The sequence below is a fragment of the Ruegeria sp. BHSA162 genome (assembly GCF_059613385.1).
Map to the genome: position 1 here is coordinate 1 of NZ_JBXWSK010000002.1, position 112256 is coordinate 112256.

The window sequence follows — 112256 nt, forward strand, 5'->3', positions numbered from 1 at the left end:
CAAGCTGTACGAACTGCCCTGCCCGCTCTGCCTGTTGCAGCGAGTTGGCTTCGTCGCGGTTGGTGTTGGTCTGGGCCTGAACCTGCTTTATGGCCCGCGGCCCCAACACTATGCGATCATGCTGATTGCGGCGCTCTACGGCGGCAGCGTGTCGGTGCGGCAGATCCTTCTGCACATCGTGCCGGGAACCGGGCACTATGGCTCTCCGGTGTTGGGCCTGCACTACTATACCTGGGCTGCCATCTGCTTTTTTCTGATCCTGTTGGGCACCGCCATCATGCTGATGTTCGAGAAACAGTATGTCTCGGACACGCGCGCGGAACCACGCTTTGGCGGCAGCACATTGGCAAAGGTTGCGTTCTTCATCATGCTGGGTCTTGCGGTGCTGAACGCCGGTTCGACGCTGTTGGAATGCGGTCCGGGCATCTGCGCCGACCCGCCGACCAGCTACAAATTGATTGACGAACTGGACACCAACAACTGAGGATGGGGCAACCGTCCAGACAGGAGGCGCGACGATGGGACTACTGGGGCAGCCGCTGGGCTATTATGACTACCTGACATTCGTAGCGCTGATCCTACTGCTTGCGGCGGTCATGGCCTTGTTTCTGTTCATCATGGGCCTGCCCGGCCGCATCGCAATCAAACGGAACCACCCCCATGCCGAAGCCGTCAAACTGATGGGATGGATGGGATTTCTGGCGATCATCCCCTGGGTGCACGCCTTTATCTGGGCCTACCATGATGGCATGACCGTGGACATCCGCCGCTTGCCCGAGGGCGAGCGCGAAGCGATCCGCAAGGAGATCGAGCGCCTTGGCGGGCAGGTCAAGGACGAGTACCGGGCCCCTGCTGCAGACGACCCACAGAAAACCTGACGCCGAAGGAAATCCACCACTATGTTCGTCGCCCTCGGCATCACGCTTTTCTACATCATTTTTGTCTGGTTCATTTTCTTCAAAGCACAATGGCTCAAGTTCAACATTGTCTGGGGGATCGTGTCGTTCTGGGTCGGCGCCCATCTGCTGCTGATCTTCCTGGTCGCGCTGCGGTTCTTCCAACCCTTCTCGATCGACAGCCACGTGGTGCGGTCCACCATCCAGATCGTCCCGAAACTGACCCAACCGACCATCCTGACCGAGGTCTTGGTCGAACCCAACACGCCCATCACCAAGGGTGATCCGCTGTACCGGTTTGATGACACGGTGTTCAAGCTGGCCGTCGAGAACGCGCAGGCCCAACTGGTGGCTGCGGAGCAGAACGCCAAAATCCTTGAACAGGACGTGATCGCCTCGACCGAGGCGGTGGAGCGCGCCAATGCCCAGCTGGCTTATGCGATGACGCAGAAGGCGCGCTATGAAAACCTGGTGCCTGCCGGGGGTGCGCGTCAGGACGAGCTGGATCGCTGGAACGAACAAGTGACCGAAGATCAGGCTGCGGTCAAACAGGCTGAGGCCAATCTAAGAAAGGCGCAACTTGCGCAGGAATCACAGATCGACGGAGTGAACACCGGTATCCTTCAGGCCAAGGCGCAGCTGGCCGAAGCACAGTATTTCCTCGATAATACAACGATCTACGCTCCTGAGAACGGTATGATCGTCTCGCAACAGGCCCGTCCCGGCCTTGTGGTCGGTGATATCCGACTTGGGGCCATCGCCAGCTTCGTGACTGAGGATTCGCCCTATATCCTGGCCACATACCGCCAGCAGAACCTGAAATTCGTCGAACCCGGTCAGCCTGTCGAGGTCGCGCTGGACCTGTACCCGGGTGAAATTCTGACCGGCAGGGTCGAGGCCATCTGGTGGGCCACCCGGCAGGGGCAATACCTGCCTTCTGGCCGCCTGCCGGGGTTCGAGCTGCCCAAAATTCCCGGGCGCATCGCGGTGCAGATTTCGGTCGACGTCCCCGAAGGGCATACCTTCCCCGCTGGCGGGCACGCGGCCGTGGCCATCTATACCGGGCAAGGCACAAGCTTCGAGTTTCTGCGCCGCATCAACATCCGCCTCTATTCCTTCGCCAACTTCATCCGACCGTTGGATATCTGAGCATGACACACATGAACCCGGACCATCCGCGCAGGCCACGAAACCGCCGCCACATGTTGGTTGGCACCGCGCTGAGCGCCGCGTTGCTGTTTGCATGCACCCCGGTCGGGCCGGATTTTGTGCGCCCCAACTCGCCGGTCGTGAAACAGTGGATGGAGGCCAACAGCCCCAGCGCCAGCCAGGCCAGCGGTCTGACATCACGCAGCGCCCCCGTGGTCAAATGGTGGCAGAGCTTCAATGATCCGACCCTGAACAAGCTGGTGGCCGAGGCCTATGCCCAGAACCTGACGCTTCAGGTCGCAGGCGCGCGCGTGTTGCAGGCCCGCGCGCAACTGGGCATCGCCTTCGGCGAGCTCTATCCGCAATCTCAGGCCGTGGGCGGATCATTGGAGCGGCGCCGGATCAGCGACAACCTCGGTCCCATTGCCGATATCAACCGGATCATTCCGCTGGATACCGAGTTTTCGACGTCGCAGGTGGGATTTGACGCCCAGTGGGAACTGGACGTCTGGGGCGCGCAGCGGCGCGGCGTGCAGGCGGCGCGATCGAACCTGGCGCTACAGGTCGCCAACTATGACGATGCGCTGGTGACGCTGACGGGCGATGTGGCCGCGCTGTACATCAACATCCGCGCCCTGCAGGAGTCGCTGGCCGTCGCGCGCGAGAACATCAAGCTGCAGCAGGAAGCCAACGATCTGACCCAGTTGCGGTTCAACAATGGCGTGACGACGGAATTGGATGTGCAGGAGTCCACCGCCCTGCTGAACAACACCAAGGCGCTGGTGCCGACGCTGGAAAGCGATCTGCAGCAGGCCAAGAACGCGCTGGCGGTTCTGTTGGGCACGACACCGTCGCGCATGACCGGCCTTCTGGGAACGTCCGGGCGGATCCCGTCAGCAAGATCGAACGTCGCCGTCGGTGTTCCGGCCGAACTGCTGCGCCGCCGCCCCGACGTTCGCGCCGCAGAACTGGCTGCAGCCACGCAATCGGCGCAAGTGGGCATTGCCATGGCGGACCTGTATCCGCAGTTCATCCTGTCGGGCTCGATCGGCCTGCAGGCGTCCGGCGGGCGCGACCTGTTCAGCTCGAACAGCACCACAGGTCTGGCCAGCGCCGGCGTGGTCTGGAACGTTCTGAACTATGGGCGGATCAAGAACAACGTGCGCGCGCAGGACGCCGCCTATCAGGCGCTGATCGCCAACTATCAGAACACCGTGCTGACCGCCTATTCCGAGGTCGAAAGCGCCATGGTTGCCTATGCCCAGGCGCGCAAGCAGGTGACGTTCTACCAACGCAGCGTCGACGCAGCGCGCAAGGCCGCCGACATTGCCGTCAGCCAGTATCGCGACGGCATCGCAGACTATTCCCGCGTGCTGAACACGCAGACCGCGCTTCTGCGCTCGCAAGCCAACCTGATCGAGGCGCGCCAGCAGGTGTCGTCGAATCTGGTCGCGGTCTACAAGGGTCTGGGCGGGGGTTGGCAGATCCGTCAGAATCAGGAGTTTCTGCCGGAAACCGTACTGGCCGAGATGTCCTATCGCACCGATTGGGGGGACCTGCTGCAGCAGGACCCAACACGCGCAAGTCTGAACTAGGCGCTATTTCGTTAGGCCCGTCAGGCCGCCAGAGATCAGGATGTTCACCTCGTAAAGGATGCGCGGCGCGGCCAGACCGCCTGGGCTGGCAAGATAGTTGGGGCTCCACTCCGGGTCGAACTTTTGCTTGAAGGCGCGCAGCCCCTCGAAGTGATAGAACTGCTCGCCGTGCTCGTAGACGAAGCCGCCGATCCGGTTCCAGAGCGAGGCGAGTTGCCGGTTCTCGATCCCGGAAAACGGCGCGGCCCCCAATGAGAACCAATTGAACCCTTGGCCGGCGCCCCAGTTCATCATCTCGGCGAACAGAGCATCCATGACAAAGCTGGGGCAGTCGGGCTCGTACCGCATCAGATCCAGCGACAATTCCGACTTGTTGCCACCCTGAAACAGGTTGGCAAAAGCCACGATGCTGCCAGTCTCGCCGTTCTTCAGAACCGCATGATCGAAATAGGACAAATACTGCTCGTCGAACCCGCCCAAGGCAAAACCCTTTTCCGCGCCCGCCTTGCCTTCCAGCCAGTGATCCGAGATCTGGCGCAGCTCGGGCAGGACCGGTGCAAGCTGTTCTTTGGGAATGATCTCGAAGACATATCCTTCACGCTCGGCCCGGTTCCGGGCCTGACGGAACCGCTTGCGGGATTTGCCGTCCAGCGTGAAGTCCTTCAGCGGAACCCGGGCAACCTCACCGATCTTGAGGATCGACAGCCCGAGGTCCAGAAACGTGGGCAGGTACTTGGTGGACACGCTGTAAAATGCGCAGAGCTTGCCTTCGGCATCGGCCATTTCGCGCAACTGCCAAATCAGCTGCTGGCCGGCGGCCTCATCGCCGACAGGCTCGCCCTTGCTGATCAACGCGTTGCCGGAATCGGCATAGGCCAGAAAGGCGCTTTCATCTGGCGCGATCAGGAACTGTTTGTCGCCGGTCAGGCTGATCTGCGCCTCGGTGTCTTCGCTGGCAAGCGACAAACGTTCGACCGCCGCAGGAATCTCGGTGCGGTGACGTGCGGGGATGGTGCGTCCGAACAGCGAGTTCACGGCCACCACCCCGACGATGACCGCCACCACCATGCTGGAGCGCAGGAACCGCGAGGCATCGCCATTCCATGCAAACTCCCACCACAACGCGTTTTCGTATTCGACATGGGAATAGGCGAACAACCCGATCCAGAAGATCACCGCCAGCAACGCGATCAGACTGACCAGCCAAGGAATGTTCAGCCGGAAGATAGAGGCGCCGCTTACCCGGTAGAAAGCCCCCCGAAACAGGGCCAACAAACCGATGGCTGCAAGCATTCCGATGGCCTCATGCGTATCCAGCCCCTTGGCCAGCGACGCGAAGAACCCGGCCAGCATCAGGATCATGGCAACGATCCATGCCCGGTAGAGCTTGCGGTACAGCCCCCGCGCCACAAGCAGCAGCAGAACGCCAATGGCGCTTCCGGCCAGATGCGATGCCTCGACGAAGGACAGGGGCAGAAACTCGCGCAGGATCCCCAGCTTCGTCGAGCTGGCAGGCAAGGTGCCGGACACCAGAAGAACCACACCGGCCACTGCCGCGATACCGGCAGCCACCATCGGCACGATTGGCCGGACGGCCCGATAGAACCAAGTGGCCGCGCCGCTGATGTGATGCCGATGTGCCAGCGCCGAAGCGATAGCAATCGACAGGCTTGCGATGGCAAATGGCAAAAACGTGTAGACAACCCGGTAAAGCAGCAACGCGGCAATCACGTCCGAGCGGCCCGAGGCCCCCAGCCCGGCGATCAACGTGGCCTCGAACACACCGATTCCGCCCGGCGCATGGCTGAGAATCCCAACTGCGATTGCGCAGATATAGATGGTGAAGAAATACGGATAACCGACGCCTAGATCGTCGGGCATCAGAACATAAAGAGCCATCGACGCGCCGAACAGATCCCCGATTGCGGCCAGTGTCAAAAGGCTGGCCAACTTGCCTCCGGGCAGGTCAAATCCCACTCCGCCAAAGGCCAGCCGACGCCCGCCTTTGGCCAGCCATACAAACAGAACCAGCAGACCGACCAGCAGGGCAACCCCGATGACCGTTTCAAGCGTTCCACTGATCGGCAGCGCTTGGGCGATCCCGTCTGGATGAAGCGTCATCATTCCGCCGAGGATCAGGATGAGGCCCATCCAGAAAGCCACCCATGATGTGGCGATCACACCAGCGACCCGTCCCAGATCCAACCCCAGCGACGCATAGATCCGATAGCGGATCGCCGTGCCCGTGATGTACGAAAATCCGAGGCAATTCGACACCGCATAGCCGCTGGCCCCGGCCATGGCCGCGATGCGAAGGGGGACCGTTCCCCCCGCCACGCTCTGCACGGCGAAGACGTCATAGAAGGACAGAGACAGAAAACTGAAGGCCGTCCAGAACACGGCAAGGAACATCACCCGCCAAGACGTTCCGGCAATGTCAGATTGCACGTCCGACCATTTCACATGGCTCGACAGGTCGTGCAGCACCGTCAACGCGATCAGCGTTATCACCACAGGTATCGCAAGCCTGACGACCGGCTGCTCCAACAGACCGGTCACCCGGGCAATCAGGATTTCCGCCCGCGAGTTTTCGCCTGGGTCTGCTGTGCTCATATTGATTTCCCTGCCCATGGGCTTGATCAAGCCTGCGGGAAAACTCTTGCACAAATCGTTTGGTATTCAAAGCTATGCTGCGCTGGTGAATGGCGGGCGGTTCAGAAGCGGCCTTTTCGGGTGGACAGAAGCAGATTGGTCTCGGAGCGGGTCACGCCTTCGATGCGGCGGATCTGGAACAGAACCTCGTCCAGTTCGGCCAGCGTCTCGGTCCCGATCTCGGCGATCAGGTCCCATCCGCCATTGGTGGAATGCACCGCCCGCACCTGCCGCATCGCCGCGATCCGGGCCATGATGCGCTCGGTCCCGCGCCCTTCGATTTCCAGCATCATCAACCCGCGCACCGGGCTTTGCGCGACGTCGCGACGGGTCAGGACAGTAAAGCCCACAATCTCACCCGATTGCTTGAGCCGCTGCAGCCGGCTGCGCACGGTCGTCCGCGTTACACCCAGCACTTCTGCAAGCTCTGACAAGGACGCGCGAGCGTCTCGATGAAGGGCGCTGAGCAAGCGGCTGTCCAGATCGTCCATTCCGTGTTTCCAATTTGGATTTTCGGATTTCATTTTGAGCATTTTGCCTCCTTCACGCAACCCGCATTGCACCGCTAAATGAACGTATGGATACCAAATCAGTCATTCTCGTTGGCGCCGGCATGGACGTCGGCAAGCGGCGCCAGGGTTGCCGGATGGGACCCGACGCGTACCGCGTGGCCGGAATCGCCGAGGCTCTGTCCGACCTCGGGCACACGGTCACAGACTTTGGCGACACCCGCCCGGACACTGTCGACACTCCGCAACATGATCACCTCTTTGCCCTACCCGAATGCGTAGGGTGGACTCGGGCTTTGAAACGGGTCGCGCAACAGGCGGCCCAACAAGGTCTGCCGATCTTCATGGGCGGGGACCACGCCCTGTCGATGGGCACGGTCTCTGGCATAGCCGCCCATGCGCAGCAGATCGGGCGCCCACTATTCGTGCTTTGGCTGGACGCGCACAGCGATTTCCACACGCCCAACAGCACCGGCAGCGGCAACCTGCATGGCACTCCGGTGGCCTACTTCACGGGCCAGCCCGGGTTCGACGCCTTCCCCGCTTTGGATGCTCCGATACCCACGGACCGCGTCGGCATGATCGGCCTGCGTTCCGTTGACCCGGCCGAGCGCGCCGCGCTGGAGAAAGACCGCGCCATGCTGGCCGACATGCGCAGCATCGACGAACACGGCATCAAGGCCCCGCTGATGGCCTTTCTAGACCGCGTCCGTGCCGCGAACGGTATTCTGCATGTCTCTCTGGACGTGGATTTCCTTGACCCCGCCATCGCGCCGGCCGTCGGCACCACCGTTCCCGGCGGCGCGACCGAACGCGAAGCGCATCTGGCCATGGAACTGCTGCACGAAAGCGGGCTGGTCTGCTCGCTGGACCTGGTCGAGCTGAATCCTTTCCTGGATGAGCGCGGCCGTACCGCGAAACTGATGGTCGATCTGGCCGCCTCGCTGCTTGGGCGCCGCATCTTCGACCGCATTACCCGGAGCTTCTGATGCATTCCCTTCAGGCCCCTTCGGCGGTGGTCATGATCCGGCCACACGCCTTTGCCTCGAACCCCGAAACCCGTGACGACAATGCGTTCCAGACGCTGGCCAACCGCTCGGCCGAGGCGACCTCGGCCGCCGCCCGCGACGAGCATGACCGCGCGGTCGAGCAACTGCGCAACGCCGGCGTGACCGTGCATGTGTTCGACGATTTCGGTGACAACGACACGCCCGACAGCGTGTTTCCGAACAACTGGTTCTCGACCCATCCGGGCGGACACGTGGCGATCTATCCGATGTTCGTCCCCTCGCGCCGGCGCGAACGGCGGATGGATGTGATCGAGATGCTGAAACGCGACTATCGCGTACAGGACGTGATCGACTATTCCGGGCTCGAGCAGGACAACCTCGCGCTGGAGGGCACCGGTGCGATGGTGCTCGATCACGTCGGGCGCATTGCCTATACCGTCAAATCCAACCGCGCCGACCCAGTGCTGCTGGAACGGTTCTGCACCCATTTCAACTACGAGCCCATCGCCTTCGAGGCCCGCGACGCGCAAGGCCGCGATGTCTATCACACCAATGTTCTGATGGGGATCGGCACACACTACGCCCTGATCTGTCTGGACATGATCACTGACCCCGAGCGGCGCGCGACCGTTCGGGCGCGGCTCGAGGAGTCCGGGCGCACGGTGATCGACCTGACCCATGACCAGATTGCTGAATTTGCCGGCAACGCCATCGAACTGACGGGCCGCGACGGGCTGGTTCTGACGCTGTCCAGCCGGGCTTTGGCCGCGCTGCGCCCGGATCAGATCGACATCATCCAGGACAGCGCGACGCCCCTGCCGTTGTCCGGTCCCACCATCGAAACCGCCGGCGGGTCGGTGCGCTGCATGATCGCAGGCATCCACCTGTCACGCCGCTAGGAGAGACCCCATGCAACCTTCCGACAAGGCGCTTGTTCCCTTCGTATCCGTCGACAACATGATGCGGCTGATTCACCACATCGGTGTCGAAAGAATGATCACCGAGATCGCCGCCCAGATCGAGGACGACTTCAAACGGTGGGAGAGCTTTGACAAGACCCCGCGCATCCCGGCCCATTCCCCGCATGGCGTGATCGAACTGATGCCGACCTCGGATGGCGAGGCCTATGGGTTCAAATATGTGAACGGCCACCCCAAGAACACTTCCGAAGGCCTGCAGACCGTCACCGCGTTCGGCCTGCTTGCGGACGTGTACACCGGGTATCCGACCCTGCTGACCGAGATGACGATGCTGACGGCGCTGCGCACCGCGGCCACTTCGGCGCTTGTCGGCAAATATCTGGCCCCAAAAAACGCCTCGACGATGGCGATGATCGGCAATGGCGCGCAATCCGAGTTCCAGTGCCTGGCCTTCAAGGCCATGTGCGGAATTGATACCGTTCGCCTTTACGACATCGATCCCGCCGCCACCGCGAAATGCGCGGCCAATCTGCAAGGGACCGGGTTGAAGGTGGTTTCGTGTCGCTCGGCCGAAGAGGCGATCGAGGGCGCGCAGATCATCACCACCTGCACCGCCGACAAGAAATATGCCACCATCCTGACCGACAACATGGTCGGCCCCGGTGTGCACATCAACGCGATCGGAGGCGACTGCCCCGGCAAGACCGAATTGCATCGCGACATTCTTCTGCGGTCCGACATCTTCGTGGAGTACCCCGAGCAGACCCGGATCGAAGGTGAAATTCAAGCGCTGGACCCTGACCACCCGGTCACCGAGATGTGGCAGGTCATCACCGGCCAGGCGGAAGGTCGCCGTGACGACCGGCAGATCACTCTGTTCGACAGCGTCGGTTTCGCGATCGAGGACTTCTCGGCTCTGCGCTACGTCAAGCGCGCGATCGAGGGAACCGAGTTTTTCGAGCCCCTGGACATGCTGGCGGACCCGGACGATCCGCGCGACCTGTTTGGCATGCTCATGCGGGCCAAGTGAGCCGTATCGCCCTGTTTTGCGGTTAGGCCGGATGGGGGCGCTGCCCCCGTTCAGTCTTTGCGACACTGAGGTATTGGGTCCACTGAGGCACCGAGACTTCGTGCCGCCCGAATTTTCTATGCGCGCGGCAGAGCCATGCATCACAGCCCGTGCCTGGATTGCCCAAAACCTCAGCCGGCAAGCGATGGCAGATACAGAACGATCGCCGGAAACGCGACCAGCAGCGCAATCGTCACCGCATCAGCGACGAAGAACGGGGCCACGCCCTTGAACACATCCTGAACACTCAGGTCCGGGCGCACGCCAGCGACCACGAAGCAGTTCAGGCCGATTGGCGGCGTGATCAGACAGAACTCGGCCATCTTGACCACCAGAATACCAAACCAGATCGCGCACATGGGGCCCGACATGCCGAATGTGCTGTCGGCCGCGCTTACCGCCTCGCCCCCGTTCAGGGCCATGACGGCAGGATAGACCACCGGCAGAGTCAGCAGCAGCATCCCGATTGCATCCATGAACATGCCAAGCACGGCATAGGCCAACAGGATACAGATCAGGATCAGCATGGGTGACATATGGAGGGAGGTGATCCAATCCGAGAACGCCCCAGGCAGGTCGGCGAAACCCAGAAAGCGCACGTAGATCAAGACACCCCAGATGATCGAGAAGATCATCGCCGTCAGCTTGGCGGTTTCCAACAACGCCGACTTCAGCTCGGTCCAGCGCATGCCGTGAAACAGCGCAAAGCAGAACACGATGAATGCACCGATTGCGCCGCCCTCGGTCGGCGTTCCCCACGCCTTGTCACCAAATGGGTTGTAGACAAAACAGATGATGATCAGGATTACCGCGAAGATCGGCAGCGCACCGGGCAACGCGGCAAAGCGCTGTTTCCAGGTAAAGCCCCGCACCGGCGGACCCACGTTTTTGAAGAAAACCGCTATACCGATGATCAGCAATCCGTAGATCACCGCTGAAAACGCACCGGGGATGAACCCGGCGAGCAGCAGCTTGCCCACGTCCTGCTCGACGATGATCGCGTAGATCACGAGGATCGCGGAAGGTGGGATCAGCGACGCCAAAGTACCGCCTGCGGCCACGACGCCTGCGGCAAACCTTTTGTTGTAGCCGACGTCCAGCATCTCGGGGATGGCAATGCGGGCAAAGACGGCCGACGTAGCCACCGACGCGCCTGACACGGCTGCAAAGCCGGCGGTCGCGAAAACCGTGGACACCGCCAAGCCACCCGGCACCCAGGCGACCCAGCGCTTGGCCGCTTCGAACAACGCCCGGGTCAATCCCGCGTAATAGGCCAGGTATCCGATCAGGATGAAAGTTGGGATCAGGCTGAGCGTGTGCGAGGCCACTTTGGAATGCGGCACCTGCCCCGCCGTCTTGACGGCAACGGTCAAAGCCTTACCAAACCGATCCGGGTCGTATCCGAATTTGGCCCAGAATATCCAGACCAGCCCTACCAGCCCTGCAAGGCCTGCGGCAAACGCAACGCGCATGCCCCCGACGACAAGAACCAGCAGGCCGCCCGTGACCCACAGGCCGATTTCAATCGTGTCCATTTGTCAGTCCTGCCTCTCAAACTGCTCGGCTTCGGCCGCGGCCTGCGCGGCGGCGTCCTGGATCAGTGGCACCGCAACCGGAGATTCCAGCCCCAACAGGAACGCCCGACCATACCCCCAGATCTGGAGACACAACCGCAGACACAAAACGGAGAAGGCAACTGGCGCCAACAGCTTGGCGGGCCAGATCGGAATACCGATGTCGATCGAGCTGTCGCGGCTCCACATCGGTGCGCCGAAATCAAACGATCGATCGAAATGGGACCAACTGCCCCAGACCAAAGCCAGCATCAGGACCAGGATCAGCACGACCGAAATCAGCTCGAACAACCACATTGCGCGCCCGTGCAGCCGTGCGATCACGATGTCCATGCGGATGTGCCCGCCGTCCCGCTGCACATAGGAAATGCCAAGAAACGCGATCAGAGGCATGGCCTGCTCGATCCAGTCGACATAGCCCGGCAATGGCGCGTTGATCGCGTTGCGTCCGCTGACGGACACAACAGCCAACACCATCAAACCGAAAACGGCGATGCCGCTGAGTAGGGCCAGAAATCGTTCAAGTCGCAGCAATTGCCGGTCGAGACGGCTCAGGAGGCTGCCGTCCTCCAATACCGTGGCGTGTCCTGCCATCCGGTTGTCCCCTGTTCCAGATGAGTCCGGGGGCGTTTCAGCCCCCGGCTGTTTTTTATCAGTTGCCGCCGCGCTGCTGCTTCAGCGTTGCCTGCACCAGGTCATAAAGTTCCTGCGCCGGCAGGCCTTGGGCGGACATGTCGGCAATCCACTGGTCGCGGATCGGGTCGGCCGCCTTGGCACGGAACTCGTCCAGAACGGAGTCATCGATCATCACTTTCTGAACGCCCTTTTCTTCGAGCACGCCATCCCACTTTTTCAGCAGCTCACCGTAATTGGTCAGGTAGTGGTCAATCGCCTCGTCGATCGAGCTGTCCAGCGCCTCACGGTGCTCGGGCGGCAGTGCTTCATAGGCGTCGATGTTCACGACCACCGGGCAGTTCACCGTGCCGGGGTTCAGGTTCGCGGTCCACCAGTCGGCCTCATTGATGGTGCCGAAAGACAGGTGTGCGTGCTGAGCAAATGCGACGGTGTCCACAACACCGGACTGCATCGCATTATAGGCTTCGGTCGCCGGAACCGATGTCGGAACGGCACCCACGGCCTCGAACGCCTGACCAAGGCCCCCGGTCGCACGAACGCGCATACCTTCAAACTCTGCCAGTTCGTCACGCGGCTCGCCTGTCCCGACCAGATTGTACTGCGGCATCGGCGAGGTCATGAGGATCCGAGCGTTCCACTGAGCCATCTCTTCCTTGACCGCAGGGTGATCGTAGACCGCGTGGCTGACGGCCACTTCCTCATCCAGTGTGTTCACACCCAGGAACGGCAGTTCCAGGACGGTGATCGCGCGGTTCTTGTCGCGATGGTAACCAGCGCAGAACTGGGCCATCTCGAAGGCGCCGATTTCGATGCCGTCCAGGTTTTCCTTGGGCTTGGAAAGGCCGCCATAGCTGACGTTGATGGTGAACGCGCCATCGGTTTTCTCGCTGACCAGTTCGGCCAGTTTCTCAACATGTTCGGTGAAGGCACGGCGCTTGCCCCAGACCGAGGCATTCCACTCGGTCGCAGCCGCCTCGGTGACAAAAGCAACGCCAAGGGCGGCGATGGCCGCTCCGCTCAACATCTTGTTCATAATGATCTCTCCCATTGGTGCACCCCCTCCCGGGGCGCTTGCGAGTCAAGCTAGCGCCAACATCGACATGTGCCAAGCCCCGCCGCCCGGATGTTGCACCCGTGAAAGCGCTGATTTCTGCACGGCTCAGAAAGCCCCGCCGACACGGTCGACCCACAGGAGAAAAGGCGTCACTCTGGACCGTTAACAACCATTAGATCTGTAAATAATTGTTTTTTATCGTGTTATCGCAAACTCAAATCGGTCGAATTTACAAAATACCCCGAGAAACGGAAAGTTGTTTACAAACAAATTCAAGGATTACGGCAATTTATTTCTTTCTTTTCTCGAAGGCGTATTATCCCGACCGGGGAGGAAACGGATCGACAATGCCAATCAATTGGGCAAACTCGGTCCACCCGAAGTCCAGTCAGAGGGAGGAGCCTCAGAATGACCACCGCTGCCCAGGCAGAAGCCAAGGTATTTCCGCCATCCGCAGAAACCGTTGCTCGCGCTCATGTCGATGCCGAAAAATACACCCAGATGTACGAGGCATCTGTCAACGACCCCGTGAAATTCTGGGGTGAGCATGGCAAGCGGATCGACTGGATCAAGCCTTACACTCAGGTCAAGGACGTCAACTACGATTTCGGCTCGGTCAAGATCAACTGGTATGCCGACGGCACGCTGAACGTCTCGGCCAACTGCCTGGACCGTCACCTGAAGAACCGCGGCGATCAGACTGCGATCATCTGGGAACCGGATGATCCGAATGACGAAGCCCAGCATATCACCTATGCCGAGCTGCACCGCCGCACCTGCCGTATGGCGAACATTCTGGAATCGATGGGCGTGCGCAAAGGCGACCGGGTCGTCATCTATCTGCCGATGATCCCCGAGGCAGCCTATGCCATGCTCGCCTGCGCCCGCATTGGCGCGATCCACTCGATCGTGTTTGCCGGCTTCTCGCCCGACGCGCTGGCCGCTCGGGTCAACGGTTGTGACGCCAAGGTCATCATCACCGCCGACGAGGCCCCGCGCGGCGGCCGCAAGACTCCGCTGAAATCGAACGCCGACGCCGCCCTGCTGCACTGCAAGGACACGGTAAAGTGTCTGGTGGTCAAGCGCACCGGTGGCCAGACGACCTGGATCGACGGGCGCGACTACGACTACAACGAAATGGCGCTGGAGGCCGACGATTATTGTGCGCCGGCCGAGATGAACGCTGAAGATCCGCTGTTCATCCTTTACACCTCGGGCTCGACCGGACAGCCGAAAGGCGTGGTGCACACCACCGGCGGCTACCTGGTTTATGCCGCGATGACCCACGAAATCACCTTCGACTATCATGACGGCGACATCTACTGGTGTACGGCGGACGTGGGCTGGGTCACCGGCCACAGCTATATTGTCTATGGCCCGCTGGCCAATGGCGCGACCACACTGATGTTCGAAGGCGTGCCGACCTATCCCGACGCCTCGCGGTTCTGGCAGGTTTGCGAGAAGCACAAGGTCAACCAGTTCTACACCGCCCCCACCGCGATCCGCGCGCTGATGGGTCAGGGCAACGAGTTCGTAGAAAATTGCGACCTGAGTTCCCTGAAAACGCTCGGCACGGTGGGCGAACCCATCAACCCCGAGGCCTGGAACTGGTACAATGAGGTGGTCGGCAAGGGGAAATGCCCAATCGTCGACACCTGGTGGCAGACCGAGACCGGCGGCCACATGATGACCCCCCTGCCCGGCGCGCATGCGACCAAGCCCGGTTCGGCGATGAAACCCTTCTTTGGCGTTCAACCCGTCGTGCTGGATCCGCAGTCGGGCGTCGAGATCACCGGCAACGGGGTCGAAGGCGTGCTGTGCATCAAGGACAGCTGGCCGGGCCAGATGCGCACCGTATGGGGCGACCATGAGCGGTTCGAGAAGACCTATTTCTCGGACTACAAGGGGTATTACTTCACCGGTGACGGCTGCCGCCGCGACGAAGATGGCGATTACTGGATCACCGGCCGCGTCGATGACGTCATCAACGTCTCGGGCCACCGCATGGGCACCGCCGAAGTCGAAAGCGCGCTGGTGGCTCACGCCGCCGTCGCCGAAGCGGCCGTCGTAGGTTATCCCCATGAAATCAAGGGCCAAGGCATCTATTGCTACGTCACCCTGATGAATGACCGAGAGCCCTCGGATGAATTGCTGAAAGAGCTGCGCACATGGGTCCGGACAGAAATCGGACCGATCGCCAGCCCTGACGTGATCCAATGGGCTCCGGGCCTGCCCAAGACCCGTTCGGGCAAGATCATGCGCCGCATTCTGCGCAAGATCGCCGAGAACGACTTCGGCTCGCTGGGCGATACCTCGACCCTGGCCGACCCGTCCGTCGTCGAAGATCTGATCGCCAACCGGGCCAACAAGTGAGGGCGTGATGCAGGCTGAAACAATCACAAAGCCCGCTGTCCTGATCCTTCTCGGCCCTCCGGGCGCCGGGAAGGGCACACAGGCGCGAATGCTGGAACAGAAATTCGGCCTTGTGCAACTCAGCACGGGCGACCTGCTGCGCGCCGCGGTTGCTGCCGGAACCGAGGCCGGAAAGGCCGCGAAAGCAGTGATGGAAGCCGGCGACCTGGTCAGCGACGACATCGTCATCGCAATCCTGCGCGATCGCATTGCCGAGCCCGATTGCGCGTGCGGTGTCATCCTGGACGGGTTTCCCCGTACCACGGTTCAGGCCGAAGCGTTGGACAAGCTGCTGGCCGAAAACGGGCAGAAGGTGAATGCGGCCATCAGCCTCGAGGTCGAGGACGCCGAGATGGTCACCCGGATCGCCGGACGCTACACCTGCGCAATGTGCGGTGAAGGCTACCACGATCAGTACAAGCAGCCGAAGGTGGACGGTGTTTGTGACAAGTGCGGCAGCACCGAATTCAGCCGCCGCGCCGATGACAATGCCGAAACCGTGGCGTCCCGGCTGGAGGCCTATCACGAACAAACCGCGCCTTTGATCGACTACTACAAGGATCGCGGCGTACTCAGAAAACTGGATGCCATGGGGCAGATCGATCAGATCGCCCGTGGCCTGGAAAGCATCGTGGGCGACGCGATGCGGTAAGGGGAAGAGGACTCCCCAAAGCGGGCACTGACCCCGACACGAGTTTCTTCAACGGAACCGCTCTGGCGGACCGGAGAAGCTTTGCCTGGCGCCATCGCGGCGCTCGGCGCAATCGAATGGCGGCCCTACGCCGGAGGACAAATGCACCGGGCCGCCCTGGAGGAACCAAGGAGGAAACCGCAATGGCGGATAATTCAACAAACTCCGCGCAGACTGCCGAGTCCGACAAGGGCTATTGGCAGGCAAACCTGCGTCTCATCTACATCAGCCTCATCATCTGGGCGCTGGTGTCTTTCGGGTTCGGCATTCTGCTGCGCCCGTTGCTGTCGGGCATCGCCGTCGGCGGTACCGACCTGGGCTTCTGGTTCGCGCAACAGGGATCAATCCTGGTCTTTCTGGCGCTGATCTTCTTCTACGCCTGGCGCATGAACAAACTGGATGCCGAATACGGCGTCGAAGAAGAATAAGGGAGCCAGGGGACAATGGATCAGTTTACCATCAACCTGCTGTTTGTGGGCGCGTCGTTCGCGCTCTACATCGGCATCGCGATCTGGGCCCGCGCGGGGTCCACGTCGGAATTCTATGCCGCCGGGCGCGGCATTCACCCGGTCACCAACGGTATGGCGACAGCGGCTGACTGGATGTCGGCGGCCTCGTTCATCTCGATGGCGGGCCTGATTGCCTTTACCGGCTATGACAACAGCTCGTTCCTGATGGGCTGGACCGGCGGCTACGTGCTGCTGGCGCTTCTGCTTGCGCCCTATCTGCGCAAGTTCGGCAAGTTCACCGTGTCCGAGTTCATCGGCGATCGCTTCTACAGCCAGACCGCGCGCGTCGTGGCGGTGATCTGTCTGATCGTGGCCTCGGTCACCTACGTGATCGGCCAGATGACCGGCGTGGGCGTGGCCTTTGGCCGCTTTCTGGAAGTGTCGAACACCACCGGTCTGCTGATCGGCGCGGGCGTCGTGTTTGCCTATGCGGTGTTCGGCGGCATGAAGGGCGTGACCTATACCCAGGTCGCTCAGTACTGCGTGCTGATCACCGCCTACACCATTCCGGCGATCTTCATCTCGCTGCAGCTGACCGGCAACCCGATCCCGGCCCTGGGCCTGTTCGGCGACACCGCCGGTGGCGAGCCGCTGCTGACCAAGCTGGACGCCATCGTGGCCGAGCTGGGCTTTGCGGAATACACCGCTCATCATTCGAACACGCTGAACATGGTTCTGTTCACCCTGTCGCTGATGATCGGCACCGCCGGCCTGCCGCACGTCATCATGCGCTTCTTCACCGTTCCCAAAGTGTCGGACGCCCGCTGGTCGGCCGGTTGGGCGCTGGTGTTCATCGCGCTGCTGTACCTGACCGCCCCCGCGGTTGGTGCCATGGCCCGTCTGAACATCACCGACATGATGTGGCCGAACGGCGGCATCGAAGGCGGCGCTGTATCGCTGGAGCAGATCGACAACGATGCCCGTTATGACTGGATGGCCACCTGGCAGAAAACCGGCCTGCTGGACTGGGAAGACAAGAACGGCGACGGCAAGATCCAGTACTACAACGACAAGAATGCCGACATGCAGGCGCTTGCCGAAGAAAAGGGCTGGGTCGGCAACGAGTTGACCAAGTTCAACCGCGACATCCTGGTTCTGGCCAACCCCGAAATCGCCAACCTGCCGGGTTGGGTGATCGGTCTGGTCGCGGCCGGTGGTCTTGCGGCCGCGCTTTCGACTGCTGCAGGCCTGCTGCTGGCGATCTCGTCGGCCGTGTCGCACGACCTGATCAAGGGCTCGATCAACCCGAGCATCTCGGAAAAGGGCGAGCTTCTGGCGGCGCGGATCGCAATGGCCGTGGCCATCGTGGTTGCCACCTATCTGGGCCTCAACCCTCCGGGCTTTGCGGCGCAAACCGTGGCGTTGGCTTTCGGTCTGGCGGCGGCCTCGATCTTCCCGGCGCTGATGATGGGGATCTTCTCGACCCGCATCAACAACACCGGCGCGGTCGCGGGCATGCTGGCTGGTCTGACCGTCACCCTGGTCTACATCTTCCTGCACAAGGGCTGGCTGTTCATTCCGGGCACCAACTCGTTCACCGATGCAGACCCGCTGCTGGGTCCGATCAAATCGACCTCGTTCGGTGCGATCGGCGCCATGGTCAACTTCGGCGTCGCCTATGTGGTTGCCGGCATGACCAAGGAAACCCCGCAGGAGATCAAGGATCTGGTCGAAAGCGTGCGCATTCCCCGTGGTGCGGGCGCGGCTCAGGACCACTGAGCCGGATGCGGTCCGCGATGATGCATCACGGGCCGTTTCCCTCGACCAACTTCTCCCGCCCGGCTAAACCCCGGGCGGGGCTTTTCATTCAAGCGGACGGGCGAACCCATGGCGCTTTCACCTGAACAGATCACCCGGTTCCTGAAATCCGTGCACCCCTATGACGCGCTGCCTGTCGAGGAACTGGCCGACATCGCCGCTCGGATCGAAGCGCGCGCAATCCCAAAGGGCACCGTCATCTATCACCGCGGCGCGCAGTTGCCCGGCCTGTTCATCATCTACGAAGGCCAGGTCGAGATCACCGACGAAAACGGCGCGGTCGTATCCCATCTGGGCCTGCGCAACTCGTTCGGCGAACGTGGTCTGATGCGCGACGGGCGCGCGGTGACCACGGCAACGGCTGACGCGCCCTCGGTTCTGCTGATCATCCCAACTGTCCTGTTTTCCGATCTGCTCCAGCGTCACGTCGTCGTCGCCAAATTCTTCAATCGGGCCCGCCCCGCGCGGCCTGAACAGCAATCGCTGGCCACCACTCGTGTCGAGACCCTGATGGCGCGCAAGCCGGCCACATGCACCCCCGAGACGACCGTTCAGGAAGCCGCGCGCCTGATGCGCGACCGGGGCATTTCGTCGGTCTGCATCACCGAGCGCGGCGCGTTGCGCGGCATTGCCACGGTTCGGGACCTGTCGGGCAAGGTCGTGGCGGGCGCCCTGCCCCCGACGACCCCGGTGTCACAGATCATGACCCCGGACCCGCTGACCCTGTCGCCCGGCGACATCGGCTCGGACGTGCTGCACGCGATGCTGGAACGCGGTATCGGCCATATCCCCATCACTGAGGGCGGGCGTCTGGTCGGAATGGTCACCCAGACCGACCTGACCCGGTTCCAGGCCGTCAGCTCGGCCGAGCTGGTCGGCCGCATCGCGCAGGCCGGGTCGGCGACCGAGATGGCCGCGGTCACGGCCGAGATCCCGAACCTGCTGGTGCAACTGGTGGCGGCGGGCAACCGGCACGAAATCGTCGCCCGCCTGATCACCGACATCGCTGACGCCGCGACGCGCCGGCTGCTGGCGCTGGCCGAGCAGAAACTCGGCCCGGCGCCCGTCCCCTATCTTTGGCTGGCCTGCGGCTCGCAGGGGCGGCAGGAGCAGACGGGCGTGTCCGATCAGGACAATTGCCTGATGCTGGATGACAGCGTCACCGATGCCGACCTGCCCTATTTCGAGGCGCTGGCCAAATTCGTGTCCGACGGGCTGGATACCTGCGGGTATTTCTATTGCCCCGGCGACATGATGGCGACCAATCCGCGCTGGCGGCAGCCGGTCCGGGTCTGGCGCGACTATTTCAACGGCTGGATCGCCAAGCCCAACCCCGAGGCGCAGATGCTGGCCTCGGTCATGTTCGACCTGCGCCCCATCGGTGGCCGGTTCGAGCTGTTTTCCGACCTGCAGGCCGAAACCCTGCGCGCGGCGCGGGCGAATTCGATCTTCGTGGCGCACATGATCTCGAATTCTCTGAAGCATACGCCGCCGCTGGGCCTGCTGCGCGGGATCGCCACGATCCGCTCGGGCGAGCATCGCAACACGCTGGATCTCAAGCACAACGGCGTGGTCCCGGTGGTCGATCTGGGCCGCGTCTACAGCCTGCAGGGTGAATTGATCGAGGTGAACACCCGCGCGCGCCTCAAGGCCGCCGAGGCCGCCGGGGTGCTCAGCCCGTCTGGCGCGCGGGACCTGCTGGATGCCTATGACCTGATCGCGGAAACCCGGTTGAACCATCAGGTCAAACAGATCAGGAATGGCGACAAGCCAGACAACTATCTTGCGCCGTCGGAACTGTCGGACTTTGAGCGAAGTCATCTTCGGGACGCGTTTGTCGTGGTAAAGACGATGCAATCCGCGGTCGGGCACGGCAAGGGAATGCTGGGGTAAGGCTCCGGCCAATAAGAACGGAGGAGGAAGATGTTTCTTGAGCTGATCGGCACGATCTTTGCTGGTTTTGCCATCGCGGGCCTCGTGATGGGGCTGAACCGGCTGACCGGTGGCCGCCTGCCGAAATGGTCGGCTCCGGTTGCGGCCGGTCTGGGCATGATCGCGGTCACGATCATCAGCGAGTATTCCTGGTACGACCGCACCCGGGACGCCCTGCCCGAGGGCCTGACCGTCGTGCAAGAGGTCGAAAGCCGCGCGCTCTATCGCCCTTGGACCTATGCGGTGCCCTATGTCGACCGGTTCGCGGCCGTTGATACGGCCTCGTTGCGGACCAATGCGCAGGTGCCGGATCAGCGCCTGATCGACCTGTACTTCTTTGGCCGCTGGGCGCCGGTATCCAAGATGCCGATCGCTGTGAACTGCGCCGAGCACAGCCGTGCAAGTCTGGCGGATGGGGCCGAGTTCTCGGATGACGGGCGTCTGGTCGGTGCCGATTGGGTGCCGGTTGGCGCGGATGATCCGGTGGTCTCAGCCACTTGTGAGGCCTGACCATGCTGACCCGCCTGAGCCTGCGCCTGAGAATTTTTCTGTTCTTCTGCTTGCTTGCCGCGGGTGGCATCGCCATCACTCTGATCGCGCTTTGGCTTGGCCTGCGCCGGGCCGATCCCGCGGACATGACCAGCGCCTTCGTGTTCAGCGGCCTGCTGATCTCGTTTGGCTTGCTTGGGCTGGTTGTCGGTGTCTGGTTGCTGTTCGACGACAACGTGGCCAAACCGATCGAACGCCTGTCGGCGCAGCTGCGCGCACGTGCACATGCGGGGGTGGATACCGATCTCGACCTGCAGGCGGCACGCTATTTGGGTGATCTGGCCCCCGCCGCCGCCAGCCTGGCCGAACGGCTTGCCAGCACCGCCTTGTCGACCGCTGAGGCCGTTGCCGCCGAAACCGCACATCTCGCGTCAGAGAAGGAGCGTCTGACCGCGCTTCTGTCCGAGATCCCGGTCGCGATGCTGCTGGCGGGGCCAAACCATCAGATCGTTCTGTATGACGCGCAGGCCGCCGAGGTTCTGGCGCAGATCGCCCATCCCCGCTTGAACGCCTCGCTGTTCGACTATCTCGAACGCAAACCTCTGCTGGACGCTTATGAGAAGCTGGGGAAAACCGGCATGGATGTCTATTGCACCCTCGCCAGCGTGGACGGGCGCCAAACCTACACGGCACGCATGAAACCGCTGGGCGATGCGCCGGGCTATATGCTGATCTTCGAAGACAGCGTCGCCCGCATTCCGCCAGAGGCCGCGCGCCCTCTGGTCTATGATTTCGATCTTCTGGACACCCCAGGCGACGAGGCGTTCGAAAACCGCCCGCTATCGCAACTGTGCTTTGTGGTCTTCGACACCGAAACCACCGGTTTGCTGCCGCACAAGGACGAGATCGTGCAGATCGGCGCCGTCCGTGTCGTCAAGGGGCGCATCGTCGAGGGCGAGCGGCTGGACACGCTGGTCAATCCGGGCATTCCGATCCCACCCGCTTCGACCAAGGTTCACAAGGTCAGTGACCGTATGGTGCAGGACGCGCCCGATATCGCGCAAGCCGGGCGCATGTTCCACCACTTCGCCCGTGATGCCGTGATCGTGGCGCATAACGCACCATTCGACATGGCGTTTCTGCGCCGTCATGCCAAGCGCATGGAAGTGACTTGGGATCACCCCATCCTGGACACGGTTCTGCTGTCAGCGGTCCTTTTCGGAGCCAGCGAAACCCATACGCTCGACGCTTTGTGCGAAAGACTGGGCGTGGAAATCCCCGAGACGCTCCGCCACACGGCTTTGGGGGATGCGGTTGCGACGGCTGAAGCATTGGTGCGGATGCTGCCGATGCTGGCTGCACGCGGTATGCAGACATTCGGCGACGTGATCGCAGAAACCCGCAAGCACGGTCGGCTGCTGGAAGACCTGAACTGAATCAGCCTATTGATCGCGATACAGCTTTTCGTGGACAATTCTGCTGCGGCATGGCACCCCGTGCCCGGCCACCAAACGAGCGCGCGATGACCGAAAGAACATTCAAACCCGGACCCGATCAAAGCATGGCCTTCCGCGAGGCTCTCGGGTGCTTTGGCACTGGTGTGACGGTCGTCACGACCAGCACCTCGGACGGTCCCTCGGCCATCACCGTCAACTCGTTTGCATCAGTGTCGCTGGATCCACCATTGGTCCTGTGGTGTCTGGCAAAAGAGTCGAACCGTTACGGGGCCTTTCAAGCAGCGCAACATTACTCGATCCATGTCGTGGCCGAAGATCAGCAGGATCTGGCCCTTCGTTATGCCCGCAATGGCCTCGATTTCTCGCATGCAGACTGGTCCCCGGATCACAAAGGTCGGCCGCAGCTGAGCCAGTGTCTGGCCCGATTTGACTGCACATTGTCTGCCCGCCACGAGGCCGGGGATCATCTGATTCTCGTGGGAGAGGTCGAACAGGTCATGTACCGCACCGGCAAAGGCTTGATCTTCAAGCGCGGACAGTTCGGCGGTTTTGCCGACCTTTTGTAATTACTCGTCCAATGACCCGTGCACGGCAAAGGCCTCCAACTCGGCCTCTTGCGGCGTGATCACGCGAAACGCCTCGTGAACGCCGGACTCGGTCAGGCTGCGGGCAACGGTCAGCAGGGTGTTGGGGGCATGATCGTCACACATCTCGGACATATGGGCCAGCTCGGCCCGGGCCACGTCCAGCGCCGCCTCGACCGAGGGCGCGCCGTAAAGGCGCACGAAATGCTCGGCCAGGTTGGTGGCCAGCCGCTCCATCTCGGCCGGTTCGATCTGCGTCACCGCCACGAAGGTCACGCGCCCGAAGGTTTCAAGCCCCAGCCACCCGTTGGCAAAGGCTTGACGCGCCTTGCCGAGCAGGTCTGCCTCGCCCCAGTTCGAAAACTCGAACCCGCCCGAGATGCACCACTCGCCCGTTCGGGCGGGTGAGTGAAAGACGTTCAGGTCGCTTTCGTCGAAATGAATGGCGCGGGCCAGGTTCAATGGGCGTCCTCCAACAGACGGGTCAAGGGAACAAGCTGCGTATCCGCACCGTTCCGCAACAGCATGCCGAACCGCTCATCGGCCCCGAGAAACACGCCGCGATCACCATAGGGCTCTCCGACGCCCTGCAGCAAGCCCATCCATTCCCCGTGCAACGGCGCGTTGCCATCCTCGGACCAGCGGTTCAGCCAGGTCAGCATGTGACGCGACCAGCTTTCGACCAGCTGCACCGGGGACACTTCCGCGCAGCCTTCGTCATACAGGGCCGTCACATCGGGCGACTTGCCGGGCTCGTCCCCGGTTTGCAGCAAGGCCAGTTCCCAGCCGACGACCAGCCAGTCGGGATAGGTTTCCGGATCCGAGGTCGACGCGGCCACACGAAACCGGCCACAGCGGGCCCCGTTGACAAAAATCGGCCCGTCCCACCCCAGATGAACCGCCACCTCGGGCGGAGCCAGCGCGCCCAGCGCGTTCTGGAACCCGACGGCGCACAGCGGCAGCATGGCCATGGCGTCCTGCAAGGGCACCTCGGGCGCAAATACGATGGCTGCGCGCAGGCGATCCGCCTGGATGTTGTAGACGACGCTGCCCGCATCGCAGCCCAGCGCCGCCATGGCCTGCGCATGGTCGAACGGGTCTTCCCCACCCTGCACCGGGTGCCCGGACAGCAATGGGGGAAAGACCGGCTGTGTCATGCCTTGCCCGCGGCGATCAGGTCGCGGGCGATCTTGCGGAAGGCCTCGGCCTGCGGGCTGTCGGGTTTGCTGACCACGATCGGCGCCCCGCCATCGGCGGCCACGCGGATATCCAGATGCAGCGGGATTTCCCCCAGCAACGGCACGCCCAATTCGGCGGCTTCGGCGGCGACGCCCCCATGGCCGAACACGTGTTCCTCGTGCCCGCAGTTCGAGCAGATATGCGTGGACATGTTCTCGATCATGCCGACGATCGGCGTCTTCAGCTGGCGGAACATGTCGATGCCCTTGCGCGCGTCGATCAGGGCCACGTCCTGCGGGGTCGAGACGACGATGGCCCCGTCCACCTTGAACTTTTGGCTCAGCGTCAGCTGCACGTCACCGGTGCCGGGCGGCAGGTCGACGATCAGCACGTCCAGTGCGCCCCACTGCACCTGGCTCATCATCTGCTGCAGCGCGCCCATCAGCATAGGCCCACGCCAGACCACCGCCTGACCTTCATTGGTCATCAGCCCCATCGACATCATGGTGACCCCGTGGTTGCGCAGCGGCAGGATGGTTTTGCCATCGGGGCTCGCCGGCCGTCCGGACACGCCCAGCATGCGCGGCTGCGAAGGGCCGTAGACATCGGCATCCAGAAGGCCGACCCGTCGCCCTTCGGCCGCCAGCGCACAGGCCAGGTTGGCCGAGACGGTCGACTTTCCGACCCCGCCCTTGCCCGAGGCCACGGCGATGATCCGGTCAACCCCCGGCACCGCCTGCGGCCCGGTCTGCGACGGCTTGGGCTTGGGTTTCAAATCCGGCGGCGCCTTGTCGGAATGCGCGGTCAGCAGGGCCGAGACCTTGGCCACCCCGTCGACCATCTGCGCCGCCTTTTCGGCCGTGGCGCGCACCGGTTCCATCTTCTCGGCATTCTTGGGGTCGATCTCGAGAACGAAGCGCACGGTGTCGCCCTCGACATTCAGCGCGCGGACCACGCCCGCGCTGACGATGTCCTGTCCCGAAACCGGGTCGGTGATCTTCTTCAGGTTCGCCAGAACCGCGTCGCGGATGCTCATGCGTCGCCGTCCTTGATCTGGCCGGTCACCACGTGTTCGACATCCAGACCGTCGATCGTCAGGACCATCTTGGCCTCAAAGCTTTTGCCCGCCGGATCGCCCGCCTTGCGCAGCGCGTCTTCGATGGCCTGCTGGCTGGTCACGCCAACTTGTTTGAGGAATTTGCGCATCGACATGTTGTAATCGCCGCTCATCGCCGTGTGTCTCCGTCTTGTTCGTTCATTTGACGCATTCGCCCTGTCACCGTTAGGCTGGGCCATGCGCTTTGTTCTTTTGTGCCTGAGCCTGACGCTCTTCGCCAGCCCCTCTTGGTCGCAGGAGGAGATTGGTCTGGCCGCGCCGGAGGATGTCGCACGCTCGGGTCTTTTGAAACATATTCTTCCGCGCTTCTCGCTCAAGACCGGAATCCGCGTTGTCGCGGATGAAGGGGGCGCGATGGTTCTGGCGGTCGGGCCACCGGGACAGCCGGTGTTTCAGCGCGGCGGCGACATCTATCACCTGCGCATCCAGGACGACCCGCGGCAGGCCCGCTTTCAGGATTGGCTGTTGTCCGACGTGGGCAAACGCACCGTCGAAAGTTTTGCACCGACCGAGGGCGGCCCGTTCTCGGCCAGTTTCGAAACGGTCGCTGCGCCCGAGTCGGATACCATCGAAGGCGACGCCTTGCTGGGTGAAAAGCTGTCGCTGACCCATTGCGGGCGCTGTCATGTGATCGGCCCTCAGAACCGGATGAACGGGTTGGGCTCCACGCCGTCCTTCGCGGTGCTGCGCGCGATGCCGGACTGGTCGAACCGGTTCCAAGCATTCTTTGCCCTGAATCCGCACCCGTCCTTTACCCAGATCGAAGGGATCACTGCGCCCTTCAACCCCGAACGCCCCCCGCCCATTCATCCGGTAACGCTCACGCAGGACGAGGTTGAGGCGATCCTCGCCTATGTCTCGGTCATCCGCGCGGCCGATCTGGGGGCCCCGCTCAAGCTTCAGTGATCCTTGCGCTTGCTGAAGTAGTCATCGGTGGTGACGACCTTGGGCTTGGGCTTTGAGGTAAATGGGTTGTCCTGACTGTGGAACTGCGCCTGCACACGGCAATCGTCACACATCTGGATCATCCTCGCCTGCTCGGACGAGGCGAACATCGGGTGGCTGCCCGCCAGCTTCTCCATGATCCGCTCGACCGTCGATTTCACCCCGAACAGAGCACCGCATTCGATGCAGGCAAAGGGCTCTTCTTCGTTCAGGACTCGTGGCGACAGCGCACGGTCGCTCAGGTCCAGTTCGGGCACCAGGGTGATCGCGCTTTCGGGACAGATGGTCTTGCACAGCCCGCATTGCAGGCAGGCATCCTGCTGAAAGTTCAGCTGTGGCATGTCGGGGTTGTCGATCAATGCGCCTGACGGGCACAGCGACACGCAACTCAGGCAAAGGGTGCAGGCCTCGATATCCACCGCCACCGCGCCATACGGCGCGTGTTCCGGCAGGGGCAGCGGCTGAGACGCATCGGGGCGCAGCGCCTGCGCCGCCAACCGCGTGATCTGGCGCCGGTTGCCCAGCGGCAGAACCGGCTGGGCCAGTGGTTGCGGCACGTCCTGCGTATAGAGCAGATCGGCCAGCACATCCGGATCGGATTCGTCGATCACTCCGACGACGTCCGCTCCGGCGATGGCCAGCGCCAGCGGCAGTTCGCGCTCAAACGCATCCCGCTCGGTCGTCGGGGCCACCAGGATGTCGACCCGGGCAAAGCCATGAGCCAAGGCAGCCAGCATCTCGGCATGTCCAAAGCCGGACACCACCCCCAGTTCCAGCGGGATCACATCGGCCGGCAGCCCGCGCCCGAACCGCGCGGCCAGCCGGATCATCTCGGCCCCGTGGGCATCATGCACCAACAGGCGCGGGGCACCCCCCCCGGCCCGACGGTAGGTCGCCGCCAGGGTCTGCATCCGCGCCAGCAGGGCCGCCACCGGCGGATCCTCGTAGCTGATCGCGGTCGAGGGGCACAGGGCCGCGCATTCACCGCAGCCTGCGCAGACCATCGGGTCGATGGCCACGTGATCTCCGGCCGGGGTGATGGCCCCGGTGGGGCAGATGTCCAGACAGTTGGAACAGCCCACCTGGTCGGCCCGCGAATGGGCGCACAGGGTCTCTTCGAGCCGGACATACAGCGGCTTTTCGAAGGTCCCGACCAGCTGCGCCGCGTCAAAGGCCAACCGGGCAACCGCCACCGCATCGCGCGGATCGGCGCGCAGGTAACCTTCGCGCTTGTCGGGGGCCGTCACGAAGGGCGTACCCCCCGCCAGGTCGATCAGCACATCGCAGGCCGACGCCGCACCGTCGCGCGGCGGGGTCCAAGCAAACGCACCGCGCCCTGCCGGATCAATCTGCTGCAACGCATCCAACCGCAGGTTGAACCCGCCCAGCGCCCCCGAGACCGACCGGACCCGCGCGCGCACCACGTCATAGGCCCGGCTGTCAGGCTGCGCCTCATCGGTGACGACCACCGTCACCGCCATCGTGTCCGACAGTCGCTGTGCAAGGTCAAACGCAACCTCACCCGGCCCGATGATGCAGGCGGTGCCTTCGCTGATGACATCCACGCTGGGCGTGATCGGCTGTTGCAACAGAGCCTCGGCCGCCAGCGCCGCCATCTTGGGCATCGCCGACCGCACTTGCTCGGACCAGCCGGCCCGGTCGCGCAGATCGACAAAGCCGGGGTGATCCACGCCCAGTTCCTCGGCCAGTTCTTGAAACACTTGGGCTTCTTGACCGCAGGCGATGACGATCTGGTCATCCGACTGCATCAGCTTGGCCGCAGCGGTCAGTTCGGAGGTGCACAGCGCCGTGTGGACCCTGCTGCATTCAGCACCGCAGGCGTCCGATATCCCCTGCCCGTCCTGGGCCTGACTTCCGGCGCAATCGCACAAGACCAATTTGGTGACCATGTTCCCCCCGCATCTCTTCTATGCCCCTAACCTTAGACCCAAACGCCGCCCATGCAACGTGTGGCGGCCGGTTCTGGTCAGAAACTCTGCCTCGCCCGCCAAAGTCGGCTGATCGTCGCCGCGACCCATTTGCGACGATTTTTTTTCAGATCACGACCATTTCAGGCCGCTGCGGACTTGGCACGTGGCCCATTTGTGTACCATAGTGAACCTAAGGGAAAGCAGGGGAGAGCTTTTCCGGGGAGGATCAAAGTGGCCGAGGCCGCAAAACAGATCGAAATGCCGGTTGGCGTCGTCGTGCGCAAGACACCGGGGGTCACACGCTGGGCCCGGTGGAATTGGCGCGCGGTCGCGGTGCTGCCTGGCGCCCCGCCGGCTGACTGGGTTGAACTGCGCCGCGAGGGCGATGCGGTCGAATACCACGCTGCCACCCTGCCCTTGAAACTCTGGTCCGACGAAACCGAGGCCTATATGGCCAATCTCTCGGACAGCCAGCCATCGCTGTATCTTGTCCTGCGTGACGATGCCGAAGGTGATCGCCCGCTGAACGCGTTTCTGATCACAGCGTCACCTTATGAAGGGCAGGACTATGCCGATACCGGCGAAGAGATCGTGGAAAAGATCCCTATGACCGAAGGCTTGATCGCCTGGGTGCGCGATTTCACTGTGGCCCATCACCGCGATGAGGTGTTCGTCAAACGCCGCCGCGACAAGAAACGGGTGGATCTTGTAGAAGATGGCAAGGGCGATGCGCGCATCCGCCAGACCTCGGATGTCTACCGCGCCCCGCGGAGGGCCGTACAATGAGCACCCGGCAGGATTTCTGGTCTCGCCGCAAGGCCGCCGTGCAGGCCGAAGCGCATGCCGAACAAGAGGCCCTGACCGCGCAGGAGATCGCCGCGCAGCAAGCCGAACTGGAAGAAAAGACCGACGCCGAGATTTTGGCCGAGCTTGACCTGCCCGACCCGGACCTGCTGCAGGCGGGCGACGATGTTTCGGGCTTCATGGACAAGGCCGTGCCGGACCGTCTGCGCCGCCGCGCCTTGCGGCGCTTGTGGCGGTTGAACCCGGTACTGGCGAATGTGGACGGGCTGGTCGATTACGGTGAGGACTACACCGACGCCGCCTGCGTGGTCGAAAACCTGCAGACGGCTTACCAGGTGGGCAAAGGCATGTTGCGCCATATCGAGGCGTTGGCCGAGCAGAAGGAAGCCGAGGAACACCCGGTCGAGGCCGAAGCCGAGCCGACTACCGAAACGCCCGAGCCTGAAGCCGAGCCCGCGCCCCCTGTCGAAGTGGCAGACGCCATCCAACCGGATGAGGACGAACGCCCCCCGGCCCCGCGGCGCATGAAATTCGAATTCGAAGGATGACCCGATGAACATTCGCGACCCGCAGACGTTCGAGATTTCCCCCGAGGACCGTCTGCGCGCGGATTTCTACAACTTTCTGGGCCTGCTGCTCGCCACACCCCCTGACCAGACCCTGCTGAGCCAGATCGCGGCGCTGTCGGGGGACGAGACCGATCTGGGCCAGGCCATTCAGGCCATGGCCCGCGTGGCCAAGGTGACCAAGCCCGAAGCGGCCGAGCGCGAGTTCAACGCATTGTTCATCGGGCTGGGGCGCGGAGAACTGCTGCCCTATGCCAGCTTCTACCTGACCGGGTTCCTGAACGAGAAACCGCTGGCGCAGCTGCGCAACGACATGGCGGCGCGGGGTATCACCCGAGCGGCAAACGTGTTCGAACCCGAAGACAACATCGCCTCGTTGATGGAGATGATGGGCGGCATGATCGTCGGCCGTTTCGGCGGCCCGGCCGCGTTGGAAGATCAAAAGACGTTCTGGAACAAGCATATCGGCCCCTGGGCCGAGCACTTTTTCTCGGACCTGGAAGCAGCCGAACATTCGGTTCTCTATGCCTCGGTCGGCACAGCCGGCCGGGTCTTCATGGAAATCGAACGCGAGGCCTTCCGCATGACGACGCACTAGGCGGCCGTCATTCGCTGGCGTCCGGTGGGCGCTGAACCGCAAATGGGAAAGGAGGATCCCATGAGCAAGACCAAGGAGACCGGCGCCAGCCGCCGCGACGTCCTGAAACTGGCGGGCACCGCGGCCCCGGCAGCCGTTGCAGCGGCCAGCCTGGGAACCGAGGCGGAAGCGGCCGAGCAACCCTCGGACGAGACCCGCATTCAGGACACGGCGCATACCCGCGCCTATTTCGACAGCGCGCGCTTCTAGGCCGCCCCGGCGACGCCCGGCGCAAGTCCGGACGTGGTCACACTCGGCTGACGGTTGCGATTGGCCCTGACGTCGATTTCGAAACACCAAGCCAGCCATGATCAACATGGCCAGCAAGGGAGGAAGGAAATGCTTAGGAAAAAGACCAACGGGGTTGCGAGACGCCCCCAGCGGACAAGTATCCTGTCCCAAATCGGCGAAAAGAGCGTCGATCGCCGCGCGTTCCTGCGTGGCTCGGGCCTGACGATCGGCGGCCTGGCCGCGATCAGCGCCACGGGTGGAACCGTGTCGCCCGCCAGCGCCCAGACCGCAGCCAACACGGCTGTCGAGAACATCAAATCCGTCTGCACGCATTGCTCGGTCGGCTGTACCGTGGTTGCCGAAGTGCAGAACGGCGTCTGGATCGGGCAGGAACCCGGTTGGGACAGCCCGTTCAACCTGGGCGCTCACTGTGCCAAGGGGGCCGCTGTCCGTGAACACGCCCATGGCGAACGCCGCCTGAAATACCCGATGAAGAAAGAGGGTGGCGAGTGGAAGCGCATCAGCTGGGAACAGGCGATCGACGAGATCGGCGACGGCATGATGAGCATCCGCGAGGAAAGCGGGCCTGACAGCGTCTATTGGCTGGGTTCGGCCAAGCACAACAACGAACAGGCCTATCTGTTCCGCAAGTTCGCGGCCTACTGGGGCACCAACAACGTGGACCACCAGGCGCGGATTTGCCACTCGACCACCGTTGCGGGTGTTGCGAATACATGGGGCTACGGCGCCATGACCAACAGCTACAACGACATCCACAATTCCAAGGCGATCTTCATCATCGGCGGCAACCCGGCCGAGGCGCACCCCGTCTCGCTGCTGCATGTTCTGCGCGCGAAAGAGCAGAACAACGCCCCGCTGATCGTTTGCGATCCGCGCTTTACGCGCACCGCGGCCCATGCCGACGAATATGTCCGCTTCCGCCCCGGCACCGACGTGGCGCTGATCTGGGGCATCCTGTGGCACATCTTCGACAACAGCTGGGAAGACAAAGAGTTCATCCGCACCCGTGTCTGGGGCATGGACCAGATCCGCGAGGAGGTCGCCAACTGGACCCCTGAAGAGACCGAGCGCGTCACCGGCGTGCCGGGATCGCAGCTCAAGCGCGTGGCGCGGACGCTGGCCAACAACCGTCCCGGCACCGTGATCTGGTGCATGGGCGGCACCCAGCACACCAACGGCAACAACAACACGCGTGCCTATTGCGTGCTGCAGCTGGCGTTGGGCAACATGGGCACTTCTGGTGGCGGCACCAACATCTTCCGCGGCCATGACAACGTGCAGGGCGCAACCGATCTGGGCGTTCTGTCCCACACCCTGCCCGGCTATTACGGCCTGTCCGCAGGCGCATGGGGTCACTGGGCCCGCGTCTGGGGCGAGGAACCGGAGTGGCTGGCTGGCCAGTTCGCAATGGTCAAGGACAAGGACGGCAAGGACAAGTCGCTGCAGAACGAACGGGGCATCCCGGTTTCGCGCTGGATCGACGGTGTTCTGGAAGATCCCGAGAACATGGATCAGCCCAACAACGTTCGCGCCATGGTTCTGTGGGGCCACGCGCCCAACTCGCAGACCCGGATGGTAGAAATGAAGACGGCGATGGAAAAGCTGGACATGCTGGTCGTGATCGACCCGTATCCCACCGTTTCCGCGGTCCTGCATGACCGGACCGATGGCGTCTATCTACTGCCGGCCTGTACGCAGTTCGAAACCCGTGGCTCGGTCACGGCGTCGAACCGGTCGTTGCAGTGGCGTGACAAGGTGGTCGATCCGCTGTTCGAAAGCCTGCCGGACGAGGTCATCATGGCCAAGTTCGCCAACAAGTTCGGCTGGGCGGATCGGTTCTTCCGCAATATCGAGATGGAGGACCCCGAAACCCCGAATGTCGAAAGCATCACGCGTGAGTTCAACGCGGGGCTGTGGACGATCGGCTATACCGGTCAGTCGCCAGAGCGGATCAAAAGCCATATGGCCAACCAGCACACGTTCGACAGAACGACGCTGCAGGCGGTGGGCGGTCCGAATGACGGCGAATACTACGGTCTGCCGTGGCCCTGCTGGGGCACCGCCGAGATGGGGCATCCGGGGACGCCAAACCTCTATGACATGTCCAAACCGGTGGCCGAGGGTGGCCTGACCTTCCGTGCACGTTTCGGCGTCGAGCGTGACGGTCAGAACCTGCTGGCCGAAGGGGTCTACAGCGTCGGCTCGGAAATCCAGGACGGATACCCCGAGTTCACGATGCAGATGCTGATGGATCTGGGCTGGGATGGCGACCTGACGGCCGAGGAACGCGCGGCCATCGACGCCGTGGCCGGGCCCAAGACCAACTGGAAGACCGACCTGTCGGGCGGCATCCAGCGGGTGGCCATCAAGCATGGCTGTGCGCCCTTCGGCAACGCCAAGGCCCGCACCGTGGTCTGGACCTTCCCGGATCCGATCCCGCTGCACCGCGAACCGCTGTACACGCCGCGGCGCGATCTGGTGGCCGACTATCCCACCTACGAGGACCGCCAGGCCTATCGCCTTCCGACCTTGTATGCTTCGATCCAGAAGAACGACTTTTCAAAGGATTACCCGATAATCCTAACGTCAGGTCGTCTGGTCGAATATGAAGGTGGCGGCGACGAGACACGGTCGAACCCGTGGCTGGCCGAGCTGCAGCAGGACATGTTCGTCGAGATCAATCCGCGTGACGCCAACAACCTTGGCATTCGCGACGGATCGCAGGTCTGGGTCGAAGGTCCCGAGGGTGGCAAGGTCAAGGTGATGGCGATGCTGACCGAAAGGGTCGGTGCCGGCGTGGCCTTCATGCCCTTCCACTTTGGCGGCCATTTCCAGGGCGCGGACCTGAGGGAGAAATACCCGAAAGGCGCCGACCCGTACGTGCTGGGTGAAAGCACCAACACCGCCCAGACCTATGGCTATGATTCAGTGACCCAGATGCAGGAGACCAAAGCGACTCTCTGCAAGATCTGGGCAGCGTAAGGAGGACGACAATGGCTAGAGCAAAGTTTCTCTGCGACGCTGAACGCTGCATCGAGTGCAACGCCTGCGTGACTGCGTGCAAGAACGAACACGAGGTTCCGTGGGGCATCAACCGCCGCCGGGTGGTGACGATCAATGACGGCAAACCGGGTGAACGTTCGATCTCGGTTGCCTGCATGCATTGTTCGGATGCGCCTTGCATGGCGGTGTGCCCGGTCGACTGCTTCTATCAGAACGAAGAAGGCGTCGTCCTGCACTCCAAGGACCTGTGCATCGGCTGCGGCTATTGCTTCTATGCGTGCCCGTTCGGCGCGCCGCAATACCCGCAGGCCGGCAACTTCGGATCGCGCGGCAAGATGGACAAATGTACCTTCTGCGCCGGCGGCCCCGAGGAAACGCACTCGACCGCAGAGTTCGCCAAATACGGCCGCAACCGGATCGCCGAGGGCAAACTGCCCATCTGCGCCGAGATGTGTTCGACCAAGGCCCTGCTTGCCGGTGACGGCGACGTGGTCTCGGCCATCTACCGCGAACGCGTCGTGGCGCGCGGGTTCGGCTCGGGCGCCTGGGGTTGGGGCACGGCCTACGACCAGAAGGACGGCTGAGACCTCAGCCTGACAACACGGGTGACCCGCGCAGGTGGGTCACCCGATTTTGGATTGATACCGAGGTTCCGATGCTGCGCATTTTTCTGGCTTTGACGTTGACACTTGGGATCGCGCACGGCGCGCTTGCACAGGACACGACCGGCACAGACGAACCAACCGCCGCCCCGCGCGCGCAGACCGGTGGCGCCACGACGCTCGAGGATATTCTGGCCCGGCAACGCGGCGAGAAGGTCGACAACAGCTATCGCTCCGAGAATACCGGGCAAGGCAATGCCGAAGGGCTGCTGGGTCAGTTGGGCACGCGCGGCGTCGCCTCGGACAGTGATGTTTATCGCGCCATCCGTTATGGCTCGGCGGATGTCACCGTGTCGACCAAAGGGCCGGCTGCCGGCGTGTTGATCCAGGATGGCGGCATGTGGTGGTGGACTTTCCGCACCGGTCCGCTGCGTGAATACGGAACCTACATTCTGGGCGGGATGCTGGTCGTTCTGCTTCTGTTTTTCCTGATCCGCGGCCGCATCCGCATCGACGGCGAGAAAACAGGCCGCACGGTCACCCGGTTTTCAGGATTTGAAAGGTTCGGGCACTGGCTGTTTGCCGGCTCGTTCCTGATACTTGGATTGACCGGTCTGCTGACGCTCTATGGCCGGGATTTCCTGATCCCACTGTTCGGCAAGGAAGGGTTCGCCACCATCGCGCAAGGCTGCAAGTGGTTGCACAACAATCTGGCCTGGGCCTTCATGCTGGGATTGGTCATCATCACCGTGAACTGGATCGCCCACAACATCCCCAACCGGACCGACCTGAAATGGTTGGCGGCGGGCGGCGGATTGTTCACCAAAGGCAGCCACCCCCCGGCCAAGAAATTCAACGCCGGTCAAAAGATCATTTTCTGGCTGTGCATTCTGCTTGGCGTCTCGATCAGCCTGTCGGGTCTGTCGCTGCTGTTCCCATTCGAGCTTCCGATGTTCGCCAAGACGTTTTCGATCGCCAACGCGACCGGGTTGCCCCAACTGATGGGCTTGGACCTGCCCACGCAGATGTCTCCGCAGGAAGAGATGCAATATGCCCAGATCTGGCACGTCATGGTCGCCTATGCCTTCATCGCCATCATTCTGGCCCATATCTACCTCGGCTCGGTCGGCATGGAGGGCGCGTTTGACGCCATGGGCACCGGCGAGGTCGAAGAGCAATGGGCACGCGAGCACCATTCGCTGTGGCTGGAAGAGGTAAAGGCACAGGAGGCCAGCGACGGCGCGGCCTCGCCTGCCGAATAGATGCGCGGGCTGGCTTTGGCGCTGGCCCTGCTGCCGCTGCCGCTGGCGGCGGATTTCTACACGCTCAAGGGCCATGGTGGGCCGATCATGGACATCGCCGCAGCCCCGGACGGGCGCATTGCCACCGCCAGTTTCGACAATTCCGTGGGCCTGTGGTCCGGGCAGCAGCCGGACTGGCTGGAAGGTCACGAAGCTGCTGTGAACGCGGTGGTGTTCAACGGCACCGCGATCTATTCGGCCGGCGACGACTTCACCCTGCGCCGTTGGCCCGGTGGACAGGTCGTAGGTCAGCACAAGGGCAAGGTCGTCGGGCTTGCAGCCTCAAAGACCCTTGTGGCGACTGCCAGTTGGGACGGGACCATCGGCCTGTGGCCAACCGAGGGCGGTGCGGCCAAGCTGCTGGGCCCGACGGGCAGCGGCGTCAACGCGGTGGCCTTCGCGCCGGACGGCCGGTCGCTGTACTCCGCCGGGGTCGACGGCAGCCTGCGGGTCTGGGACGTGACGACCGGGGCCGAAACCGCGCGACTGGTCGAGCATGGTTTCGGCATCAACGAACTGGTCCTGAACACGCAAGACGGTTGGATCGCCTATGGCGCGGTCGATGGCGTGACCCGCATTCTGGACCTGACCACCGGGGCCGAGCGCGATTTCACGCTGGACCGTCGCCCGATCCTCGCGCTCGCCCTCAGCCCGGATCGGTCGCTGCTGGCGGTTGGCGATGGCGAAGGCTACATCATGGTCATCGACACGCAGGACTGGCGGATCGCGCAGGATTTCCGGGCAACGCTGCGCGGCCCGGTCTGGGCACTGGCCTTTTCCCCCGATGGAGAGAACCTGCACGCAGGAGGGCTGGATCAGGCCATGTACAGCTGGCCGGTGGCCGCGCTGGGGTCGCAGGAACGGATGGCCGGCCAAGAGCCGAGTTTCCTGAAGGACCCCGACGAAATGCAAAACGGAGAACGGCAGTTCGCCCGGAAATGCTCGATCTGCCACAGCCTGACGCCGGACGATCAGCGCCGGGCCGGACCGACCCTGCATGGCGTATTCGGGCGTCAGGCAGGGACACTGCCTGGCTACATCTACTCGGAAACGCTGCAAGGGTCTGATATCATTTGGAACGAACAGACGATAAACGCTCTTTTCGATCAGGGACCGGACCACTACATTCCGGGATCGAAGATGCCGATGCAGCGGATCGCGCAGGCGCAGGACCGCACCGACCTGATTGAATTTCTGCGCAGCGCGACAGCGCCCGCAGACTAAGCCGGAGGATAAGATGAAAGCCTTTCTTGCAGCTGCCGCCGCAATGGTCGTCATTACTGCCGCCGCACCGATGGTTTTGAAGCAACTCGGACACTCAGCGGCCGAGGCACAGACCGGCTCCTCGGTGCGACTAGACTGAATGTCCGAATTCCTGACCACACGAGAGTTGGCGGACCTGCTGCGCATTGGCGAACGCAAGGCCTATGATCTGGCGTCTTCGGGCGAAGTGCCCTGCGTGAAAGCGATGGGCAAACTTCTCTTTCCCCGGGCCGAGGTACTGGCCTGGCTCAATGCGTCGCGTACCGGGCCGGACACGGTCAAACCGCCCCTGCCCGACATCGTGGCTGGCAGCCATGACCCCCTTTTGGATTGGGCACTCCGCGAAAGCGGCTCGGGGTTGGCCACCTATTACGACGGCTCATTCGACGGGCTGAACCGCCTTGCGCGACGTGACGCACAAGCCGCGGTACTGCACATCCATGAACCGGGCGGGTTCAACGTCAATTCCGTCCGCGATGCGCTGGGAGAGGCGCCCGTGGTACTGTACGAGGTCGCAAGCCGCCAGCGCGGCCTGTTGCTGGCCCCCGGGGTTCAGGGAATTTCCGATTTTGGTGATCTGAAAGGCCGCCGTTTCGTGCTGCGCCAGGACAGTGCCGCCAGTCAGCACTTGTTCGATGCCCAGTTGCGAAGCTGCGGTCTGAGCCGCGCCGATCTTGACGCCCTGCCGACTTGCGCCCGCACCGAAGAGGAACTGGCAATCGCTCTGCATGACCGGAAGGCCGAGGCAGGATTCGGCATCGGAGCCTTGGCGCGCCTCTACGGGTTGGGCTTCATTCCGACCCATTCCGAACGTCTCGACCTCGCCATCTGGCGGCGGTCCTGTTTCGATCCGCCGATGCAGAAACTGCTGACTTTTTTGGGAACGGACAAATTCAGGCGTCGCGCAGATGAATTGGGCGGATACGATCTGTCCGGCTTGGGACAGATCCATCACAACGGCGCAAGTGACTGACCGGCCCTATTGCTGCGCGTTCGGAAAAAAGAGCTGCTCACCGTTCAATTTGTACGCCGCGATCGCTTCCTGACCGTCGGGGCCAGTGAGCCAGTCGATGAACCTTCTTCCCGCGGCCGCCCGGACCCGCGGATGCTTTTCGGGGTTCACGAGGATCACTCCGTATTGATTGAACAACCGAGGATCGCCTTCGACCAGAACCTCAAGGTTTCCCTTGTTGCCGAACGACAGCCATGTGGCCCTATCGGTCAGAGCATAGGCATCCATGCCCGCAGCCAGGTTGAGCGTCGCACCCATGCCCGACCCGGTCTCGCGGTACCACACGCCCGAAGACAAGGTCGGGTCCGTTCCGGACAGGCTCCAAAGAGCCTTCTCCGCCTTGTGGGTCCCGCTGTCATCCGCGCGCGACGCGAACGGAGCTTTGGCCTGCGCGATCGCTGCCAACGCGGCCACTGCGTCGTCGCCGCCTTTGATCTTGGCCGGGTCCGATTTCGGCCCCACCAAGACAAAATCGTTGTACATCACGTCCCGCCGCTCGACACCCCAGCCGTCGGCCACGAATTGCTCTTCCGCTGGCTTGGCATGCACCAGCAGAACGTCACCGTCGCCGTTGATCGCGTTTCGGATCGCCTGCCCTGTCCCCACGGCCACAACACGGACATCGATCCCGCTTTCCGCCTCGAACCCCGGGAGGATAAAGTCCAGAAGGCCGGAATTCTGCGTCGATGTCGTGGACTGCACGACAATGAATGGTTCTTCGGCCGCTGCCGGACCGGCCAACAGCCCGAACAGGATCATTGCGCTTTTGATTGCTGCGCGAAACATGGATTGCCTCCGGTTGTTTTTATGTTACCAGCCAGCCCGCCAGATACTGGCGCGATGCCTGACATTGTGGCGCTTCCAGCACCTGTTTGGCGGTGCCATGCTCGACCACGCGCCCGCCCTGCATCATCACGATATCCGCCGCCAGCCGACGGGCTTGCCCGACGTCGTGGGTGACCATCACGATCCGCACCCCCCGGGCCGAGGCGCGCAGGATCATCGCCTCGATCATTTGGGTCGCCGCGGGATCGAGGGCGCTGGTGGGTTCGTCCAGGAACAGGGTCTCGGGGCCAAGCGCAAGCGCGCGAAGGATGGCCAGACGCTGTGCCTCGCCACCCGACAGCGAGCGCGCCGACTGCCGGGCCTTTGTCTCAAGCCCTCCTTCGGCCAGAAGTTCCTGGATCCGGTTCTTCCGAGCAGTCCTGCCGAGCCCCAACCGTTTCAAAACAAAGTCCAGATTGGCAGACACCGAGCGGCGCAGCAGAACCGGTTGCTGAAACACCATGGCCTGCCGGGCCTTGTGGGCTGCATTCAGAACTCCGCCATCCTGCAGAACCTGCCCCGCATCGGCCTTGATCAAACCATGCAGGCAACGCAGCAGCAGGCTTTTGCCAGCACCGTTCGGCCCAAGGATCAAAGTCGGGCCCGGACCATCCATCATAAGCTGCGGGACATCCAGCAACAGCTTGCCATTTCGTTCCACTCGCAGACCATCGGCCTGCAGACAATTGGGCATTTCCGACATCAGATCACGCATGGCGCAACCCCTCCTGCTCGGCCCGAAGCGTCAGGGCGCTGACTGCCGCATTCACGGCCACGGCAATTCCGATCAGGATCGTCCCCAAGGCCAGCGCCAAGGCCAAGTTGCCTTTCGAGGTCTCCAACGCAATCGTCGTCGTCATGACCCGCGTCACGTGGTTGATGTTGCCGCCGACGATGATCACCGCGCCGACTTCGGCGATGGCTCGTCCGAACCCGGCCAGCAAGGCAGTCACCAACGCCAGACGCGCATCCCACAACAGCACGGGAACAGACGCCAGCCGCGACACTCCCAACGAGCGCAACTGTTCCGAATATTCCTCGGCCAGCATCTCGATCACCTGCCGCGTCAACGCCGCGACGATCGGGGTCACCAGCACTGTTTGGGCTATGATCATGGCGGTTGGCGTATACAAAAGCTCCAGCACGCCCAGCGGGCCCGAACGGGACAGCATCAGGTAGACCAGCAGGCCGACGACAACCGGAGGAAAGCCCATCAGTGCGTTCATCAGAATGATCAACGCGCGCCGTCCGGGAAAGCGGGCCACCGCCAAGGCCGCGCCAACCGGCATCCCGATCACGGCTGAAATCAACACAGCCAGCACCGAAACTTGCAGCGACAGCATCACGATCGCCCAAAGGTCCGGATCCCCGGTCAGGATCAAGTGGCCTGCTTGGCTGAATTGTGATGCAAAATCCTGCATTTTATTCCCAAACCCACCAATTTTCGTAGGGATCGCAAAATCTTACAGGAATAATAGAGGAAACTGCCTCTGAAGACAGTTAAATTCCGACATCCGCAAAAACAAACGCGGCCCACAGGAGGCCGCGCTGAATTGTTGTCATGGTACAGCCAATCAGTTCAGGGCTGCATCCGTGATCTGGCTGGTCCACGCGCCTTCGGGCTTTTTAGTGATCACCGGGTCCGAGCCGCCGGCCAGCAGCGTGTTCACCGTGCGCTCGAAATCAGCCGGATCCAACGCGCCATTCGAACCTGCGGTCAGCTTGGCGATTTCGCCCATCATGCGCTTCTGGTGTTCCTCGGTCTGAGCGCCGGTCGCATCGTTCTCCAACACGATTTCGGCGGCTTCGTCCGGGTTCTCCTCGGCGTATTTCCAGCCTTTCATCGAAGCGCGCACAAAGCGTTCCATCTTGTCAACGAAGGCCGGGTCGCTGAGGTTTTCTTCAAGCACGTACAGGCCATCTTCCAGCGTGGCCACGCCCTGGTCTTCGTACTTGAAGGTCACCAGCTCGTCGGGGCTGACGCCGGCGTCGATCACCTGCCAGTATTCATTGTAGGTCATGGTGCTGATGCAGTCGGCCTGGCGCTGCAGCAGCGGGTCGACGTTGAAGCCCTGCTTCAAGACCTCGACGCCGTTCTCGCTCTTGCCGCCGGTGTCGATGCCAAGCTGGCTCATCCAGCTCATGAATGGGAATTCATTGCCGAAGAACCAGACGCCCAGCGTGCGGTTCTTGAGGTCCTCGGGCGAGGAAATGCCCGCATCCTTCCAGCAGGTCAGCATCATGCCCGAGCTTTTGAAGGGCTGTGCAATGTTGACCAGCGGCAGGCCCTTTTCGCGCGCGGCCAACGCGGCGGGCATCCATTCCACGGTGACGTCAGCGCCACCGCCCGCGATCACCTGCGTGGGCGCGATGTCGGGGCCGCCGGGCAGGATGGTGACATCCAGCCCCTCTTCTTCGTAAAACCCCTTGTCCTTTGCGACGTAGTAGCCCGCGAACTGGGCCTGGGTGACCCATTTCAACTGCAGCGTCACCTCGTCTGCGGCAAAGGCCGAACTTGCGGCGAATCCTAGGGCGGCTATGGCCCCGGTCAGTAGCTTGTTCATCTTCATCTTCTCCTAGTTGCTAGTGCTGCCCCGTTATCGGGGTCTGTTGAATTGTTGTTCCGCTTAACTGCGTTGTGACGGGTGCCAGAAGGTCACCAATTTCTCGATCATGGCGACCAGACCATAGAACGCGGTTCCGGCCAGTGCCGCGACCACGATTTCCGCCCAGACCATGTCCAGCGACAATTGCCCGACACTGGTCGAGATCCGGAACCCCATGCCCAAAGTGGGCGAGCCGAAGAACTCTGCCACGATAGCGCCGATCAGGGCCAGCGTGGTGGAAATTTTCAACCCGTTGAAAATAAACGGCATGGCCGCGGGCAACCGCAGCTTCAGAAAGCTTTGCCAATAGGTTGCGGCATAGGTCTCCATCAGGTCGCGCTGCATAGCGGTGGCCTCGCGCAGGCCGGCCACCGTGTTGACCAACATCGGGAAGAAGACCATCACCACCACAACGGCCGCCTTCGAATGCCAGTCGAACCCGAACCACATCACCAGGATCGGCGCGGTGCCCACGATCGGCAGCGCGGCTACGAAATTGCCCACCGGCAACAGGCCCAGCCGCAGGAAGTCCCACCGGTCCACGGCGATTGCCATCAGGAAGGCGGCGCCGCATCCGATGACATAGCCGCTGAGCGCGCCCTTGATGATGGTCTGCACGAAATCGGCCCAAAGGATCGGCAAGCTGTCCCAGAACCGCTCCCAGATCACCGAAGGCGCGGGCAGGATGACCAGAGGCACCTCAAGCCCGCGCACCAGCAATTCCCAAACCCCGATGACGGTCAGGCCGAAGATCAGCGGCGCCAGAATGCGCACCGCCCGCGTGTCGGCATAAGGTCCGCTGGCAAGGCGGGTGTTCAGCCACCAACCGGCCAGCCACAAAAGGATTGCAAGACCGACCATCATCATTGCGCCATCCCCATGCGTTTCAACACCGCCCGCTCGATCAGGCCCAGCAGGCCCACCAGACAGGCCGCAAGAATGGCCGCGGCAAACAACGCCGACCAGATCTGCACCGTCTGGCCGTAGTAGCTGCCGGCCAGCAGACGCGCGCCCAGCCCCGCCACGGCGCCGGTCGGCAGTTCGCCGACGATGGCCCCCACCAGCGACGCGGCGATCCCGATCTTGAGAGAGGCGAACAGATAGGGCATCGAGGCTGGCAGGCGCAGTTTCCAGAATGCCTGCCCATTGCTTGCATTGTAGGTGCGCAGCAGGTCGAGCTGCATCGCATCAGGGCTGCGCAGACCTTTGACCATGCCCACGACCACCGGGAAAAAGCTCAGATAGGCCGAGATCACCGCCTTGGGGATGATCCCCTGAATGCCGATCGAATACAGCACCACGATGATCATCGGCGCCAGCGCGATGATGGGGATGGTTTGGCTGACGATGGCCCAAGGCATGACCGACAGGTCCATCACCCGGCTGTGCACGATCCCCACCGCCAGCAGGATGCCCAGCCCCGTGCCGATGGCAAAGCCCAGAATCGTCGCGCTGAGCGTTACCCAGCCGTGATAGACCAGCGACCGTTTCGAGGTGATCTTCTTTTGAACCGTGGTCTCCCACAGCTCGATGCCCACCTGATGCGGCGCAGGCAGACGCGGCCGATCCTGCGCCCAGGTCGCCGGAACGGCAAAGCTGTTGCGCAGCGCCAGGCCGATTTCCCCCATGTCGCGGCGGTCTTTGGCCGAAGGCGGAACCACCTCGGCCCCGGCGCGTTCCTGTTCGGTCAGAACGCCCTTGATGTTCATCGGAATGCAGGCCGCGTACCAGATAACGACGATGGCCAGCAAAACGGTCAGAACGGCTACAAGCTGCTTCATGCGTGCCACTCCATCCGCACCACGGGAACGGTCTCGGGCGGCGTTGCGGCCTCGGTCCCGGTTTCGACAAAACCCTCTCGGCGATAGAAGCGTTGCGCGGCGGCATTCGGTTGATGGGCCGTCAGCCACAGAAAGCTGCGCCCCTGTTTTGCCCGGTCCAGCAAGCGCTTGCCGATGCCCTGCCCGGTCCGAAGGCAATACAGCGCGCCGACCTTCCGCACCGCGGGATCGACCGACATGTAGCAATCGACGGGTTCGCCGACGACCCACATCTCGCGGTCCGGGAAAGCTTGCGCGATCAGCGCCTCCAATTCCTGCTGGGGCAGTTCATCCGTCATCCACTCGGTCTGGCGGACCCAGGCCGAGACCACCGCCGCGCAGGCTGGCACATCCGCCTCGGTCGCGCGTCTGATGTCATCCCTGCCCATCACACATCGTCCCCATGCCCGGCGCGCAGCCCTTCGCGCACGCGATGCGCGACCTCGATGAATTCGGGCGTGTCGCGAATGTCCAGCGGCCGTTCCTTGGGCAGAGGGCTGTCGATCACATCGGTAATCCGCCCGGGGCGCGGGCTCATCACCACGATCTTGGTGCTCAGATACACCGCCTCGGGGATCGAGTGGGTGACGAAACCGATCGTCTTGCCGGTTCGCGCCCACAGCGCCAGAAGCTGTTCGTTCAGGTGATCGCGCACGATCTCGTCCAGCGCGCCGAAAGGCTCGTCCATCAACAGGATATCGGCGTCGAAAGCCAGCGCCCGCGCGATGCTGGCCCGTTGTTGCATCCCACCCGATAGCTGCCAGGGGAATTTTGCACCAAACCCTGCTAGATCAACAAGTTCCAGAACGTTCTTTACACGTTCTTCCTGTTCCTGAGCCGAATATCCCATGATCTCGAGCGGCAGTTTGATGTTCTTGGCGATGGTCCGCCACGGGTACAGGCCCGCCGCCTGGAACACATAGCCATAGGCCCGGTTCCGGCGGGCCTCGTCCGGGGTCATGCCGTTGACGGTCAGCGTGCCGCCCGTAGGCGTTTCCAGCGCAGCGACACAGCGCAGGAAGGTCGTTTTTCCGCAGCCCGAAGGGCCGATGAAACTGACGAATTCGCCCTTGTCGACCGCCAGGTTCACGTCCTTGAGGGCGTGCACGGGTCCGTCATTGGTCTGGAAGGTCAGGTCGAGGTTCTTTGCCTCGATCACGGGCTGGGTATTGCTTTCCGATGTCATCCTACTGCCTTGAAGTTTTGGCTTTTTTGCCCGTTCGGTAACCTTCGTGCATCATACCCCCGTCGCCGGGATGCCCGACCGCTCTACCGGGCGCGGGGCGGTCAGCTCTTTCCAGGTGCTCAGCGCCTTGTTCACGGTGGTGTTGGCCTCGCGCGCGACGAATTTGCCATGGCCTTCCTGCGTGCGAATCTCGCCATCATGCACCGCGACCTGTCCACGGGTCAGGGTAAAGCGCGGCAGGCCCTTGACCTCGTGCCCCTCGAACACGTTGTAGTCGATCGCCGACTGCTGCGTCGCCGCACTTATGGTCTTGGTCTTGTCCGGGTCCCACACCACCAGATCGGCATCTGCGCCCACCAGAACGGCGCCCTTTTTCGGATAGCAATTCAATATCTTGGCGATGTTTGTTGAAGTGACGGCCACGAATTCGTTCGGCGTCAGCCGCCCGGTCGCCACGCCGTGGGTCCACAGCATCGGCATCCGATCCTCAAGGCCGCCCGTCCCGTTGGGGATCTTGGTGAAATCGCCCACGCCGAACCGTTTCTGCTCGGTCGTGAAGGCGCAGTGATCGGTGGCCACCACGCTCAGCGAGCCTGACTGCAGCCCCGCCCACAAGCTGTCCTGGTGCTGCTTGTTGCGGAACGGCGGGCTCATCACCCGGCGCGCGGCGTGGTCCCAATCGGGATGCGCATATTCGCTGTCGTCCAGCGTCAGGTGCTGGATCAGTGGCTCGCCCCAGACGCGCTTGCCCTGCATCCGAGCCCGGCGGATGGCCTCATGCGCCTCTTCGCACGAGGTGTGCACCACATAGAGCGGCACACCGGCCATGTCGGCGATCATGATGGCGCGGTTGGTGGCCTCGCCCTCGACCTGCGGCGGGCGCGAATAGGCATGGGCCTCGGGGCCGGTATTTCCTTCGGCCAATAGCTTGGCCTGCAACTCGGCCACCACGTCGCCATTCTCGGCATGGACCATCGCGATCCCGCCCAGCTCGGCCAGCCGCTTGAACGAGGCAAACAGCTCGTCGTCATTGACCATCAGTGCGCCTTTGTAGGCCATGAAATGCTTGAACGTGTTGATGCCGCGCTGCTCGATCACGGTTTTCAGATCGTCGAACACCTGTTCGCCCCACCACGTCACGGCCATGTGGAAAGAATAGTCGCAATTGGCGCGGGTCGATTTGTTGTCCCAGCGTTTGAGCGCATCCAAAAGGCTTTCGCCCGGGTTCGGCAGGGCGAAATCCACCACCATGGTCGTGCCGCCAGCCAACGCCGCGCGGGTGCCGCTTTCGAAGTCATCGCTGGAATAGGTGCCCATGAACGGCATTTCCAGATGCGTGTGCGGGTCGATCCCGCCGGGCATGACATAACAGCCGGTCGCGTCCAGTTGCTCGTCCCCCTTCAGATCCGGCCCGATCTCGGTGATCACGCCGCCTTCGATCTTGACGTCGGCCTTGTAGGTCAGATCCGCAGTGACGACGGTTCCGTTCTTGATGACTGTGCTCATGTTCAACTCCCTGCGGGCGCGTCTGTTGCGCCTCTGTTGGTTTTCGGCGGATTCGGGGGCGCGCGGCCAAGGCTACTCCACGATCTCGGCTGTTTCGACGACCGCGTGGAACAGCACATCCGCCCCGGCGGTTGCCCATTCCTTGCTGATTTCCTCGGCCTCGTTGTGGCTCAGGCCATCCACGCAGGGGCACATCACCATGGCGGTCGGCGCCACGCGGTTGATCCAGCAGGCATCGTGCCCCGCGCCCGAGATGATGTTGGTGTGCGAATAGCCCAGCCGCTCGGCCGCGTTGCGCACGGCGGCGACGCAGGTTTCGTCGAATTTCACCGGGTCGAACCCGCCGACCTTCTCGAACTCGACCTGCAGGCCCATCTCATCCACGATGTCCTCGGCGGCGACGCGCAGGCGGTTCTCCATGTCCTTGATGACGTCCAACTCGGGCGAGCGGAAATCGACCGTGAACACCACCTTGCCCGGGATCACGTTGCGCGAGTTCGGATAGACGTCGATATGCCCGGCAGCCCCCACGGCATGGGGCGCGTGCGACCAGGCGATCTCGTCCACCTTTTCAAGAATGCGCGCCATCGCCAGCCCGGCATTCTTGCGCATCGGCATCGGGGTCGAGCCGGTATGCGCGTCCTTGCCGGTCACGGTCACCTGGGTCCAGCTGAGGCCCTGCCCATGGGTGACGACGCCGATATCCTTGCCTTCGGCCTCGAGGATCGGGCCCTGTTCGATATGCAACTCAAAAAAGGCATGCATCTTGCGGGCCCCGACCTCTTCGTCACCGCGCCAGCCGATGCGCTGCAATTCGTCGCCGAACTTCTTGCCCTCGGCGTCCTCGCGGTCATAGGCCCAGTCCTGCGTGTGCATCCCCGCGAACACGCCCGAGGCCAGCATGGCGGGGGCGAAGCGGGTGCCCTCTTCGTTGGTCCAGTTGGTGGCCACGATCGGGTGTTTGGTCTTGATGCCCAGATCGTTCAGGGTGCGAATGATCTCGAGCGCACCCAGAACCCCCAGCACCCCGTCATACTTGCCGCCGGTCGGCTGCGTATCCAGGTGCGAGCCGACATAGACCGGCAGCGCCTCGGGGTCGGTGCCGGGGCGCATGGCGAACATGTTGCCCATCTGGTCAAGGCCCATGGTGCAGCCGGCCTCTTCGCACCATTTCTGGAACAGCGCGCGGCCCTCGGCATCTTCGTCGGTCAGGGTCTGGCGGTTGTTGCCGCCAGCCACGCCCGGCCCGATCTTGGCCATCTCCATCAGGCTACCCCACAACCTGTCGCCATTGATCCTGAGATTCTGCGCCGGAGCTGCCATGTTCGTCTTCCCTGTTGCTTGCGATTTGGCTCGCTTTTGGTGTCTTGATTTGACCATCTGGTCAAACTCACGCTATCACGGGTTCGACATCAGTCAAGAAATTGCATCGCACCGATGCAAAAATCGGCATATTCAACACCTGCTTGTTCGAAAAAGAGACGCCCTGCATACATGCCCAAAGACCGCGCCCCGACCCGAATTCAGAAAAAGAACCGCGCCGCGATTCTCGAGGCCGCACTGAACGTGTTTTCGGCCCATGGGTTTCGCGGGGCGACCGTCGATCAGATCGCGGCCGAGGCCGGGCTGAGCAAGCCGAACCTTTTGTATTATTTTCCGTCAAAAGAGGCGATCCACACCGCGCTTCTGTCCGGCTTGCTGGACACTTGGCTGGCGCCGCTGCACGACCTTGACGAAAACGGCGAGCCGATGGAGGAGATCCTCTCGTACATCAAGCGCAAGCTACAGATGAGCCGCGAGTTGCCGCGCGAAAGCCGCCTGTTCGCGAACGAGCTGGTGCAGGGTGCGCCCCGTATCCATGACGCCCTGTCGAACGATCTGAAAGCGCTGGTCGATCAGAAGGCGGCCGTTCTGACGCACTGGATGGACCAGGGCAAAATCGCACGCCTGCACCCGCATCACCTGATCTTTTCGATCTGGGCGCTGACCCAGCATTATGCCGATTTCGATGTTCAGGTGCGCGCGATCCTGGGCGACGAAGACCCGTTCGAAGGCGCCGCGCCCTTCATCGACACCCTTTATCGAAAACTGCTGACCCCATGAAAAAAGGGCCGCAGCGCGGCCCCTTTTGCGTGATCTGACGCCGGTCACTCGGCGGCCTTGGCCATCGGGTTGTTCGGGTGGGTCGTCCAGTTGGCATAGTCCGGCTGCACCACCTTGCCGGTGCGCGGATCGACCTCACCCGCCGCCATCGGCACCATCGAAATACAGCCCTCGACCGGACAGACATCCACGCACAGGTTGCAGGCCACGCATTCTTCGTCGATCACCTCGAACACGCGGTCGGACGACATGGAGATGGCTTGGTGGCTGGTGTCCTCGCAGGCCGCATAGCAGCGGCCGCACTTGATGCACTGATCCTGATCGATCTTGGCCTTGGCGACGTAGTTCAGGTTCAGATACTGCCAGTCGGTCACGTTCGGGACGGCGCGCCCGACGATGTCCGAGACGTTGGAGTAGCCCTTTTCGTCCATCCACTGCGACAGGCCCGCCGTCAGTTCGTCGATGATCTTGAACCCATAGGTCATCGCCGCGGTGCATACCTGCACCGTACCGCAGCCCAGCGCCATGAACTCGGCCGCGTCGCGCCATGTGGTCACCCCGCCGATGCCCGAGATCGGCAGGCCTTGGGTCGCCTCGGCGCGGGCGATCTCGGAGACCATCGACAGGGCGATGGGCTTGACCGCCGGGCCGCAATAGCCGCCGTGGCTGCCCTTGCCGTCGATCGAGGGCTCTGGGCTGAACGTGTCCAGATTGACGCTGGTGATCGAGTTGATCGTGTTGATCAGCGACACCGCGTCTGCCCCGCCGTTCTTGGCCGCAGCCGCCGGCTTGCGAATGTCGGTGATGTTGGGCGTCAGCTTCACGATCACCGGACGGTCATAGTATTTCTTGCACCAGCGGGTGACCATTTCGATATATTCGGGCACCTGCCCCACGGCCGAGCCCATACCGCGCTCGCTCATCCCGTGCGGGCAGCCGAAGTTCAGCTCGATCCCGTCGGCGCCGGTTTCGGCAACACGCGGCAGGATGGCTTTCCACGCCTCCTCCTCGCACGGCACCATGATCGAGGCGATCAGCGCGCGATCCGGGTAATCCGCCTTGACGCGGGCCATCTCCTCGAGGTTCACCTCGAGCGGCCGGTCGGTGATCAGTTCGATGTTGTTGAGGCCCAGCAGACGCCGGTCGGCCCCGTAGATCGCCCCGTACCGGGGGCCATTCACGTTGACCACCGGCGGCCCTTCGGACCCCAGCGTTTTCCACACGACGCCACCCCATCCGGCCTCGAAGGCACGCCGGACGTTGTATTCCTTGTCGGTCGGCGGCGCCGAGGCCAGCCAATAGGGGTTGGGGCTTTCGATACCCAGAAAGTTCGTTTTCAAATCAGCCATTTATCCGGCCTCCCTGATGCGAAGATGCATCTTCGCCTTGTCACACATATTCACGCGCCGACGCCCTGCTCAGGCACTCAGGCTGGCGTGAATGTCCATCGCGGCATCGCGGCCCTCGGCCACAGCGGTCACGGTCAGATCCTCGCCGCCCGCGGCACAGTCTCCGCCGGCCCAGACCCCGGGAACCGAGGTGCGCCCGGTTGCGTCAACGGCGATCTTGTTGCCGTCGAGTTCCAAACCTTCCGGAGCACCATCCAAGGTCTGGCCGATCGCCTTCAGAACCTGATCCGCAGGCAGGCGAATGGTTTCGCCCGTGCCGGTCAACGTGCCATCTACGGTGGCAGTATACTCCAATTCGATCTCGGCCGCCGCTCCGTTTCCGTGAATTGCCACCGGCTGAACGTTGCACAGAATTCGGACACCGTGGGATGCCGCCAGATCCTGTTCGTAGCGGCTGGCGCCCATTGCGTCTCGACCGCGGCGATAGGCGATGGTCACATGTTCGGCCCCCAGCAGCTTGGATTTCACCGCGGCATCCACGGCCGTCATTCCACCGCCGATAATCACCACGTTTCGGCCTACCGGCAGTTTTGCCAAATCGGATGCTTGCCGAACATCTGCGATGAAGTCGACAGCGTTCCTGACGCCGTCCTTGTCCGACCCTTGCGCGCGCAAGGCGTTGACGCCTGCAAGGCCGATTGACAGGAAGACTGCGTCGTAGGCCTCCAACAATCCGTCCAACGAGATCGTGTCGCCCAGAACCGAGCCGGTTTCAATCGCGATGCCGCCGATCTTCAGCAGCCAGTCCACCTCGGCCTGGGCAAAGTCATTGGTCGCCTTGTATGCGGCGATCCCGTACTCGTTCAGCCCGCCGGGTTTGGGTTTCGCCTCATGGATCACCACGTCATGGCCCAGCATCGCCAGCCGATGCGCACAGGCCAGCCCCGCCGGCCCTGCCCCGATTACGGCAACGGTCTTGCCGGTGGGGGCCGCGCGTGTGAACGGGTGCACACCGGCCTGCATCAGCGTGTCGGTCGCATACCGCTGCAAGCGCCCGATCTCGACCGGCTTGCCCTCGGCCGTTTCGCGCACACAGGCTTCCTCGCACAGCGTTTCGGTCGGACACACACGGGCACACATGCCGCCCAGGATGTTCTGATCGAGGATCGTCTTCGCCGCCGACTCCGGTTGTCCTGCTTGAATCTGCCGGATGAACAGCGGAATATCGATATCGGTCGGACAGGCCGTCACGCACGGCGCGTCATAGCAGAAATAACACCGATCGGCGGCCACGGCGGCCTCGTGCGGCGCCAGAGGCGGATGCAGATCGGTGAAATTCGAGGTCAGCTCATCGCTGGAAAGCCGCCCGGCGACGATGCCGGGTGCCATCTGGCCCTGTGCCATCACTCTACTCCCTGTAGATATGTTTGTTATTGAGACCAGCTTGCCACAAACAAAAATTTTATCAATTGGTAAAATTTGCCAAATGGTCAAAAAAGCGAAAACCGGGCCGAATGACCCGGTTTTTTGGCGGCATTTGCCCGTTTTTCAGGCGAAACCGGCCTCAGACCATGCCGGACAGGTGGCCTGACTTCATCCAGACGCGGGCGCCATCCGGTCCTGCCCGCAATTCGGTGCGCGTTCCGGGCGGTAGCCGCAGCCAATCCCATCGCGCGAATTCCTCGCCTTGTTCGGCGAAACCGCCGTCGATCACAAAGACCTCGGCCCCGCCGGGTGCGTCAATCGGTACGACCTGACCGGGCGGCCAAATGCGCATTTCGACCGTTTCGTGGTCGTCCTTGAACAGCGGCACGTGGTCCGCACCGTTGATCGAGCGGCGCACGGTGGTGCGGTCGTTCGGGTCGAACTGGTGCAGTTTGACCAGGATCGTCGCGCCTTGGCTGGCCGAGGGCGTATGCGACGAGGTCGGCGGGTTGCGGACATAGCTGCCCACCGGGAAATCTCCGGTCTCGTCCTGGAAAACGCCGTCCAGAACCAGGTATTCCTCGCCCCCGTCATGGGTGTGGGCGGCAAAGGCGCTGCCGGGGGCAAAGCGCACGATGGTCGTGGCGCGCGCCACCTCGTCGCCGATCCGGTCCAGCATCTTGCGCTCGACCCCCTCGGCGGGCGAGGCCGCCCACTCGGTCTGGTCGAAGTGAACCGCCACCCGCTGGGTGAAATCCGCATTGATCCGCATGTCGCGCTCCTGTCTGATCCTCTCCATCAACATGGGCGCGCCGGGCCCGATTTCAAACACGCGGCGTCAACGGTTTTGACGCAGGTTCAGCGATGCTGTAGGTCGAAACCAACGGCAAGGGGCGGGCAAGCGCCCCGAACGGAAGGCGCAGATGCAGGCAGACCGGCAGAAATTCAACATCCTGATCATCGGGCAGAACAACCGCCTACAATACGAAGCCGTTCTGTTCGCCGCCTCGCTGCGCCATTCCGCGCCCGGATTTTCGGGCCGCCTGTTCGTGGGCGTTCCACAACCCGGCCCGCGCTGGAGTCAGGACCCGAGCATCCGCAACGAGGATGTTCTGAAGGCGCTGAAACAGCTCGATGCCGAGATCCTGCCCTTTTCGTCCGAGGTGTTCGGCGAAAGCTATCCCTACGGCAACAAGATCGAAGCGCTGGCTGCCCTGCCCGAGGGTGAGCCCTTTGTGTTCTTCGACACCGACACGCTGATCACCGGCGACCTCGCCGCGGTGCCGTTCGATTTCGACCGGCCCGGCGCATCGCAGAAGGTCGAGGGCACCTGGCCCAAGCCAACCCTGTACGGGCCTGGCTTCGACGGCATCTGGCGGGCGCTTTATGACCGGTTCGGGCTGGATTTCCAAAGCTCGATCGACCCGACCCAACCGGCGGAATACTGGCGGCGGTACCTGTATTTCAATGCGGGCTATTTCTTCTACAAATGCCCCCGCCAATTCGGCGCGCGGTTTCTGGACTATGCGCGCACGATCCGGGATGAAGAGATCCCCGCCCTGACCGGCCAGAACCTGGACCCGTGGCTGGATCAGGCGGCGCTTCCGCTGGTCGTCCACGCGCTTGGCGGCGGGCGCGATGTTCTGCCCGTGGGCCTGCTGGATGGCTCGGTCAGCTGCCACTATCGCCTGTTCCCGCTGCTCTATGCGCGCGAAAGCGACCGGGTGGTCGAGGTGCTGGAAACCGTCGCCGCGCCCAACAAGGTCAAGAAGGTGCTCAAGAACTATGATCCGCTGAAACGGCTGGTCTATCAGGGCAAGGGCGCCAAGATCCGCGCCATGTTCGACCGGGACAACCTGCCCCAGCGCGAACAGGCCATCCGCAAGGTCATCAAGAACAAGGGGCTGTGGCTGCGCTGACGCGGACATTGTGCCGGGCCCGGCAATCGCCTAGAGATTCTGCGACGCATATTCCCAACAGGAGAGTGACGGATGTCCGACGGCCCCACCTATGGTTTTGACACGCTGCAAATTCACGCGGGCGCCCGCCCTGATCCGGCGACCGGCGCGCGCCAGACCCCGATCTATCAGACCACGGCCTATGTGTTCCGCGATGCCGATCACGCGGCCGCTTTGTTCAACCTGCAAGAGGTCGGCTATATCTATTCGCGCCTGACCAACCCCACGGTGGCAGTTCTGCAGGAACGGGTGGCGACGCTGGAAGGTGGCGTTGGCGCGGTGTGCTGCTCTTCGGGGCACGCGGCGCAGATCATGGCGCTGTTCCCGCTGATGGGGCCGGGCTGCAACGTGGTCGCCTCGACCCGGCTGTATGGCGGGACGGTCACGCAGTTCAGCCAGACCATCAAGCGCTTTGGCTGGACAGCCAAGTTCGTCGATACCGATGATCTGGATGCGGTGAAGGCCGCCATCGACGACGATACCCGCGCGGTGTTCTGCGAATCCATCGCCAATCCGGGCGGCTATGTCACCGATATCCGCGCACTGGCCGATGTGGCCGATGCCGCCGGTATTCCGCTAATCGTCGACAACACCTCGGCCACCCCCTATCTGTGCCGCCCGATCGAGCATGGCGCCACGCTGGTCGTGCATTCGACCACCAAGTACCTGACCGGCAATGGCACGGTGACCGGCGGCTGCATCGTGGATTCGGGCAAGTTCGACTGGTCCGCCAATGACAAGTTTCCCTCGCTCAGCGCGCCGGAGCCTGCCTATCACGGCCTCAAGTTCCACGAAACCTTCGGCCCGCTGGCCTTCACCTTCCACGGTATCGCCGTGGGCCTGCGCGATCTGGGCATGACGATGAACCCGCAGGCGGCGCATTACACGCTGATGGGGATCGAGACGCTGAGCCTGCGAATGCAGCGCCATGTCGAAAACGCCGAAAAGATCGCCGCCTGGCTCGAGAAAGACGACCGCGTGGACTATGTGACCTATGCGGGCCTGCCCTCGTCGCCCTATCACGACCGGGTCAAGAAGCATTACCGCAAAGGCGCAGGGGCCCTGTTCACCTTTGCGGTCAAGGGCGGCTATGACGCCTGCGTCAAGCTGGTGAACGCGCTGGAAATCTTCAGCCACGTCGCCAACCTGGGCGATGCGCGGTCGCTGATCATCCATTCGGCCTCGACCACGCACCGGCAACTGACCCCCGAACAGCAAGAGGCCGCCGGCGCCGGGCCGAACGTAGTACGGGTCTCGATCGGGATCGAGGATGCCGACGATCTGATCGCCGATCTCGATCAGGCGCTGTCCAAGGCCTGCGCCTAGTCCAAAATGCCGGGGCACAGGATCAACGCATTGGGCCAGCCGGTGGGCCTGCCGGTTGCTGGGGAGTTCCCGCGCCCGGCCCCACCGCGCGCGCCCATGAAGGGGCGGTTTTGCCGCGTGGTGCCCTTGGATGTGAATGCGGATGCGCCCGGCCTGTTCCGGGCGTTTGCCGCCGATACCGACGGGCGCAACTGGACCTACCTGCCCTACGGCCCGTTCGACTCGCAAGCTGGGTTCGCCGCCTGGCTGGCCCAAGCCTGCACAGGGGACGATCCGCTGTTCCACACGGTTCTGGACCAAGACGGACAGCCCGTCGGGATGGCGTCCTACCTGCGTATCGACCGCAATGCCGGCGCAATCGAGGTGGGACACATCCACTTTTCGCCGCTGATGCAGCGCACTCCGGTCGCGACCGAAACGATGTTTCTGATGATGCGCCGCGTGTTCGATGAGTTGGGCTATCGCCGCTACGAATGGAAATGCGATGCGCTGAATGCCCCGTCGCGCCGGGCCGCCGAACGGCTGGGTTTTGTCTTCGAAGGCGAATTTCGGCAAGCCACCCATTACAAGGGGCGCAACCGCGACACGGCGTGGTTTTCGATCGTCGACACGGACTGGCCACGCATCCGGCAGGCGTTCGAAACCTGGCTGTCACCTGAGAATTTCGATGCCACGGGCCAACAGCGGAAACCGCTGACGGCCCGCAGCGAAAGCTGAGGTCACTCGGAAATGTCGAACTCCATCGACACGGTGACCGAAACCGAAACCTCGCCACCGGCGACCGGTACCCCGCCCGAATCGGCCATGGCCATCTCGCGCATCTGGGGCATTGGGCGAATGCCCCCTCCCTGCTCGTTGATCGACACGACTGAACCCAAGGTGACACCGGCGGCCTGAGCCAATTGTTCGGCCTTGGCTGTCGCATCGGCGACGGCTTGGGCGCGCGCCTTCGCTTCAAGCGGCTTGGGATCCTGAACTGTAAAGGTCAAACCACCAAAATCATTCGCACCATCCTGAATGACCGCATCCATGATCTGCCCCAGATCATCCAGATTTCTGACCCGCACGAACACACGGTTCGACGCAACGAAGCCCGTGATCCTCGGTGCTTCGCCATCCGCGTTGCCCCGTCCGGACCAGACCGGGGACAGGGACAGATCGCGGGTCTGCAGGTCGCGCGATTCGATCCCCATCTCACTCAGGCGGCTCAGGACGGTGGCAACCGCGTCCGAGGTCGCCTGCATTGCTGCGGAAGCCTGCGCGTCTTGATTTGTCACCCCCACCGTGATGGTTGCCATATCCGGCGCGGCCTCGGCTGTTCCGGTTCCGTAAACCTGGATGCGACGTTCTTCCGCATGGGCGGCCACGGCAACTGTCGCTGCCAATACCGCCGCCAAAAAAGCAAATGTCTTCAATGTGATCTCTCCTGTTTTCTGAGATTAAAGATGGGTTGGCAAGCCTTCGCCGGACAAGGGGAGATTTTGCCTTTTCCTTTCCCTCGGCGGGTTCCTGCTTTAATCTCGGTGCGCGGACGCAAGGGCGTTTGCTTTGGTTCAGACAATTACGGCACCCTTGAATAATGAAACCCGCTTTTGCGCTGTCTCTTTCGGATAACGGGATCACTCTGCTGCACTATTCGGATGACGAATGGTTTGGCATCGGCACCGTATCACTGGACGCGCCGGATTTTTCCGAACAGCTGAACGAGCTTCGCGGTCGAGGTTTCGCGCTGGCCAATGATCTCAGCTGTACGGTCGTGATTCCTTCGGACCACGTGCGCTACCTCACGGTCGCCAGCCCAGAAGACTCCGACGTGACACAGGTGGTCGAGGCGGAATTGGCTCAGGCCACGGGCTGTGAGATTGCCGAGTTGATGTATGACCTCCTTGCGGATGGGTCGGATCTTCTGGTCGCTGCCGTGGCGAAAGAGACAGTAGAAGAGGCCCGAGCCTTTGCCAGTCGCTACGGGTTCGTGCCTGTTCGGTTTGCTGCAACATTGGCCCCCGATGCGCCTTGGACAGGTACCGGAGAGTTCGAGTTTGCCGAGCGCGCGACATCCGCCACACTGCCAACTGTGCCACCGGCCGAGGAGATAGCTGTTGTCCCGCCGGCCCCGGACGCAGAACCCGTGCCTCAGGCTTCGCAGGCATCGGAACCCGATCCGGCCCCCTCGCCTCAGGCGCATCCGATTGCTGAACCGGCTCAGCCGGACGTATTCGTATCGCCGATAGAAGCGACTGAAACCGCCTCACAGAATTCTGGGGCATCAGATTCCGGCATACCGGTTCGCTACATTGGCGCCGCTGCGGCGGGCGCCGTCGTGCTGGCCGTTGTCGCATTGATCTGGTCGGGGTCAGACGAAACTGGCAGCCCGGTGGCGACTGCGCCGGTCGTCGAAACGGCACCTGCGCCAGTTTCTATCACCGCCCCACCGCTGACCGAGACCGAAGGGCTGGCAGAAGTCGCTCCTGAGCCCGAGGACACGCCCGACCCCGAGGCATTGGCCGACGAAGACCTGACGTTTGAAGCCAGCACGCCCCTGGTCGAGCCGGAGACACCCACGCCCCCCGAATTGACGCCAACGGATCAGGCAATTCTGGAAGCATTGAATGTTGCGCCCTCGCCCGTCGAGCAGGTCGAACGCGATCCGGAAAGTGTCGAGGATTTCGAAGAAGCCTCTGGCCTGACGATCACCGCGCCCGATCCGCTGCCGGTGCCAGACCCCGAGGTGCCCGAGGACGTATACCTGTCGTCCGTCGATCACGCGGAGCTGTCGCAGGATGCCGTGGCGCTTCCTGCCGAAGAGAGCTTTGATACCGACGAGCCCGTGGCTACAGTCGGTCTGCCCAATGCCGCGGGCAGTCGTTTTGACCTTGATGACCGTGGCCTTGTCACTCCGACACCCGAGGGGACGTTGAACCCTGACGGCATCCTCGTGTTCCTCGGCCGCCCTTCGTCGGTTCCGTCCCAGGTGCCGGTCAGGTTCGAAACCGACCCGACTGCCACAGACGACGACACAAGGCTGGCTGGCCTGCGTCCGCGCCTGCGCCCGGAAACGCTGGTTGAGAACTTTGAGCGTGGGCAGCTGGGCGGCCGGACGGTGGACGAGCTGGCGGTCATCCGCCCGAAATCCAGGCCGGCGTCGATCCAAGAGCGCGAGGCTGTGGACCGCACGCCCACCGCATTGGCCGTGGTGCGCGTCCCTCGCCCCCGCGTTCGTCCGTCGACCGTGGCCGCTCTAGCGGCCCGAAAAGCAACAACCGGCTCAGCCACTCTGGGGTCGACCGCAGCGGTAGCAAAGGCGGATGACGATGAAGCGGGATCGTTCAAACCCACAACTGTCGCACCCAAGATACCCAGCCGGGCCTCGGTGGCGCGCCAAGCCACGATTGACAATGCTTTGAATCTGCGGCGTCTGAACCTGATCGGCGTTTACGGTACGCCGGCCAATCGGCGTGCCTTGGTCCGGCTACCAAGCGGTCGGTACAAGAAGCTGAAAGTGGGAGATCGGATTGACGGCGGCAAAGTCGTCGCGATTGGCGACAGCGAGCTTCGTTATCAGAAAGGCGGCCGCAACGTCACGTTGAAGATGCCGCGCGGGTAAAGCGCGCCGCGTTTCGGAAAATTGGAACCCGGTAGGCCGGGTTCCAAATTCTGGGTCTTCTTCAGGCGGCAGAAATCTCTCCGGATTCAATCTGTTCGCGCTCGATCGATTCGAACAGAGCCTTGAAATTGCCTTCGCCAAAGCCGTCATCGCCCTTGCGCTGGATGAACTCGAAGAAGATCGGACCAATCACGGTTTTCGAGAAGATCTGCAGCAGGATCTTGGTCTCGCCGCCGTCCACCACGCCTTCACCATCGATTAGGATGCCGTGCTTCTTCATGCGATCCACCGGCTCGTCATGGCCCTTCACGCGGTCGAAGGACATATCATAATAGGCATCGTTGGGACCGGGCATGAACTTCAGCCCTCGTTCGGCGATTGCATCGGTCGAATCATAGATGTTCTCGCTGCCGACGGCGATGTGCTGGATGCCCTCACCCTTGTACTTCTTCAGGTAGGATACGATCTGACCGGTCTCGCCGCGGTCTTCGTTGATCGGAATCCGGATACGGCCGCAGGGCGAGGTCAATGCACGGCTGAGCAAGCCGGTATATTTGCCCTGGATGTCGAAGAAGCGGATTTCGCGGAAGTTGAACAGATCGCCGTAGAACTTGAACCACTTGTCCATGTTGCCCTTGAAGACATTGTGCGTCAGGTGATCGAGGTAATAGAAACCGACACCGCGCGGTTTGGACTGCTTCAGCCACTCGAATTCCTGATTGTAGGGCGAGGTTTCGTAATACTGGTCGATGAAATAGATCAGCGACCCGCCGATACCCTTGATCGCGGGCACATCCATGGTCTTGTCGGCCGCATCATAGGGTTCTGCCCCCTTCGACACCGCATGGTCATAGGCCTTTTGCGCATCCACGACACGCCAGCCCATCGACGGGGCACAGGGGCCATGCTCTTCCACGAATTTCGCAGCAAAGCTGTCGGGGTCCGCGTTCAGGATGTAGGTCACATCGCCCTGCTGCCACAGCTCGATCAGCGGTTTGGTCTTGTGGTGCGCAACCTTTTCAAAACCCATCTTGGCGAACAGGTCGCGCAGCTCCTGCGGTTCGGGATGCGCGAATTCAACAAATTCAAACCCGTCTGTGCCGGCGGGGTTCTCGGCGCTGATCACGGATTTCGGGGCGTTGTGCGGGAAAGGGCCCATGGCTTGTCCTCTTGAAACAGGAAATTCTTTGCTGATTCAAGAATACGCCTTTTTCAGCGCTGTTTTTGCGCATTCTTTTCATGTAAACTACAGAGGCCTGCGAAAACTCCGCACCAGAACCCGAAATATGTGAGAATCTCCGCACATGCTGGACGCAACCGATACTCGCCTTCTGGCCGCGCTGCAAAAAGACGCGCACCTGACCGCGCATCAGTTGGGCGAAATGCTGAACCTGTCCCCCAGTCAGGCCGGGCGCCGCCGTCAGCGGCTGGAGGCCGAGGGCTATATCACCGGCTACGCAGCTCGGCTTGACCCGCGCAAACTTGGCCTGCAGGTCCAGGGCTTCGTTCAAGTTCACCTCGGCACCCACGGCCCCGAACAATCATCCAGTTTTGCGCGCATGGTGGAAACCCGCCCGGAAATCACCAGCGCCTGGACGATGACTGGCGAGGCAGACTATCTGCTCCATGTCTATTGCGAGGATCTTTCCGCGCTCAACACCTTGCTTCACGAGGTGATACTGCCCCATCCTGCGGTAGCACGGGTGCAAAGCCAGATCGTGATGGACCAGCTGAAACGCGACGCTCCGCTGCCGACCTGACGGCAAGGAAAGGAAGAAGATGAACGAGTTCCTGTACCAGGCTTCGATCTATCTTGCAGCCGCCGTGATCGCCGTCCCCCTGTCGGCGCGACTTGGGCTGGGGTCTGTCCTCGGATATCTTGCCGCCGGCATCGCCATCGGTCCGATCCTTGGGCTCGTGGGCGCGGAAACCAAAGACTTGCAGCATGTCGCGGAATTTGGCGTCGTCATGATGCTGTTCCTGATCGGGCTCGAGCTGGAACCCCGCGCACTTTGGGATATGCGGCACCGGTTGTTGGGGCTTGGTGGACTGCAGATCTCGCTCTCTACGGTCGTGATTGCAGCAGTTACCTTCTACACGGGTCAACCATGGTCAGTTGCCTTGGCCGTGGGGCTGACACTGTCCCTGTCATCAACCGCCATCGTGCTGCAGACGCTGTCGGAAAAGGGCTTGATGCGCACAAACGGCGGGCGATCCACGTTCTCGGTCCTTCTGACTCAGGATATCGCCGTGATTCCGATCCTGGCGTTTCTGCCACTGCTGGCCATGCCGGCCAGCATCTTCATCGAGGATGACGGATCAATCACGCGCGGCGGCGACGGGCACGGCGACGCGCACCATACGTTGTCATTGGTCGATGGCCTGCCCGGATGGGCGGTGACGCTGGTGACATTGGGCGCGATCGCATTCGTGATCGTGGTAGGCGTCTACCTGACCCGTCCCTTGTTCCGGTTCATCCACACCACCCGCCTGCGCGAGATGTACACGGCGTTGGCCCTGATGATCGTAGTAGGGATCTCGTTCCTGATGACGCTGGTGGGCCTGTCCCCGGCGTTGGGCGCCTTCCTCGCTGGCGTCGTCCTGGCCAGTTCCGAGTTCCGGCACGAGATGGAAAGCGATCTTGAGCCGTTCAAGGGATTGCTGCTGGGCCTGTTCTTCATCACGGTCGGGGCCGGGATCGACGTCGGGTACTTTTTCAACGACCCGTTCGACCTGATCGGACTGGCCCTGCTGGTGATCCTGGTCAAGGGCCTGATCCTGTATGCCGTTGGTCGTGCATTCAAGTTGCGCGGCCGCGACCATTGGCTGTTCACGCTGGGTTTGGCTCAGGCGGGTGAGTTCGGCTTCGTGCTGCTGGCCTTTTCGACCAAGCAGAATGTCATTCCCCCGGCCCTGTCGCAGAAGCTGTTGATGATCATTGCCCTGACCATGCTGATCACACCGCTTCTGTTCATCATCTATGACTACCTTTCGCGCCACATCCGCGACAACTCACCCGAGATTGAACCCGAGGAAATAGACGAAAAAGGTCCCGTCATCATTGCGGGAATTGGGCGGTTCGGACAGATCGTCAACCGGCTGGTGCGCGCCAGCGGGTTCAAGACGGTGGTGCTGGACCACAATATCGAAACGATCCAGCTGATGCGTCGGTTCGGCGTCAAAGGATTCTTGGGTGATCCGACGCGTCCCGAATTGCTGCGGGCTGCGGGCCTTGAAAAGGCTTCCGTTTTGGTGGCCGCGATGGACAACCGCAAGGAAGTGACCCGATTGGTCGGCTACGCCCGCCGGCAGCGCCCCGACCTTCACATCGTCGCCCGCGCGCATGACCGGACCCATGTGTACGAGCTGTATCAGGCCGGCGCTGATGACATCGTGCGTGAGCTGTTCGACAGCTCTCTGCGGGCCGGGCGTTATGTGCTGGAGAACATTGGTTTGAGCGAATACGAGGCCGCGCAAGCACAGCAGACCTTCTATCACCACGATCGGCAGGCAATTCGCGAATTGGCTGAACTCTGGGTTCCCGGCATGCCGACGGCCGAGAACAAAAAGTACATCGAACGCGCGCGCGAGTTGGAGAAGGACCTCGAGACCGCCCTGCTGGAACTGGCCGAAAAGAACGAAAAGAAGTCAGCCTGACCCGGGGATATCCCGGGTCAGCCGAGCTCAACCGTCCGACACACCGGCTTCGGCAAAGGTGGCCATACCCGAATGGCAAGCGACGGCGCTTTTCAGGATATTGATGGCCAGCGCGGCCCCCGACCCTTCGCCCAGCCGCAGCCCGAGGCTCAGCAAGGGCGCTTTGTCCAGCTTGGTCAGCATGGCCGCGTGCGCACCTTCCGCACTCTGGTGGCCAGCAACGGCATGGTCCAGCGCTCCCGGCGCCAGACGATCGAGGCAAGCCGCAGACGAGGTGCAGATGAACCCATCCAGAATGACCGGGATGCGCAGAATTCGGGCGGCTGCAATGGCCCCTGCCATGGCCGCGATCTCGCGCCCTCCCAAACACCGCAGGATCTCAAGCCCGTCGTCAGATGCTCCGTGCAGCGCAACACCTTCGGCAACGACGCGCGTCTTGTTGGCAAGGCCCGCATCGTCCACACCGGTTCCACGCCCAGTCCAATCGGCGGCATCTCCGCCGAACAACGCGCAGGCGATGGCCGCGGCAGGGGTGGTGTTGCCAATGCCCATTTCGCCCACGACCAGAAGGTCTGCGGTGGGATCAACGGCGTTCCAGCCGGTCTGCAAAGCGGTCAGAAGCTCGTCCTCGGACATTGCCGGGGCCATTGTGAAGTCGGCCGTCGGCCGATCCAGGTCCAGCGCGTGTACCGTCATCTTGGCCCCGGCCGCTTTGGCCAATTGGTTGATGGCCGCGCCTCCGTGCTCGAAGTTCATGACCATCTGAACCGTAACCTCGGGCGGAAAGGCCGAGACCCCCTGCGCCGTCACGCCGTGATTGCCGGCAAATACAATCACCTGAGGTGCCTCGATCTGTGGCCGGGCATCCCCACGCCAACCGGCATACCAGATCGCCAGATCCTCGAGCCGGCCCAACGCACCCGGCGGCTTGGTCAGCTGTCCGTTGCGGTCGGCAGCCCCTTGCCTTGCAGCCTCATCCGGCCCCGGAGCATTGCGCAGGGCGTCGCGGAAGGTATTCAGATCATTGAGTTCAGGCAGCATTCAAAGCCTCGTTGCATCAGAGTGGTCCTGCGTGTTTAACCGAAGCAGGCAATGCAACAACCCCTCGAAAGGCGCGCAAGTGCACAAAAACGACACTCGAACCTTTTCGCCATGGGACGTGCCGCTGGTTCTGGTTCTTTTGACGCGGCTGCCATTGCCCGTGCTGCCCAAATCGCTCTTCGAGCGACAGTCCAAAGCCGCTTGGGCCTATCCTGCGGCCGGGCTGGTTGTTGGCGGCTTGGGCTGTGCCGTGGGCTGGTCTGCGATGGCCGTGGGCCTTTCCGGGACAGTCAGCGCAGTCCTTGCTGTCGCCGTTCTGATCGCAGCGACCGGAGCCATGCACGAGGACGGGCTGGCCGACACCGCGGACGGGCTGTGGGGCGGATATACACCCGAACGCAGACTCGAGATCATGAAGGACAGCCATATCGGCACCTACGGAGTGTTGGCCTTGTTGGTCATTCAACTGCTCAGGATCTCGGCGGTCGCAACACTACTGGCGGCAGGAAGTCCGGCCGGAATACTGGCGGCGGCTGTGTTTTCCCGTGCGGTGATGCCACCACTGATGGCGAGCCTGCCGAACGCCCGCGGCAGCGGACTGAGCCATAGCGTTGGCGCTCCTCCGCCTTTGTCGGTGGCAGCAGGTCTCGGGCTGGCTTTCGGTTTCTCTCTGGCTCTTCTGGGCTGGACCGCCCTTCTGCCCGTCGCCTGTGCGGTAGCCGCAACCGTGGGTCTGGCAATCATAGCCAAAACCAAGATTGGCGGTCAGACCGGTGATATCCTGGGGGCTTCTCAACAGCTGTCCGAGGTTGCTTTCCTGCTGGCCGTGGCCGCCCTGCTCTAGCCGACACCGCCGGTCTTGATCCGTAGTGTCTCACCGCAATGCTTGCAGTGTACGGCATCCGGGTCGTGCCGAAACAGCCCGCAATTGGGACATTTGTGGCGTACTTTCTGCGGCATGAAAATGGCCTGAGCCAGCCGCACGAACAGCGCCACACCGACCACCATTATGAAGACCGAAAACAGCTTGCCGCCCGGAGAGTTCAGTGTGATGTCGCCGAAACCCGTCGTGGTCAGTGTCGCCATCGTGAAATACAGCGCATCGATATACGGGGTCTGGCTGTCCTCGGGGATATAGAAAACCAGTACGGCGGTGGATGTCGCGAAAATGAACACCAGCAGGTTCACGGCCGCGATGACCGCATCCTCGTGGGTTCGGAAAAACTCACTGTCGCGGCGCAGATCATGCAACAGGTGATAGGAATGGATCAGCCGCAGCGCGCGCAGAATCCGCAGGAACGCAAGGCTGCCGGTCAGGAAAGGGTCAAGGATCAGCGAGGCGATCACGACCAGATCCGCAAGCGTGTAGATTTTGAACAGCAGCTTCTTGCGGTCTTTCGCGATCCACATCCGAGCCGAGAAATCCAGCAGAATGATCAGCCCCACCGCCCAGCTGACTGCAATCAATCCTGGGCCGTGCGGAATGTTCGCCGTCGCCACGAAAAACACGATCGAGGCAAGGTCGAACAGGATCAGACAGTACCGGAACCAGACCGAAACCGCCCCTCTGCCGATATAGAGTGCCTTGACCGTCTGCTTCATGACTGACCCGTATACGGTTCCAATGACTGGGAAATTAGGGGGAAAGGCGGCGCGAACCAAGCGATCGGGCATGAAAAAGGCCGCTCTGAAACCAGAGCGGCCCTTTGGTGTTGCTTCAAAGCCCGATCATGCCGCGCGCGAGGTCAGGACTTCGTCCACCTGCTTGGCCGCTGCGATTTCGTCCGAACCGGACACGGCCGCAACTTCGCGCGTCAGACGCTCAAGCGCGGCTTCATAGAGCTGACGCTCGGAATAGCTCTGCTCACGCTGGTCGTCGGTGCGGTGCAGGTCACGCACCACCTCAGCGATCGAGATCAGGTCACCCGAATTGATCTTCTGTTCGTATTCCTGCGCCCGGCGCGACCACATGGCACGTTTTACCTTGGCTTTACCCTTCAGCGTTTTCATCGCCTGGCTGATCACATCGGGCGAGCTGAGCGAGCGCAGACCGGATTCAGTGATCTTGTTGGTCGGCACCCGTAGGGTCATCTTGTCTTTCTCGAATGAGATGACGAACAGCTCGAGCGAGTATCCAGCGACTTCCTGTTCTTCAATCGATATGATTTGCCCGACCCCATGTGCAGGGTAGACAACATAGTCGTTCGGACGGAACTCAAGCTTCTTCGACTTTGTCATGCACGTGTTTCCTTGGTTGCAGAGCGGGAAAAAAGCGACAAAAAACCTAACCGGGGTCACCCGCGACCCCTGTCAGGCTGATTACATGTCAAAAACTCAGAACTCCAAAGTGAGCATACTTACGGAGTCGTCCCCATCTCGATCATCATTTGCCACATGAGTATATCACAAAATTAAGACACCTGAAAGCGGACGGGGCCTTCGGCTCGGAATTTGTGACTTTTTTCAGCGCATTAAGGCAAAAACTTACAGCTGTCTTACGGGCTTTGCGACCCGAATCGCTCAGCCGCCCTCGCCCGGTGCCTCGGAGAAGTATTTCTCCATCTTGCCCTCTTCACCGTCGCGCTCCTCGGCGCCCGGAAGCGGGTCTTTCTTGGTTACGATAACCGGCCATTGTTCCGCGTATTTGCGGTTGAATTCGACCCACTGCTCCATTCCCGGTTCGGTATCCGGGCGAATGGCGTCCGCCGGGCATTCCGGCTCGCACACGCCGCAATCGATGCATTCATCCGGATGGATGACCAGGGTATTTTCACCTTCATAGAAGCAATCCACCGGGCATACCTCGACGCAGTCGGTGTATTTGCAGGCGATACAGTTCTCGGTGACAACGTAGGTCATGGTCCAATTCCCGTCAGAGGTTTGGGCGACTAGCTAATTCAGTCTGCCCCCATCTTCAAGAGAAGATCAGCCCTTGGGGGTGCGAGAAAGATCAAGCGCGCGCCGATCCTTCTTGGTCGGACGACCTTTTCCTTCGAAACCCGGATTTTGTGGCGGATTATCCTTCTCTTCGGACAAATCCGTGTACAGCGTCCGCGCCTCGGTCGCCGGGCCGCGTCGCGCGCCCAGGGTTTCGACCTGAACCACGCGAATAACCCGCCCCTGAGCGAAAGTTAGAACGTCACCGGGCCCGACGGTTTGCGCCGGCTTCTGGGCCCGGTCACCGTTGATGCGCACATGCCCGCCGCTAACCTGTTTGGCGGCCAGGCTGCGGGTCTTGAAAAACCGCGCATGCCACAGCCACTTGTCGATCCGCAGCTTGGCCGGTGCGTCGGCCATCAGCGATCAGTTGCCGTCCTTCAGACCCATCAGCGCAGCGGCAAACGGGTTGTCGGGATCAATCGCCTTTTCCTTTTTGGGCGGCCGGGACGAGAAGGTCTTGGCCCCTTGCGGTTTGCCGCCCTTCTTGCCCTGCGGCTTGCCGCGACCATCCCGAGGCTTCCCGCCCGGTTTGCTCCGACCCTGCCGTTGGTCACCACGTGGCCCCCGGTTGGCCTGACGGCCCCAGGTAAAGGTGTAGAACACCTCGACTTCGGGTTCGTCCGATGCAGGGTCTGCGGCCGTGGCCTCGGCTTCAGCCTCGGTGCTGTCGGTAGCCTCGGTTGGCGCCTCGGCGGCGACGGCCACATCCGACTGCGCCTCTGCTTCGGCGGTCTCGGTCGGAGCTTCGGCGGTTGCTGCCGGTGGTTGCTCGGTGGGCTGAGCCGGTTTGATCTTGGTCCGTTCACCGCGCTCGGCCTTGTAGCCCAGCCCTTGCATCAGGTCGGCGAACTGCTCCAGCGTCATGCCGGTGATCGACAACATGTCCGCCTTGGCTTCGAAACCGCCCCGGCTGTCTTCGGCGCGCAGCATGTCGGCCAGACGCTCCAACATGTCGATACGGATCGAACGCTCGCCCGCATTGCGGTAGCCGCACATGGTGTCATAGCCCTCGGGCGCGCCCTTGGCGACGGGCACCGTCACCAAGCCCGGCGGCGGCGCTTCGGGAAACTCCTGAAGTCCATTTGCCAGGGCCCACAACACCAGACGCAGGCGCGTCGGGGCAGGCTTCAGCAGCAGCGGCATGAAGATGGTGAACTGGCCGAACCGGATGCCATGCTTGCGCAGCGCGCCACGCGCGTCCTGGTCCAGATCCTTGACCTCTTGTGCGACTCCGGCACGCGGCAGGATGCCCAACGCCTCGACCATGCGGAAGGCAAATCCCTTGGCCAGCCCGGTCAGTTCTTCGTCGCGCGACAGGTTCAGCAGGGGCTCGAACAGCGCCGCGATCTTGCGGTCGATGAAGTGTTGCAGGCGGCGCTGCACCTTCTGCTCAACTTCCGGCCCTGCGGCCTCGTCCACGAACACTTCGACCATCGGTTTGAGCGGTTCGGCCCCGGCAACCAGTTTGCCCACGGCAAATTCGCCCCACATCAGGCCACCCTGATCGGTAAAATCAATTTCGGTATCGGGCGCATTGTAGAAGCGATCGGCACGCAGATGGAATTGCGGCGCGAGTGCTTGCAGTGAGGCCGATTTGAGCGCTTTCGCCTCGGTTCCCTGCGCGCTTTTGTCCGGGATGAACCGGAACCCTTCCAAACGACCGACGAATTCGCCTTCGACGGTCACTTCACCCTTGTCATTCACTTCGGCCAAAAGGGCCTCCTTCTGTTTGAGCCGGCGCAAGAGAACAGATGTACGCCGGTCCACAAATCTTTGCGTCAGACATTCATGCAAAGCGTCTGACACCCTGTCTTCTACAGCGCGGGTTTCCGCGCGCCAATGGGATTCGTCGCGCACCCAGCCGTTTCGTTGCGCAACATATGTCCACGTGCGAATATATGCCAACCTTTTGGACAGTGCATCAATATCGCCGTCGGTTCTGTCGATCCGGCGGATCTGGCGCGCCAGAAAATCCTCGGGGATCGTGCCGCGTTCGTGCAGATGTCCGAAGATCGATTCGAGCAGGCTGGCATGTTCCGCATGGCTGATGCCTCGAAAATCGGGGATTCGGCAAACATCCCACAACAGGCGGATCGACGGACCATCGCTGGCACGGGCCGCAACCTCGGGCACCTGGGCCAGCGACTTGAGCGCGTTCAGGTCGTCGGCGGGCCGGGCCTTGACTAGGTGTTCGTTGTCCGGGCTGGCCTCGAGCGAGTCGATCAGCGCATCGACCGAGCCGAACCGTAAGGCAGCATTCCGCCAGTTCAGCTTTTTCATCGGCGTGAATCGGCTGTCCATGATGGCCTGCGCCACGCCTTCGTCCAGTGGCGATGCCTCGCCCGTCACGCCAAAGGTGCCATCCGACATGCCGCGCCCGGCGCGCCCGGCGATCTGGGCCAGTTCGTTCGGAGCCAGCGGCCGCATACGCCTGCCATCGAATTTGGACAGGGACGAAAACGCCACATGGTTCACATCGAGGTTCAGACCCATACCGATGGCATCGGTGGCGACCAGATAGTCGACCTCGCCATTCTGGTACAGCTCGACCTGCGCATTCCGCGTGCGCGGGCTGAGCGCGCCCATGACCACGGCCGCCCCACCCTTTTGCCGCCGCAGAAGCTCGGCAATGGCATAGACGTTCTCGACCGAGAACCCGACGATCGCGCTGCGCGGCGGCATACGGCTGATCTTCCTGGATCCGGTGTAGACCAGTTGCGACATCCGCTCGCGCCGAGCAAACTGCGCCTGCGGCACCAGCGCCGCGATCGGGCCGCGCATCGTGTCGGCACCCAGAAAAAGTGTCTCGTGCGTGCCGCGCATCCGCAGCAGCCGGTCGGTAAACACATGACCGCGCTCGGGGTCGGCGCACAGCTGGATTTCGTCGATGGCCACGAAATCGGTGCCCATCCCCTCGGGCATCGCCTCGACCGTGCAGACCCAGTATTGCGTGCGCGGCGGAACGATGCGTTCCTCGCCCGTCACAAGAGCCACCACCGAGGGGCCGCGGATGGCGACGATCTTGTCATAGACCTCGCGCGCAAGCAGCCGCAGCGGCAGGCCGATGACACCGGTCCGGTGCCCCAGCATGCGTTCGATGGCATAGTGGGTTTTGCCTGTGTTGGTCGGGCCAAGTACGGCCACGATTCGGGATGCCCCGTTCACCTTTGCCCCCTGCCCGGACCTTAAAGCGCCTTGCCCGCAATCTGCGGTTTCAGCCGATTCACGGCATTGGTTACTTCTTCGTGATGGGGATGTATAGCCAGCGCGCGGGAATAGGCGTCATAGGCCTGTTCGGGCTGACCCAGCACCTCAAAGATCAGGCCAAGCCCGTAGATGGCTTCGTAATTGTTCGGGTTCAACGCAAGCGCGTGCTCAAGATCGGCGGCCGCCATGCCGAACCGCTCCAGCCCAAAAAACACGGAGGCGCGCACATGCCAACCTTCTGCGAAATCGGGTGCATGGTCTGTCAGTGCCGTCAGATGGTCCAACGCCGCTTCGACATTGCCCTCGTCCAGTGCTTCGCGTCCGCGCTCAAGCAGCAGATCAGCCGAGGCAGACCCTGATTGCGACCACAGCGACTGCAGTTGCCGATCCAGACCGGCTGCCTGCTCGGGCGACGCTTTGGCAAGCTGCCGCAGCAGCTCGGCTTCGTCCCGCAAATCGGCCTGTTGCGCAATCCCAGTGGTGGAATACATGACTAGGAGGGCAAATGCCGCAACGGTACCTTTGAGATTGTTGATTGCAATGCTCATAACAATGTTCAGTGTAGCGTTGCGACCGCGGATGTCCATTCACGGCGCACTAACAAATGAGGAAGACCATGAGCGACACTCTTGAAAAAGCGGCAGCCGCGCTGAACGAAAAACTGTCGGGCGGCGATTTCGATTCGTCGGCGAAATTCGCCATCGCCGACCTCGGTTCGATCGTGCTGGATGAAAACGGCGCGCGGGTCAGCGACGAGGACGCCGAAGTCACCCTGAGCGCCGACGCGGAAACGTTCGAGCAAATCCTCAGTGGTGAGCTGAACCCCACGGGCGCGTTCATGGCCGGCAAGCTGAGCGTCGACGGCGACATGGGTGTTGCCATGAAGCTTGCCTCGGTGCTGGCCTGATGGATTTGTCGCCGGCCCCGTTCTTTGAAGATGTGGCCGGCGGTCCCGCCGGCGGCGCCGCGCACTGGTTGACCACAAGCGACGGCGCACGCATTCGCGTGGGCCACTGGCGCCCCGAAGGTGAGGCGACCGGGACGGTGATGATCTTTCCCGGCCGCACGGAATATATTGAAAAATATGGCAATGCAGCGGGTGAGTTCGTACAACGCGGCTTTGCCGTACTGGCCGTGGATTGGCGCGGACAGGGGCTGGCTGACAGGTTGCTGGAAGATCCGCGCGTCGGCCATGTGGACAAGTTTACCGACTATCAGCAGGACGTGCGCGAAACGCTGAAACTGGCCGAGCAGCTTGGCCTGCCGAAACCCTGGCACGTGATCGGCCATTCGATGGGCGGCGCGATCGGGATGCGCGCGGTTCTGGAAACCGGCCTGTTTGCCTCTTGTGCCTTCACCGGCCCGATGTGGGGCATTTTCTTCACCCCGCTCATGAAACCGCTCAGCCGTCTGACCGCCTATTGGGGGCCGCGGATCGGGCTGGGCGAAAAGACGCCTCCGACCACGTCACTGGAAAGCTATGTTCTGATCCAGCCTTTCGCGGGCAACGCACTGACCCGCGATCCCGGGATGTACCGGATGATGCAGGATCAGTTGAAAGCGCATCCCGAACTGGCCCTGGGTGCGCCGTCGACCATCTGGCTACGCGAGGCACTGGACGAATGCGCCTGGCTCATGGCGCAGACCGCGCCCGATATTCCCTGTCTGACCTATCTTGGCAGCCACGAGCAGATCGTGGACCGCAAGGCGATCCGGGCGCGGATGGCGAATTGGCCCAGCGGCCGGCTGGTCGAGATCCCCGACGGCGAACACGAGGTGATGATGGAACCGCCCGAGGTCCGCGGCCCCGTGTTCGAGGAGATGGCCGCGCATTTTTCGGCCGCCGCCAACGGGCAGACACCCGAACTTGCGATGACGCGCTGACGCCTCGGCTGCTTGTGATCCGCGCGCCCTGCGCCTAGATGTGATCCAACGCAGACAATCGAGGTGTTCCATGCACGAGCTTCCCTTCCCCGTCCGAGACGCAAATGCCGGTGGCGGCGCCGACAACCTTGGCAACCTGCCGGAATGGAATCTGGACGATCTGTACAAGGGACAGGACGCGCCGGAACTGACTCGCGATCTTGAGTGGCTGGAGCAGGAATGCGCGGCTTTTGCCGCCGACTACGAAGGCAAGCTGGCCGATCTGGATGCGCAGGGCCTGCTGACCTGTGTCCAGCGCAACGAAAAGATCAACGCCATCGCCGGGCGCATCATGTCCTTTGCCGGGCTGCGCTATTACCAGCTGACCACGGATGCCGAGCGCGCCAAGTTCCTGTCGGACATGCAGGAAAAGGTCACGTTGTTCACCACGCCGCTGGTGTTCTTCACGCTCGAGATCAACCGCATAGACGATGACGTGCTGGCCGCCCATTTCAAGGACAACGCAGACCTGGCCCGGTACGAGCCTGTCTTCCGCCGCATCCGCGCGATGAAGCCCTATCAACTGTCGGACGAGCTGGAGAAATTCCTGCATGATCTGGGGGTGGTCGGCGACGCGTGGGAACGGCTGTTCGACGAAACCATCGCCGGGCTGACCTTTACCGTGAACGGTGAAGAGCTGAACATCGAAGGCACCCTGAACCTGCTGACCGAACAGGACCGGTCCAAACGCGAGGCCGCGGCCCGCGAACTGGCCCGCGTGTTCCAAGACAACGTCAAAACCTTTGCCCGCGTCCACAATACGCAGGCCAAGGAAAAGGAAATCATCGATCGCTGGCGCAAGATGCCGACCCCGCAGACCGCGCGGCACCTGGCGAACGATGTCGAACCCGAAGTGGTCGAAGCCCTGCGCGAGGCGGTGGTGGCCGCCTATCCCAAGCTCAGCCACCGGTATTACGAGCTCAAGCGCAAATGGTTGGGTCTGGATGTGATGCAGGTCTGGGACCGCAACGCGCCGCTGCCGATGGAAGACACCCGCACCGTGTCGTGGGAGGACGCCGAGAAGACGGTGATGGAGGCCTATGCCGCCTTCGATCCCCGCATGGCCGACATCGCGGCACCGTTCTTCTCGAAAGGCTGGATCGACGCGGCAGTGAAACCGGGCAAGGCCCCGGGCGCCTTCGCGCACCCCACCGTGACCGATGTGCATCCTTACGTGATGCTGAACTACCTGGGCAAACCGCGCGACGTGATGACACTTGCGCACGAGTTGGGCCACGGGGTGCATCAGGTGCTGGCCGCCGATCAGGGCGAGATGCTGTCCTCGACCCCCCTGACGCTGGCTGAAACCGCCAGCGTCTTCGGCGAGATGCTGACCTTCCGCAAGATGCTGGATCAGGCCGAAACGCCCGAGCAGCGCAAGGTTCTGTTGGCCGGCAAGGTCGAGGACATGATCAACACGGTGATCCGCCAGATCGCCTTCTACGACTTTGAATGCAAGCTGCACGCCGCCCGCCGCGAGGGCGAACTGACGCCGGACGACATCAACGCCCTGTGGATGAGCGTTCAGGCCGAAAGCCTTGGCCCGGCGTTTGAATTCATGGACGGGTACGAGACCTTCTGGGCCTATATCCCGCACTTTGTTCATTCGCCCTTCTATGTCTACGCCTATGCTTTCGGCGACGGGTTGGTGAACGCGCTCTACTCGGTCTATGAAAGCGGCGCGGACGGGTTCGAGGAAAAGTACTTCGAGATGCTCCGCGCGGGCGGCTCCAAGCACCACAAAGAGCTGCTGGCCCCGTTCGGGTTGGATGCCAGCGACCCGAAATTCTGGGACAAGGGCCTGTCGATGATCTCGGGGATGATCGACGAACTGGAGGCCCTGGAGGGGTGACAGACCCAACCGACAAGGGGCGCTGGCGGGCCATCAAGGACCGCCTGCGCCCTGTTCTCGCCCGGATCCGCCGCAATGTCCCGCGGGGGCTGCGGTTTGTCGTGGGACTTTTGTTGATCGTCGCAGGCGTCTTCGGCTTCCTTCCTGTTCTGGGGTTTTGGATGATCCCCTTGGGCATCATGGTTGCCGCCATGGACGTCAACCTGCTGCGGCGCTGGTGGCGCCGCCGATAACCCCGTTCCGGCTGTCGCCTAGTTTTTTCTGGTCGTGAGGAACACCGCGAATACGATCAATCCCGCCCCAATCGCAGCCATTGGGGTGATCGGTGCCCCCAGAAAAATTGCCGAATTGACGAAGGTGAACACCACCGAGGCGGCGAACAAAAGGGTCGCGGTCAACGTCGATACACGCGCGGCGGCCTCGTACCAAAGGTAGTAGGCCAACGCAGTCGGGAAAACGCCCAGCAAAACCAAAAACACCAAATCGCTGCCGGATGGCATCCGCAGTGCAAAAACGGACAGCGGAAGCAGAATTACGGCCGAGCACAGGAACACACCAAACAGGAAATTCAGACGCTCGGCCGTCGATTTCGACGCGCGCATGGCCCGACTGCTGGCGATCAGGAACGCCGCCCAGCTGACCCCGGCCCCAATTTCCATCATATCCCCCAGAACCGGGTCCCCGCCGCCTTCGAAATCGCGGAAAACCGTAAGAAAGACCCCCAAGATGGCCAGAAGGGTCGCCAGAACATCGGTTTTTCCAACAGGGGTGTCGGCGAAGAAATACAAGAAAACCAGAACAAAGAACGGCGCGGTATTTTCCAACACCATCGCGCTGCCTGCACCGGTGTGTTCAAGCCCGATATGAAACAGAATATAGTTGATGACGGTCGCCAAAACCGCAAGACGGAAGTTCCAATCCCGGAGCTGGACGGAAACCGGCGCATTCATCGCACGCAACATGCCGTAGATGGCTAAAGCAGCTATGAACAGCCTAGTTGTGGCAATTTGCATGCCACCCAGATCTCCGGTCAGGTAGCGCACGATGACGCTGTGCGTGCCCCAAAGAAATGCGGCCATGAACCCAAGAAACAAGCCATTCTGAAAAAGGGAACCGCCGTCTTTGCCGGGCCCCTTCACTTGAGCTGGCTGTCCTTGGAGCCGCGCCGATTGATACCGCCGCGGGCCTTGAAAGCACCATCACGCTCTTGCTGGCAATCCAGGCACAGCTTGACCCCGGGGATCGCCAGTCGGCGCTTTTCGGGGATCGGTTCTTCGCACTCTGCGCAATGGAGCAGGCTTTCACCGACCGGACGCTTTTTTGCCTGCATCCGTGCCAGCTCGTCTGAAATCGAAGCCTCGATCTGTTCACTTACAGCGCCGTCGCGCGCCCAGCCTCCGGCCATGGCCCCCTCCTGTTCAGGTGCTCACCAGTTTAGGCGTGGGGCGGCTGATCAAGCAAGTCAGAGCGGCGTTGCGCCGTCTAACACCCGGTCGATCATCGCCTGCGTCCCGCGCGAGAATTCGAGCTGACACGGGTATTCGTCGCCCGCGCGAACGGACCGGCAAAACGCCTCGACCTGCAGCTTGTAGTGATCGTCGGCCGGGAAGCGCCGCACCAGAACCTCAAGCCCCGGGCGATGCAGCTCGACCCGGGCCTCGCCAAACACTCGCGCGTTGAACGGCGCGGTCAGGCGGATCAGGCCGCGCTCGCCGTGAAAGACCATTTCTTGATGCGGATGCATTCGGATCGAGACATAGGCCGAATAGGTAAAGCCGGGAAACTGCGCGCGGATTTCGGTGAACGCGTCGATGCCATCCTCCCAGCGGATGGCCGATTGCACGGTGTCCGGTTCCTGCCCCGTCGCAAAACGGGCCGACCCGATGACATAGACGCCGATGTCGCGCAGCCCGCCGCCGCCGGTTTCGGCGCGGTTGCGGATATTGCCTGTGTCCGCGCGGTTGTCGAAGCTGAATGCGCCCGTGACATGCACCAGATCTCCGATGGCGCCTTCGGCGATCAGGTCGCGCACATGCTGCCACTGCGGGTGGTGCACGATCATATAGGCCTCGGCCGCCAGCAGCCCGGTCTGGTCGCGCTTGTGGATCAGAGCGTCGAACTCCTCGGCGCGCATGGTCATCGGCTTTTCACACAGAACGTGCTTGCCAGCGTCCAGCGCTTTCAGACTCCATTCCACATGCAGGTGGTTCGGCAGAGGGATATAGACCGCCTCGATTTCGGGCGAAGCCAGCAGCGCGTCATAGTCGTCAAAGACCGTAAGGTCCGGGCAGAAGCCCTGGAATGGACCGGCTTTCGCCGGATCCGAAGTCGCCAAAGCAGACAAACGCGCGCCCGAGGCCGCATGGATCGCCGGACCCATGAACTGGCGTGCGAATTTCGCCGCCCCCAGAATGCCCCATTGAACCGGATTGTGCATGGTTTCCTCCGTATTTGACCATGTTCCGCGCTGAAATGTTTGCGCCAACATCTGTTGCGCCTTCTGTATCAGCCAAGCGACGCCAAGTCAGGCTTTTCTGTGCGCGGGACACCCGTAATCTGCGCATGACAAACGGGAGGGACTAACGTGAGAAGATTTCTGAAATGGCTGGCAGGCCTCACGGCGGCTGTGGTCGTCATCGGGGCCGTGATATTTTTCGTGGTAGTGCCGCCATATGTCGAAAACGCGCGCAACAACGTGATCGACCACGACCCATATCCGGTGTCCGACACTGCCGCGGCTCTGCACGAAACCCTGATCGTGGGCGACCTGCACGCCGATCCGCTGTTGTGGAGCCGCGACCTGACCGAACGCGGAACCCGCGGTCAGGTGGACATTCCCCGGCTGATCGAAGGCAACGTGGCCCTGCAGGTGTTCACCGCCGTGACCAAGTCGCCGGCAGGCCAGAATTACGAGGCAAACTCGGCCGAGGCGTTCGACAACATCACCCTGCTGGCCATCGGTCAGCTTTGGCCGCTGCGCACCTGGGACAGCTTGAAAGAACGCGCGATTTATCAGGCCGAGAAACTGCATCGGTTCGAGGCCGCCTCAAGCGGACATCTCAAGGTCATCAAGACCCGCGCGGATCTGGATGCGGTGCTCGACGCCCGCGCGCGCGGCGAACAGGTCGTGGGTGGCATTCTGGGGATCGAAGGCGCCCATCCGCTGGAGGGCGATCTGGCCAATCTCGACCCGATATTCGATGCGGGACACAGGGTTTTCGGGCTGCAGCATTTCTTTGACAACGAACTTGGCGGCTCGCTGCACGGCACCGGGAACACGGGCCTGACCGAATTCGGGCGGCAGGTGGTGGCCGAATTGGCCAAGCGCCCGGTGGTGATCGACCTGGCCCATTCCAGCCCGCAAGTGGCGCGCGACGTGCTGGCTATGACCGACGAGCCGCTGATCGTCAGCCATGGCGGTCTTCACGGGTTCTGCCCGGTCAAGCGCAACTATCCCGATGACCTGATGAAGGAAATCGCCGCGACCGGCGGTGTCATCGGGATGGGATATTGGGCCGACGTCACCTGCGGCGACATCGCCCCGGCGGGAATTGCCAAAATGATCAAGGCAGCCATCGAGACGGTCGGGGAAGACCATGTCGCACTGGGGTCCGACTATGACGGCTCGGTCGAGACCGCGTTCGACACGTCGGAACTGGCGGCGCTAACCTCGGCCTTGTTGGACGAAGGCCTGACCGAGGCGCAGATCCGCCAGGTCATGGGCGAAAACATGGTACGGGTACTCCGCCAGCAACTGCAGTAGGACATGACGAAAAAACGGCCCGGGTTTCCCCGGGCCGTTTGTTCATCGAATTTCCGTGATCAGGCGGTGGCCAGCATGCCCTTTTCACGCGCCAACTCACGCATCTTTTTCTGCAGCTTTTCAAAGGCGCGCACCTCGATCTGACGGATGCGTTCGCGGCTGACATTGTACTGCGTACTCAGTTCCTCGAGCGTCACGGGCTGGTCCATCAACCGGCGCTGGGTCAGGATGTCCTTTTCGCGGTCATTCAGAACGTCCAGCGCCTCGGTCAGCAACTCGCGACGCACCTCAAGCTCTTCGCGGGCCTCATAGTCGCCGGCCTGGTCGGCATCTTCGTCTTCCAGCCAGTCCTGCCACTGCATGGTGCCTTCGCCCTCGGACCCGACCGTGGCGTTCAGCGACGCGTCCCCACCCGACATGCGGCGGTTCATGCTGATGACCTCTTCTTCGGTCACGCCCAAGTCATTGGCGATCCGCTTGACATTGTCCGGGTGCAGGTCGCCCTCCTCCAACGCGCCAATCCGTGCTTTCGCCTTGCGCAGGTTGAAGAACAGCTTTTTCTGCGCCGAGGTGGTGCCCAGTTTCACAAGCGACCAGGATCGCAGGATGTATTCCTGGATCGAGGCGCGGATCCACCACATCGCATAGGTCGCCAGACGGAAGCCTTTTTCCGGATCGAACCGCTTGACGGCTTGCATCAAGCCCACATTGGCCTCGGAAATCACTTCGGCCTGCGGCAAACCATAGCCGCGATAGCCCATGGCGATCTTGGCGGCCAGTCGCAGATGCGATGTCACCATCTTGTGCGCCGCTTCGGTGTCCTGCTCTTCGACCCAACGTTTGGCCAGCATGTACTCCTCTTCCGGCTCCAGCAGGGGGAATTTGCGGATTTCCTGCAGATACCGGTTCAGCCCACCTTCTGGCGTAGGCACGGGGAGATTTTTGTAATTTGCCATGTATCACGTCCCTTGGACAAATGTTTACGCCCTTAACATGGATATGGGGCCACGTTCAGGACCATTCAAGTGCAGGTGTTAACAGTCTGGGATTAAGGAACGATAAAGGAAAGCTAAGAAAGTCTTAGTCACGAGACTTTGCAGGTTGTTTCAGAACTGAGATGAGTGCCTCGATATCTTGCGGCAATGCTGCCTCAAAACGCATTTCCTCGCCGGAAACGGGATGAACAAAGCCCAGGACGGCCGCGTGCAGGGCTTGGCGCGGGAACGCACGCACCGCCTCCGCAGCGTCTGCATCAAACGACCGGGCCGACAGTTTACGCTTGCCGCCATAGACCGGGTCGCCCACCAAGCCGTGGCCCGCATGTGCCATGTGCACCCGGATCTGGTGGGTGCGTCCGGTTTCCAGCCAGCACTCGATCAATGATACCGCGCCGGGTTTTCCGAACACGTCAACGACGCGCGCACGTGTCACGGCATGGCGCCCGCCATGAAAAAACACCGCCTGTTTCTGCCGATCATGTTTGTGCCGGGCCAGTTGCGTTGTGATTCGCATCACGTTGCCGGGCTCAAAACTCACGCCTTTGACACCGCGCAGCCGCGGGTCATTGGCATCCGGAACGCCATAGCAGACCGCACGATAGTAGCGCTCGACGCTGTGCGCCTCGAACTGGGCCGCCAGCCCCTGGTGGGCGGCGTCCGATTTGGCAACCACCAGCAATCCGCTGGTATCTTTGTCGATCCGGTGCACGATGCCCGGCCGCTTGACCCCGCCTACACCCGACAATTCCTCGCCACAATGGTGCAGCAGGGCGTTCACCAAAGTGCCGTTGGGCGATCCCGGTGCCGGGTGGACGACCATGCCCGCAGGCTTGTTGATCACGATCAGGTCAGCGTCTTCATGCACGATGTCCAGCGGAATGTCCTCGGCCCCGATGTGACTCTCGTCCGCTTCGGAGACGGTTATGGACACAACGGCGCCTTCTGGCACTTTGGCTTTGGCGTCGAGCACGACCTTGCCGTCGACCAGAACCGCGCCCTCTTCGATCAGCCGGGCGAGCCGGGTACGCGACAGGCTTTCACCTGCTGGCACATCCCGCGAAAGCGCCTTATCAAGGCGGGGCGGCGGAGCGTCCGCGATAACGAAGTCTATTTGCCGGGTGCCCATGACTGTCCCTTCAGATCCCCAAGAACCGCAGGAAACGCCTCAGTTGCGCCTTCTGCGCCGCATGGTCATGCTGCTGACCGCGGTGATGATTGGCGGGGTTCTAGTGACATTCGCCTTGATTGTCATCCGTCTATCCGACCGGACCCCCACCCTGCCCGATCAGATCGAACTGCCGGACGGCGCAAAGGCCCAAGCCGTGACCATCGGAAACAACTGGTTCGCCGTGGTGACCGATGACAACCGCATCCTGATCTTCGACAAGACCACCGGGAAGCAACGACAGCAGATCTCGCTTGATTGAGTCTTTGGCGCCGCCAGCCTATTCACCCAAGGCCATTCTGAACACGATTTCTGCAGCCTGCTTGAACGCAACGATCTCGTCCGGCGCATCACGACGAAACCTGACTTCGTCCGGGCTCAGCCAGACCGGTTTGAACAGAGTGTCCCGGTCGGGAAAGAACTCAGCCCGAAATCCTTCGTCGGCTTCGGTCAAGTAGGTATCAAGCCATGCCCGTTCCTCGGGTTCCAGAACGTCATGGTGCCGGAACATGATGGGTTCTTTGGGTACTTGGCGACGCAGTTGGCGGCTGCGCTTGCGCCCGATGGCTCGCGTGACGACGCCAAAGGCTTCACTTGCAGCGCGGGACAGTGTTGGATTGGCAGGCTCACTGGCAACCTCCCCTCCGGGTCGCGACACGCCCAGTCTGTTCAGGAAGTCATCGACGATATTGCCATTCAACATTTCCTCGCGGTCATAGAGTGCCGGCACAACCGTGACACCCGGGAACGCGTTGCGGATTCGGGAAACCGCGCCGGAAAAAGAAACCGAGTGAGGCTCGGCCTTGATTTTCGCCAGCCGGTCCCGAATCAAGGCTGAACCGTCCGCTGGCAAACGGCCATTTTTGGCCCGCTGCTTGTAATCCGCCTCAAAGAAATCGGAGTAGCGGCGGCAATAGAATACCACACGCATTTCGCGTGCGGGTATTTCGGTGAAGAGCTGCGCAAGCCGTTCCAGATCGGCCGAATAGAACATTTCCGACGACATCAGGCAGGCCTTGCTGCCATGTGCTTCGTACTCGCGCGCAACGGCCTCACGGTACTTGTCCATTGGTTCTGCGGACTGGTTCATGTGGAACGCCAACAGATTATGGCTGACCTTGGGGCGATCGTCCCCTTCCGGTCTGCGACGTCCGGCCTCCATGTATCTGAGCCCGGAATCCGACAAGGCCGACGCATTGTTGCGCAGATAGGACTGCAAAGCCGTCGTCCCTGTCTTCGGCATCCCCAAATGCAACCACAGCATCAGGTTGCGCCTCGTGTAACGGCGTCGGCCTGCGCGGTCATCTGATGCATCAACTCCTGCATCTCGGACGTGCCCAGCAGTTCCGATATCTGTTTGCGGTGCAATTCGCAGGACTGGCGGTGCAGCCGGGCCGTTTCGGGGTCCGACATCAGGTCGTCGAAACAGTCCCGCTTGCGCGCGGCAATCGCATCGACCGATGTCTCGACCACCGCATTCTGGTTCATGATGTTCCAGTACTCCAAGCCCAGGCTGTCGCCCGTGTGATGAGCCCGTCCCCGCACTTTCTTGACCAAGTAGCTCTCGCAGGACTTCAGAGCGTAGTGGTTGAGCTGCACAAGGTCATATCCGACCGAGTCCCGCGCCGACCGCCAACTGCTTGTAAAATACCGCTCGGGCATTGGCTGGCCCGAACCATTGTACCAGTGGCAGTCTTCCATGCGGTCGACCGTCGGACGTTTGGGGCGGTGAACACCGATCACATCCCACAAGTGCCGCTGGAACATCGTCTTCAATCCCCATGCCTGCGCCGGTCTGGGTTTGCGCTCGGGGGCAGCACGGCGGAATTGGTCGGACAGGAACCTGTCTTCGTATTGAACCACTCCGGCATTGCCGAACAACCGCCAGGTCATTGAAATCATCTTGGCATCCGGCACGGCATCAACCAATGATTTCAGCGTGTTGTCACCCGTCTTTACATTGATCTGCTCGTCGGCGTCGATCACGATCACCCAGTCTTCAGGCCCCGCGATGTCCATCTGAAAAAAGCGTTTGTACGCGCGTTTCTGAGGGCTTGTTGCGCGGCGGGAATTGTTGTCCACATGGATCAGAACCCCGCGCTGGTCGAGCCGCTCGAGCAGCGCATCCGACCCGTCCGTGCAGTCATTCGTCATCACGACCATCTGGTCGATGCCAATAGCCTGATTGTGCGCGACCCATTCCAGAACGAACGGGCCTTCGTTCTTCATCGGGGTAACGCTGACAAAGCGGGGGGGCTGATCGACCATTTTTGCCTCAGTTTTTGGTGCCATGCAGGCCGGACGCGGGCACGCAAGACCAGTGTTTGCCCGCCAGAATAATTCCATTGCAGGCGATGACCAAGCCGAAACCTTGGGCGTGTTTGCACACAGATGACCCTGAATGGTGCTGGATATCGTGAAAGGCCCGCATGTTACCCCTCTGCCCTTTTGAGCTGGTTGGAAAAACGTTTGTAGGTTGGACACAACGCCTTGGCCCGTTGCAGAAACACCTGCGCCCGCTGTTTTTCGCCGCGCTTCAGGCAAATCTGACCCGCGGCCCCTTGAATGGCGGCGGTGATGTCGTCCAGCTCGGCCGCGTGCAGGATCTGCGCCTCGGCCTGCTCTTCGGCGCCGATGCGCGCCAAGAGTTGCCCCATCGCGAAAACCAGAAACGCGCTGTCAGGGTCACAAGCCAGCGCCTCGGCCATAGTCAATCGCGCCTGACGTCGGTCACCTGCATCCGCATAGAGCTCGGCAAGACGTTTGTAGTACAGGGGGTTGTCGGGGCACCGCAGAACCACGTCCCGGGCGGCATCAATTGCCGTCTCGACGGCAACCTCGCCCATGCGCCATTGCAGCAACGATGACAGGCTTTCCACAGCGGGGTCCTGTTCCGGCACGTCGTCGATCGCAGTCAGCCCGGCCCACAAAGCTTGCAGGCGCGGACCGCTGTCCTGCAGCCGCCTGGCGCGCTGGTCCAGGGAAAGATCGGACCAATCAAGCAGGATCATGTCGAAATTGCAGGGCGCCCTCACGATCACCTTGTGCTGGACAAGGTACAGGTTGTTGAACGGCGGAAACCGACGTTGGCGCAGCCTGCGCTGCAGGGCCCAATCCACGGGCGGAAACAGTCGAACGGGCAGTTGGTCGCGGTACAGCATGCGCGAACCCAAAACCACAACATCGGGTCGCAACGGCTTGGCCCAAAACGCTTTTGCAAAGTGACGCCCGGCAGCCCAGCGTTTCTTTCTGGCGCCAAGAATGGCCCCCCGCAATGCGGTCAGAACCGCGTGATCTTCGGGCCAAAGATGCGGGTTTTCCAACCCGTCCCGGGCCAGTTGCTCGCTTTCCTTCCACTTGCCCAGATAGAACGCGTTCAACGCCTGCAGCAGGGGCAGAAAAGCGTTGTCCGCCCCGGCATCGAGGATCGGCTGGCCCAGATCAAAAGCCTCTTGGCACCGATCCTGGGCGCACAGATATTGCGCAGCCTTGGCATAGACATGGGCGGCCTCGGATGGGTTCAGAAAAGTCTCGGGGCCTTGCGCCACGCGCCGGATGACGGTTTCGTTCGCCTCGTCCAATTCGGCCTCGGTCAGGACATCGCGGAATACCAGTCTTTGCTGCCCCGATATCCGTGCAGCCGCCATGGAAAAGGCCGAGATGAACGGAGCGATCACCTGTTCGGCCCGGGACATGGCAAAAAGCTCGAGAAAGTCGCGCTGTGCTCGGGTCATTCCAGACAGGTCCGCAATGTCGGACATCTGCATCAGGTTCGGATAACGCTTTTGAAACCGCGCAATCAGCTCGGGCTGGTCCGAGAACATGATCGCGGGCCGGTCCAGCCTCTTGGAAAGATGCATATCGTAGAGTTCTTCCGGCTCGACCTTTGCCGGCCAGGTGGTGTGCTTCCAGGGCAGCGCGTTCAGGATGTCACCGCGCCGGATATGGTAGGCAGAAACGCCCTGCCCCGAGAGCCTTGCATCGGCAAGCTCCATGATGTGCCGGATTTGCGGAGTGAACCCGATACGGTGAATGAACTCGCGGTAGCGCGGGCGGATCGCTTCAATATCCTCCCAAGGAAAGGCAAGAACCTCGAACCCCTCTTCGACCAAGACCGAGCGGCCAGCGGCCAGATGCGCCATCAGCCGATCGGGCGTCGCGTCGCCCAAAAAGCTCCAGACCGGCAGCGCATTCTTCGACAGCCTATCGTGGGTTTTCTGATCCAGAAAGTGAGATTTGATCCATTCGGGATCGAACAGCTCTTCCGGGTTGTCCAGTTCTGGGGCATCGGCCCCCGGTGGAAACCAGTTGACCCGATAATCCGCGTCAAAATCCTCGGCCAGGCGTATGCAGGTCAGCATCATCAGCAGTCGGGCACCCATGCGGTCCTTGCGCTGGCCGATGAACACGCCCCGTTTGGGCGTCATGACGCGTCCCCTGCCGCCATAGCCCGGCGCATGGCCCGGAACCGCTGGCGGGCGGCCATTACCAGCTTTGGGTGACGTTCTTCGCCCACGGCTTCAATACCGCGCATGTAGATCGGCAGTCTCCGTCGGGCACGCATCATCTTGTAGTACTCGGACGGCTCCAGGGTCCCACGCATCGCCTGCTGCATCACCGGCTTCAAAAGATTGAGTTTCCGCAGCATCGGTGCGGCGAAGTGGTTGGCGAACCAGGTTTTGAGAAGAACGACATTGCCGCCCTGCAGCCGTGTGACCTGTTGCCTGTCCAAGTCAAAGAACGGGTCGAAAAACACATAGGCCCGGGCGGCGGCCTGAACGGTTTCGACAGCGTCACTCAGCGGCAGATCCCAGTCCTGGACACGACCGAATCGATAGCGAGTTTCCCAAGGGACCCGCCGCTCGTCCAATGTGGTCTGAGGATTGAAAGCAATGACGATCGCACCCGGCACCAGTGCTGAGAAGGTCAACGCGGCGAACCCTCCCATGGACGCCCCGGCAAACACGACCTGATCGAACTTGTCAAAAAACCCCTCGCGCGCCTTGTCCTCGAAATAACCGATGATTTCGGGGTCGCGATACCATGCCTTTGTGCGGGCGATCACGCCCAGATGGGACCACCCCTCGTCCCGGAAAAACTTCCAGCCCCACGGCTCGCGGGCAAAGGACAGGTCATTGGCATTTGCAATATTGTCAAAACTGATGACCAGCCGCGCCGGGTCACGCTGGTGGAATAGAACCGAATGGCGGTCGAGCTTTTGCAGAAACCCCGTCCCGTCCCCGCCGGGGTAAATCTCGACAAACCAAGGCGGAGGCGGATCGTTCAGAATGCGTTCATAGCCGGTCTTCCGATCCGGGTGGTCAGGTTGCAGCTGCGCTTTGGTCAGATCGTCCGCCATGGCCGTCACACCAGATTGTCGGCCAGCCAAGACCGGAATTCCACCCAATCGGGGCGCATCTTGATCTCGGCTATCTTGGCGCGGTGCCAGTCGCAGGCCTGTTCGTGCAATTCGCGCAGTTCGGGGTCCGATTTGAGTTCGTCAAGCAACGGTGCTGCACGCTGGGCGATCGGCTGGATCGAGGTGTCCTGAACCTTGTTTGCATTCATGTCCGACCAGTAGGATTGCCCCTGATCCACCTTTACGTGGTTGGTCCGCCCCCGGTCCCGCTTGATAAGAAAGCCATCCAGAGATCGAACGGAATAATGATGGAGCCGTCCGAAGGAATGGTCGAAATTCCGCCAAGCGCGCCAGCCGACATTCTCGGCCGGAAACAGATTTCCGCCCGCGTCCGACCATGCGACGTCGGCCTCTTTGCCCTCTTCAATGCCCTTGGGTCTGTGCGGTCCGAACCGAGTGAACTTGCCATTGTTCCGAAACAGCGTTTTCAGACCATATGCGCGGCCCGAATGATAGGGAAACTCCTGATCCGCCATGCAAAATGACCGTGTCACGGGCGTGTCGTCAAAACTGATATTGCCCGACGTCCCAAACAACCGCCATGCGAACGAAATGGCGTCCACCGATTGTCCTGCCTTCTGTTCAACGGCATCAATCAAGGCCGCGAAGCTGTTGTCGCCGCATCGAATGTTCCAAAACTCATCGACATCAAGGCACATCAGCCAATCGGCTTCTTTGACCTTGGGATGTCGCCGTGCCCGCCGGAGCATCTGGTGCTGGGGGTTTCCACCCTCAGGCACAGCATTTGGGACGTGGGAGGCCAAACCCATCTGCTCAAGCCGTTGTGCAATTCTGTCGGTACCGTCCTCGCAGTCATTGGTGAAGATCACAAAGTGATCGACGCCCAAAGTCCGATGAAATGCGACCCACTCCAGCATGTAGGGGCCTTCGTTTTTCATCGTCGTGAATACGGTAATGGTCTGAGACATTTACGCCTGTTCCCGAACTGCCTTTGACCTTCTTCTTACACAAAGCGCACCAATGCTGCGAGGGTCGAATTCCGTACGGGGGAATGTCTGGGCCCACTGGTGCACCGCTACACGTGTAACCGACCTTCGGACGCAAGCGCCCTAAGCACCACGGAAGCAGACAACAGGTCCCATCTGGAGTCGATTGCCCTCTCAAATAATCCCAGAATTTTGGGTTACGGCGTAAAAGGGACCAGTAAAAACCAAACTAATTCCGCCAGTTGCACCGCAAATCTCTTGCGACCGGCCTCGTTAATCCCAACCCTACTAACGGAAAAACAGCGCACGTCAAAAGCGGCGGACGAGCAGTCTTGTCGAGGGGAGATGGTACCGCCTCCCTGGCTTGAACAGGGGACCTCTGGATCCACAATCCAGCGCTCTAACCAACTGAGCTAAGGCGGCACTCGTGAGGGGCGATTTAACGAACGCGTTCGGGGATTGCAAGAGCCTTAAAGTCGAATTGACCAGCTTTGTTCGATGAGATCGACGCCGAAGGAATGAACCGGTTTGCTGTCGGTCAGGCGCCATCCATGCGCTTGGTACAGATTGCAGGCAGCCCTGTGGCTTTCGTGGGTCCACAACACCATCGACGCATAGCCCGCGGATCGTGCAAAATCCATGCATGTCATCAAAAGCCGCGCCCCAAGTCCCCTGCCCCGCGCGTCGGGTTCCAGCAAAAAAAGCCGCAGTTTGGCGGTAGTTTCATCCTGCGCGACACAGAAAATACTACCAAGGCGCTTTCCGTCACTTTCAACGATCCATCCCCTCTCGCGTTGGGGATCATGCCCGGCGACAAATTCGTCCAGAATACGGGCCACCAGCGGAGCGAAGCTCTCGTCAAATCCTTCATCCCGCGCGTAAAGTGTTCCGTGGCGCTCGACCAGCCAATCGCGGTCATCTTCGCGAAACGGCCGGATCTCAGCATTGTCCCCTTGCAGCATCGGCCACACACTCCGCTTGATTCCCATTGCGTTGCAGGCTAGCAGAAACGCTCAGTCCCCGGAGGCGAGAATGGGCATCAATACCGAACGTGACATCGAAGCGAACCTTCAGATCGGTCCGACCGACCATGGAATGGTACGCCTGTTCATCGAGGCGGGCGAGCTGGAAATCCCCATGGATTTCGACCCGGAAGAAGCCGAGGAAATCGCCGACGAGATCCGCGCCGCAGCACAAGCCGCACGCGCCGTCAAAGGCTGAAGTCAAAGCCGCGGATCACGCAGGCCATGCAACCGCCGCGCGGCGTCCATGGCAAATTTCTGGATCATCTTTTTGCGTCTTGCCCCGGCCAACCTGGTCTCGGGGGACATGCGTATGATCTCGGCGTCATAAGCATCCGCAATGATAAGCCCGGTTTCAGCGGGCAGCAGTTCGGTGGGAAAGTCCGTGTCCACCGCCCAGAAGAAGCGGTCGCACCAATCCAGATAACCCTGCCACTTCGAATCAGACATATAGTCCGCCCGGCTGGACTTGCACTCGATCACCCAAAGCTCGCCCTTTGGCCCCAACCCCATGACGTCAACGCGCAACCCGCGGGTCGGGACGAATTCCTCAATCGAAACAAAGCCGTGCGTCACAAGGTGTCTAGAAACACCCCTGGCCAGTCTTTGTCCGGGCTGAAGTTCAACTGTCATGCGCAGAGTGTGAACAATTAGTGAACAAATTGTCAAGTTGGCAGGGGTTGATCATCATCCCGGATTTTACCCGGCCCCCATGCCCAGGATTTGCCCCCACAATCTGCTTCCTCACGACCCAGACCAAAAACTGTTGTGCAAGCCCCTTGTGAAACTCAGTGTTGCACCCTACTTACGCCCTTGGCGGGTTCTGCCCTTCTCGTGACTGGTAGCATTCCGGTGGCCTTAAGCAATTCCGAGGGAGCTGGCTCTGTTCGGGTCCTGGCCCGTTTACCTGGCGCCCACCTGTACATACAGGTCCTCGGGAATCAAAACCGCACGGTTGCCTGGTGGTCCCGCCGCCTTCCGATCAGGGGATTTCTTGCAGATCGACCCGTGCGAAGGTTTCGTCATCCAGAGCAAAATCATAAAGCCTGCGCCCGTTCCATTGCGGCATATAGCAGTCAAACATCCTGTTTTTTTGATCCGGCAGACTTGGCACAGTCAAATCTGCCGTTGGCAGGTTCAATCCAAACGTCAACATCTGGGCGTCCGTGTACCGTGCAGATGCCTGCTTGACCGCATGATGCAACAGCACGTGTTCGATATGCCCGTATTCGCCAACTCGATTGTGAGTGATGACGGTTGTCGGCGTGAACTGCTTCATCAACGCATAGGCGGATCCGGATAACAGCCCAAACAACGGATGGCGGCGCAATGGCCGGACGATTTCAGGTTCTGGCATGCCATCGCCGGTTGGCATGCGAATAAATCGGCGCAGCCTCGGGTAATCACTTTCGACCGCAAAGGGCAGTTGCACCCGGGTGGCCCCAATCATGTCGCACGCCTGGTGCATCGCGGCCTCGCGCGTATCGGTGTCTCGACGGTTGGACGCAGGCCGGAAGAAGCTTGCAACGACAACTTCGGCACGTCCCTTGAGGTGCGCCAGGAGTGAGCCGGCAAACAGCGTTTCATCATCCTGATGGCACACGCACACGAGAATGCGCTGATGGGCAAGCCCGTCCAGGCTGAGTGCGTTGCGCGCCACGCCCGGACCAGTCTCCAAAAGGCCGAAATTCGCGCTGTGCAGGGTTTCCGGTCCAATCAGGTTGACCGGCCGCGCGCGCCCTTGCTGGACCAAACGGGCCGAGCTTGTCTGCACATGGCCGTTTCGGTTGTCTCCCTGAATCAAGTAGCATCTGTCAGCCAGGCCAGACCAGACCGCATCCAGCTCGGCGACCCTTCTGTTCTTCTGCGCATCCAAGTGCAACAGGTCGATCGGGCCGAACGGCCGATCCTGAACCGCATGCTCAAGCCCTTCGATCGCTGGCCTGAGGTAGAACTTCACGCGATCCGGGAAACGGTTTTCGAACCATCGGAATGCGATCGGCACGTAGATGTCGACCGGCGGCCACGAGGCGCGCAAACGCTGCCCAAGGTCGATGCCGATATACTTCAAACCGGGGTTCGAGTGCAGCGCCAACAGACCCGCGTGGCCGCCCGCCACTCCGACCTCGGCAAAGCAATTGCTTTCCTGTGCCAGCCGGTGAAGAGTACGCCGTTTCGGCTCCATCGATGGCGCGAGGTCGGATTTGTGAAAGTTTTCTTGCATGTGTGCATAGCACACGTTTCCATTGATCGCGACTGGCTCGCCTGCTTGTTTCAGCCCGTCCGTAATCGCCTGATTCAAACTTGACAGATCATCCAGAAACGCCGGCGAATTGATGACGTCTTCATAACTTGGCTTGGTCAAGGAAACGGTCTTTCATGGACAATACGATACGCTTGCGCATCAAATGTCAGGGGCAGACCAATTGCAAGCGCCAGGAACCACCTGTCACGACCGGCGCGCTTCAACGCGCACGGGTTCCAACTTGACCGCGACCGGCGTGCCTCCACGCGGGCCTTTGGGCTTTTCGGCCATGCTCATGATCGCATAGGCGAATTGGACGCCTGCAAAGACGATCCCGTTCATGAACCAGATCATGATCAGCGCGATAAAGCCAATGTCGGACCCGGTGATGAGGTGACGCAGGTTGGCCACGTTCAAAAGCAGCAGCACCGCGACAAACACAGCCGAGATCACAAAGCCGAGCGCGACCTGGGTGATGTAAAGACGGATCAGTTTCGGCATGACGCACCTCCTTCACACGACAGGAGTCTAGCGCAATTTCATGCCGGGTAAAATCGCCCGTGGCGCGTCAGAACGCCTCGGGCTTGGCCTCGCGAGCCATGTGATCCAGTACCGCGTTGACGAATTTCGGCTCTTTTCCTTCGGGGAAGAAGGCACGCGCCACGTCGACGAATTCGGTGATGACCACCTTGGGCGGCGTGTCGCTCTGGCTCAGCTCGGCGCCGGCCGCGCGGAACAGTGCCCGCAGGGTCGGGTCGATGCGCGAGATCGGCCACTTGGCCACCAGCGCACGGTCGGTCATCTGGTCGATCGGCGCCTGATAGTTCACAGCATCATCCACCAGCTTGCGAAACAGCGTGCTGTCGCCTTCCAACATCTCGTCGCCCTCGTAGACCGCGCCGAACCGGTGATCCAGAAACTCGTTGACCACCTGCTCGGTCGTCTGGCCCGACTGCTCCATCTGGAACAGCGCCTGCACGGCATACAGCCGCGCGGCGGATTTCATCAGGCGTTTCCGGTTTGCCGGTTTCGGCGTGTCTGTCTGGGTCATGCTGTCGTTGATCCGTTGCTGTCGCCCGCCACGAGGATGGACTCGGACGGCGGCTTGAATCCGACGCCCTTTTTCGAAGCGCCCCACTTACGTCTGAGCGCGATCAGATGCAAGGCCGCAGCCGCCGCGCCGCCACCTTTGTTCATCTTTTCCGGATTTGCGCGCACTTCGGCCTGCGCGTCATTTTCAACCGTCAGGATGCCGTTGCCGATGCACAGCCCCTGCAGGCCCAGCAGCTGGATCGCCCGGCTGGAATCGTTGCAGACGGTTTCGTAATGCGTGGTCTCGCCCCGGATCACGCAGCCCAGCGCCACATAGCCGTCAAAGTTGCACTGGCGGTCGGCCATGGCAATCGCGGTCGGGATCTCGAGCGCGCCGGGCACCTCGACCACCTCGCAACTGCCGCCGGCGGCCTCGATCTCGGCCTTGGCGCCGCGAACCAGCTCGTCGGCGATGGCGCGATAGAACGGGGCCACGACGATCAGCAGCTTGACCGGGTCATCGAATTTCGGAGTCGGCAGAACGCCGTGTTTGTCTTGCTCAGCCATGCTCAGTCATCCTTGAGAATCGAGCGGGTCCCGACGATGGACAGGCCAAAGGCGTCCAGACCCAGGTATTTCGTCTGCGGCGAGTCGGTCAGCAGCACCAGTTCCTTGATGCCCATCTTGGACAGGATCTGCGCGCCCAGACCGGTTTGCTTGATGGTGCGCGGGCCTTCGTCCTCGGCCGCGTACAACGAGTTGCGCGGGTTGCGGAACAGGCAGACCACGCCACGCCCCTCGGCGGCGATCTTTTCCATCGCGCGCGGCAGTTCCTGCGGCGACTTCGGACCAAGGCCCAGAATGTCCGAGGCCTCGTGCAACGCATGGGTGCGGGTCAGGACGGGCTCGGGCGTGCTGATGTCGCCCTTGATCATCACCACATGTTCGATCCCGTGGGTCTGATCGGTGAAGATCCGCATCTCCCACTCGCCGCCATATTCCGACGTGACCATCCGGCGCGCGGTCTCGACCACAAGATTGTCGTGGCGCGCGCGGTACGAGATCAGGTCGCTGATTGTGCCGATCTTCAGCCCATGCTCCTTGGCGAATTCGACCAGATCGGGCAGTCGTGCCATGGTGCCGTCGGGCTTCATGATCTCGCAGATCACGCCCGAGGGGTTCAGCCCGGCCAGGCGCGAAATGTCCACGGCGGCCTCGGTGTGGCCGGCGCGTACAAGCACCCCGCCCCGCTTGGCGCGCAGCGGAAAGACATGCCCCGGCGTGGCCAGATGCGCCATGGTGTTCTGCTCGTTGATCGCGGTGGCGATGGTCAGCGCCCGGTCGGCGGCCGAGATCCCGGTGCTGACGCCTTCGCGCGCCTCGATCGAAACGGTAAAGGCGGTTTCGTGCCGCGACGAGTTGTTCACGGCCATCATCGGCAGGCCCAGACGGTCGATCCGCTCGGCCGTCATCGGCAGGCAGATCAGCCCGCGGCCATGGGTGGCCATGAAATTGATCGCTCCGGCATCGGCGAATTCCGCCGGGATCACCAGGTCACCTTCGTTCTCGCGATCCTCGTGATCAACCAGGATATACATCCGGCCTTGGCGCGCCTCTTCGATGATCTCTTCGATCGGGCTGATCGCGTCGCGCAGCTGGGCCTCGACCGGTCCGGGTGTTTCAAAGCTCATGGGGCAGCCTTTCACAGAGCAGGTGTTGCATCGCGGGATAGACCAGCGCGCGCGCAAAGGCCAGTCCGCAAACGAAGTGGGCCGTACCTAACGCGACGCAATTTCCTCGCTGGCGATCACGAAACCTCGGCCAGACGGGCCACGTACCGGGCCAGCGTGTCGATTTCCAGATTGACCCGATCTCCGACCTTGGCCGCGCCCCAGGTCGTCACCTCTTTGGTATGAGGAATGAAGTTTATCCCGAAATCGCACCCGTCGACATCGTTGACCGTAAGCGAAGTGCCGTTCAGAGCAACCGAGCCCTTTGGCGCGATGAAGCGCGCCAAATCGTTGGGCGCGCGCAGGGTCACGCGGGTGCTGTCACCTTCTTCGGCCATGGCGACGATCTCTGCGACGCCATCCACGTGTCCCGATACGATATGGCCACCCAATTCGTCACCCACCTTCAAGGCCCGTTCAAGGTTGACCCTTGAGCCCACCTTCCAGCCGTCCAGATTGGTTTTGGAAACGGTCTCGGCGCTGATCTGAACATCGTACCAGTCATCACCCAGCGCGATGACGGTCAGGCAAACCCCGTCGCTGGCGATCGACGCACCAATATCTATGCCGGATGTTTCATAGCCTGTCCGGATGCGTGCACGCAGATCGCCCTGCTGCTCCAACTCGATAATTGTGCCGATATCGGTGACGATCCCAGTAAACATTCCGTTAACCCTCTGCGCCTAAGCTGTGCCATGCAATCCACGCCGAGGTAAGGCCAAGTGGCGGGCGGAGCAAGCCCTGCCTTGCCCGGCTGGCCGCAAAAAGGCATAGTTTGTTCAATAAAACACGGGCAACCAGAATTCGAGCATCTGGCATGAGGCAACCGAAGGACAACTCCGACAGTCGCGTATTCCTGTTTCTGCAGGGGCCGCATGGGCCGTTCTTCAGCGGCCTGGGTCGCATGTTGCGCGCGGCTGGCGCGCAGGTGTGGCGTGTCGGGTTCAACGCCGGGGACCAGGCCTTTTGGTTCGATCGCGCCAGCTATATCCCCTATCGCGGCGGACTAGAAAACTGGCCGGAAAGCCTGACGAACATCATCCTGTCGCGCGGTGTAACCGACATCGTGCTTTATGGCGATGTTCGCCCGGTGCACGCCGACGCGATCCGTACGGCGCGAAGCCACGGCATCCGTGTTCATGTGTTCGAGGAAGGGTACCTTCGACCTTGGTGGGTCACCTATGAACGCAATGGGTCAAACGGACATTCTCGCCTGATGGATCTGGAAATCGCCCAGATGCAGCAAGCGTTGCAAAGCTCGGGCGCCAAAACGCCCCCACCCCCGTCACATTGGGGGGATATGCGGCAACACATTTTCTACGGCGCACTGTACCACTGGTTCGTTCTGTGTGCGAACCGTGGGTACCGTAATTTCCGCCCGCACCGAGAAGTGCCTGTCTCAAAGGAATTCAAACTGTATTTCAAACGTTTGGCGCTCATGCCGATCCATCGACTGCAGCGCGTTCTCTCCACCTGGCGCGTAAGGCGCGGCGGGTTCCCCTATCATCTGGTGCTGCTGCAACTGGGGCACGACAGTTCGGTCCAGGCGCATTCAGACTTTTCATGCATGGCCGATTTCATCACCCCGGTGATGGAGGGGTTCGCCAAGGGCGCTCCGTCCCACCACCGCCTGGTCATTAAGGAACATCCCCTTGAGAACCAGCGCGAGCCGCTAAGAAGACGCGTCCAAGCACTTGCGCGCGAACTGGGCATTTCGGATCGCGTGCATTACGTGCCAGGGGGAAAGCTGGCGCGCCTTCTGGATCACGCGAGCTCGGCCCTGACCATCAACTCCACCGCCGGACAGCAGGCTCTGTGGCGCGGCATCCCTCTGCGTATCTTCGGCAAGTCGGTCTACGACAAGCCTGAACTGGTCTCGCATCAACCGATTGACGAATTTTTCAGGCACCCGCAAAAACCGGACACGGAAGCCTATCGGGCATACCGCCAATTCCTGTTGGAAACCAGCCAGGTGCCGGGCGGGTATTACTCGCGCGGCGGACGGCGCCAATTGCTGCGGCGGGTTGCGGACATGATGTTGCAGGCTCGTGACCCTTATCAGGCCGCGCTGACCGGAATCGCGACCATCACGCCACAGTTGAAAATCGTTGAATGACACGGTGCTTGGCTGGCTGGAACTTGAAGTATGAAACCGCTAGTTTGACCGCAAACCAAAAGACTACATACGGAACTCGAGGTATTTCGGCAGTGCAGCGTTTCCCTACTCGATGGATACGAGGGTTGTCCCTTGTTGCAGCCATTGGCCTACTGACAGCGTGCCAACTGCCCAAGGCAGGGCCGAACAAAACCGAAATTCTGGCGGGCTCGACAGTCAATGGCGGCAACGCCCACGTGGTCGAAGTTGATGACCGGGTGGCCCACGTCACCTCTGCGGTTCCACAGTTTGGCTTTCCCCCTTCCTTCCGGTCAGCACAAAGCGTAACATCCGACACCATTCGTCCCGGCGACGTGCTTGGCCTGACCATCTGGGAAAACGTCGACGACGGTCTGCTGGCTGGTGAAACCGGCCCATCGACCAATCTCGATGAGGTTCAGGTCGACAGCGAAGGCTTTATTTTCGTGCCCTATGCCGGCCGCTTGCGCGCCTCGGGCAACACGCCCGAGCAGCTACGCTCGCTGATTGCGGAAAAGCTGCGCGAGCAGACGCCTGATCCGCAGGTTCAGATCCGCCGCGTGGCGGGTGACGGTGCGACGGTCTCGGTAACCGGTACGATCGGCGCCTCTGGCATCTACCCGATCGAGCGCCCGACCCGCACGCTTTCGACGATGCTTGCCAGGGCCGGCGGCGTGGCGGTCGCCCCGGATATTGCGCTGGTCACGGTGATCCGCGGCAATCAGCGTGGCACCGTGTGGTATGACGATCTGTTCCGCAATCCTGAAACCGACATCGCACTGCGCGGCGGTGATCGCATCCTGGTCGAACAGGACACCCGGTCGTATATCGCGCTGGGGGCCACGGGTGGGCAATCCCGGGTCGCCTTCGACAGTCAGGATCTGTCCGCGCTGGAAGCGCTGGCGCAGGTCGGCGGCTTGCAGTCGCTGTCCTCAGATCCCACCGGTATATTCGTTCTGAGGGACGAGCGTGAAGATATCGCACGAAAAGTGCTGGGCCAGCCGAACCTTCAGGGCGAACAACGCGTGATCTACCTGCTGAACCTCACGGCGCCCAACGGTTTGTTTGTGGCACGTGATTTCGTGATCCGCGACGACGACACGATTTACGTGACCGAAGCCCCGTATGCACAGTGGACCAAGTCGATTTCGCTGATTGCCGGTGGTCTGACACCCGTTGCAAACGTCGCCACGCTGACCGGAAACTGAGGCATGAAACCCGGCGCCGACACTGCGGACGCCGAGGATCGAACGCGCCTGTATGTCTACAATGGCGGGTTTCTGACCCAACGCAGGGTCAGACGCATCCTGTCGCTCGCGGGATTCGACATTCGCGTTGGGCTTCCGCGTTCAGGCGACATGGTGGGCATCTGGGGTGAAAGCCGGACCGCGCACCGCGGAACCCGAGTAGCAAAGGACCGGGATATCCCGCTGTTGCGGGTCGAGGATGCATTCCTTCGATCCCTGCTGCCGGGGCGCGATCACGAGCCGCCACTGGGCCTGCTTCTGGAACGACGTGCGATGCATTTCGATCCGTCACAGCCGTCGGACCTCGAAACTCTGCTGGCCACGCACCCGCTGGATGACACCGCCCTGCTGGATCGGGCGCGCGGCGCGATCGCACGGCTGAAGGAATCGCATCTGAGCAAGTATTCGGCATGCGACCCGGATATCGCGCCCCCGGATCCGGGCTATGTATTGGTTGTCGATCAGATACAGGGCGACGCGGCGGTTACGGCAAGCCGGGGCGACCCCGCGCAGTTTCTCGAAATGCTGATCATGGCCCAAGAGGAAAACCCCGGCGCGCGTGTGATCATCAAGACCCACCCGGAAACACTGCAGGGTCATCGGCGCGGTTTTTTCTCGGCGGATGACGAAACTGACCGCGTCTCCCTGTTGGCGGATCAGATCAGCCCCTGGTCGTTGCTGGAAGGCGCGATTGGCGTCTATACCCTGTCTTCGCAACTGGGGTTTGAGGCCATTCTGGCCGGTCACAAACCTAGGGTTTTTGGGCAACCCTTCTATGCCGGGTGGGGTCTGACGCAGGACGAGATGCCTCTGCCGCGCCGGCAGCGCAATCTGACCCGCGCTCAACTATTCGCTGCCGCCATGATACTGTACCCGACGTGGTACGATCCCTATCGCGACCAGCTGTGTGAGCTTGAAACGGTGCTGGATACGCTTGAGGCCCAGAGCCGCGCCTGGCGACAGGACAGGCACGGCTGGACAGCGTCTGGAATGCGCCTGTGGAAACGCAGGCATATTCAGCAAACCTTCGGGAAGTGGAAAAAAGTCCGTTTCGTGCCGGAACCGCCTTCGGCGTCCGACAGGCCGCATATGGTCTGGGCCAATCGTGATCTGGAAGCCGAAGATGTGGTCCGCGTCGAAGACGGTTTTCTGCGCTCGCGCGGGTTGGGGGCCAACCTTGTGCCGCCGCTTTCGCTGGTGACCGACGACCTTGGAATTTACTACGACCCCACCCGACCCAGCCGTCTGGAAGAACTGATCACCGCTCGCGAAGAGTTGCGACCCGATCAGGAGATACGGATACGCCGCCTGGTGACGCAACTCACCGCGGCGGGGCTAAGCAAATACAATACGGGCGGCAGTTGCCCTCCCTTGCCCGACGGGCACCGGATTCTTGTACCTGGCCAGGTAGAGGACGACGCCTCGATCCGGTTGGGCACCAGCACGGTCCGCACAAATCTCGAGTTGCTGAGCACCGTTCGCGCGGCCAATCCCGACGCAGTTCTGATCTACAAACCGCATCCGGATGTTGAGGCCGGGCTTCGGGACGGTCGAATAGACGCCCAGGGTTTGGCCGATGTCGTCCTCCACGAGGTCGACCCGGCACTGGTTCTGCCAGAGGTCCATGAGGTCTGGACAATGACCTCACTGCTTGGGTTCGAGGCTTTGTTGCGCGGGATAAAGGTCACTACGCTTGGGGCCCCGTTCTACGCCGGCTGGGGTCTGACGACCGACCTCGGATCGGTCCCGGCCCGACGAGGCGCGCGACCAACGGTGCTGAGCCTGGCCTACGCCACGCTCATCGACTATCCACGATATTTCGATCCAGTCACTCGCGATACCTGCCCGGCGGAGGTTGTCGCAGACCGTTTGACGCATGGCCCGATTGCACCTGCTGGGCCGGCAATCCGGCTGCTGGCCAAGCTTCAGGGGGCTTTTGCGACACATGCGAACCTGTGGCGCTAGGGCTCGCCGCTAGCGGACCGGCCTGCGCCAGACATGCAGAACATCGCCACCCAAGTCCCGGGTTTCCACCAGCGCAAAGCGAGGCGCGTCGCCCAGTTCCTCAAGCCCCATGGCGCCAATGGCAGGCAAGCCTTCGGCCCCGATGGCCAAGCCCGCGCTGAAACCGACCAACTCGTCGACCAGATCATTTGCCAGCAGGGACGCAGCCAATGCTGAGCCCCCCTCGCAGAACACCCGGGTCAGACCGGCCTGCCCCAATTGGTGGAGCATATCAGCAGCATCGATCCGGTGATCCTGCAACGCGCAGGATATCAGCCGCGCGCCCAGTCCCTGCCACGCCGCGGCACGCTCGGGGTCGGGCGACGGGCCATGGCACAGCCAAACGGGAATATCAGAAGCAGTTCGGGCCAACTGGCTGAGCAAAGGCAATTCAAGGTGACGTGAAACCACGACACGCACGGGTTGCCGGTCGATACCCAGATCACGAACCGTCAGCGAAGGATCGTCGGCCCGCGCGGTGCCCGCGCCGACCATCACCGCATCGTGCCGCGCACGCATGGCATGCACCGCCCGGCGGGCCTCGGGGCCGGTGATCCACTTGCTCTGCCCGGTCTCGGTTGCGATCCGTCCATCAAAGCTGCTGGCAAGTTTCAGCGTCACAAAGGGTCGGCCTTGCTCGGTCTTCATGAAAAAGCCCGCGTGATCCATTGCCGCCTGATCGCTCAGAACCCCGGTCGTGACCTCAATCCCGGCATCGCGCAACATGGCAAAACCCTGCCCCGCGACGCGCGGATCGCTGTCCTCGATCGCCGAAACGACGCGAGCTACTCCGGCGTCGATCAAAGCCTGAGCACAAGGTGGCGTCTTGCCGTGATGCGAACATGGCTCCAGCGAGACATAAGCGGTCGCGCCACGCGCCTGTTCGCAGGCCTGGGCCAGAGCTTCGGTTTCCGCATGAGGGCGACCGCCGGGCTGCGTCCACCCGCGCCCGACGATCCGGCCGTTTTTCACCAGAACGCATCCGACCGCGGGGTTGGGCCAGCAAGATCCTTGTCCGCGCCGCCCCAAGGACAGGGCCAGCGCCATGTATCGCTTGTCTGTTTCGGTCACTCGTCAGTCGATGGCTGCGGCGGGCGCAGTTCGTGGACGAACTCCTCGAAATCATCGGCCGCCTGGAAATTCTTGTATACGCTCGCAAAGCGAACATAGGCGACGGTGTCGATCCGCGCCAGAGCTTCCATGACGATCTCGCCGATCTTGTTGGACGGAATGTCGGTCTCACCCATGCTTTCCAAGCGCCGCACGATGCCGGATATCATCTGGTCGATGCGGTCCGGATCAATCGGGCGCTTCTGCATCGAAATTCGGATTGACCGTTCCAGTTTGTCCCGGTCGAAATCCTCGCGTTTGCCATTTGTCTTGATAACCACGAGGTCGCGCAACTGGACCCGCTCATAGGTGGTGAAACGGCCCCCGCATGCGGGGCAGAACCGACGCCTGCGGATGGCCACGTGATCTTCTGCCGGACGTGAGTCCTTGACCTGAGTATCGATATTTCCGCAAAACGGGCAGCGCATCCGCCGTCTCCTCGTCCCTTGTTCCGCCTCTTTTTGTCAGCGCTGTGGCCGACTTATCCACAACTATAGGGCAGCCGCTAGAGTTTGGGTAGTCGGAAATTTCAACCGCTATATGCAGGGTCACCCAAAATGCGCCGCAACTCGGCGAACATGGGGCGCGGTCCTGTGCTCGAACAGGTAGATACCCTGCCATGTTCCCAAGGCGGGTTGCCCACGTCGGACCGGGATCGAAAGCGAGACCGGCATCATAACGGCCTTGATATGGGCCGGCATGTCATCGGGCCCTTCATACGTATGTTTCAGATAAGACATCGACGGATGATCTGTGGGCGGAACCAGCCGCGAGAAAAATACCTGCAGGTCCGCCTGAACCTCGGGATCCGCGTTTTCCTGTATCAAGAGTGAACAGGATGTGTGGCGGACGAACAGCGTCAGCAATCCGTCGGCCCCACTTGAGGACAGCCAGTCACGGATGTCGGAGGTGAACTCGTACAGCCCCTGCCCTCGGGTTTCGATGGTGAATTCGGCCTGCATCAACCGGGTGGCCCTGTTTGCGTCAGTTGAAGAATGGGCGCACGTTGCACCGGGCATTCGCACCTTGGACCGACATGCTGTAGCCCGGTTGAAATCCAGAAACCACTACGCTGGGTTGCTGTGGCACGCCGCCTGTCGGCGGTTTGATCGAAAACTGCACGGCGGTCCGACGCCCGGTTGTCACACTGGGCCCGTAGCCGCGCAAAACGTAAATCCGCTGCTGCCAGCCGGCCCCCAGTTTGCGCCGAGCAAAATCCGCCGCCGCGCACCAATACCCATCAACGTCCTGCCGGGCGCGGGGGATGACCTCAAAATCGGTGCTGTTCATCGGCTCGGTCCGGTACCCGTTCGGGGCGGCGTCAGTCTCGACCGGAGCGGCTGCAACCATTGCCGCCAACGCGGCGCATGTCAGAATATGTTTCATTGCAAATATCTTCCCTGATTTCGACACGCATCATAGCCTAGTTTTTCACCAAGCCCAGAACAGCGTCGTTCACGATGATTTCAGGAACAGTGCGCACGCGAGCGGTGCCTTGCGTCCGGGGAACTGGGACATGCATTCAATGTGTGCCGGGGAGCCACAGATAGGTTGGTGTGACCAAATCCTTCGGCTCTGCCCGATCCCCACGGGACTGACCCGGCACGCGGCTGATCTATGACGGCCGTACCATCGAGTCTTTCTTTGCCCGGCCACGTCTTTGTGATCTGAAGCCATTTCCGGTGCACGTAAGTGCGCCGTGTCTGACCCTGTGTGGAAACGGTCACCTCACAAAAACTATGCAAATGACAAAATTCGCTACATAATCCGGCCAATTCAGTGGGTTCCGGAGCGTGGCATGCAAGTCGATATCGCCAGAATTCAGCTGCTGGCGTCCGCGTTGCAGGATCAGGCAGGGAATACTGATACGGTCGTTCGAGTCCTCGCCAAAAGCGGGCTGAGTGCGCAAGACCTCGCGCCGCCTGCAAAGTTGTACAGTGCCCATAGCGAGGCCTTGTTTGCCCGCCACGCTTGCGATGAACTCAACGACATCCTGTTCGGCGCGCGAACGGGCTTGCAGTTCAGCGCAACTTCTAGCCTGACCGCTTATATCAGCAAGTATTCCCGGGATCTCCGGCAGGTACTGGAGAACGCCAACCACTTCCACCGGCTGATTGATCCGGCCATCGCCGTGAGGCTGCATGAGTCCGGAAATTCGGCAACCATCGAGGCCAGGTGGAAGGACCCAAGCTTTTCGCGGTACCACCGGCGAACCGAGTTCCTCATGTTTGCCTGCATTGCCCGCCTGCGTGCTCTGACGGGGATCCCGATCCAACCGATCGAACTACGGTTTCAGCACAAGGTCGGCGCGCGAGAGGAAGACTATTCCAAACTCGGCAAATTCCCGGTGGTGTTTGGCGCGGAAAAGCTCGAGATCATTTTGCCGCAATCAACGCTCGACGTGCCTGTCCCGACCTACGACCCCAGCTTGCGACAGCACCTGATGGAATATGGTGACCGTCTTCTGCGTGAAAACAGTGACGAAAAACAGACATTGCGGTCGCGGGTCGAAGGGCGGATCACCCAATCGCTTCCCGGGGCCATCGCCCGCGCCGAACAGGTCGCCAAGGATCTGGGCATGAGCCCGCGGACATTCGGTCGGCGCCTGACCGAGGAAGGCACCAGCTTTCGCGAAATTGTCGACGACCTGCGCTGTGACCTCGCCAGAACGTTTCTGAAGAACGACATGAGCCTATCTGAGATCTCGTACAGCCTTGGCTACGCAGACCAGGCGGCGTTTTCGACTGCCTTCAAACGCTGGACCGGGCAATCTCCCAGCGCGTACAAGGATAAGTCCCGGCGCAGAATGCTTGCCTGACAAGCGGCCGGGGGTCATCAGCGTTGCCGCCTCGCCCCGACCTGTCCCATGAGTGGACACAAGCGATATGGTCCGCGAAAGCTCTGACCACTTGCGAATTCCCGCCAAACTGAATTCACGTTTGGCCGTCGTGAACCAAACCGCAGCTCAAATGAAAAAAGGCGCCTCGGTCGAGGCGCCTTTTTGATCACTGATCCAGGAAGGACCGCAGCTTTCGGCTTCGGCTGGGATGTTTCAGCTTGCGCAGGGCCTTGGCTTCGATCTGCCGGATACGTTCGCGCGTCACGCTGAACTGCTGACCAACCTCTTCCAGCGTGTGGTCGGTGTTCATGCCGATGCCGAAACGCATCCGCAGAACCCGCTCCTCGCGCGGGGTGAGCGAGGCCAGTACACGCGTGGTGGTTTCCTTGAGGTTTTCCTGAATGGCGCTGTCCAGCGGCAGCACGGCATTCTTGTCCTCGATGAAATCACCCAGCTGGCTGTCTTCCTCGTCCCCGATCGGGGTTTCCAGAGAAATCGGCTCCTTGGCGATCTTCATCACCTTGCGGACCTTTTCCAGCGGCATCTGCAGCTTTTCGGCCAGTTCTTCCGGCGTCGGCTCGCGGCCGATCTCGTGCAGCATCTGGCGGCCGGTCCGCACCAGCTTGTTGATCGTCTCGATCATGTGCACCGGAATACGGATGGTGCGCGCCTGATCCGCGATCGAGCGCGTGATCGCCTGACGGATCCACCAGGTCGCATAGGTCGAGAACTTGTAGCCACGGCGGTATTCGAACTTGTCCACCGCCTTCATCAGGCCGATGTTGCCTTCCTGAATGAGATCAAGGAATTGCAGGCCACGGTTGGTGTATTTCTTGGCGATCGAGATCACCAGGCGCAGGTTGGCCTCGACCATTTCCTTCTTGGCCTGACGCGCCTCTTTCTCGCCTTTCTGGACCTGCTGCACGATGCGGCGGAATTCGCTGATGTCCAGACCGACATACTGACCGATCTGCGCCATGTCGTTGCGCAGTTCTTCGACCTTGTCGGACGAGCGTTCGATGAACATCTGCCAGCCGCGACCCGGCTTTTGGGCCATGTCGGACAGCCAGTTGGGATCAAGTTCACGACCGCGATACTCGTCAATGAACTCACGGCGGTTGATGCGGGCCTGGTCGGCCAGCTTCACCATGGCGCTGTCCAGCGACATCACCCTTTTGTTGATGCCGTACAACTGATCGATCAGGGCTTCGATCCGGTTGTTGTGCAGATGCAGGCCATTCACCAGTTCAACGATCTCGGCGCGCAGCTTTTGATAGGTCTGCTCATCCTTGTCGCTGAACGACCCATCCTCGTTCAGAGTTGCCGATATCCGGCTGTCCTGCATCTCCGAGAGCTTTGCGAAATCCGTCGAGATCCGCTCAAGCTGAGTCAGAACCTGATCTTTCAGTGCCGCTTCCATCGCGGCCAAAGACATGTTCGCCTGATCGTCTTCATCATCGTCATCGTCGTTGGCAATCGGGTTGCCGTCAGCATCCAGTTCGGGACCCGTGTCCTTGGCGGGCTTGGCGGCCGTGACAGCCGAAGTATCCACCACCGGCTCTTCTACGTCGCCATCCTCGTCCATCTGATTGCCGAACGTCGCTTCCAGATCGATGACATCGCGCAGCAGGATGTCCTCGGACAACAGTTCGTCATGCCAGATCGAGATCGCCTGGAAGGTCAGCGGGCTTTCGCAAAGCCCGAGGATCATGGTATTGCGACCGGCTTCGATCCGTTTCGCGATGGCGATTTCGCCCTCGCGGCTCAGCAGTTCTACCGACCCCATCTCGCGCAGATACATGCGCACCGGGTCATCGGTCCGGTCCAGCTTTTCGGTTTGCGCACCGGCCAGCGCAACCTCACGGTTGCTGTCGGCGGTGACCAGATCGGTCGAGCCCTTCTGCTCTTCCTCTTCGGCCTCTTCGTCTTCGATGATGTTGATGCCCATCTCGGACAGCATCGACATCACGTCCTCGATCTGTTCCGAACTGACCTGATCCGGCGGCAGGACCTGGTTGAGCTGATCGTAAGTGATGTAGCCTTTCTCGCGAGCCTCGGCGATCATCTTCTTGACCTGGGCCTGGCTCATGTCCAGCGAGATTTCCTGTTCCTGGTCGTCGGACTTCCGTTCCTCGTTGGTATCCTTGGCGGCCATTCAGTGCTCCTGCAGGGATGGGTGATTCGATGGAACCGAATCATTAGCGCGTAGAAGTGATTCGGCCACCCGTTTACCCGTTTTTCTTTTCCAGTGCTTTATGAAAACACCACTTCAGCGGCGTTTCCGCTCGAACTTGATGCCGGACATGATCGCCTGAAACGCGTCTTTCTCGTCACGATTGATTCGCGCCCCGTTGTCAGCAATGTCGAAAATGGCCCTGTCCTCGTTCTGGCTGCGGCTTGCGCGGTTGCGTTCTTCGGCGGCCTGGGCCAACCGGAACGTCAACGCTTCGTCCGCCAGATCGGACAACTCCTCTTCGGCTTCGGCAATCTCGGCATCCAGCCCCCGGAGCGCTTTGATTTTTGCGAGTTCCTCGGCCAGAGTCATCTGTGCCTTTTCGACGTCGCCCGGTTTGTGCACACAGGGGATTACAGCGACATGGCGAAGGGCCAGCAGGTTTTCAAGAGGGGCCGGCCCCAAAGACTGAACAATGTGCTCTTTGAGGTTGTCGGGATCGTCGATCGCGTGCCGCAGGATCGCATCGCGCAGGGCCGCGTGATCGGGGTTCAGGCATTCCATCTCTTCCAGTTGGTGCTCGAATTGCACGACCACCTCGGGGTTCAGGATTGCAATCGCAAGGATTGCCGCTTCACGCAGTTGGATATCCGCATTCTCCGAGGACGCAAGGAACGAGGCCCGCGCATCGGGCGTTGCCGACGGTTTTGGCGGTTGCCATTTGCCTTTCGGCTGCCAGTTTCGAGCCCCTGCCCCTTGCCGCTGCGGGCGGAAGAGTTGCCAGCGGAGATCCTTGATTTCCTGCCCGTAATGCGACCGGATCGAGGGATCGCGGATCAGTTGGATCTTTTCGCGCAGCGCCTTGTCGAGGGCCGCCTTGCGCTCGGGGCTGTCGAACACCTTGCCCTCGGTCTCGCGCCGCCACAGAAGCCTGACCATCGGAATGGCCGCGTCCAGCACCGCCTGAACCGCCGCCGGGCCTTCGGCGCGCAGCAGATCGTCGGGGTCCTTGCCCTCGGGCATCAGGGCAAACCGCAGAGACTTGCCGGCCACCAGCAGGGGCAGCGCCAGGTCGATGGCCCGCATCGCCGCGCGCAGGCCTGCCGTGTCGCCATCCAGCGCGATGATCGGCTCATCGGCGATACGCCACAGCATGTGCAACTGGTGTTCTGTGATCGCGGTGCCCAGCGGCGCGACGGCGGCGCCGAAGCCTGCCTCAGACAGGGCGATCACATCCATATAGCCCTCGGCCACGATCAGCGGTTGCCCCTTGCCCGCCGCCTGACGGGCTGGTCCGTGGTTGTAGAGGCTTCGCCCCTTGTCAAACAGCGCGGTTTCGGGCGAGTTCAGATATTTGGCGTTGTCATTCGGGTCCATCGCCCGCCCGCCGAAAGCGATGCACCGGCCGCGTGGATCGCGGATCGGGAACATGATGCGGTTGCGGAAGGTGTCATAGGGCTTTTTGCCCTTGCTCGACGGCTTGGCCAGACCGGCGCCCAGGATCAGGTCCTCGGCCACGTTCTTGCCGCGCAGATGGTCCCACAACGCCTGCCAGCCGTCGGGCGCAAACCCGATTTCCCAGCGGTCCAACGCCTGAGCGTCCAGACCGCGGCGGTCCAGATAGGCGCGCGCCTCGGCCCCTGCCCCGGTCTTGAGTTGCAGGCGAAAGAACTGTACCGCCTGCTCCATGACATCGGCCAATTGCGCCCGATGGTCCTGCTTTTCCTGCGCCTTTGGGTCGCGCGCGGGCATCGGCAATCCGGCTTCGCGCGCCAGGATCTCGACCGCCTCGATGAACGAGACGTTCTCGGTTTCCTTCACAAAGCTGATCGCGTCGCCTTTGGCATGGCACCCGAAGCAGTAATAGAACCCCTTTTGGTCATCCACATGGAACGAGGCGGTTTTTTCGTGATGGAACGGGCATGGTGCCCACATGTCGCCCTTGCCCGGATTGGACTTGCGGTTGTCCCACATGACCTTGCGCCCGACGACCTGAGACAGGCTCAGACGGGTGCGTAGCTCATCCAGAAATCCAGGGGGCAATGACATGCTTCATACATGGCAGAAACCGGGCCGCCCGCCAAGGGCGCGGCAGGCCTTTGTCCACAGCCAATTCGCGGCGCTGTGGATTACTGCTGCAGGCACAGCTCCATCCAGGCGGCGCCAAGGTCTTTTTTGCGGATGTCGCGCATCTTCTGCTCGTAGACCCATGGGGTGATCAACGGGATCGCGGCGTTGTAGTTCTCGGGCCAGGTCGGGCCGGCCTCGGCCACCGCTTCAGGAACATCCCTTTCTTTCACACGATCAAGACGGGCTTTTTGAACCGCCGCCACAACGTCTGCTTGATAGCGGCAGCTTTGCTCCTTGGTTTCAGCGGCAGCCAGCGGTGTGGCAAGCAGAATGGCGGCAAGTGCGATGCGCAGCATAAGGTCCCCTTGGAATCAGTTCTTTGCAACAGTCTAACCGCGTGCTGCCACACCTTCCATTGCCCTCTGCAGATCATGCACCAACGATGTGGCCATCGACCGGAACACCATGATCTGAAAGGCTTTCTCGCCAACCCGAGTGATTGACGCCGTCATGTGAAACAGCAGCGTGCGCGCCGTATGTCCGCGCTTGAATTGTTGCGGGCGCAGATCGACGGGCACCAGACGGGCGAGGACATCCTCGGCCCCGTCGCCCTCAAGCCGAACCATGGCCCAGGCATCGGACTGGTCGACGACCGCGGCGTGGGCGGACAGCGACGGGTCCGGTGCGGGGCCGATCAGCATGACCTGACCCGGGCCAAACCAGACCGCCCGCGCGCCCGACTTCCCGGTGGCCCGGTTCGGGGCCGGCAGCGCCATGCCATGCGCCGCCTTCATCGCCTCGGACAGCGATTTGGCCTGCCCTTGAAAGGCCGAAACCGCATGTATCGCGCCCGGGTCGACCTCGGTGACCGAGACCGTTCCGATGGTCAGCGGCAGCAGCCCGTCGCACAGGGTCTGGGCAATCAGCTTATCCACGTACACGCTCTCCCTCTGGGTCAAAAAACAGCGGGTCAGTCACCTCGCACAGCGTGGTCACGCCGCGCAGATGATCGACCATTTTGACGATCTCGCCATGACGGTCGGGGCCATCGGCCAGAAACGCCAGCCCCAGCATGCTGCCCAGCGTCGGCGAGTAGCAGACCGAGGTCACATAGCCCTGATCGTTGGTGCGCACCGGCGCGTCCTCTTCGTTGTACAGATGGGCGCCGGCCAGCAACTGGCGGCTTTCCCCGATGGGTTTGAGGCCGACCAACCGCTCGCGCCCCGGCTCCTCAAGCCCCGGGCGTTCGGACATGGTCTTGCCGACACAGTCCTTTTTCTGCGACACCATCCGGCCCATCCCGATGTCAAAGGCCGTCGTCCGCCCGTGGATTTCTGCATGGGTGATGAACCCCTTCTCGATCCGCAGGACGTTCAGCGCCTCCATCCCATAGAGGCCACCGCCCAGCGCCTCGGCCTGTCGGGTCAGGATGTCGAACAGGCTGGCCCCATACCGCGCAGGCAACGCAATCTCGTAGGCGTGTTCGCCCGAGAACGAGATCCGGAACAGACGCCCCGGCACCCCCAGAACCGAAACCGGCCCGCAGGCCATGAACGGCCACGCAGCATCATCCAGCGGGGTGTCCAGCAGGCCGTTCAGCACCTCGCGCGATTTGGGGCCGGCCACGGCGAATTGCGCCCATTGCTCCGTCACAGAAACCAGCGACACGTCCCAATCGGGCCGCAGACCCTGACGCACGAATTCAAGATGCTTCATCACGTCACCAGCGGCGGCGGTCGTGGTGGTCATCAGGAAATGACTGTCACCCAATCGCGCGGTGGTGCCGTCATCCATGACGAACCCGTCCTCGCGCAGCATCAGCCCATAGCGCACGCGCCCGACCTTCAGTGTCGAAAACGTGTTGGTATAGACGAAATCCAGAAACTGCGCGGCGTCGCGCCCCTGAATGTCGATCTTGCCCAGGGTCGAGACATCGCACACGCCGACCGCCGTGCGCACCATCTGCACTTCGCGGTCGCAGGACTGGCGCCACGTGGTCTCGCCCGGCTGCGGGAAATAGCTGGGCCGATACCACAGCCCGGCCTCGACCATCGGCGCCCCGCGCGCCACTGACGCCTTGTGCGAGGTGGTGAAGCGCTGCGGCTTGAACCCCGCCCCCTCGGCCCCCGCGCCCAGCGCGGCGATGGCAATCGGCGCGTAAGGCGGGCGGAAGGTGGTGGTTCCGGTCTCGGGGATCGCCCGCCCGGTGGCATCCGCAAGAATGGCCAGCGCCGCGACATTCGAGTTCTTGCCCTGATCGGCGGCCATGCCTTGCGTGGTATAACGCTTCATGTGCTCGACCGAGCGGAAGTTCTCGGTCGCGGCCTGTTTGACATCCTTGACGGTCACGTCGTTCTGGAAATCCAGCCACGCGCGCCCCTTGCCCGGCACCGCCCACAGCTGCGCGATTTCATAGAGCTGATCCTCGGCCTGCGGCGGCTCGAGTTTGGGCGCCTTAAGGCCCAGATCACCCAGCGCCTCGGTCGCAGCCGAAATGCCCTCGCTCAGACAAGCCGCGGTCGAGAACGCGCCGTTGCAGGCCCCGGCCGGGCGCATCCCGGGCACGGCGCCCGGCGTGGGCACGAAGGCGGCAATGTCACGCCGCCAGGTCGGGCGCCCGTTCATGTGGCAGGTCAGGTGGACCGAGGGGTTCCATCCGCCGGTCATCGCCAGACAATCGGTTTGAATGCGCTCTTCTCCGCTGGCGCGGCGCACGGTTATCGACTCCAGCCCCTTGCGCCCCGAACTGCCACAGACCTGCGCCCCGCGCAGCACCGGATAGTCGGTCGACACCGGCCCGTCATGGCGGCTGTCGATCACGGCGGCAACGTGGACCCCGGCGGCCAACAGGTCGCGGGCCGTCTGGTGGATGTCATCGGTGTTGCCGAAGATCGTGACACTCTGGCCGGCGGCGACGCCCCAGCGGTTCAGATAGGCCCGCACGGCCCCGGCGGTCATGATGCCGGGCCGGTCATTGTCGCGAAACGCCACCGGGCGTTCCAGCGCCCCGGCCGCCAGAACCGAGCGGCGGGCGGCGATCCTCCAATATGCTTCCAGCGGCGCACCGGCGGGACAGTCGCCCGTATGGTGCAAGACCCGTTCGAGCGCGGCAAAGGTGCCCTGGTCGTAGGCACCCGCCACGGTCGTGCGGGTCATCAACCGCACATTGTCCATCGCACGCAACTCGGCCAGAACCTCGTCTGCCCAGACGTGACCCGGCTTGCCATCCACCTCGAGCGTCTCGGCCAGCAGCCGCCCGCCCATCTGGTTGCTTTCATCGGCCAGAATGACATCCGCCCCGGCCCGGCCGGCCGTCAAGGCAGCCATCAAACCCGCCGGGCCAGCCCCGATCACCAGCAGGTCGCAGAAGGCATAGGCGCTTTCATACCTGTCGGCGTTGGCCTGCCCGGACAGCGCGCCCAACCCCGCGGCGCGGCGGATCATCGGTTCGTACAGCTTCTCCCAAAAGCTGCGGGGCCACATGAAGGTCTTGTAGTAGAAGCCCGCCCCCAGGAAGGGCGCGGCCAGATCGTTCACCGCCATCACGTCGAAGCTCAGACTGGGCCAGCGGTTCTGGCTGCGCGCCTCGAGGCCCGGATAGATCTCTTGCACCGTGGCCCGCACATTGGGGTCCTGCACGGCGCCTCGGCCGATGGTGACCAAAGCGTTCGGCTCTTCGCTGCCGGCGGTCAGGACGCCGCGCGGGCGATGATATTTGAACGACCGCCCCATCAGGCGCACGCCATTGGCCAGCAGCGCCGAGGCCAGTGTATCGCCCTGAAAGCCCGAATACCGGATTCCGTCAAAGGAAAACTCGACCGGAGTGCCGCGGTCGATCAGCCCCCTGTCCGCGACCCTCATCGTTTGCCCCCGGACGCAGGTTCGGTCGCCGAAATTTCGTGGGTCAGCGTGTTGCGTGTCACAACGATCCATGCGCCGCAGCCGCCCTCGTGATACCACAGATCCCGCGTCTCGCCCGCGGGGTTGTCGCGCAGATAGACGAAATCGTCCCAAGCGTCAGGCCCGGCATCCGGGGCGGGCCGGTCCAGATCGACGGCGGCCCCGCGATAGTAGAACTCGCGGCGGTCGCGCTCGCCGCAATACGGACAGGTGATCCTCATGGCCGCGCCTCCTGGCTTTCACAAATATTCGAACGAAACATCCCGGCCCGCCCCTAATGCAGATTGTGCTGAGAGCCCTTGCCCTCTTCATCGATGATCCCGCGCCCGGTGCGGAAACGATCCAGCCGGAACCCTGTCGCGTTCTCGTGGTACCGGTCGGTGGCCATCAGGTGGGCAAACACGTTGCCCGAGCCCGGAACCGCCTTGAACCCGCCGTAGTTCCAGCCGCAGTTCAGGTACAGCCCGTCGATAGGGGTGCGGTCGATGATCGGCGACCCGTCCGGCGACATGTCCATGATCCCGCCCCAGGACCGCAGCACCCGGGCTTTGCCGATCATCGGCATCAGGGCCACGCCGGCCTCCATTACACTTTCGACCGTCGGCAGATTGCCCCGCGCCGCGTAGGAGGCATAGAAATCCAGGTCGCCGCCGAACACCAGCCCACCCTTGTCGGATTGGCTGATGTAGAAATGCCCCATGCCGAAGGTCACGACGTGGTCGATGCAAGGCTTCAGCCCTTCGGTCACGAAGGCCTGCAGCACGTGGCTTTCGATCGGCAAGCGCATCCCGCCCATGCCGGCAACTAGCCCCGAACGACCCGCAACCACGATCCCTACCTTCCTGGCTCGGATCGCCCCGCGCGTCGTCTGCACCCCGCGCACGGCGCCGTTTTCGATGTCGATGCCGGTGACCTCGCAATTCTGGATCAGATCCACCCCGCGCTGGTCCGCCCCGCGGGCATAGCCCCAGGCCACGGCATCATGCCGGGCCGTGCCGCCACGCGGATGGTACAGACCGCCATAGATGGGAAAGCGCAGATCGTCATAGTTCAGATAGGGCAGCATCTCGCGCAGTGCATCGCGGTCCAGCAGGATGGCATCGTCGCCCTGGCTGATCATCATGTTGCCCCGGCGCGCGGCCGCGTCCCGCTGCCCGTCCGAATGGAACAGGTTGATGATGCCCCGCTGCGAATGCATCACGTTGTAGTTCAGGTCCTCTTCCAACCCCTCCCACAGCTTGAGGGAATGTGAATAGAACTCGGAATTTCCTTGCAGAAAATAGTTGGCGCGCACGATCGTCGTGTTGCGCCCCACATTGCCGCCGCCGATATAACCCTTTTCCAGCACGGCGACATTTGTCAGGCCGTGTTCTTTCGCCAGATAGTACGCGGTGCTGAGACCATGCCCCCCACCGCCGATGATGACGATGTCGTACTCGGCTTTGGGCTCGGGATCACGCCAATGCGCCGTCCAACCCTTGTTGCCCGTCAGTCCTTCCTTCAGGACGCGAAAGCCGGAAAAGCGCATTCAGATCTCCCTGCGGGTTTGCTGGCATCAAACCAACTTCCAACAGGAGTAGCAATCCGGGCTCGGGGCTCCGCATCCGTTTTCGACAAGAACTTGTCAACGCGCGACCAAACCGGTCGCAAACGAATTCGCCTTCAGAACCGCAGACGGAAGGCAACGCCCACGATCGGAGCGGTATCATAGCCCTGCCGGCTGACCTCTTGCCCTGCTGCGTTGTCCAGGCGCAACTCGCCGTCAAACTCGGCGCCCGCAAATGCCGACAGCGAAACTCCGGGGTTTGGCGCGTATTCAACCGACAGAACAACCGGGATGCTGCTGTCCTCGCCTACGCCGCCCGGTGCCAACCCGTTATCGTTCAACTGAAAGCGGACCCTCTCGGACCGAACGGCAAGCCCCACGCTGACACTTTCCGAAGCCTTGTATTCCAGCGTGACCCCGGGGCCTTGAGTGGCCCCCAACGCGCGCCCGGTGCTCAGACGCCAGCGCTCGGCAAAGGTCCAGTCGACCAGAAGCGCGGGAAAGACTTCGAGATCATTGGTTCCAACCTGGGAGAACACGCCAAATGCCGGGCCGATGCGCAGATTGGGGTTCACCGCCCATGAAATACCGGCGAAGGCACCATAGATGAAGCCGTCCGAGGCACTGGCGCCGGTCTCATAGTCCCATCTCAATTGGGGCGAGACGATCACCGCAGCCCCGTTGTCCAGAGTGAAACGCAATGGAACGCTCAGGCGAATGTCGCGGATGTCGTCCCACGGCTGGTTTCCGGGCAACCCGAAATCGTAGGAAAACTGACCGAAACTCGCCAGCAAACCCACAAAGGACCCGTCACCATAGCTGTAAATGCCGCCTGCCCGCAGAAACGCGCGCGATGCGCTGAAATCACCGCCGTCCTCGAGATCGGCGCTGCCCTGATAGACAGCCAACCCTTCCACAGTCGGCGTCCATCCCTGCCGGGGTTGGGCGATGGCAGCAGTCGCATGCGCCAGGGTCGCGGATCCTATCGCCGCGGCCCAAGCTACAGAACGGGTAATTTGCATGAGATCCTCGCTGGTTTCACTGCCTGAACTCCAGCGCAGGATGTGCGGCAACCGGACTTTTTGTCAAAGCCCGATTGCCCGGTTTCCGAGACGTCAGAGGCCCTTGGCCCGATAGCTCTTGGCAACACGGTCGATGGACACGATGTATGCCGCGGTGCGGAGGTCATCGACGTCGTCGCGATCGTGCCAGACCTCGCTCATGGCCTGGTAGGCGATGCGCATCGTGTCATCCAGGCCCGAGCGCACCAACTCAAGCTCATCCGCGCCTTTGAGGTATTTGGCCTTGAAGTCCGGAGACATCGACCATGCATCGCCAAGATAGCGGTCCAACCGCTCCAGCTCTTTCACGATCAACTCGTGCCGCGCCTCTTCCTGACGGCGCTGCATCCGGCCAAAACGGATGTGGCTGAGGTTCTTGACCCACTCGAAATACGATACCGTCACACCGCCAGCGTTCGCATACATGTCTGGAATGATCACGGTGCCTTTCTTGCGCAGCACTTCGTCGGCCCCGGCGGTCACCGGACCGTTCGCGGCCTCGATGATCAACGGCGCCTTGATGCGCTCGGCATTGGACAGATTGATCACGCCCTCCAGCGCGGCCGGGATCAGAATGTCACAATCCTCTTCCAGCACAGCAGTGCCCTCGGTGGTGTGCGTTGCATCCGGGTAGCCGTTCACACCGCCATGTTTGACGATCCACTGGTGAACCGCTTCGACGTCGATCCCCTCGGGGTTATAGATCGCACCGTCACGTTCGATGATGCCCACAACCAGAGAGCCGTCTTCCTCACTCAGGAACTTGGCCGCGTGATAGCCCACGTTGCCGAGGCCTTGAACGATGACCCGCTTTCCGTCCAGCGAGCCTGACATGCCAGCTTTCTTGACGTCCTCGGGATGGCGGAAGAACTCGCGCAACGCGTATTGGATACCACGCCCCGTCGCCTCGACCCGGCCCGAGATGCCGCCGGCATTCAACGGCTTGCCGGTCACGCAGGCCCGCGCGTTGATGTCTGTGGTGTTCATCCGCGCATACTGGTCAGCCATCCAAGCCATTTCACGCTCGCCGGTGCCCATGTCAGGGGCCGGGACGTTCTGCGACGGGTTGATCAGGTCGCGCTTGGCCAACTCATAGGCGAAACGGCGGGTGATCTGCTCCAGCTCATGCTCCTCGTATTTGCGCGGGTCGATACGCAGGCCGCCCTTGGACCCGCCAAACGGAGCCTCGACCAAAGCGCACTTGTAGGTCATCAGCGCAGCAAGCGCCTCGACCTCGTCCTGGTTCACGGCCATCGCATAGCGGATACCGCCTTTTACCGGCTCCATATGCTCGGAATGAACCGAGCGATAGCCGGTGAAAGTATGTATCTGCCCCCGCAGACGCACGCCAAACCGAACGGTGTAGGTCGCATTGCAGACCCGGATCTTTTCCTCAAGTCCGGGTGGAAGATCCATCAGGGCAGCCGCCCTGTTGAACATCAGATCTACACTCTCCCGAAAGCTGGGTTCCTTGATGGCCGTCATAAAATCCTCCATGCCGGTTGACGTCGAGCGTCATGACGTTTTGTCGCACCCTTGGCAAGCGGCTGCAATCGAGATTTGCACTTTTTTTCATCAATTTATGAACAGCGCGTTTCGACCAACCGAGCCGAGTCGCGGACATTTACGATTTCCAGAAATTGTCCCGAGCAACGAAACAAAGATGCCCCTCCCAGCCAGACTGCCGCCGATTTTCATTCAAAAAGAGCACCATAGTGACGATCACGCCCAATTCTCGCCACGATCCACATCTAAATTATTTAAGTTCCGAAGAACTGGCTTCGCTGCTTTTGGCCGGCAAAAGGATTTCGTTATGCGCAATTTTGAATGGACATCGACACGGTCGGAGAAACCGCGCCAGGCAGACCGGTGCCGGAGCGCCGTCGAGTCTTTCGTGACCTCGGAAAGCGGGACGATGACCATCTTCGCCCTCTTCCTTCTGATGATCATCTTCACCGCGGCGGGCTTCGCCGTGGACGTTATGCGGTACGATCGCGAACGTGCGCGCCTGCAAT

At 61.8% G+C, this 112256-nt stretch carries 110 protein-coding genes and 1 tRNA gene (1 of these 111 running past the window's edge); 47 read left to right on the forward strand and 64 right to left on the reverse strand.

The window, feature by feature from the left end; genetic code table 11:
* The 4 genes from AC2FM5_RS00805 to AC2FM5_RS00820 form a co-directional block, all read left to right on the forward strand.
* On the forward strand, window positions 1-484 hold a 484-nt coding region (locus AC2FM5_RS00805), incomplete at its 5' end, for a disulfide bond formation protein B (RefSeq protein ID WP_496733345.1).
* Between the two features lie 34 nt (window positions 485-518).
* On the forward strand, window positions 519-878 hold the full coding sequence (locus AC2FM5_RS00810) for a DUF3302 domain-containing protein (RefSeq protein ID WP_093961840.1): 360 nt from the start codon (window positions 519-521) through the stop codon (window positions 876-878).
* A 21-nt stretch (window positions 879-899) separates the two neighbouring features.
* On the forward strand, window positions 900-2045 hold the full coding sequence (locus AC2FM5_RS00815; protein ID WP_170439525.1) for an HlyD family secretion protein: 1146 nt from the start codon (window positions 900-902) through the stop codon (window positions 2043-2045).
* Between the two features lie 2 nt (window positions 2046-2047).
* Window positions 2048-3640, forward strand: coding sequence for an efflux transporter outer membrane subunit (locus tag AC2FM5_RS00820; protein ID WP_170433072.1), 1593 nt, complete (start codon window positions 2048-2050; stop codon window positions 3638-3640).
* 3 nt (window positions 3641-3643) lie between these two features.
* Here AC2FM5_RS00820 and mprF read toward each other — a convergent pair whose 3' ends face one another.
* Both mprF and AC2FM5_RS00830 read right to left on the reverse strand, forming a co-directional pair.
* Window positions 3644-6253, reverse strand: a complete 2610-nt coding sequence (gene mprF / locus AC2FM5_RS00825; protein WP_496733348.1) for a bifunctional lysylphosphatidylglycerol flippase/synthetase MprF — start codon at window positions 6251-6253, stop codon at window positions 3644-3646.
* A 101-nt stretch (window positions 6254-6354) separates the two neighbouring features.
* Window positions 6355-6783, reverse strand: a complete 429-nt coding sequence (locus tag AC2FM5_RS00830; RefSeq protein WP_093961837.1) for an Lrp/AsnC family transcriptional regulator — start codon at window positions 6781-6783, stop codon at window positions 6355-6357.
* 86 nt (window positions 6784-6869) lie between these two features.
* On the opposite strand from AC2FM5_RS00830, the gene rocF reads away from it, so the two are divergent.
* Genes rocF through ocd form a run of 3 tightly spaced genes read left to right on the forward strand, consistent with a single transcriptional unit; the run spans window position 6870 to window position 9761 of the window.
* Window positions 6870-7790, forward strand: coding sequence for an arginase (gene rocF, locus AC2FM5_RS00835; RefSeq protein WP_496733351.1), 921 nt, complete (start codon window positions 6870-6872; stop codon window positions 7788-7790).
* A complete protein-coding gene (ctlX, locus tag AC2FM5_RS00840; protein ID WP_496733353.1) occupies window positions 7790-8710 on the forward strand; it encodes a citrulline utilization hydrolase CtlX in 921 nt (306 codons plus the stop codon). Before rocF ends, ctlX begins: the two co-directional genes overlap by 1 nt.
* A 10-nt stretch (window positions 8711-8720) precedes the next feature.
* Window positions 8721-9761, forward strand: coding sequence for an ornithine cyclodeaminase (gene ocd / locus AC2FM5_RS00845; RefSeq protein WP_170437256.1), 1041 nt, complete (start codon window positions 8721-8723; stop codon window positions 9759-9761).
* 170 nt (window positions 9762-9931) lie between these two features.
* Here ocd and AC2FM5_RS00850 read toward each other — a convergent pair whose 3' ends face one another.
* The 3 genes from AC2FM5_RS00850 to AC2FM5_RS00860 are packed head-to-tail and all read right to left on the reverse strand — an operon-like array spanning window position 9932 to window position 13043.
* Window positions 9932-11335, reverse strand: a complete 1404-nt coding sequence (locus AC2FM5_RS00850; protein WP_170437255.1) for a TRAP transporter large permease — start codon at window positions 11333-11335, stop codon at window positions 9932-9934.
* A gap of 3 nt (window positions 11336-11338) precedes the next feature.
* Complete coding sequence (locus AC2FM5_RS00855; protein WP_093961832.1) at window positions 11339-11968, reverse strand: TRAP transporter small permease subunit; 630 nt, start codon at window positions 11966-11968, stop codon at window positions 11339-11341.
* A gap of 58 nt (window positions 11969-12026) precedes the next feature.
* A complete protein-coding gene (locus AC2FM5_RS00860; RefSeq protein WP_496733499.1) occupies window positions 12027-13043 on the reverse strand; it encodes a C4-dicarboxylate TRAP transporter substrate-binding protein in 1017 nt (338 codons plus the stop codon).
* Window positions 13044-13472: 429 nt separating this feature from the next.
* Between AC2FM5_RS00860 and acs the strand changes: the two genes are divergently transcribed.
* The 8 genes from acs (at window position 13473) to AC2FM5_RS00900 (ending at window position 22878) form a co-directional block, all read left to right on the forward strand.
* Complete coding sequence (acs, locus tag AC2FM5_RS00865) at window positions 13473-15437, forward strand: acetate--CoA ligase (protein ID WP_496733356.1); 1965 nt, start codon at window positions 13473-13475, stop codon at window positions 15435-15437.
* Window positions 15438-15444: 7 nt separating this feature from the next.
* The gene (locus AC2FM5_RS00870) at window positions 15445-16128 is read left to right on the forward strand and encodes an adenylate kinase (RefSeq protein ID WP_170357572.1); all 684 of its coding nucleotides are present in this window, start codon (window positions 15445-15447) and stop codon (window positions 16126-16128) included.
* Between the two features lie 182 nt (window positions 16129-16310).
* Window positions 16311-16595: a DUF4212 domain-containing protein gene (locus tag AC2FM5_RS00875; protein WP_093962930.1), complete on the forward strand. Its 285-nt coding sequence runs from the start codon at window positions 16311-16313 to the stop codon at window positions 16593-16595.
* A gap of 15 nt (window positions 16596-16610) precedes the next feature.
* Window positions 16611-18395, forward strand: coding sequence for a sodium:solute symporter family protein (locus AC2FM5_RS00880; RefSeq protein WP_170357571.1), 1785 nt, complete (start codon window positions 16611-16613; stop codon window positions 18393-18395).
* A gap of 108 nt (window positions 18396-18503) precedes the next feature.
* Entirely contained in the window at window positions 18504-20327 is a 1824-nt protein-coding gene (locus tag AC2FM5_RS00885; RefSeq protein WP_496733360.1) for a DUF294 nucleotidyltransferase-like domain-containing protein, read from the forward strand.
* A gap of 30 nt (window positions 20328-20357) precedes the next feature.
* Window positions 20358-20876: a hypothetical protein gene (locus AC2FM5_RS00890; RefSeq protein ID WP_170357569.1), complete on the forward strand. Its 519-nt coding sequence runs from the start codon at window positions 20358-20360 to the stop codon at window positions 20874-20876.
* Window positions 20877-20878: 2 nt separating this feature from the next.
* Window positions 20879-22291, forward strand: coding sequence for a 3'-5' exonuclease (locus AC2FM5_RS00895; protein WP_170339592.1), 1413 nt, complete (start codon window positions 20879-20881; stop codon window positions 22289-22291).
* A gap of 86 nt (window positions 22292-22377) precedes the next feature.
* Complete coding sequence (locus AC2FM5_RS00900; protein ID WP_496733364.1) at window positions 22378-22878, forward strand: flavin reductase family protein; 501 nt, start codon at window positions 22378-22380, stop codon at window positions 22876-22878.
* Here AC2FM5_RS00900 and AC2FM5_RS00905 read toward each other — a convergent pair whose 3' ends face one another.
* From AC2FM5_RS00905 to AC2FM5_RS00920, 4 genes are read right to left on the reverse strand one after another with little or no spacing between them, the layout of a single operon-like run.
* Window positions 22879-23358: a DUF6505 family protein gene (locus tag AC2FM5_RS00905; protein WP_496733366.1), complete on the reverse strand. Its 480-nt coding sequence runs from the start codon at window positions 23356-23358 to the stop codon at window positions 22879-22881.
* Window positions 23355-24053: a biotin/lipoate--protein ligase family protein gene (locus AC2FM5_RS00910; RefSeq protein WP_170363657.1), complete on the reverse strand. Its 699-nt coding sequence runs from the start codon at window positions 24051-24053 to the stop codon at window positions 23355-23357. The genes AC2FM5_RS00905 and AC2FM5_RS00910 overlap by 4 nt, the downstream gene beginning before the upstream one ends.
* Window positions 24050-25111, reverse strand: coding sequence for an Mrp/NBP35 family ATP-binding protein (locus tag AC2FM5_RS00915; protein ID WP_170371220.1), 1062 nt, complete (start codon window positions 25109-25111; stop codon window positions 24050-24052). The genes AC2FM5_RS00910 and AC2FM5_RS00915 overlap by 4 nt, the downstream gene beginning before the upstream one ends.
* Window positions 25108-25305 (reverse strand): DUF6494 family protein, encoded by a 198-nt coding sequence (locus AC2FM5_RS00920; RefSeq protein WP_005983748.1) that lies wholly within the window; start codon window positions 25303-25305, stop codon window positions 25108-25110. Before AC2FM5_RS00920 ends, AC2FM5_RS00915 begins: the two co-directional genes overlap by 4 nt.
* Window positions 25306-25369: 64 nt before the next feature.
* Between AC2FM5_RS00920 and AC2FM5_RS00925 the strand changes: the two genes are divergently transcribed.
* Window positions 25370-26098 (forward strand): c-type cytochrome, encoded by a 729-nt coding sequence (locus AC2FM5_RS00925; RefSeq protein WP_496733370.1) that lies wholly within the window; start codon window positions 25370-25372, stop codon window positions 26096-26098.
* On the opposite strand, the gene AC2FM5_RS00930 is transcribed toward AC2FM5_RS00925, so the two are convergent.
* A complete protein-coding gene (locus tag AC2FM5_RS00930; protein ID WP_496733372.1) occupies window positions 26092-28047 on the reverse strand; it encodes a 4Fe-4S dicluster domain-containing protein in 1956 nt (651 codons plus the stop codon). The genes AC2FM5_RS00925 and AC2FM5_RS00930 overlap by 7 nt on opposite strands.
* Before the next feature lie 252 nt (window positions 28048-28299).
* Between AC2FM5_RS00930 and AC2FM5_RS00935 the strand changes: the two genes are divergently transcribed.
* From AC2FM5_RS00935 to AC2FM5_RS00980, 10 genes are all read left to right on the forward strand, one after another.
* Window positions 28300-28854, forward strand: a complete 555-nt coding sequence (locus AC2FM5_RS00935) for a DUF3305 domain-containing protein (RefSeq protein ID WP_170366945.1) — start codon at window positions 28300-28302, stop codon at window positions 28852-28854.
* Window positions 28851-29420: a DUF3306 domain-containing protein gene (locus AC2FM5_RS00940; protein ID WP_170524142.1), complete on the forward strand. Its 570-nt coding sequence runs from the start codon at window positions 28851-28853 to the stop codon at window positions 29418-29420. The genes AC2FM5_RS00935 and AC2FM5_RS00940 overlap by 4 nt, the downstream gene beginning before the upstream one ends.
* A 4-nt stretch (window positions 29421-29424) precedes the next feature.
* Window positions 29425-30036 carry a TorD/DmsD family molecular chaperone gene (locus AC2FM5_RS00945; RefSeq protein ID WP_005983758.1) on the forward strand — a complete coding sequence of 204 codons (612 nt, stop codon included), beginning with the start codon at window positions 29425-29427 and terminating at the stop codon, window positions 30034-30036.
* A gap of 60 nt (window positions 30037-30096) precedes the next feature.
* Entirely contained in the window at window positions 30097-30285 is a 189-nt protein-coding gene (locus tag AC2FM5_RS00950; protein ID WP_496733375.1) for a twin-arginine translocation signal domain-containing protein, read from the forward strand.
* A 129-nt stretch (window positions 30286-30414) separates the two neighbouring features.
* Complete coding sequence (locus tag AC2FM5_RS00955) at window positions 30415-33309, forward strand: formate dehydrogenase subunit alpha (protein WP_170371225.1); 2895 nt, start codon at window positions 30415-30417, stop codon at window positions 33307-33309.
* Between the two features lie 11 nt (window positions 33310-33320).
* Window positions 33321-33914 carry a formate dehydrogenase FDH3 subunit beta gene (fdh3B, locus tag AC2FM5_RS00960; protein ID WP_005983764.1) on the forward strand — a complete coding sequence of 198 codons (594 nt, stop codon included), beginning with the start codon at window positions 33321-33323 and terminating at the stop codon, window positions 33912-33914.
* Window positions 33915-33985: 71 nt separating this feature from the next.
* Window positions 33986-35194 carry a formate dehydrogenase subunit gamma gene (locus AC2FM5_RS00965; RefSeq protein ID WP_170363665.1) on the forward strand — a complete coding sequence of 403 codons (1209 nt, stop codon included), beginning with the start codon at window positions 33986-33988 and terminating at the stop codon, window positions 35192-35194.
* A complete protein-coding gene (locus AC2FM5_RS00970; protein WP_496733378.1) occupies window positions 35195-36457 on the forward strand; it encodes a c-type cytochrome in 1263 nt (420 codons plus the stop codon).
* Window positions 36458-36470: 13 nt separating this feature from the next.
* Window positions 36471-36596 (forward strand): hypothetical protein, encoded by a 126-nt coding sequence (locus tag AC2FM5_RS00975; protein WP_302476838.1) that lies wholly within the window; start codon window positions 36471-36473, stop codon window positions 36594-36596.
* Window positions 36597-37469: a substrate-binding domain-containing protein gene (locus AC2FM5_RS00980; protein ID WP_496733380.1), complete on the forward strand. Its 873-nt coding sequence runs from the start codon at window positions 36597-36599 to the stop codon at window positions 37467-37469.
* A gap of 6 nt (window positions 37470-37475) precedes the next feature.
* On the opposite strand, the gene AC2FM5_RS00985 is transcribed toward AC2FM5_RS00980, so the two are convergent.
* The 10 genes from AC2FM5_RS00985 to AC2FM5_RS01030 form a co-directional block, all read right to left on the reverse strand.
* Complete coding sequence (locus AC2FM5_RS00985) at window positions 37476-38294, reverse strand: ABC transporter substrate-binding protein (protein WP_496733382.1); 819 nt, start codon at window positions 38292-38294, stop codon at window positions 37476-37478.
* 19 nt (window positions 38295-38313) lie between these two features.
* Window positions 38314-39048, reverse strand: a complete 735-nt coding sequence (locus AC2FM5_RS00990; protein ID WP_170371229.1) for an ATP-binding cassette domain-containing protein — start codon at window positions 39046-39048, stop codon at window positions 38314-38316.
* A complete protein-coding gene (locus AC2FM5_RS00995) occupies window positions 39041-39754 on the reverse strand; it encodes an ABC transporter permease (protein ID WP_170339062.1) in 714 nt (237 codons plus the stop codon). The genes AC2FM5_RS00990 and AC2FM5_RS00995 overlap by 8 nt, the downstream gene beginning before the upstream one ends.
* Window positions 39755-39907: 153 nt before the next feature.
* Window positions 39908-40897, reverse strand: a complete 990-nt coding sequence (locus AC2FM5_RS01000; RefSeq protein WP_093961809.1) for an ABC transporter substrate-binding protein — start codon at window positions 40895-40897, stop codon at window positions 39908-39910.
* Window positions 40898-40960: 63 nt separating this feature from the next.
* Complete coding sequence (locus AC2FM5_RS01005; RefSeq protein ID WP_170419246.1) at window positions 40961-41806, reverse strand: ABC transporter permease; 846 nt, start codon at window positions 41804-41806, stop codon at window positions 40961-40963.
* Entirely contained in the window at window positions 41803-42720 is a 918-nt protein-coding gene (locus AC2FM5_RS01010) for an ABC transporter permease (protein WP_170439566.1), read from the reverse strand. The genes AC2FM5_RS01005 and AC2FM5_RS01010 overlap by 4 nt, the downstream gene beginning before the upstream one ends.
* On the reverse strand, window positions 42717-43148 hold the full coding sequence (locus tag AC2FM5_RS01015) for a GNAT family N-acetyltransferase (protein WP_496733386.1): 432 nt from the start codon (window positions 43146-43148) through the stop codon (window positions 42717-42719). The genes AC2FM5_RS01010 and AC2FM5_RS01015 overlap by 4 nt, the downstream gene beginning before the upstream one ends.
* Entirely contained in the window at window positions 43148-43945 is a 798-nt protein-coding gene (locus AC2FM5_RS01020) for an ABC transporter ATP-binding protein (protein ID WP_170366933.1), read from the reverse strand. Before AC2FM5_RS01020 ends, AC2FM5_RS01015 begins: the two co-directional genes overlap by 1 nt.
* Window positions 43946-43996: 51 nt before the next feature.
* A complete protein-coding gene (hydA, locus tag AC2FM5_RS01025) occupies window positions 43997-45451 on the reverse strand; it encodes a dihydropyrimidinase (RefSeq protein WP_170357549.1) in 1455 nt (484 codons plus the stop codon).
* A gap of 72 nt (window positions 45452-45523) precedes the next feature.
* The gene (locus AC2FM5_RS01030; protein ID WP_496733389.1) at window positions 45524-46774 is read right to left on the reverse strand and encodes a Zn-dependent hydrolase; all 1251 of its coding nucleotides are present in this window, start codon (window positions 46772-46774) and stop codon (window positions 45524-45526) included.
* A gap of 171 nt (window positions 46775-46945) precedes the next feature.
* Here AC2FM5_RS01030 and AC2FM5_RS01035 point away from each other — a divergent pair, with 171 nt between their 5' ends.
* Window positions 46946-47554: a TetR family transcriptional regulator C-terminal domain-containing protein gene (locus tag AC2FM5_RS01035; protein ID WP_093961802.1), complete on the forward strand. Its 609-nt coding sequence runs from the start codon at window positions 46946-46948 to the stop codon at window positions 47552-47554.
* 44 nt (window positions 47555-47598) lie between these two features.
* Here the strand turns inward: AC2FM5_RS01035 and preA are convergent, their stop codons facing one another.
* The 3 genes from preA to AC2FM5_RS01050 all read right to left on the reverse strand — a co-directional run bounded on the left by preA (window position 47599) and on the right by AC2FM5_RS01050 (window position 51100).
* On the reverse strand, window positions 47599-48903 hold the full coding sequence (preA, locus tag AC2FM5_RS01040) for an NAD-dependent dihydropyrimidine dehydrogenase subunit PreA (RefSeq protein WP_496733391.1): 1305 nt from the start codon (window positions 48901-48903) through the stop codon (window positions 47599-47601).
* A 69-nt stretch (window positions 48904-48972) separates the two neighbouring features.
* Window positions 48973-50307, reverse strand: a complete 1335-nt coding sequence (locus AC2FM5_RS01045; protein ID WP_170357545.1) for an NAD(P)-dependent oxidoreductase — start codon at window positions 50305-50307, stop codon at window positions 48973-48975.
* Window positions 50308-50467: 160 nt separating this feature from the next.
* The gene (locus AC2FM5_RS01050; RefSeq protein ID WP_496733501.1) at window positions 50468-51100 is read right to left on the reverse strand and encodes a cupin domain-containing protein; all 633 of its coding nucleotides are present in this window, start codon (window positions 51098-51100) and stop codon (window positions 50468-50470) included.
* Window positions 51101-51251: 151 nt separating this feature from the next.
* Between AC2FM5_RS01050 and AC2FM5_RS01055 the strand changes: the two genes are divergently transcribed.
* From AC2FM5_RS01055 to AC2FM5_RS01065, 3 genes are all read left to right on the forward strand, one after another.
* On the forward strand, window positions 51252-52247 hold the full coding sequence (locus AC2FM5_RS01055; RefSeq protein ID WP_170371239.1) for a GT-B fold glycosyltransferase domain-containing protein: 996 nt from the start codon (window positions 51252-51254) through the stop codon (window positions 52245-52247).
* Between the two features lie 72 nt (window positions 52248-52319).
* Window positions 52320-53612: an O-acetylhomoserine aminocarboxypropyltransferase/cysteine synthase family protein gene (locus AC2FM5_RS01060; RefSeq protein ID WP_170357542.1), complete on the forward strand. Its 1293-nt coding sequence runs from the start codon at window positions 52320-52322 to the stop codon at window positions 53610-53612.
* A 6-nt stretch (window positions 53613-53618) separates the two neighbouring features.
* A complete protein-coding gene (locus AC2FM5_RS01065) occupies window positions 53619-54329 on the forward strand; it encodes a GNAT family N-acetyltransferase (RefSeq protein ID WP_496733394.1) in 711 nt (236 codons plus the stop codon).
* A 2-nt stretch (window positions 54330-54331) separates the two neighbouring features.
* Here the strand turns inward: AC2FM5_RS01065 and AC2FM5_RS01070 are convergent, their stop codons facing one another.
* Window positions 54332-55027 (reverse strand): SIMPL domain-containing protein, encoded by a 696-nt coding sequence (locus AC2FM5_RS01070; RefSeq protein ID WP_170357540.1) that lies wholly within the window; start codon window positions 55025-55027, stop codon window positions 54332-54334.
* A 164-nt stretch (window positions 55028-55191) separates the two neighbouring features.
* On the opposite strand from AC2FM5_RS01070, the gene AC2FM5_RS01075 reads away from it, so the two are divergent.
* Window positions 55192-57216, forward strand: a complete 2025-nt coding sequence (locus AC2FM5_RS01075; protein ID WP_496733396.1) for a hypothetical protein — start codon at window positions 55192-55194, stop codon at window positions 57214-57216.
* Window positions 57217-57277: 61 nt separating this feature from the next.
* On the opposite strand, the gene hppD is transcribed toward AC2FM5_RS01075, so the two are convergent.
* Window positions 57278-58375 (reverse strand): 4-hydroxyphenylpyruvate dioxygenase, encoded by a 1098-nt coding sequence (gene hppD / locus AC2FM5_RS01080; RefSeq protein ID WP_170339652.1) that lies wholly within the window; start codon window positions 58373-58375, stop codon window positions 57278-57280.
* Window positions 58376-58520: 145 nt separating this feature from the next.
* Between hppD and AC2FM5_RS01085 the strand changes: the two genes are divergently transcribed.
* Together AC2FM5_RS01085 and AC2FM5_RS01090 are read left to right on the forward strand one after the other, a co-directional pair.
* On the forward strand, window positions 58521-58976 hold the full coding sequence (locus AC2FM5_RS01085; protein WP_093961793.1) for an Lrp/AsnC family transcriptional regulator: 456 nt from the start codon (window positions 58521-58523) through the stop codon (window positions 58974-58976).
* A 19-nt stretch (window positions 58977-58995) separates the two neighbouring features.
* Window positions 58996-60873 (forward strand): monovalent cation:proton antiporter-2 (CPA2) family protein, encoded by a 1878-nt coding sequence (locus tag AC2FM5_RS01090; RefSeq protein WP_170357537.1) that lies wholly within the window; start codon window positions 58996-58998, stop codon window positions 60871-60873.
* A gap of 27 nt (window positions 60874-60900) precedes the next feature.
* Here the strand turns inward: AC2FM5_RS01090 and cobT are convergent, their stop codons facing one another.
* Window positions 60901-61914, reverse strand: a complete 1014-nt coding sequence (cobT, locus tag AC2FM5_RS01095; protein ID WP_496733400.1) for a nicotinate-nucleotide--dimethylbenzimidazole phosphoribosyltransferase — start codon at window positions 61912-61914, stop codon at window positions 60901-60903.
* A 79-nt stretch (window positions 61915-61993) separates the two neighbouring features.
* On the opposite strand from cobT, the gene cobS reads away from it, so the two are divergent.
* Window positions 61994-62758 (forward strand): adenosylcobinamide-GDP ribazoletransferase, encoded by a 765-nt coding sequence (gene cobS, locus AC2FM5_RS01100; RefSeq protein WP_496733402.1) that lies wholly within the window; start codon window positions 61994-61996, stop codon window positions 62756-62758.
* Here the strand turns inward: cobS and AC2FM5_RS01105 are convergent.
* The 6 genes from AC2FM5_RS01105 to AC2FM5_RS01130 all read right to left on the reverse strand — a co-directional run bounded on the left by AC2FM5_RS01105 (window position 62755) and on the right by AC2FM5_RS01130 (window position 68648).
* Window positions 62755-63516, reverse strand: a complete 762-nt coding sequence (locus AC2FM5_RS01105) for an ion channel (protein ID WP_170357534.1) — start codon at window positions 63514-63516, stop codon at window positions 62755-62757. The genes cobS and AC2FM5_RS01105 overlap by 4 nt on opposite strands.
* 126 nt (window positions 63517-63642) lie before the next feature.
* On the reverse strand, window positions 63643-64152 hold the full coding sequence (locus tag AC2FM5_RS01110) for a CarD family transcriptional regulator (RefSeq protein WP_093961789.1): 510 nt from the start codon (window positions 64150-64152) through the stop codon (window positions 63643-63645).
* Window positions 64153-64434: 282 nt separating this feature from the next.
* Window positions 64435-64773 carry a ferredoxin FdxA gene (fdxA, locus tag AC2FM5_RS01115; protein WP_093961788.1) on the reverse strand — a complete coding sequence of 113 codons (339 nt, stop codon included), beginning with the start codon at window positions 64771-64773 and terminating at the stop codon, window positions 64435-64437.
* Between the two features lie 66 nt (window positions 64774-64839).
* The gene (locus AC2FM5_RS01120; protein WP_496733405.1) at window positions 64840-65211 is read right to left on the reverse strand and encodes an RNA-binding S4 domain-containing protein; all 372 of its coding nucleotides are present in this window, start codon (window positions 65209-65211) and stop codon (window positions 64840-64842) included.
* 6 nt (window positions 65212-65217) lie between these two features.
* The gene (locus AC2FM5_RS01125) at window positions 65218-68019 is read right to left on the reverse strand and encodes a helicase-related protein (RefSeq protein ID WP_496733407.1); all 2802 of its coding nucleotides are present in this window, start codon (window positions 68017-68019) and stop codon (window positions 65218-65220) included.
* Between the two features lie 20 nt (window positions 68020-68039).
* Complete coding sequence (locus tag AC2FM5_RS01130; RefSeq protein ID WP_496733409.1) at window positions 68040-68648, reverse strand: tetratricopeptide repeat protein; 609 nt, start codon at window positions 68646-68648, stop codon at window positions 68040-68042.
* A 29-nt stretch (window positions 68649-68677) separates the two neighbouring features.
* Here AC2FM5_RS01130 and AC2FM5_RS01135 point away from each other — a divergent pair, with 29 nt between their 5' ends.
* From AC2FM5_RS01135 to AC2FM5_RS01150, 4 genes are all read left to right on the forward strand, one after another.
* Window positions 68678-68968, forward strand: coding sequence for an SCP2 sterol-binding domain-containing protein (locus AC2FM5_RS01135; RefSeq protein ID WP_093961784.1), 291 nt, complete (start codon window positions 68678-68680; stop codon window positions 68966-68968).
* Window positions 68968-69945 carry an alpha/beta hydrolase gene (locus AC2FM5_RS01140; RefSeq protein WP_496733411.1) on the forward strand — a complete coding sequence of 326 codons (978 nt, stop codon included), beginning with the start codon at window positions 68968-68970 and terminating at the stop codon, window positions 69943-69945. The genes AC2FM5_RS01135 and AC2FM5_RS01140 overlap by 1 nt, the downstream gene beginning before the upstream one ends.
* Window positions 69946-70015: 70 nt before the next feature.
* Window positions 70016-71836: a M3 family oligoendopeptidase gene (locus AC2FM5_RS01145; protein WP_496733413.1), complete on the forward strand. Its 1821-nt coding sequence runs from the start codon at window positions 70016-70018 to the stop codon at window positions 71834-71836.
* A complete protein-coding gene (locus tag AC2FM5_RS01150) occupies window positions 71833-72069 on the forward strand; it encodes a hypothetical protein (protein WP_170339106.1) in 237 nt (78 codons plus the stop codon). Before AC2FM5_RS01145 ends, AC2FM5_RS01150 begins: the two co-directional genes overlap by 4 nt.
* A gap of 18 nt (window positions 72070-72087) precedes the next feature.
* Here the strand turns inward: AC2FM5_RS01150 and AC2FM5_RS01155 are convergent, their stop codons facing one another.
* From AC2FM5_RS01155 to AC2FM5_RS01165, 3 genes are read right to left on the reverse strand one after another with little or no spacing between them, the layout of a single operon-like run.
* On the reverse strand, window positions 72088-72975 hold the full coding sequence (locus tag AC2FM5_RS01155; protein ID WP_496733415.1) for a DMT family transporter: 888 nt from the start codon (window positions 72973-72975) through the stop codon (window positions 72088-72090).
* The gene (locus AC2FM5_RS01160; RefSeq protein WP_496733417.1) at window positions 72972-73241 is read right to left on the reverse strand and encodes a DksA/TraR family C4-type zinc finger protein; all 270 of its coding nucleotides are present in this window, start codon (window positions 73239-73241) and stop codon (window positions 72972-72974) included. The genes AC2FM5_RS01155 and AC2FM5_RS01160 overlap by 4 nt, the downstream gene beginning before the upstream one ends.
* Window positions 73242-73298: 57 nt before the next feature.
* A complete protein-coding gene (locus AC2FM5_RS01165) occupies window positions 73299-74273 on the reverse strand; it encodes a Gfo/Idh/MocA family protein (protein ID WP_496733419.1) in 975 nt (324 codons plus the stop codon).
* Window positions 74274-74420: 147 nt separating this feature from the next.
* Between AC2FM5_RS01165 and AC2FM5_RS01170 the strand changes: the two genes are divergently transcribed.
* The gene (locus AC2FM5_RS01170; RefSeq protein ID WP_496733421.1) at window positions 74421-75599 is read left to right on the forward strand and encodes a dipeptidase; all 1179 of its coding nucleotides are present in this window, start codon (window positions 74421-74423) and stop codon (window positions 75597-75599) included.
* Between the two features lie 59 nt (window positions 75600-75658).
* On the opposite strand, the gene rpoH is transcribed toward AC2FM5_RS01170, so the two are convergent.
* Together rpoH and AC2FM5_RS01180 are read right to left on the reverse strand one after the other, a co-directional pair.
* Window positions 75659-76555 carry an RNA polymerase sigma factor RpoH gene (gene rpoH, locus AC2FM5_RS01175; protein ID WP_170339682.1) on the reverse strand — a complete coding sequence of 299 codons (897 nt, stop codon included), beginning with the start codon at window positions 76553-76555 and terminating at the stop codon, window positions 75659-75661.
* Window positions 76556-76679: 124 nt separating this feature from the next.
* Window positions 76680-77723: an RluA family pseudouridine synthase gene (locus AC2FM5_RS01180; protein WP_170445406.1), complete on the reverse strand. Its 1044-nt coding sequence runs from the start codon at window positions 77721-77723 to the stop codon at window positions 76680-76682.
* On the opposite strand from AC2FM5_RS01180, the gene AC2FM5_RS01185 reads away from it, so the two are divergent.
* Window positions 77722-78024 carry a DUF6476 family protein gene (locus tag AC2FM5_RS01185; RefSeq protein ID WP_093961773.1) on the forward strand — a complete coding sequence of 101 codons (303 nt, stop codon included), beginning with the start codon at window positions 77722-77724 and terminating at the stop codon, window positions 78022-78024. The two genes, AC2FM5_RS01180 and AC2FM5_RS01185, sit on opposite strands and share 2 nt — an antisense overlap.
* Window positions 78025-78042: 18 nt before the next feature.
* Here the strand turns inward: AC2FM5_RS01185 and AC2FM5_RS01190 are convergent, their stop codons facing one another.
* The 7 genes from AC2FM5_RS01190 to AC2FM5_RS01220 all read right to left on the reverse strand — a co-directional run bounded on the left by AC2FM5_RS01190 (window position 78043) and on the right by AC2FM5_RS01220 (window position 85090).
* Window positions 78043-79026 (reverse strand): hypothetical protein, encoded by a 984-nt coding sequence (locus AC2FM5_RS01190; protein ID WP_496733424.1) that lies wholly within the window; start codon window positions 79024-79026, stop codon window positions 78043-78045.
* Window positions 79026-80030, reverse strand: a complete 1005-nt coding sequence (locus AC2FM5_RS01195) for a glycosyltransferase family 2 protein (protein WP_496733426.1) — start codon at window positions 80028-80030, stop codon at window positions 79026-79028. The genes AC2FM5_RS01190 and AC2FM5_RS01195 overlap by 1 nt, the downstream gene beginning before the upstream one ends.
* Window positions 80031-80194: 164 nt before the next feature.
* The gene (locus tag AC2FM5_RS01200) at window positions 80195-82189 is read right to left on the reverse strand and encodes a hypothetical protein (RefSeq protein ID WP_496733428.1); all 1995 of its coding nucleotides are present in this window, start codon (window positions 82187-82189) and stop codon (window positions 80195-80197) included.
* Entirely contained in the window at window positions 82186-83121 is a 936-nt protein-coding gene (locus AC2FM5_RS01205) for a hypothetical protein (RefSeq protein WP_496733430.1), read from the reverse strand. Before AC2FM5_RS01205 ends, AC2FM5_RS01200 begins: the two co-directional genes overlap by 4 nt.
* Before the next feature lie 5 nt (window positions 83122-83126).
* The gene (locus AC2FM5_RS01210; RefSeq protein ID WP_170445391.1) at window positions 83127-84110 is read right to left on the reverse strand and encodes a glycosyltransferase family 2 protein; all 984 of its coding nucleotides are present in this window, start codon (window positions 84108-84110) and stop codon (window positions 83127-83129) included.
* A gap of 364 nt (window positions 84111-84474) precedes the next feature.
* Window positions 84475-84551, reverse strand: a tRNA-His gene (locus AC2FM5_RS01215).
* A 47-nt stretch (window positions 84552-84598) separates the two neighbouring features.
* Window positions 84599-85090 (reverse strand): GNAT family N-acetyltransferase, encoded by a 492-nt coding sequence (locus tag AC2FM5_RS01220; protein ID WP_496733432.1) that lies wholly within the window; start codon window positions 85088-85090, stop codon window positions 84599-84601.
* Window positions 85091-85160: 70 nt separating this feature from the next.
* On the opposite strand from AC2FM5_RS01220, the gene AC2FM5_RS01225 reads away from it, so the two are divergent.
* Complete coding sequence (locus AC2FM5_RS01225; RefSeq protein WP_093961768.1) at window positions 85161-85349, forward strand: DUF6324 family protein; 189 nt, start codon at window positions 85161-85163, stop codon at window positions 85347-85349.
* Window positions 85350-85351: 2 nt separating this feature from the next.
* Here the strand turns inward: AC2FM5_RS01225 and AC2FM5_RS01230 are convergent, their stop codons facing one another.
* Both AC2FM5_RS01230 and AC2FM5_RS01235 read right to left on the reverse strand, forming a co-directional pair.
* Window positions 85352-85783 (reverse strand): MmcB family DNA repair protein, encoded by a 432-nt coding sequence (locus tag AC2FM5_RS01230; RefSeq protein WP_170528252.1) that lies wholly within the window; start codon window positions 85781-85783, stop codon window positions 85352-85354.
* Between the two features lie 349 nt (window positions 85784-86132).
* Window positions 86133-86954 carry a PIG-L deacetylase family protein gene (locus AC2FM5_RS01235; RefSeq protein WP_496733435.1) on the reverse strand — a complete coding sequence of 274 codons (822 nt, stop codon included), beginning with the start codon at window positions 86952-86954 and terminating at the stop codon, window positions 86133-86135.
* On the opposite strand from AC2FM5_RS01235, the gene AC2FM5_RS01240 reads away from it, so the two are divergent.
* Complete coding sequence (locus AC2FM5_RS01240; protein WP_496733437.1) at window positions 86925-87458, forward strand: hypothetical protein; 534 nt, start codon at window positions 86925-86927, stop codon at window positions 87456-87458. The two genes, AC2FM5_RS01235 and AC2FM5_RS01240, sit on opposite strands and share 30 nt — an antisense overlap.
* A 141-nt stretch (window positions 87459-87599) precedes the next feature.
* Here the strand turns inward: AC2FM5_RS01240 and AC2FM5_RS01245 are convergent, their stop codons facing one another.
* From AC2FM5_RS01245 to AC2FM5_RS01265, 5 genes are all read right to left on the reverse strand, one after another.
* Window positions 87600-87896 (reverse strand): hypothetical protein, encoded by a 297-nt coding sequence (locus AC2FM5_RS01245; RefSeq protein ID WP_170339706.1) that lies wholly within the window; start codon window positions 87894-87896, stop codon window positions 87600-87602.
* A gap of 67 nt (window positions 87897-87963) precedes the next feature.
* On the reverse strand, window positions 87964-88446 hold the full coding sequence (gene nusB, locus AC2FM5_RS01250) for a transcription antitermination factor NusB (RefSeq protein WP_149776798.1): 483 nt from the start codon (window positions 88444-88446) through the stop codon (window positions 87964-87966).
* Window positions 88443-88994, reverse strand: coding sequence for a 6,7-dimethyl-8-ribityllumazine synthase (locus AC2FM5_RS01255; protein ID WP_170442378.1), 552 nt, complete (start codon window positions 88992-88994; stop codon window positions 88443-88445). Before AC2FM5_RS01255 ends, nusB begins: the two co-directional genes overlap by 4 nt.
* 2 nt (window positions 88995-88996) lie before the next feature.
* Window positions 88997-90118 (reverse strand): 3,4-dihydroxy-2-butanone-4-phosphate synthase, encoded by a 1122-nt coding sequence (gene ribB / locus AC2FM5_RS01260; protein ID WP_496733440.1) that lies wholly within the window; start codon window positions 90116-90118, stop codon window positions 88997-88999.
* 116 nt (window positions 90119-90234) lie between these two features.
* Window positions 90235-90822, reverse strand: coding sequence for a riboflavin synthase (locus tag AC2FM5_RS01265; RefSeq protein WP_170419313.1), 588 nt, complete (start codon window positions 90820-90822; stop codon window positions 90235-90237).
* 152 nt (window positions 90823-90974) lie between these two features.
* Between AC2FM5_RS01265 and AC2FM5_RS01270 the strand changes: the two genes are divergently transcribed.
* The 3 genes from AC2FM5_RS01270 (at window position 90975) to AC2FM5_RS01280 (ending at window position 95503) form a co-directional block, all read left to right on the forward strand.
* The gene (locus tag AC2FM5_RS01270) at window positions 90975-92273 is read left to right on the forward strand and encodes a capsule polysaccharide biogenesis protein (RefSeq protein WP_496733442.1); all 1299 of its coding nucleotides are present in this window, start codon (window positions 90975-90977) and stop codon (window positions 92271-92273) included.
* A gap of 92 nt (window positions 92274-92365) precedes the next feature.
* Entirely contained in the window at window positions 92366-93499 is a 1134-nt protein-coding gene (locus AC2FM5_RS01275; protein WP_496733444.1) for a polysaccharide biosynthesis/export family protein, read from the forward strand.
* A 3-nt stretch (window positions 93500-93502) separates the two neighbouring features.
* On the forward strand, window positions 93503-95503 hold the full coding sequence (locus AC2FM5_RS01280; protein ID WP_496733446.1) for a capsule polysaccharide biogenesis protein: 2001 nt from the start codon (window positions 93503-93505) through the stop codon (window positions 95501-95503).
* Between the two features lie 9 nt (window positions 95504-95512).
* Here the strand turns inward: AC2FM5_RS01280 and ribD are convergent, their stop codons facing one another.
* The 4 genes from ribD to AC2FM5_RS01300 form a co-directional block, all read right to left on the reverse strand.
* Window positions 95513-96613, reverse strand: a complete 1101-nt coding sequence (gene ribD, locus AC2FM5_RS01285) for a bifunctional diaminohydroxyphosphoribosylaminopyrimidine deaminase/5-amino-6-(5-phosphoribosylamino)uracil reductase RibD (protein WP_170371275.1) — start codon at window positions 96611-96613, stop codon at window positions 95513-95515.
* Window positions 96610-97080, reverse strand: coding sequence for a transcriptional regulator NrdR (nrdR, locus tag AC2FM5_RS01290; protein WP_039534475.1), 471 nt, complete (start codon window positions 97078-97080; stop codon window positions 96610-96612). The genes ribD and nrdR overlap by 4 nt, the downstream gene beginning before the upstream one ends.
* A gap of 120 nt (window positions 97081-97200) precedes the next feature.
* Entirely contained in the window at window positions 97201-97614 is a 414-nt protein-coding gene (locus tag AC2FM5_RS01295; RefSeq protein ID WP_496733449.1) for a secondary thiamine-phosphate synthase enzyme YjbQ, read from the reverse strand.
* Window positions 97615-97636: 22 nt separating this feature from the next.
* A complete protein-coding gene (locus tag AC2FM5_RS01300) occupies window positions 97637-98038 on the reverse strand; it encodes a hypothetical protein (protein ID WP_170363710.1) in 402 nt (133 codons plus the stop codon).
* A 412-nt stretch (window positions 98039-98450) separates the two neighbouring features.
* Here AC2FM5_RS01300 and AC2FM5_RS01305 point away from each other — a divergent pair, with 412 nt between their 5' ends.
* The gene (locus AC2FM5_RS01305; protein WP_170371281.1) at window positions 98451-99470 is read left to right on the forward strand and encodes a helix-turn-helix domain-containing protein; all 1020 of its coding nucleotides are present in this window, start codon (window positions 98451-98453) and stop codon (window positions 99468-99470) included.
* A 187-nt stretch (window positions 99471-99657) separates the two neighbouring features.
* Here AC2FM5_RS01305 and rpoD read toward each other — a convergent pair whose 3' ends face one another.
* The 9 genes from rpoD to AC2FM5_RS01350 form a co-directional block, all read right to left on the reverse strand.
* Window positions 99658-101646, reverse strand: coding sequence for an RNA polymerase sigma factor RpoD (gene rpoD / locus AC2FM5_RS01310; protein ID WP_496733452.1), 1989 nt, complete (start codon window positions 101644-101646; stop codon window positions 99658-99660).
* 114 nt (window positions 101647-101760) lie between these two features.
* Window positions 101761-103713, reverse strand: a complete 1953-nt coding sequence (dnaG, locus tag AC2FM5_RS01315) for a DNA primase (RefSeq protein ID WP_496733454.1) — start codon at window positions 103711-103713, stop codon at window positions 101761-101763.
* A gap of 80 nt (window positions 103714-103793) precedes the next feature.
* Entirely contained in the window at window positions 103794-104090 is a 297-nt protein-coding gene (locus AC2FM5_RS01320; RefSeq protein WP_170598149.1) for a hypothetical protein, read from the reverse strand.
* Window positions 104091-104123: 33 nt separating this feature from the next.
* Entirely contained in the window at window positions 104124-104669 is a 546-nt protein-coding gene (locus tag AC2FM5_RS01325) for a sarcosine oxidase subunit gamma (protein ID WP_496733456.1), read from the reverse strand.
* Entirely contained in the window at window positions 104662-107595 is a 2934-nt protein-coding gene (locus AC2FM5_RS01330; RefSeq protein ID WP_496733458.1) for a sarcosine oxidase subunit alpha family protein, read from the reverse strand. Before AC2FM5_RS01330 ends, AC2FM5_RS01325 begins: the two co-directional genes overlap by 8 nt.
* Window positions 107592-107855, reverse strand: coding sequence for a sarcosine oxidase subunit delta (locus AC2FM5_RS01335; RefSeq protein WP_149776784.1), 264 nt, complete (start codon window positions 107853-107855; stop codon window positions 107592-107594). Before AC2FM5_RS01335 ends, AC2FM5_RS01330 begins: the two co-directional genes overlap by 4 nt.
* Before the next feature lie 53 nt (window positions 107856-107908).
* On the reverse strand, window positions 107909-109162 hold the full coding sequence (locus tag AC2FM5_RS01340) for a sarcosine oxidase subunit beta family protein (RefSeq protein WP_170389727.1): 1254 nt from the start codon (window positions 109160-109162) through the stop codon (window positions 107909-107911).
* 134 nt (window positions 109163-109296) lie between these two features.
* The gene (locus AC2FM5_RS01345; protein WP_496733460.1) at window positions 109297-110202 is read right to left on the reverse strand and encodes a hypothetical protein; all 906 of its coding nucleotides are present in this window, start codon (window positions 110200-110202) and stop codon (window positions 109297-109299) included.
* 93 nt (window positions 110203-110295) lie between these two features.
* Window positions 110296-111726, reverse strand: coding sequence for a Glu/Leu/Phe/Val family dehydrogenase (locus AC2FM5_RS01350; protein ID WP_496733462.1), 1431 nt, complete (start codon window positions 111724-111726; stop codon window positions 110296-110298).
* 430 nt (window positions 111727-112156) lie between these two features.
* Here AC2FM5_RS01350 and AC2FM5_RS01355 point away from each other — a divergent pair, with 430 nt between their 5' ends.
* On the forward strand, window positions 112157-112256 hold the 5' portion of the coding sequence (locus AC2FM5_RS01355; protein ID WP_254429305.1) for a pilus assembly protein TadG-related protein. Its footprint extends 1568 nt past the window's final position; the window shows 100 of its 1668 coding nt (coding positions 1-100); it begins with the start codon at window positions 112157-112159; its stop codon lies beyond the right edge, outside the window.

What these genes read in the sequence shown, in the direction of transcription:
- AC2FM5_RS01350 (WP_496733462.1), bottom strand. Translation starts at nt 111,726, where the DNA reads ATGACGGCCATCAAGGAACCCAGCTTTCGGGAGAGTGTAGATCTGATG.
- AC2FM5_RS01145 (WP_496733413.1), top strand. Translation starts at nt 70,016, where the DNA reads ATGCACGAGCTTCCCTTCCCCGTCCGAGACGCAAATGCCGGTGGCGGC.
- ribB (WP_496733440.1), bottom strand. Translation starts at nt 90,118, where the DNA reads ATGAGCTTTGAAACACCCGGACCGGTCGAGGCCCAGCTGCGCGACGCG.
- AC2FM5_RS01230 (WP_170528252.1), bottom strand. Translation starts at nt 85,783, where the DNA reads ATGACAGTTGAACTTCAGCCCGGACAAAGACTGGCCAGGGGTGTTTCT.
- nrdR (WP_039534475.1), bottom strand. Translation starts at nt 97,080, where the DNA reads ATGCGCTGCCCGTTTTGCGGAAATATCGATACTCAGGTCAAGGACTCA.
- AC2FM5_RS00815 (WP_170439525.1), top strand. Translation starts at nt 900, where the DNA reads ATGTTCGTCGCCCTCGGCATCACGCTTTTCTACATCATTTTTGTCTGG.
- mprF (WP_496733348.1), bottom strand. Translation starts at nt 6,253, where the DNA reads ATGAGCACAGCAGACCCAGGCGAAAACTCGCGGGCGGAAATCCTGATT.
- hydA (WP_170357549.1), bottom strand. Translation starts at nt 45,451, where the DNA reads ATGAGCACAGTCATCAAGAACGGAACCGTCGTCACTGCGGATCTGACC.
- AC2FM5_RS01165 (WP_496733419.1), bottom strand. Translation starts at nt 74,273, where the DNA reads ATGCACAATCCGGTTCAATGGGGCATTCTGGGGGCGGCGAAATTCGCA.
- AC2FM5_RS01195 (WP_496733426.1), bottom strand. Translation starts at nt 80,030, where the DNA reads ATGGTCGATCAGCCCCCCCGCTTTGTCAGCGTTACCCCGATGAAGAAC.
- AC2FM5_RS01090 (WP_170357537.1), top strand. Translation starts at nt 58,996, where the DNA reads ATGAACGAGTTCCTGTACCAGGCTTCGATCTATCTTGCAGCCGCCGTG.
- AC2FM5_RS00980 (WP_496733380.1), top strand. Translation starts at nt 36,597, where the DNA reads ATGTCCGAATTCCTGACCACACGAGAGTTGGCGGACCTGCTGCGCATT.
- ctlX (WP_496733353.1), top strand. Translation starts at nt 7,790, where the DNA reads ATGCATTCCCTTCAGGCCCCTTCGGCGGTGGTCATGATCCGGCCACAC.
- AC2FM5_RS01075 (WP_496733396.1), top strand. Translation starts at nt 55,192, where the DNA reads ATGAAACCCGCTTTTGCGCTGTCTCTTTCGGATAACGGGATCACTCTG.
- AC2FM5_RS01060 (WP_170357542.1), top strand. Translation starts at nt 52,320, where the DNA reads ATGTCCGACGGCCCCACCTATGGTTTTGACACGCTGCAAATTCACGCG.
- AC2FM5_RS01305 (WP_170371281.1), top strand. Translation starts at nt 98,451, where the DNA reads ATGCAAGTCGATATCGCCAGAATTCAGCTGCTGGCGTCCGCGTTGCAG.
- AC2FM5_RS01110 (WP_093961789.1), bottom strand. Translation starts at nt 64,152, where the DNA reads ATGACAAAGTCGAAGAAGCTTGAGTTCCGTCCGAACGACTATGTTGTC.
- AC2FM5_RS00860 (WP_496733499.1), bottom strand. Translation starts at nt 13,043, where the DNA reads ATGAACAAGATGTTGAGCGGAGCGGCCATCGCCGCCCTTGGCGTTGCT.
- AC2FM5_RS00950 (WP_496733375.1), top strand. Translation starts at nt 30,097, where the DNA reads ATGAGCAAGACCAAGGAGACCGGCGCCAGCCGCCGCGACGTCCTGAAA.
- AC2FM5_RS00915 (WP_170371220.1), bottom strand. Translation starts at nt 25,111, where the DNA reads ATGAGCATCCGCGACGCGGTTCTGGCGAACCTGAAGAAGATCACCGAC.
- hppD (WP_170339652.1), bottom strand. Translation starts at nt 58,375, where the DNA reads ATGGGCCCTTTCCCGCACAACGCCCCGAAATCCGTGATCAGCGCCGAG.
- acs (WP_496733356.1), top strand. Translation starts at nt 13,473, where the DNA reads ATGACCACCGCTGCCCAGGCAGAAGCCAAGGTATTTCCGCCATCCGCA.
- AC2FM5_RS00820 (WP_170433072.1), top strand. Translation starts at nt 2,048, where the DNA reads ATGACACACATGAACCCGGACCATCCGCGCAGGCCACGAAACCGCCGC.
- AC2FM5_RS00995 (WP_170339062.1), bottom strand. Translation starts at nt 39,754, where the DNA reads ATGCAGGATTTTGCATCACAATTCAGCCAAGCAGGCCACTTGATCCTG.
- AC2FM5_RS01010 (WP_170439566.1), bottom strand. Translation starts at nt 42,720, where the DNA reads ATGAAGCAGCTTGTAGCCGTTCTGACCGTTTTGCTGGCCATCGTCGTT.
- AC2FM5_RS01300 (WP_170363710.1), bottom strand. Translation starts at nt 98,038, where the DNA reads ATGAAACATATTCTGACATGCGCCGCGTTGGCGGCAATGGTTGCAGCC.
- AC2FM5_RS00930 (WP_496733372.1), bottom strand. Translation starts at nt 28,047, where the DNA reads ATGGTCACCAAATTGGTCTTGTGCGATTGCGCCGGAAGTCAGGCCCAG.
- AC2FM5_RS01185 (WP_093961773.1), top strand. Translation starts at nt 77,722, where the DNA reads ATGACTGTCCCTTCAGATCCCCAAGAACCGCAGGAAACGCCTCAGTTG.
- AC2FM5_RS01255 (WP_170442378.1), bottom strand. Translation starts at nt 88,994, where the DNA reads ATGGCTGAGCAAGACAAACACGGCGTTCTGCCGACTCCGAAATTCGAT.
- AC2FM5_RS00870 (WP_170357572.1), top strand. Translation starts at nt 15,445, where the DNA reads ATGCAGGCTGAAACAATCACAAAGCCCGCTGTCCTGATCCTTCTCGGC.
- fdh3B (WP_005983764.1), top strand. Translation starts at nt 33,321, where the DNA reads ATGGCTAGAGCAAAGTTTCTCTGCGACGCTGAACGCTGCATCGAGTGC.
- nusB (WP_149776798.1), bottom strand. Translation starts at nt 88,446, where the DNA reads ATGACCCAGACAGACACGCCGAAACCGGCAAACCGGAAACGCCTGATG.
- AC2FM5_RS01345 (WP_496733460.1), bottom strand. Translation starts at nt 110,202, where the DNA reads ATGCAAATTACCCGTTCTGTAGCTTGGGCCGCGGCGATAGGATCCGCG.
- rpoH (WP_170339682.1), bottom strand. Translation starts at nt 76,555, where the DNA reads ATGGCAAATTACAAAAATCTCCCCGTGCCTACGCCAGAAGGTGGGCTG.
- AC2FM5_RS00975 (WP_302476838.1), top strand. Translation starts at nt 36,471, where the DNA reads ATGAAAGCCTTTCTTGCAGCTGCCGCCGCAATGGTCGTCATTACTGCC.
- AC2FM5_RS00985 (WP_496733382.1), bottom strand. Translation starts at nt 38,294, where the DNA reads ATGTTTCGCGCAGCAATCAAAAGCGCAATGATCCTGTTCGGGCTGTTG.
- AC2FM5_RS00850 (WP_170437255.1), bottom strand. Translation starts at nt 11,335, where the DNA reads ATGGACACGATTGAAATCGGCCTGTGGGTCACGGGCGGCCTGCTGGTT.
- AC2FM5_RS01030 (WP_496733389.1), bottom strand. Translation starts at nt 46,774, where the DNA reads ATGGCAGCTCCGGCGCAGAATCTCAGGATCAATGGCGACAGGTTGTGG.
- AC2FM5_RS00830 (WP_093961837.1), bottom strand. Translation starts at nt 6,783, where the DNA reads ATGGACGATCTGGACAGCCGCTTGCTCAGCGCCCTTCATCGAGACGCT.
- AC2FM5_RS00810 (WP_093961840.1), top strand. Translation starts at nt 519, where the DNA reads ATGGGACTACTGGGGCAGCCGCTGGGCTATTATGACTACCTGACATTC.
- AC2FM5_RS01000 (WP_093961809.1), bottom strand. Translation starts at nt 40,897, where the DNA reads ATGAACAAGCTACTGACCGGGGCCATAGCCGCCCTAGGATTCGCCGCA.
- AC2FM5_RS01135 (WP_093961784.1), top strand. Translation starts at nt 68,678, where the DNA reads ATGAGCGACACTCTTGAAAAAGCGGCAGCCGCGCTGAACGAAAAACTG.
- preA (WP_496733391.1), bottom strand. Translation starts at nt 48,903, where the DNA reads ATGGCTGATTTGAAAACGAACTTTCTGGGTATCGAAAGCCCCAACCCC.
- AC2FM5_RS00925 (WP_496733370.1), top strand. Translation starts at nt 25,370, where the DNA reads ATGCGCTTTGTTCTTTTGTGCCTGAGCCTGACGCTCTTCGCCAGCCCC.
- AC2FM5_RS01130 (WP_496733409.1), bottom strand. Translation starts at nt 68,648, where the DNA reads ATGGACATCCGCGGTCGCAACGCTACACTGAACATTGTTATGAGCATT.
- AC2FM5_RS01020 (WP_170366933.1), bottom strand. Translation starts at nt 43,945, where the DNA reads ATGACATCGGAAAGCAATACCCAGCCCGTGATCGAGGCAAAGAACCTC.
- AC2FM5_RS00940 (WP_170524142.1), top strand. Translation starts at nt 28,851, where the DNA reads ATGAGCACCCGGCAGGATTTCTGGTCTCGCCGCAAGGCCGCCGTGCAG.
- AC2FM5_RS01200 (WP_496733428.1), bottom strand. Translation starts at nt 82,189, where the DNA reads ATGACGCCCAAACGGGGCGTGTTCATCGGCCAGCGCAAGGACCGCATG.
- rpoD (WP_496733452.1), bottom strand. Translation starts at nt 101,646, where the DNA reads ATGGCCGCCAAGGATACCAACGAGGAACGGAAGTCCGACGACCAGGAA.
- AC2FM5_RS01190 (WP_496733424.1), bottom strand. Translation starts at nt 79,026, where the DNA reads ATGCTGTGGTTGCATTTGGGGATGCCGAAGACAGGGACGACGGCTTTG.
- dnaG (WP_496733454.1), bottom strand. Translation starts at nt 103,713, where the DNA reads ATGTCATTGCCCCCTGGATTTCTGGATGAGCTACGCACCCGTCTGAGC.
- AC2FM5_RS01065 (WP_496733394.1), top strand. Translation starts at nt 53,619, where the DNA reads ATGCCGGGGCACAGGATCAACGCATTGGGCCAGCCGGTGGGCCTGCCG.
- AC2FM5_RS01120 (WP_496733405.1), bottom strand. Translation starts at nt 65,211, where the DNA reads ATGGCCGACGCACCGGCCAAGCTGCGGATCGACAAGTGGCTGTGGCAT.
- AC2FM5_RS00880 (WP_170357571.1), top strand. Translation starts at nt 16,611, where the DNA reads ATGGATCAGTTTACCATCAACCTGCTGTTTGTGGGCGCGTCGTTCGCG.
- AC2FM5_RS01295 (WP_496733449.1), bottom strand. Translation starts at nt 97,614, where the DNA reads ATGCAGGCCGAATTCACCATCGAAACCCGAGGGCAGGGGCTGTACGAG.
- AC2FM5_RS00900 (WP_496733364.1), top strand. Translation starts at nt 22,378, where the DNA reads ATGACCGAAAGAACATTCAAACCCGGACCCGATCAAAGCATGGCCTTC.
- AC2FM5_RS01320 (WP_170598149.1), bottom strand. Translation starts at nt 104,090, where the DNA reads ATGCTGCGCATCGCACTTGCCGCCATTCTGCTTGCCACACCGCTGGCT.
- cobT (WP_496733400.1), bottom strand. Translation starts at nt 61,914, where the DNA reads ATGCTGCCTGAACTCAATGATCTGAATACCTTCCGCGACGCCCTGCGC.
- ocd (WP_170437256.1), top strand. Translation starts at nt 8,721, where the DNA reads ATGCAACCTTCCGACAAGGCGCTTGTTCCCTTCGTATCCGTCGACAAC.
- AC2FM5_RS01220 (WP_496733432.1), bottom strand. Translation starts at nt 85,090, where the DNA reads ATGCTGCAAGGGGACAATGCTGAGATCCGGCCGTTTCGCGAAGATGAC.
- AC2FM5_RS01105 (WP_170357534.1), bottom strand. Translation starts at nt 63,516, where the DNA reads ATGAAGCAGACGGTCAAGGCACTCTATATCGGCAGAGGGGCGGTTTCG.
- AC2FM5_RS00990 (WP_170371229.1), bottom strand. Translation starts at nt 39,048, where the DNA reads ATGCGTGATCTGATGTCGGAAATGCCCAATTGTCTGCAGGCCGATGGT.
- rocF (WP_496733351.1), top strand. Translation starts at nt 6,870, where the DNA reads ATGGATACCAAATCAGTCATTCTCGTTGGCGCCGGCATGGACGTCGGC.
- AC2FM5_RS01045 (WP_170357545.1), bottom strand. Translation starts at nt 50,307, where the DNA reads ATGGCACAGGGCCAGATGGCACCCGGCATCGTCGCCGGGCGGCTTTCC.
- AC2FM5_RS01035 (WP_093961802.1), top strand. Translation starts at nt 46,946, where the DNA reads ATGCCCAAAGACCGCGCCCCGACCCGAATTCAGAAAAAGAACCGCGCC.
- AC2FM5_RS01160 (WP_496733417.1), bottom strand. Translation starts at nt 73,241, where the DNA reads ATGGCCGGAGGCTGGGCGCGCGACGGCGCTGTAAGTGAACAGATCGAG.
- AC2FM5_RS00945 (WP_005983758.1), top strand. Translation starts at nt 29,425, where the DNA reads ATGAACATTCGCGACCCGCAGACGTTCGAGATTTCCCCCGAGGACCGT.
- AC2FM5_RS00965 (WP_170363665.1), top strand. Translation starts at nt 33,986, where the DNA reads ATGCTGCGCATTTTTCTGGCTTTGACGTTGACACTTGGGATCGCGCAC.
- AC2FM5_RS00955 (WP_170371225.1), top strand. Translation starts at nt 30,415, where the DNA reads ATGCTTAGGAAAAAGACCAACGGGGTTGCGAGACGCCCCCAGCGGACA.
- AC2FM5_RS01180 (WP_170445406.1), bottom strand. Translation starts at nt 77,723, where the DNA reads ATGGGCACCCGGCAAATAGACTTCGTTATCGCGGACGCTCCGCCGCCC.
- AC2FM5_RS01055 (WP_170371239.1), top strand. Translation starts at nt 51,252, where the DNA reads ATGCAGGCAGACCGGCAGAAATTCAACATCCTGATCATCGGGCAGAAC.
- AC2FM5_RS00895 (WP_170339592.1), top strand. Translation starts at nt 20,879, where the DNA reads ATGCTGACCCGCCTGAGCCTGCGCCTGAGAATTTTTCTGTTCTTCTGC.
- AC2FM5_RS01050 (WP_496733501.1), bottom strand. Translation starts at nt 51,100, where the DNA reads ATGCGGATCAATGCGGATTTCACCCAGCGGGTGGCGGTTCACTTCGAC.
- AC2FM5_RS00855 (WP_093961832.1), bottom strand. Translation starts at nt 11,968, where the DNA reads ATGGCAGGACACGCCACGGTATTGGAGGACGGCAGCCTCCTGAGCCGT.
- AC2FM5_RS00890 (WP_170357569.1), top strand. Translation starts at nt 20,358, where the DNA reads ATGTTTCTTGAGCTGATCGGCACGATCTTTGCTGGTTTTGCCATCGCG.
- fdxA (WP_093961788.1), bottom strand. Translation starts at nt 64,773, where the DNA reads ATGACCTACGTTGTCACCGAGAACTGTATCGCCTGCAAATACACCGAC.
- AC2FM5_RS01205 (WP_496733430.1), bottom strand. Translation starts at nt 83,121, where the DNA reads ATGGCGGACGATCTGACCAAAGCGCAGCTGCAACCTGACCACCCGGAT.
- AC2FM5_RS01225 (WP_093961768.1), top strand. Translation starts at nt 85,161, where the DNA reads ATGGGCATCAATACCGAACGTGACATCGAAGCGAACCTTCAGATCGGT.
- AC2FM5_RS01335 (WP_149776784.1), bottom strand. Translation starts at nt 107,855, where the DNA reads ATGAGGATCACCTGTCCGTATTGCGGCGAGCGCGACCGCCGCGAGTTC.
- AC2FM5_RS00875 (WP_093962930.1), top strand. Translation starts at nt 16,311, where the DNA reads ATGGCGGATAATTCAACAAACTCCGCGCAGACTGCCGAGTCCGACAAG.
- AC2FM5_RS01140 (WP_496733411.1), top strand. Translation starts at nt 68,968, where the DNA reads ATGGATTTGTCGCCGGCCCCGTTCTTTGAAGATGTGGCCGGCGGTCCC.
- AC2FM5_RS01085 (WP_093961793.1), top strand. Translation starts at nt 58,521, where the DNA reads ATGCTGGACGCAACCGATACTCGCCTTCTGGCCGCGCTGCAAAAAGAC.
- AC2FM5_RS01265 (WP_170419313.1), bottom strand. Translation starts at nt 90,822, where the DNA reads ATGTTTACTGGGATCGTCACCGATATCGGCACAATTATCGAGTTGGAG.
- AC2FM5_RS01270 (WP_496733442.1), top strand. Translation starts at nt 90,975, where the DNA reads ATGAGGCAACCGAAGGACAACTCCGACAGTCGCGTATTCCTGTTTCTG.
- AC2FM5_RS01280 (WP_496733446.1), top strand. Translation starts at nt 93,503, where the DNA reads ATGAAACCCGGCGCCGACACTGCGGACGCCGAGGATCGAACGCGCCTG.
- AC2FM5_RS00920 (WP_005983748.1), bottom strand. Translation starts at nt 25,305, where the DNA reads ATGAGCGGCGATTACAACATGTCGATGCGCAAATTCCTCAAACAAGTT.
- AC2FM5_RS01210 (WP_170445391.1), bottom strand. Translation starts at nt 84,110, where the DNA reads ATGTCTCAGACCATTACCGTATTCACGACGATGAAAAACGAAGGCCCC.
- AC2FM5_RS01245 (WP_170339706.1), bottom strand. Translation starts at nt 87,896, where the DNA reads ATGCCGAAACTGATCCGTCTTTACATCACCCAGGTCGCGCTCGGCTTT.
- AC2FM5_RS01330 (WP_496733458.1), bottom strand. Translation starts at nt 107,595, where the DNA reads ATGAGGGTCGCGGACAGGGGGCTGATCGACCGCGGCACTCCGGTCGAG.
- AC2FM5_RS01015 (WP_496733386.1), bottom strand. Translation starts at nt 43,148, where the DNA reads ATGGGCAGGGATGACATCAGACGCGCGACCGAGGCGGATGTGCCAGCC.
- AC2FM5_RS01240 (WP_496733437.1), top strand. Translation starts at nt 86,925, where the DNA reads ATGGCCGTTTCGGTTGTCTCCCTGAATCAAGTAGCATCTGTCAGCCAG.
- AC2FM5_RS01340 (WP_170389727.1), bottom strand. Translation starts at nt 109,162, where the DNA reads ATGCGCTTTTCCGGCTTTCGCGTCCTGAAGGAAGGACTGACGGGCAAC.
- AC2FM5_RS00885 (WP_496733360.1), top strand. Translation starts at nt 18,504, where the DNA reads ATGGCGCTTTCACCTGAACAGATCACCCGGTTCCTGAAATCCGTGCAC.
- AC2FM5_RS00910 (WP_170363657.1), bottom strand. Translation starts at nt 24,053, where the DNA reads ATGACACAGCCGGTCTTTCCCCCATTGCTGTCCGGGCACCCGGTGCAG.
- AC2FM5_RS01005 (WP_170419246.1), bottom strand. Translation starts at nt 41,806, where the DNA reads ATGATGATGGTCGGTCTTGCAATCCTTTTGTGGCTGGCCGGTTGGTGG.
- AC2FM5_RS00970 (WP_496733378.1), top strand. Translation starts at nt 35,195, where the DNA reads ATGCGCGGGCTGGCTTTGGCGCTGGCCCTGCTGCCGCTGCCGCTGGCG.